Source organism: Vibrio sp. La 4.2.2, from assembly GCF_027586995.1.
Classification (GTDB): Bacteria; Pseudomonadota; Gammaproteobacteria; order Enterobacterales; family Vibrionaceae; genus Vibrio; species Vibrio mediterranei.
The window spans coordinates 115,170-230,512 of record NZ_JAPPTJ010000006.1 but is presented as its reverse complement, the minus strand read 5'-3'; the positions used below and the strand labels follow the sequence as shown (position 1 = coordinate 230,512).

Annotated in this window: 98 protein-coding genes and 2 tRNA genes (1 of these 100 only partly in view); 65 read left to right on the top strand and 35 right to left on the bottom strand. The window is 44.5% G+C overall.

The genetic code is table 11. From position 1 onward, the window contains the following. The 16 genes from ftsH to OH456_RS15570 form a co-directional block, all read left to right on the top strand. Nucleotides 1–323, top strand: the 3' portion of a protein-coding gene (gene ftsH, locus OH456_RS15645; RefSeq protein ID WP_124940659.1) for an ATP-dependent zinc metalloprotease FtsH. It extends 1,657 nt beyond the left edge of the window; the window shows 323 of its 1,980 coding nt (coding positions 1,658–1,980); its start codon lies beyond the left edge, outside the window; its stop codon occupies nucleotides 321–323. Nucleotides 324–378: 55 nt separating this feature from the next. Further along, entirely contained in the window at nucleotides 379–1,209 is an 831-nt protein-coding gene (gene folP, locus OH456_RS15640; RefSeq protein WP_270033901.1) for a dihydropteroate synthase, read from the top strand. Nucleotides 1,210–1,230: 21 nt separating this feature from the next. Then, nucleotides 1,231–2,568, top strand: coding sequence for a phosphoglucosamine mutase (glmM, locus tag OH456_RS15635; RefSeq protein ID WP_006075645.1), 1,338 nt, complete (start codon nucleotides 1,231–1,233; stop codon nucleotides 2,566–2,568). A 280-nt stretch (nucleotides 2,569–2,848) separates the two neighbouring features. Next, nucleotides 2,849–3,184, top strand: coding sequence for a preprotein translocase subunit SecG (gene secG / locus OH456_RS15630; RefSeq protein WP_006075643.1), 336 nt, complete (start codon nucleotides 2,849–2,851; stop codon nucleotides 3,182–3,184). 34 nt (nucleotides 3,185–3,218) lie between these two features. Then, nucleotides 3,219–3,302 (top strand) — tRNA-Leu (locus OH456_RS15625). Nucleotides 3,303–3,357: 55 nt separating this feature from the next. Further along, a tRNA-Met gene (locus OH456_RS15620) sits at nucleotides 3,358–3,434 on the top strand. Nucleotides 3,435–3,668: 234 nt separating this feature from the next. Next, nucleotides 3,669–4,124, top strand: a complete 456-nt coding sequence (gene rimP, locus OH456_RS15615; RefSeq protein ID WP_006072042.1) for a ribosome maturation factor RimP — start codon at nucleotides 3,669–3,671, stop codon at nucleotides 4,122–4,124. Between the two features lie 33 nt (nucleotides 4,125–4,157). Beyond that, the gene (nusA, locus tag OH456_RS15610; protein WP_270033817.1) at nucleotides 4,158–5,645 is read left to right on the top strand and encodes a transcription termination factor NusA; all 1,488 of its coding nucleotides are present in this window, start codon (nucleotides 4,158–4,160) and stop codon (nucleotides 5,643–5,645) included. 22 nt (nucleotides 5,646–5,667) lie between these two features. Then, a complete protein-coding gene (gene infB, locus OH456_RS15605; protein WP_171388989.1) occupies nucleotides 5,668–8,385 on the top strand; it encodes a translation initiation factor IF-2 in 2,718 nt (905 codons plus the stop codon). 108 nt (nucleotides 8,386–8,493) lie between these two features. Next, nucleotides 8,494–8,910, top strand: a complete 417-nt coding sequence (rbfA, locus tag OH456_RS15600) for a 30S ribosome-binding factor RbfA (protein ID WP_006072035.1) — start codon at nucleotides 8,494–8,496, stop codon at nucleotides 8,908–8,910. Then, entirely contained in the window at nucleotides 8,910–9,863 is a 954-nt protein-coding gene (gene truB / locus OH456_RS15595) for a tRNA pseudouridine(55) synthase TruB (RefSeq protein ID WP_038225493.1), read from the top strand. The genes rbfA and truB overlap by 1 nt, the downstream gene beginning before the upstream one ends. 118 nt (nucleotides 9,864–9,981) lie before the next feature. After that, nucleotides 9,982–10,251 carry a 30S ribosomal protein S15 gene (gene rpsO, locus OH456_RS15590; RefSeq protein ID WP_005380094.1) on the top strand — a complete coding sequence of 90 codons (270 nt, stop codon included), beginning with the start codon at nucleotides 9,982–9,984 and terminating at the stop codon, nucleotides 10,249–10,251. Between the two features lie 311 nt (nucleotides 10,252–10,562). Beyond that, entirely contained in the window at nucleotides 10,563–12,704 is a 2,142-nt protein-coding gene (gene pnp / locus OH456_RS15585) for a polyribonucleotide nucleotidyltransferase (protein WP_006072022.1), read from the top strand. A gap of 176 nt (nucleotides 12,705–12,880) precedes the next feature. Continuing rightward, entirely contained in the window at nucleotides 12,881–13,816 is a 936-nt protein-coding gene (gene nlpI / locus OH456_RS15580) for a lipoprotein NlpI (protein WP_031494135.1), read from the top strand. A gap of 121 nt (nucleotides 13,817–13,937) precedes the next feature. After that, nucleotides 13,938–14,348, top strand: a complete 411-nt coding sequence (locus OH456_RS15575) for a MarR family winged helix-turn-helix transcriptional regulator (RefSeq protein WP_031494136.1) — start codon at nucleotides 13,938–13,940, stop codon at nucleotides 14,346–14,348. A gap of 46 nt (nucleotides 14,349–14,394) precedes the next feature. Then, nucleotides 14,395–15,735, top strand: coding sequence for an MATE family efflux transporter (locus OH456_RS15570; protein ID WP_124940662.1), 1,341 nt, complete (start codon nucleotides 14,395–14,397; stop codon nucleotides 15,733–15,735). A gap of 49 nt (nucleotides 15,736–15,784) precedes the next feature. On the opposite strand, the gene OH456_RS15565 is transcribed toward OH456_RS15570, so the two are convergent. From OH456_RS15565 to OH456_RS15555, 3 genes are all read right to left on the bottom strand, one after another. Next, a complete protein-coding gene (locus tag OH456_RS15565) occupies nucleotides 15,785–16,663 on the bottom strand; it encodes a U32 family peptidase (RefSeq protein ID WP_031494832.1) in 879 nt (292 codons plus the stop codon). A gap of 10 nt (nucleotides 16,664–16,673) precedes the next feature. Next, complete coding sequence (gene ubiU, locus OH456_RS15560) at nucleotides 16,674–17,687, bottom strand: ubiquinone anaerobic biosynthesis protein UbiU (protein ID WP_038225488.1); 1,014 nt, start codon at nucleotides 17,685–17,687, stop codon at nucleotides 16,674–16,676. Nucleotides 17,688–17,813: 126 nt separating this feature from the next. After that, the gene (locus tag OH456_RS15555) at nucleotides 17,814–19,853 is read right to left on the bottom strand and encodes a sensor domain-containing protein (RefSeq protein WP_006072012.1); all 2,040 of its coding nucleotides are present in this window, start codon (nucleotides 19,851–19,853) and stop codon (nucleotides 17,814–17,816) included. Between the two features lie 179 nt (nucleotides 19,854–20,032). On the opposite strand from OH456_RS15555, the gene ubiT reads away from it, so the two are divergent. From ubiT to OH456_RS15520, 7 genes are all read left to right on the top strand, one after another. Continuing rightward, nucleotides 20,033–20,560, top strand: coding sequence for a ubiquinone anaerobic biosynthesis accessory factor UbiT (gene ubiT, locus OH456_RS15550; RefSeq protein WP_006072010.1), 528 nt, complete (start codon nucleotides 20,033–20,035; stop codon nucleotides 20,558–20,560). Then, nucleotides 20,544–21,059: a GNAT family N-acetyltransferase gene (locus tag OH456_RS15545; RefSeq protein ID WP_006072009.1), complete on the top strand. Its 516-nt coding sequence runs from the start codon at nucleotides 20,544–20,546 to the stop codon at nucleotides 21,057–21,059. The genes ubiT and OH456_RS15545 overlap by 17 nt, the downstream gene beginning before the upstream one ends. Nucleotides 21,060–21,221: 162 nt before the next feature. Beyond that, nucleotides 21,222–21,653, top strand: a complete 432-nt coding sequence (locus OH456_RS15540) for a DNA polymerase III subunit psi (protein WP_124940663.1) — start codon at nucleotides 21,222–21,224, stop codon at nucleotides 21,651–21,653. Next, on the top strand, nucleotides 21,646–22,104 hold the full coding sequence (gene rimI / locus OH456_RS15535) for a ribosomal protein S18-alanine N-acetyltransferase (RefSeq protein ID WP_006072005.1): 459 nt from the start codon (nucleotides 21,646–21,648) through the stop codon (nucleotides 22,102–22,104). The genes OH456_RS15540 and rimI overlap by 8 nt, the downstream gene beginning before the upstream one ends. A 170-nt stretch (nucleotides 22,105–22,274) precedes the next feature. After that, nucleotides 22,275–23,066, top strand: a complete 792-nt coding sequence (locus OH456_RS15530; RefSeq protein WP_006072003.1) for a hypothetical protein — start codon at nucleotides 22,275–22,277, stop codon at nucleotides 23,064–23,066. Between the two features lie 203 nt (nucleotides 23,067–23,269). Continuing rightward, nucleotides 23,270–24,037 (top strand): SDR family NAD(P)-dependent oxidoreductase, encoded by a 768-nt coding sequence (locus OH456_RS15525; RefSeq protein WP_270033812.1) that lies wholly within the window; start codon nucleotides 23,270–23,272, stop codon nucleotides 24,035–24,037. 13 nt (nucleotides 24,038–24,050) lie between these two features. Beyond that, the gene (locus OH456_RS15520; protein ID WP_038167341.1) at nucleotides 24,051–24,440 is read left to right on the top strand and encodes a hypothetical protein; all 390 of its coding nucleotides are present in this window, start codon (nucleotides 24,051–24,053) and stop codon (nucleotides 24,438–24,440) included. A gap of 54 nt (nucleotides 24,441–24,494) precedes the next feature. On the opposite strand, the gene OH456_RS15515 is transcribed toward OH456_RS15520, so the two are convergent. Beyond that, nucleotides 24,495–26,150 (bottom strand): transmembrane adenylate cyclase, encoded by a 1,656-nt coding sequence (locus OH456_RS15515; RefSeq protein WP_270033811.1) that lies wholly within the window; start codon nucleotides 26,148–26,150, stop codon nucleotides 24,495–24,497. A 271-nt stretch (nucleotides 26,151–26,421) separates the two neighbouring features. On the opposite strand from OH456_RS15515, the gene OH456_RS15510 reads away from it, so the two are divergent. Next, complete coding sequence (locus OH456_RS15510; protein WP_270033810.1) at nucleotides 26,422–27,546, top strand: BamA/TamA family outer membrane protein; 1,125 nt, start codon at nucleotides 26,422–26,424, stop codon at nucleotides 27,544–27,546. 52 nt (nucleotides 27,547–27,598) lie between these two features. Here the strand turns inward: OH456_RS15510 and OH456_RS15505 are convergent, their stop codons facing one another. Then, nucleotides 27,599–28,777 (bottom strand): MFS transporter, encoded by a 1,179-nt coding sequence (locus OH456_RS15505; protein ID WP_270033808.1) that lies wholly within the window; start codon nucleotides 28,775–28,777, stop codon nucleotides 27,599–27,601. A 335-nt stretch (nucleotides 28,778–29,112) separates the two neighbouring features. Between OH456_RS15505 and prfC the strand changes: the two genes are divergently transcribed. Then, complete coding sequence (prfC, locus tag OH456_RS15500) at nucleotides 29,113–30,702, top strand: peptide chain release factor 3 (RefSeq protein ID WP_006071994.1); 1,590 nt, start codon at nucleotides 29,113–29,115, stop codon at nucleotides 30,700–30,702. A gap of 75 nt (nucleotides 30,703–30,777) precedes the next feature. Here prfC and OH456_RS15495 read toward each other — a convergent pair whose 3' ends face one another. The 4 genes from OH456_RS15495 to OH456_RS15480 form a co-directional block, all read right to left on the bottom strand. Beyond that, a complete protein-coding gene (locus OH456_RS15495; protein ID WP_270033806.1) occupies nucleotides 30,778–31,743 on the bottom strand; it encodes an ABC transporter permease in 966 nt (321 codons plus the stop codon). A 2-nt stretch (nucleotides 31,744–31,745) separates the two neighbouring features. Next, on the bottom strand, nucleotides 31,746–32,876 hold the full coding sequence (locus OH456_RS15490; protein WP_006071990.1) for an ABC transporter permease: 1,131 nt from the start codon (nucleotides 32,874–32,876) through the stop codon (nucleotides 31,746–31,748). Beyond that, complete coding sequence (locus tag OH456_RS15485; protein ID WP_270033804.1) at nucleotides 32,873–34,453, bottom strand: ABC transporter ATP-binding protein; 1,581 nt, start codon at nucleotides 34,451–34,453, stop codon at nucleotides 32,873–32,875. The genes OH456_RS15490 and OH456_RS15485 overlap by 4 nt, the downstream gene beginning before the upstream one ends. Before the next feature lie 116 nt (nucleotides 34,454–34,569). After that, complete coding sequence (locus OH456_RS15480) at nucleotides 34,570–35,565, bottom strand: BMP family lipoprotein (RefSeq protein ID WP_006071987.1); 996 nt, start codon at nucleotides 35,563–35,565, stop codon at nucleotides 34,570–34,572. Between the two features lie 318 nt (nucleotides 35,566–35,883). Here OH456_RS15480 and OH456_RS15475 point away from each other — a divergent pair, with 318 nt between their 5' ends. The 7 genes from OH456_RS15475 to deoD all read left to right on the top strand — a co-directional run bounded on the left by OH456_RS15475 (nucleotide 35,884) and on the right by deoD (nucleotide 42,951). Next, nucleotides 35,884–36,006 carry a DUF5363 family protein gene (locus tag OH456_RS15475; RefSeq protein WP_006071986.1) on the top strand — a complete coding sequence of 41 codons (123 nt, stop codon included), beginning with the start codon at nucleotides 35,884–35,886 and terminating at the stop codon, nucleotides 36,004–36,006. After that, a complete protein-coding gene (locus OH456_RS15470) occupies nucleotides 35,996–36,775 on the top strand; it encodes a TatD family hydrolase (protein ID WP_006071984.1) in 780 nt (259 codons plus the stop codon). The genes OH456_RS15475 and OH456_RS15470 overlap by 11 nt, the downstream gene beginning before the upstream one ends. Before the next feature lie 205 nt (nucleotides 36,776–36,980). Beyond that, entirely contained in the window at nucleotides 36,981–38,246 is a 1,266-nt protein-coding gene (locus OH456_RS15465) for a NupC/NupG family nucleoside CNT transporter (RefSeq protein WP_006071982.1), read from the top strand. A 449-nt stretch (nucleotides 38,247–38,695) separates the two neighbouring features. Then, nucleotides 38,696–39,472, top strand: a complete 777-nt coding sequence (gene deoC, locus OH456_RS15460) for a deoxyribose-phosphate aldolase (RefSeq protein WP_006071980.1) — start codon at nucleotides 38,696–38,698, stop codon at nucleotides 39,470–39,472. An 85-nt stretch (nucleotides 39,473–39,557) separates the two neighbouring features. Then, complete coding sequence (gene deoA / locus OH456_RS15455; protein ID WP_006071978.1) at nucleotides 39,558–40,892, top strand: thymidine phosphorylase; 1,335 nt, start codon at nucleotides 39,558–39,560, stop codon at nucleotides 40,890–40,892. Nucleotides 40,893–40,907: 15 nt separating this feature from the next. Further along, nucleotides 40,908–42,128 (top strand): phosphopentomutase, encoded by a 1,221-nt coding sequence (locus tag OH456_RS15450; RefSeq protein ID WP_038225473.1) that lies wholly within the window; start codon nucleotides 40,908–40,910, stop codon nucleotides 42,126–42,128. 103 nt (nucleotides 42,129–42,231) lie between these two features. After that, nucleotides 42,232–42,951 carry a purine-nucleoside phosphorylase gene (gene deoD, locus OH456_RS15445; protein WP_006071974.1) on the top strand — a complete coding sequence of 240 codons (720 nt, stop codon included), beginning with the start codon at nucleotides 42,232–42,234 and terminating at the stop codon, nucleotides 42,949–42,951. A gap of 95 nt (nucleotides 42,952–43,046) precedes the next feature. Here deoD and OH456_RS15440 read toward each other — a convergent pair whose 3' ends face one another. Continuing rightward, a complete protein-coding gene (locus OH456_RS15440; protein ID WP_031494062.1) occupies nucleotides 43,047–43,646 on the bottom strand; it encodes a YtjB family periplasmic protein in 600 nt (199 codons plus the stop codon). Between the two features lie 107 nt (nucleotides 43,647–43,753). On the opposite strand from OH456_RS15440, the gene serB reads away from it, so the two are divergent. After that, nucleotides 43,754–44,722, top strand: coding sequence for a phosphoserine phosphatase (gene serB / locus OH456_RS15435; protein WP_270033800.1), 969 nt, complete (start codon nucleotides 43,754–43,756; stop codon nucleotides 44,720–44,722). Between the two features lie 51 nt (nucleotides 44,723–44,773). On the opposite strand, the gene OH456_RS15430 is transcribed toward serB, so the two are convergent. Next, complete coding sequence (locus OH456_RS15430) at nucleotides 44,774–47,119, bottom strand: PilZ domain-containing protein (RefSeq protein ID WP_006071969.1); 2,346 nt, start codon at nucleotides 47,117–47,119, stop codon at nucleotides 44,774–44,776. Nucleotides 47,120–47,381: 262 nt separating this feature from the next. Here OH456_RS15430 and radA point away from each other — a divergent pair, with 262 nt between their 5' ends. Together radA and fusA are read left to right on the top strand one after the other, a co-directional pair. Further along, entirely contained in the window at nucleotides 47,382–48,761 is a 1,380-nt protein-coding gene (gene radA / locus OH456_RS15425; RefSeq protein WP_006071967.1) for a DNA repair protein RadA, read from the top strand. 293 nt (nucleotides 48,762–49,054) lie between these two features. Beyond that, nucleotides 49,055–51,136, top strand: coding sequence for an elongation factor G (gene fusA / locus OH456_RS15420; protein WP_171389003.1), 2,082 nt, complete (start codon nucleotides 49,055–49,057; stop codon nucleotides 51,134–51,136). Nucleotides 51,137–51,191: 55 nt separating this feature from the next. Here fusA and OH456_RS15415 read toward each other — a convergent pair whose 3' ends face one another. Continuing rightward, nucleotides 51,192–52,133, bottom strand: a complete 942-nt coding sequence (locus OH456_RS15415) for a LysR substrate-binding domain-containing protein (RefSeq protein ID WP_006071963.1) — start codon at nucleotides 52,131–52,133, stop codon at nucleotides 51,192–51,194. Nucleotides 52,134–52,224: 91 nt separating this feature from the next. Between OH456_RS15415 and OH456_RS15410 the strand changes: the two genes are divergently transcribed. Then, on the top strand, nucleotides 52,225–52,440 hold the full coding sequence (locus OH456_RS15410; protein ID WP_006071961.1) for a DUF1127 domain-containing protein: 216 nt from the start codon (nucleotides 52,225–52,227) through the stop codon (nucleotides 52,438–52,440). Between the two features lie 41 nt (nucleotides 52,441–52,481). Here the strand turns inward: OH456_RS15410 and OH456_RS15405 are convergent, their stop codons facing one another. From OH456_RS15405 to chrA, 3 genes are all read right to left on the bottom strand, one after another. Next, nucleotides 52,482–54,167, bottom strand: a complete 1,686-nt coding sequence (locus OH456_RS15405; RefSeq protein WP_038222495.1) for an AMP-binding protein — start codon at nucleotides 54,165–54,167, stop codon at nucleotides 52,482–52,484. A 204-nt stretch (nucleotides 54,168–54,371) separates the two neighbouring features. After that, nucleotides 54,372–55,505, bottom strand: a complete 1,134-nt coding sequence (locus OH456_RS15400; RefSeq protein ID WP_270033797.1) for an HD domain-containing phosphohydrolase — start codon at nucleotides 55,503–55,505, stop codon at nucleotides 54,372–54,374. A gap of 170 nt (nucleotides 55,506–55,675) precedes the next feature. Further along, a complete protein-coding gene (gene chrA / locus OH456_RS15395) occupies nucleotides 55,676–56,833 on the bottom strand; it encodes a chromate efflux transporter (protein WP_240206582.1) in 1,158 nt (385 codons plus the stop codon). A 148-nt stretch (nucleotides 56,834–56,981) separates the two neighbouring features. On the opposite strand from chrA, the gene OH456_RS15390 reads away from it, so the two are divergent. The 6 genes from OH456_RS15390 (at nucleotide 56,982) to OH456_RS15365 (ending at nucleotide 65,529) form a co-directional block, all read left to right on the top strand. Further along, nucleotides 56,982–57,926, top strand: a complete 945-nt coding sequence (locus tag OH456_RS15390; RefSeq protein WP_252038743.1) for a LysR family transcriptional regulator — start codon at nucleotides 56,982–56,984, stop codon at nucleotides 57,924–57,926. Between the two features lie 254 nt (nucleotides 57,927–58,180). Continuing rightward, the gene (locus tag OH456_RS15385) at nucleotides 58,181–59,440 is read left to right on the top strand and encodes an ABC transporter substrate-binding protein (protein ID WP_006071952.1); all 1,260 of its coding nucleotides are present in this window, start codon (nucleotides 58,181–58,183) and stop codon (nucleotides 59,438–59,440) included. A gap of 72 nt (nucleotides 59,441–59,512) precedes the next feature. Further along, nucleotides 59,513–60,430 (top strand): carbohydrate ABC transporter permease, encoded by a 918-nt coding sequence (locus OH456_RS15380; protein WP_006071943.1) that lies wholly within the window; start codon nucleotides 59,513–59,515, stop codon nucleotides 60,428–60,430. Then, nucleotides 60,430–61,245 (top strand): carbohydrate ABC transporter permease, encoded by an 816-nt coding sequence (locus tag OH456_RS15375; protein WP_006071941.1) that lies wholly within the window; start codon nucleotides 60,430–60,432, stop codon nucleotides 61,243–61,245. The genes OH456_RS15380 and OH456_RS15375 overlap by 1 nt, the downstream gene beginning before the upstream one ends. Nucleotides 61,246–61,258: 13 nt before the next feature. Beyond that, on the top strand, nucleotides 61,259–64,363 hold the full coding sequence (locus OH456_RS15370) for a beta-galactosidase (protein ID WP_270033795.1): 3,105 nt from the start codon (nucleotides 61,259–61,261) through the stop codon (nucleotides 64,361–64,363). Nucleotides 64,364–64,443: 80 nt separating this feature from the next. Further along, complete coding sequence (locus OH456_RS15365) at nucleotides 64,444–65,529, top strand: ABC transporter ATP-binding protein (protein ID WP_006071937.1); 1,086 nt, start codon at nucleotides 64,444–64,446, stop codon at nucleotides 65,527–65,529. Between the two features lie 54 nt (nucleotides 65,530–65,583). Here OH456_RS15365 and OH456_RS15360 read toward each other — a convergent pair whose 3' ends face one another. Beyond that, nucleotides 65,584–66,927 carry an MATE family efflux transporter gene (locus OH456_RS15360; protein WP_038225461.1) on the bottom strand — a complete coding sequence of 448 codons (1,344 nt, stop codon included), beginning with the start codon at nucleotides 66,925–66,927 and terminating at the stop codon, nucleotides 65,584–65,586. A 442-nt stretch (nucleotides 66,928–67,369) separates the two neighbouring features. Between OH456_RS15360 and mglB the strand changes: the two genes are divergently transcribed. From mglB to galM, 7 genes are all read left to right on the top strand, one after another. Further along, the gene (gene mglB, locus OH456_RS15355) at nucleotides 67,370–68,344 is read left to right on the top strand and encodes a galactose/glucose ABC transporter substrate-binding protein MglB (protein ID WP_006071934.1); all 975 of its coding nucleotides are present in this window, start codon (nucleotides 67,370–67,372) and stop codon (nucleotides 68,342–68,344) included. Between the two features lie 135 nt (nucleotides 68,345–68,479). Further along, nucleotides 68,480–69,988 (top strand): galactose/methyl galactoside ABC transporter ATP-binding protein MglA, encoded by a 1,509-nt coding sequence (gene mglA, locus OH456_RS15350; protein ID WP_006071932.1) that lies wholly within the window; start codon nucleotides 68,480–68,482, stop codon nucleotides 69,986–69,988. A 10-nt stretch (nucleotides 69,989–69,998) separates the two neighbouring features. Next, nucleotides 69,999–71,006 carry a galactose/methyl galactoside ABC transporter permease MglC gene (mglC, locus tag OH456_RS15345; RefSeq protein WP_006071930.1) on the top strand — a complete coding sequence of 336 codons (1,008 nt, stop codon included), beginning with the start codon at nucleotides 69,999–70,001 and terminating at the stop codon, nucleotides 71,004–71,006. A gap of 299 nt (nucleotides 71,007–71,305) precedes the next feature. Beyond that, nucleotides 71,306–72,325 carry a UDP-glucose 4-epimerase GalE gene (gene galE, locus OH456_RS15340; RefSeq protein ID WP_270033794.1) on the top strand — a complete coding sequence of 340 codons (1,020 nt, stop codon included), beginning with the start codon at nucleotides 71,306–71,308 and terminating at the stop codon, nucleotides 72,323–72,325. Nucleotides 72,326–72,377: 52 nt separating this feature from the next. After that, nucleotides 72,378–73,430 (top strand): galactose-1-phosphate uridylyltransferase, encoded by a 1,053-nt coding sequence (gene galT / locus OH456_RS15335; protein ID WP_270033792.1) that lies wholly within the window; start codon nucleotides 72,378–72,380, stop codon nucleotides 73,428–73,430. Between the two features lie 78 nt (nucleotides 73,431–73,508). Further along, nucleotides 73,509–74,666: a galactokinase gene (galK, locus tag OH456_RS15330; protein ID WP_062457044.1), complete on the top strand. Its 1,158-nt coding sequence runs from the start codon at nucleotides 73,509–73,511 to the stop codon at nucleotides 74,664–74,666. After that, entirely contained in the window at nucleotides 74,663–75,736 is a 1,074-nt protein-coding gene (galM, locus tag OH456_RS15325) for a galactose-1-epimerase (protein WP_268665903.1), read from the top strand. Before galK ends, galM begins: the two co-directional genes overlap by 4 nt. 52 nt (nucleotides 75,737–75,788) lie before the next feature. On the opposite strand, the gene OH456_RS15320 is transcribed toward galM, so the two are convergent. Then, nucleotides 75,789–76,805: a LacI family DNA-binding transcriptional regulator gene (locus OH456_RS15320; RefSeq protein WP_270033791.1), complete on the bottom strand. Its 1,017-nt coding sequence runs from the start codon at nucleotides 76,803–76,805 to the stop codon at nucleotides 75,789–75,791. A 218-nt stretch (nucleotides 76,806–77,023) separates the two neighbouring features. Here OH456_RS15320 and OH456_RS15315 point away from each other — a divergent pair, with 218 nt between their 5' ends. Together OH456_RS15315 and OH456_RS15310 are read left to right on the top strand one after the other, a co-directional pair. Beyond that, on the top strand, nucleotides 77,024–78,094 hold the full coding sequence (locus OH456_RS15315) for a cellulase family glycosylhydrolase (RefSeq protein WP_270033790.1): 1,071 nt from the start codon (nucleotides 77,024–77,026) through the stop codon (nucleotides 78,092–78,094). A gap of 69 nt (nucleotides 78,095–78,163) precedes the next feature. Continuing rightward, nucleotides 78,164–79,549: an MFS transporter gene (locus tag OH456_RS15310; protein WP_270033789.1), complete on the top strand. Its 1,386-nt coding sequence runs from the start codon at nucleotides 78,164–78,166 to the stop codon at nucleotides 79,547–79,549. Nucleotides 79,550–79,614: 65 nt separating this feature from the next. Here the strand turns inward: OH456_RS15310 and OH456_RS15305 are convergent, their stop codons facing one another. After that, a complete protein-coding gene (locus OH456_RS15305) occupies nucleotides 79,615–80,616 on the bottom strand; it encodes a substrate-binding domain-containing protein (protein WP_270033788.1) in 1,002 nt (333 codons plus the stop codon). A 229-nt stretch (nucleotides 80,617–80,845) separates the two neighbouring features. Next, nucleotides 80,846–82,738, bottom strand: coding sequence for a PTS fructose transporter subunit IIABC (locus tag OH456_RS15300; protein ID WP_270033786.1), 1,893 nt, complete (start codon nucleotides 82,736–82,738; stop codon nucleotides 80,846–80,848). A 430-nt stretch (nucleotides 82,739–83,168) separates the two neighbouring features. Here OH456_RS15300 and OH456_RS15295 point away from each other — a divergent pair, with 430 nt between their 5' ends. Continuing rightward, complete coding sequence (locus tag OH456_RS15295) at nucleotides 83,169–83,999, top strand: helix-turn-helix transcriptional regulator (protein WP_006071913.1); 831 nt, start codon at nucleotides 83,169–83,171, stop codon at nucleotides 83,997–83,999. Here the strand turns inward: OH456_RS15295 and OH456_RS15290 are convergent. Both OH456_RS15290 and OH456_RS15285 read right to left on the bottom strand, forming a co-directional pair. Next, nucleotides 83,994–84,788, bottom strand: a complete 795-nt coding sequence (locus tag OH456_RS15290) for a PTS sugar transporter subunit IIA (protein WP_038222491.1) — start codon at nucleotides 84,786–84,788, stop codon at nucleotides 83,994–83,996. The two genes, OH456_RS15295 and OH456_RS15290, sit on opposite strands and share 6 nt — an antisense overlap. A 2-nt stretch (nucleotides 84,789–84,790) precedes the next feature. Further along, nucleotides 84,791–85,102, bottom strand: coding sequence for a PTS fructose transporter subunit IIB (locus tag OH456_RS15285; RefSeq protein WP_038225448.1), 312 nt, complete (start codon nucleotides 85,100–85,102; stop codon nucleotides 84,791–84,793). 256 nt (nucleotides 85,103–85,358) lie between these two features. Between OH456_RS15285 and OH456_RS15280 the strand changes: the two genes are divergently transcribed. Further along, the gene (locus OH456_RS15280) at nucleotides 85,359–86,543 is read left to right on the top strand and encodes an NnrS family protein (RefSeq protein ID WP_198557390.1); all 1,185 of its coding nucleotides are present in this window, start codon (nucleotides 85,359–85,361) and stop codon (nucleotides 86,541–86,543) included. Nucleotides 86,544–86,614: 71 nt separating this feature from the next. Here OH456_RS15280 and asnB read toward each other — a convergent pair whose 3' ends face one another. The 4 genes from asnB to nagA form a co-directional block, all read right to left on the bottom strand. Then, nucleotides 86,615–88,279: an asparagine synthase B gene (gene asnB, locus OH456_RS15275; RefSeq protein WP_006071905.1), complete on the bottom strand. Its 1,665-nt coding sequence runs from the start codon at nucleotides 88,277–88,279 to the stop codon at nucleotides 86,615–86,617. A gap of 227 nt (nucleotides 88,280–88,506) precedes the next feature. Continuing rightward, a complete protein-coding gene (locus OH456_RS15270) occupies nucleotides 88,507–90,087 on the bottom strand; it encodes a cation:proton antiporter family protein (protein WP_038225443.1) in 1,581 nt (526 codons plus the stop codon). 101 nt (nucleotides 90,088–90,188) lie between these two features. Continuing rightward, complete coding sequence (gene nagC, locus OH456_RS15265; protein WP_006071900.1) at nucleotides 90,189–91,403, bottom strand: DNA-binding transcriptional regulator NagC; 1,215 nt, start codon at nucleotides 91,401–91,403, stop codon at nucleotides 90,189–90,191. A gap of 2 nt (nucleotides 91,404–91,405) precedes the next feature. Beyond that, entirely contained in the window at nucleotides 91,406–92,542 is a 1,137-nt protein-coding gene (gene nagA, locus OH456_RS15260) for an N-acetylglucosamine-6-phosphate deacetylase (RefSeq protein ID WP_031494860.1), read from the bottom strand. 466 nt (nucleotides 92,543–93,008) lie between these two features. Between nagA and nagE the strand changes: the two genes are divergently transcribed. Both nagE and glnS read left to right on the top strand, forming a co-directional pair. Then, nucleotides 93,009–94,577, top strand: a complete 1,569-nt coding sequence (gene nagE / locus OH456_RS15255; RefSeq protein ID WP_038222489.1) for an N-acetylglucosamine-specific PTS transporter subunit IIBC — start codon at nucleotides 93,009–93,011, stop codon at nucleotides 94,575–94,577. 203 nt (nucleotides 94,578–94,780) lie between these two features. After that, the gene (glnS, locus tag OH456_RS15250; RefSeq protein WP_006071895.1) at nucleotides 94,781–96,448 is read left to right on the top strand and encodes a glutamine--tRNA ligase; all 1,668 of its coding nucleotides are present in this window, start codon (nucleotides 94,781–94,783) and stop codon (nucleotides 96,446–96,448) included. Between the two features lie 91 nt (nucleotides 96,449–96,539). Here glnS and fcrX read toward each other — a convergent pair whose 3' ends face one another. Further along, nucleotides 96,540–96,986, bottom strand: a complete 447-nt coding sequence (gene fcrX, locus OH456_RS15245; RefSeq protein ID WP_006071894.1) for a ferric iron uptake transcriptional regulator FcrX — start codon at nucleotides 96,984–96,986, stop codon at nucleotides 96,540–96,542. A gap of 191 nt (nucleotides 96,987–97,177) precedes the next feature. On the opposite strand from fcrX, the gene OH456_RS15240 reads away from it, so the two are divergent. After that, nucleotides 97,178–97,690 (top strand): DUF4442 domain-containing protein, encoded by a 513-nt coding sequence (locus OH456_RS15240; protein ID WP_006071893.1) that lies wholly within the window; start codon nucleotides 97,178–97,180, stop codon nucleotides 97,688–97,690. A gap of 74 nt (nucleotides 97,691–97,764) precedes the next feature. Beyond that, complete coding sequence (locus OH456_RS15235; protein WP_198557393.1) at nucleotides 97,765–98,172, top strand: hypothetical protein; 408 nt, start codon at nucleotides 97,765–97,767, stop codon at nucleotides 98,170–98,172. A gap of 48 nt (nucleotides 98,173–98,220) precedes the next feature. Here the strand turns inward: OH456_RS15235 and fldA are convergent, their stop codons facing one another. The 3 genes from fldA to OH456_RS15220 form a co-directional block, all read right to left on the bottom strand. Beyond that, nucleotides 98,221–98,754, bottom strand: coding sequence for a flavodoxin FldA (fldA, locus tag OH456_RS15230; protein WP_006075773.1), 534 nt, complete (start codon nucleotides 98,752–98,754; stop codon nucleotides 98,221–98,223). A 48-nt stretch (nucleotides 98,755–98,802) separates the two neighbouring features. After that, on the bottom strand, nucleotides 98,803–99,024 hold the full coding sequence (locus OH456_RS15225; RefSeq protein ID WP_006075772.1) for a DUF2788 domain-containing protein: 222 nt from the start codon (nucleotides 99,022–99,024) through the stop codon (nucleotides 98,803–98,805). Nucleotides 99,025–99,122: 98 nt separating this feature from the next. Beyond that, nucleotides 99,123–99,881, bottom strand: coding sequence for an alpha/beta fold hydrolase (locus OH456_RS15220; RefSeq protein ID WP_031494283.1), 759 nt, complete (start codon nucleotides 99,879–99,881; stop codon nucleotides 99,123–99,125). A 93-nt stretch (nucleotides 99,882–99,974) separates the two neighbouring features. On the opposite strand from OH456_RS15220, the gene seqA reads away from it, so the two are divergent. The 6 genes from seqA (at nucleotide 99,975) to rlmM (ending at nucleotide 105,665) form a co-directional block, all read left to right on the top strand. Next, nucleotides 99,975–100,505 (top strand): replication initiation negative regulator SeqA, encoded by a 531-nt coding sequence (gene seqA / locus OH456_RS15215; protein ID WP_171389018.1) that lies wholly within the window; start codon nucleotides 99,975–99,977, stop codon nucleotides 100,503–100,505. Nucleotides 100,506–100,596: 91 nt separating this feature from the next. After that, the gene (gene pgm, locus OH456_RS15210; protein ID WP_270033780.1) at nucleotides 100,597–102,243 is read left to right on the top strand and encodes a phosphoglucomutase (alpha-D-glucose-1,6-bisphosphate-dependent); all 1,647 of its coding nucleotides are present in this window, start codon (nucleotides 100,597–100,599) and stop codon (nucleotides 102,241–102,243) included. Nucleotides 102,244–102,643: 400 nt separating this feature from the next. Then, nucleotides 102,644–103,552, top strand: a complete 909-nt coding sequence (locus OH456_RS15205) for a transcriptional regulator GcvA (protein ID WP_038225434.1) — start codon at nucleotides 102,644–102,646, stop codon at nucleotides 103,550–103,552. Beyond that, nucleotides 103,545–104,168, top strand: a complete 624-nt coding sequence (locus OH456_RS15200) for an alpha/beta family hydrolase (protein ID WP_063606054.1) — start codon at nucleotides 103,545–103,547, stop codon at nucleotides 104,166–104,168. The genes OH456_RS15205 and OH456_RS15200 overlap by 8 nt, the downstream gene beginning before the upstream one ends. After that, entirely contained in the window at nucleotides 104,161–104,577 is a 417-nt protein-coding gene (locus OH456_RS15195) for a DUF423 domain-containing protein (RefSeq protein WP_031493794.1), read from the top strand. The genes OH456_RS15200 and OH456_RS15195 overlap by 8 nt, the downstream gene beginning before the upstream one ends. Continuing rightward, nucleotides 104,574–105,665 (top strand): 23S rRNA (cytidine(2498)-2'-O)-methyltransferase RlmM, encoded by a 1,092-nt coding sequence (gene rlmM, locus OH456_RS15190; protein ID WP_124940690.1) that lies wholly within the window; start codon nucleotides 104,574–104,576, stop codon nucleotides 105,663–105,665. The genes OH456_RS15195 and rlmM overlap by 4 nt, the downstream gene beginning before the upstream one ends. A gap of 13 nt (nucleotides 105,666–105,678) precedes the next feature. Here the strand turns inward: rlmM and xni are convergent, their stop codons facing one another. The 5 genes from xni to queF all read right to left on the bottom strand — a co-directional run bounded on the left by xni (nucleotide 105,679) and on the right by queF (nucleotide 112,990). Beyond that, a complete protein-coding gene (gene xni, locus OH456_RS15185) occupies nucleotides 105,679–106,461 on the bottom strand; it encodes a flap endonuclease Xni (protein WP_006075688.1) in 783 nt (260 codons plus the stop codon). A 63-nt stretch (nucleotides 106,462–106,524) separates the two neighbouring features. After that, entirely contained in the window at nucleotides 106,525–107,886 is a 1,362-nt protein-coding gene (ppnN, locus tag OH456_RS15180; RefSeq protein WP_031496516.1) for a nucleotide 5'-monophosphate nucleosidase PpnN, read from the bottom strand. A gap of 290 nt (nucleotides 107,887–108,176) precedes the next feature. Continuing rightward, on the bottom strand, nucleotides 108,177–109,745 hold the full coding sequence (locus OH456_RS15175; protein WP_333482763.1) for a diguanylate cyclase domain-containing protein: 1,569 nt from the start codon (nucleotides 109,743–109,745) through the stop codon (nucleotides 108,177–108,179). Nucleotides 109,746–109,849: 104 nt separating this feature from the next. Next, nucleotides 109,850–112,114: a tetratricopeptide repeat protein gene (locus OH456_RS15170; RefSeq protein WP_006075399.1), complete on the bottom strand. Its 2,265-nt coding sequence runs from the start codon at nucleotides 112,112–112,114 to the stop codon at nucleotides 109,850–109,852. A gap of 30 nt (nucleotides 112,115–112,144) precedes the next feature. Further along, complete coding sequence (gene queF, locus OH456_RS15165; RefSeq protein WP_252038750.1) at nucleotides 112,145–112,990, bottom strand: NADPH-dependent 7-cyano-7-deazaguanine reductase QueF; 846 nt, start codon at nucleotides 112,988–112,990, stop codon at nucleotides 112,145–112,147. 110 nt (nucleotides 112,991–113,100) lie between these two features. Between queF and syd the strand changes: the two genes are divergently transcribed. Next, nucleotides 113,101–113,646 carry a SecY-interacting protein gene (gene syd / locus OH456_RS15160; RefSeq protein ID WP_038225426.1) on the top strand — a complete coding sequence of 182 codons (546 nt, stop codon included), beginning with the start codon at nucleotides 113,101–113,103 and terminating at the stop codon, nucleotides 113,644–113,646. A 2-nt stretch (nucleotides 113,647–113,648) separates the two neighbouring features. Beyond that, nucleotides 113,649–114,425, top strand: a complete 777-nt coding sequence (locus tag OH456_RS15155) for a Zn-ribbon-containing protein (protein ID WP_031493175.1) — start codon at nucleotides 113,649–113,651, stop codon at nucleotides 114,423–114,425. 86 nt (nucleotides 114,426–114,511) lie between these two features. On the opposite strand, the gene OH456_RS15150 is transcribed toward OH456_RS15155, so the two are convergent. Then, nucleotides 114,512–115,321 (bottom strand): MetQ/NlpA family lipoprotein, encoded by an 810-nt coding sequence (locus OH456_RS15150; protein WP_006075395.1) that lies wholly within the window; start codon nucleotides 115,319–115,321, stop codon nucleotides 114,512–114,514. Between the last annotated feature and the right edge of the window lie 22 nt (nucleotides 115,322–115,343).

Sequence of the window (115,343 nt, the reverse complement as noted above, 5' to 3'; positions counted from 1 at the left end):
TCATAGACCGCAACTATGACCGTGCGAAGAGAATTCTTGAAGAGAACATGGACATCATGCACTCGATGAAAGATGCGCTTGTTAAGTACGAAACCATCGACGCGGGTCAAATCGATGACCTAATGGAACGTAAAGATGACATTCGTGAGCCAGCGGGTTGGGGTGACCAAGCTAAATCTCAGCAGGAAAGTGCTCCAGAGCCAAAAGCGGAAGCGAAACCGCAACAAGCTGAGCCTAAAGTAGAAGAGTCTGCACCAGCGGTTGACTCCGATGCTAAGGCTGAAAAAGTAGATTCTGAAACTACGAAGAAAGATTCAGAATAAGCAGTAATAAATAAGCCCCGAGTTTTGCTCGGGGCTTTTCTTGTTTATGGCAACTATGATTTTAAAAGCAAACAATAAATTCCTCCCTTTGGATCGCCCACATGTCATGGGTATCGTCAATGTTACCCCTGATTCGTTTTCTGATGGCGGTAAATTCAATTCTATCGATGCAGCTTTGACTCAGGTTGAATCTATGATTCAAGCCGGTGTATCGATCATTGATATCGGTGGCGAGTCAACACGTCCTGGTGCGCCAGATGTGACACTTGAGGAAGAATTATCACGCGTAATTCCGATTATCCAAGCGATTCGTGAACGCTACGATGTCTGGGTCTCAATCGATACCAGTAAAGCTGAAGTGATGCAAAAGGCAATTGAAGCGGGTGCGGATATCATCAATGACGTTCGAGCACTGCAAGAACCCGGAGCGCTTCAAGTTGCAGCTGATGCTGGCGTTCCTATTTGCTTAATGCATATGCAAGGTCAGCCTAGGACAATGCAAACGAATCCAACTTATAACGATTTACTTGGAGACGTCGCTGAGTTTCTAGAACAGCGCATCAAGGCTTGTGAGGAAGTGGGAATCAAAAAAGATCAATTGATTCTTGACCCTGGATTTGGTTTTGGTAAAACGCTAGAGCATAATTATCACCTTCTGGCTCACCTGGAGAAATTTCACCAGTTTGGTCTGCCAATACTGGCGGGCATGTCGAGAAAGTCGATGATCTTTAAATTACTTGATAAAGCACCAGCAGACTGTCTTGCAGGGAGCTTAGCTTGCGCGACGCTTGCCGCAGCTAAAGGTGCGCAAATTATTCGTGTGCACGATGCAGAAGAAACCATCGAAGCGATGAAAATCGTCCAGATGATGCAATCAAATATATAAGAATAAAATTAGGGAAATACTATGTCACAACGACGTTATTTTGGTACTGATGGTATTCGTGGAAAGGTCGGTCAATTTCCGATCACTCCAGACTTTGTACTAAAACTCGGTTGGGCTGCCGGCCGAGTACTTGCGAAACAAGGCACTAAAAAGGTTATCATCGGTAAAGATACTCGAATCTCTGGCTACATGTTGGAGTCTGCCTTGGAAGCTGGTCTTTCTGCGGCTGGTCTAAAAGCTATTTTCACAGGCCCATTGCCAACGCCAGCCGTTGCATACCTTACTCAGACGTTTCGTGCCGAAGCTGGTATCGTGATTTCAGCGTCACACAACCCATATTACGACAACGGTATTAAGTTCTTCTCTTCGGAAGGCACGAAATTGCCGGACGCGATTGAACTGGCTATTGAAGAAGAGCTCGACAAAGATATTGAATGTGTTGAATCTGCTGAGTTGGGTAAAGCAAGCCGTCTAAATGATGCCGCTGGCCGTTATATTGAGTTTTGTAAAAGTACTTTCCCACATGATCTGAGCCTAGCGGGATTAAAAATCGTTCTAGATTGTGCTCATGGTGCGACGTACAAAATTGCACCGTCTGTGTTTGCCGAATTAGGTGCTGATATCATTACGATGGGTGTTGAGCCAAATGGAACGAACATCAACCATGAAGTTGGTGCAACGGATGTACGTGCCTTACAAGCTCGAGTGGTAGCTGAAAAAGCAGATATTGGCTTAGCGTTTGATGGTGATGGTGACCGTATTATTATGGTTGATCACCTAGGCAATAAAGTCGATGGCGACCAAATCGCTTATATTATTGCTCGTGATGCACTGCGCCGCGGTGAACTTAAAGGCGGTGTTGTTGGTACATTGATGACCAACTTAGGGATGGAAAACGGTCTTAAGCAGTTAGGAATTCCTTTTGTTCGCGCAGCAGTTGGTGACCGTTATGTAATGGAGCAACTGTTAGAGAAAGGTTGGCGTATTGGTGCTGAAAACTCTGGGCACGTTATTCTACTTGATAAAGTCACCACTGGTGATGCGATTGTTGCGGCACTGCAAGTACTGGCTTCTATCGTTGGTGCGAAAATGTCACTCAATGAACTAGCAAGTGGCATGATGCTTTATCCGCAAGTACTGATTAATGTTCGTTTTAGCGGTGATGCAAATCCATTGGAAGCGGATGCTGTTATTGCTGCGGTGAAGAAAGCAGAAGCAGATCTAGGTGATAAAGGTCGAGTACTTCTGCGTAAATCAGGTACTGAACCTCTGCTGCGAGTTATGGTTGAAGGTGAGGACGAAACTTTGGTTAACGACTCAGCTCAGTACATTGCCGATATTGTAAAAGAAAACTGCTAACCTTCGCAGGCTATCGTATTTAACAAGAACCAAAAATTGCTTTTGGTTCTTGTTTGTTTTCTATATGATTAACCGCTTCTTCTTTACGATAATTGAGCTTTCGCCTTTTTTTTGAGCGGTTAACGGCTCGGCGAAAGATTTTTGTCATTTTTCTCTTGTCAGTCAGTGCGGCATTCGCTAGTATTGCCACCGCCTTCTCTTAGGAGGTCATAGCCAGGTTTTTAATGCATGTAGCAATGAAAGCGGCGCTGGCTCAACAATTTGGAACATAGGTGGACAAATGATTCAAGTTCTACTTGTGATTTACCTGTTGGCTGCGCTTGGTGTTATTGGCCTAGTGTTAATTCAACAAGGTAAAGGCGCAGATATGGGAGCCTCATTCGGTGCTGGCGCGTCAAACACTGTGTTTGGTGCTAGTGGCTCAGGGAATTTCCTAACCCGAATGACTGCAATTTTTGCAATCGTATTTTTTGTTATCAGCTTAGTACTTGGCAACATGTACACTCACAAAGGTGAGTCTCAATGGGTTGACCCTTCTCAAGGTCAAGTTGTTGAACAGCAAGTTGATGCAGCGAGTGATGTTCCTGCTAAAAGCAGTGATGAAATCCCTCAATAAGTTAATTGCTATTTATTAGACGATTAACTTAAATGCCGAGATGGTGAAATTGGTAGACACGCTAGCATGAGGTGCTAGTGCCTTTGGTGTGAGGGTTCGAGTCCCTCTCTCGGCACCATTATTTATAAACTTGTAATACAGTTTGGTGAGCGTATAATGCTCAGCAAGTCGGACGCGGGGTGGAGCAGCTTGGTAGCTCGTCGGGCTCATAACCCGAAGGTCGTCGGTTCAAATCCGGCCCCCGCAACCAATACTTTCTAAGTGTTGATGGATTGCAAGTTTAGCAGTGTGAAAAAATCACTGCACACTAAGAAAACACTGACTACTATGTGTAGAGTGTTACTTTTTCTTAGTGATCAGGGTCCAGCAACAAACAACCCCGACTTTCGGGGTTTTTTGTTATTTGAGCTTTTTGAAACGCTCGAATAAATGCTTGGAATTTAAATTGGGCTATATGCCCTTTTTTTGTTTCTGGAGTGGTTAAATGACTGGTTTAGAAAGACAACTTACAGAATTGCTCGAAGCGCCTGTTGAGGCACTTGGCTACGAGCTTGTTGGTTTAGAGTTCATCCGTGCTGGTGAGCATTCTACCCTTCGTATCTATATCGACCATGAAGATGGTATTACTGTTGATGCTTGCGCAGAAGTAAGTCATCAAGTAAGTGCAGTAATGGATGTTGAAGACCCAATTACGGTGGCTTATAACCTAGAGGTGTCTTCACCAGGCTTAGAAAGACCACTTTTCAAAGCAGCACACTACGAACAATTTATTGGTCACGAGGTCAGCATCGTTCTGAAAATGGCTGTGGGTAACCGTCGTAAATGGAAAGGTACAATCCAATCTATTGAAGGCGAGACTGTCACAATCATTGTTGACGGCAACGAAGAAGAAATGGCACTGAGTAACATTTCTAAAGCAAACCTGATCCCTAAATTTTAGGTCCCTAATAATAAAAGCTTAGAGGCTAGATAAATGAGTAAAGAAATTTTAGCGGTAGTAGAAGCAGTTTCTAACGAGAAAGCTGTTCCTCGTGAGCGTATTTTTGAAGCGCTAGAAATTGCGCTAGCAACATCAACGAAAAAGAAACACGAAATCGAAATTGATGTGCGCGTAGCTATCGATCGTAAAACGGGCGAATTCGAAACATTCCGCCGTTGGATGGCAGTAGAAGAAGTTGAGTTCCCAACAAAAGAAATCTCAATTGAAGCAGCTCAATTCGATGATGAATCTATTCAGGTTGGTGACTTTGTAGAAGAAGAAATCGATTCTGTAACGTTTGACCGTATTACGACTCAAACTGCTAAACAAGTTATCGTGCAAAAAGTACGTGAAGCTGAGCGTGCACAAATCGTTGAGCAGTTCATTGATAACGAAGGCGATCTAGTGACTGGTGTGGTTAAGAAAGTTAACCGTGACACTATTATCCTAGACCTTGGTAACAACGCTGAAGCGGTTATTTTGCGCGATGATCAATTACCTCGTGAAAACTTCCGTCCGGGGGACCGTGTACGTGGTCTTCTATACAAAGTTGCACCAGAAGCTCGCGGTTTCCAACTATTCATTACTCGTTCTAAGCCTGAAATGCTTGCAGAGCTATTCCGTGTTGAAGTGCCGGAAATTGCAGAAGAGCTAATTGAACTTAAGGGCGCAGCTCGCGATCCTGGTTCTCGCGCTAAGATCGCCGTGAAAACTAACGACCGTCGTATTGACCCTGTGGGTGCGTGTGTTGGTATGCGTGGTGCGCGTGTTCAAGCTGTTTCTGGTGAACTTGGCGGTGAGCGTATCGATATCGTGCTTTGGGACGATAACCCAGCACAGTTTGTTATTAATGCAATGGCTCCAGCGGATGTTGCTTCTATCATCGTTGATGAAGACGCGCACTCTATGGATATCGCTGTTGAAGCAGACAACCTAGCACAAGCTATCGGTCGTAGCGGTCAAAACGTACGTCTAGCGTCTCAACTAACGGGTTGGGAACTGAACGTAATGACGGTTGCAGACCTACAGAAGAAACACCAAGAAGAAGCTATCGCTTCTATCGACAACTTTATGAAGCACCTCGACATCGAGCAAGACTTTGCAGAAATGCTGGTTGAAGAAGGCTTCTCAACACTAGAAGAAGTGGCATATGTGCCAGTGAATGAGCTTCTAGAAATCGACGGCTTAAACGAAGAGCTTGTAGAAGAACTTCGTAGCCGTGCAAAAGATGCCCTAACTACACTTGCGCTTGCTCAAGAAGAGTCATTTGAAGGTGTTGAACCAGCAGAAGACCTACTAGCACTAGAAGGTCTTGAGCGTGAAATGGCATTTAAACTAGCTGCCAAAGGTGTAGCTACGCTTGAAGATCTTGCAGACCAAGGTGTAGACGAGTTAGAGGGTATTGAAGGGCTAACAGAAGAGCGCGCAGGCGAGCTAATCATGGCTGCACGTAACATCTGTTGGTTCGGCGACGAAGAATAATAATCAGCAAGGAGGTAGTTGCATGACAAAACTTACGGTTAAAGCACTTAGCGAAGAAATTGGTACGCCAGTGGATCGCCTAATTGAACAACTTGCTGATGCTGGTCTTAACAAATCAGAGAGCGATCAGGTGAATGATGAGGAGAAGCAAACGCTTCTTACTCACCTGAAAAAAGAACATGGTGATACATCGGGCGATGCTGAGCCTACACGTCTTACACTACAACGTAAGACTCGTAGCACGTTATCTGTTTCTGCAGGTGGCGGTAAGAGCAAAGATGTACAGGTAGAAGTGCGTAAGAAGCGCACTTATGTAAAACGCAGTGCGATCGACGAGCAAGCAAAACGTGAAGCTGAGGAAGCAGCAAATCGTGAGGCGGAAGAGCGTGCACAACGTGAAGCCGAAGAGCTAGCCAAACGTGAAGCTGCAGAAAAAGCACAGCGCGAAGCTGAAGAGAAAGCGAAGCGAGAAGCCGAAGAAAAACGTTTAGCTGAGGAAAAAGCAAAACGTGAAGCGGATGAGAAACGCAATGCAGAATCAACAGCAGAAAAGCGCGACGAAGCGGAAAAGGCTAAGAAACAAATGAACGCAAAGAATGCTGAAGCGAAGAAAGAAGCGGACGAGCTGAAGCGCCGTCAAGAAGAAGAGGCGCAACGCAAGGCAGAAGCTGAAGCGGCTCGTCTAGCAGAAGAAGCTCGTAAACTAGCTGAAGAAAATGCAGCTCGTTGGTCTGAGGAAGAGAAGAAGTCAAAAGACAGCGAAAAAGCTGACTATCACACAACGACTTCAACTTACGCTCGTGAAGCGGAAGACGCTCAAGACCGCAGCGAAGAGAAAGCACCTCGTCGTCGTAAGAAGAAATCTGCACAAGAGCGTGATGATTCACGTGGTGGTCGCGGTGGTCGTAACCAACGTGGCAAGAAAGGTAAGTTGGCTAAACCAACTTCTATGCAGCACGGCTTCGATAAGACAGCAACCGTTGCTAAGCAAGACGTTGTAATTGGTGAGACAATCGTGGTTTCTGAGCTAGCTCAGAAGATGTCAGTTAAAGGCACTGAAGTCATCAAAGTGATGATGAAGATGGGTGCAATGGCGACAATCAACCAAGTGATTGACCAAGAGACAGCTCAACTTGTTGCTGAAGAAATGGGTCACAAAGTTGTTCTTCGTAAAGAGAACGAACTGGAAGAAGCAGTACTGTCTGATCGTGACGCAACGTCTGAAGCCGTATCTCGTGCGCCAGTTGTTACTATCATGGGTCACGTTGACCACGGTAAGACTTCAACACTTGACTACATTCGTCGTACACACGTTGCTTCTGGCGAAGCGGGTGGTATTACACAGCACATCGGTGCATACCACGTTGAAACTGAAAACGGTATGATCACCTTCCTTGATACTCCAGGACACGCGGCGTTTACTGCTATGCGTGCTCGTGGTGCTCAAGCGACAGATATCGTTGTTCTTGTAGTTGCTGCGGACGATGGCGTAATGCCACAAACGGTTGAAGCTATCCAGCACGCGAAAGCAGCAGGTGTACCTCTAATCGTTGCTGTAAACAAGATCGATAAAGAAGACGCGAACCCAGATAACGTTAAGAACGAGCTGGCACAGTACGATGTTATTCCTGAAGAGTGGGGCGGTGAGAACATGTTCGTTCACATCTCTGCGAAACAAGGTACTAACATTGACGGTCTTCTAGAAGCTATCCTACTTCAATCAGAAGTACTTGAGCTAACAGCGGTTGCTGACGGCATGGCATCTGGTGTGGTTGTAGAATCATTCCTAGATAAAGGCCGTGGTCCAGTTGCTACAGTCCTAGTTCAATCTGGTACGCTACGTAAAGGCGACATCGTACTATGTGGTCAAGAATACGGCCGTGTGCGTGCAATGCGTGATGAACTAGGCAAAGAGGTAACAGAAGCTGGTCCTTCTATTCCTGTAGAAATCCTAGGTCTGTCTGGTGTGCCATCGTCAGGTGATGAAGCAACTGTAGTACGTGATGAGCGTAAAGCTCGTGAAGTAGCAAACTACCGTCAAGGTAAATTCCGTGACGTGAAACTTGCGCGTCAGCAAAAAGCGAAACTAGAAAACATGTTCTCTAACATGACAGCTGGTGATGTTGCTGAGCTTAACGTAGTACTGAAAGCAGACGTACAAGGTTCTGTAGAAGCAATCGCAGACTCGCTACTGAAACTGTCTACTGACGAAGTTAAAGTAAACATCGTAGGTTCTGGTGTTGGTGGTATTACAGAAACTGATGCAGTACTTGCAGCAGCATCTAACGCTATCATCCTAGGCTTCAACGTACGTGCTGACGCATCTGCTCGTCGTGCAGTTGAAACAGAAAACCTAGACCTTCGTTACTACTCAATCATTTACCAATTGATTGATGAAGTGAAACAAGCAATGGGCGGTATGCTTGCTCCTGAGTTCAAGCAAGAAATCATCGGCCTTGCAGAAGTACGTGACGTATTTAAGTCTCCAAAACTTGGCGCAATCGCTGGTTGTATGGTCACTGAAGGTACTATCAAGCGTAACAACCCTATCCGCGTACTGCGTGATAACGTTGTAATCTACGAAGGTGAGCTAGAATCTCTACGCCGTTTCAAAGATGACGTTCAAGAAGTTAAGAACGGTTACGAATGTGGTATCGGCGTTAAGAACTACAACGATGTTCGCGTTGGCGACCAAATCGAAGTATTCGAAATCGTTGAAATCAAACGTACTCTAGACTAATTGACAAAATCGTTACTCAGTTTTTAACTTGAGTATTGATGGTTGTTGAATACGCCATGGGGGGCTGGTTAATACCATCCCCCCATTCTTTCTATAGTGAGAAAAGAAATGTCAAAAGAATTTAGCCGCACACAACGTGTTGCGCAGCAACTACAAAAAGAGCTTGCTCTTATTCTTCAACGCGAAGTTCGTGACTCTCGCCTAGGTATGGTGACGATTTCAGACGTAGAAGTCTCTCGTGACCTCGCATACGCAAAAGTATTCGTTACTTTCCTATGTGTTGGTGAACAGACTCCAGAATCGAGCCTAGCAGCCCTTCGTGAACACGAAGCTCACATTCGCATGATGCTAGGTAAGCGCATTCGCCTACGCCTAACACCGGAAGTACGCTTCCACTATGACAACACGCTTGTCGAAGGTATGCGTATGTCTAACCTAGTGAGTGAAGTGGTTAACGAAGATAAGCGTAAGCAAGACGAAGCAGGTCGCAGCGAAGAAAACGGTGCAGAGGGAGAAGAGCAGTAATGGCTAGACGTCGCAAGGGACGTCCAGTCAACGGCGTTATCCTTCTAGATAAACCTACCGGAATCTCATCGAATGATGCTCTGCAAAAAGTAAAGCGCATCTACTTCGCTGAGAAAGCAGGGCACACTGGCGCACTTGACCCATTAGCAACTGGCATGTTGCCAATTTGCTTGGGCGAAGCAACTAAGTTTTCTCAATTCTTGTTAGATTCAGACAAGCGCTACCGTGTTATCGCTAAACTTGGTGAGCGTACCAATACCTCTGACTCTGATGGTGAAGTGGTAGAAACTCGCGATATCAATGTAACACCTGAGCTTCTTGATGAGTGCATAGACAAGTTCCGTGGTGAATCTGATCAAGTGCCGTCAATGTTCTCTGCACTGAAATACCAAGGTAAGCCACTATATGAATACGCTCGTCAAGGTATCGAAGTTCCTCGTGAAGCGCGCAAAATTACCGTGTATGAAATTGTCCTACATCGCTTTGAAGGTGATGAAGTAGAGATGGAAGTACATTGCTCGAAAGGCACTTACATCCGCACTATCGTCGATGACCTCGGTGAAATGTTAGGCTGTGGTGCGCACGTAACTATGCTACGTCGTACTGCTGTTGCTAAGTATCCTTATGAGAACATGGTGACCCTAGAGCAGCTTAACGAGTTATTTGAGCAGGCAAAGCGAGAAGAGCGTCAGCCGCGCGAGTTGCTTGATCCACTGCTAATGCCAATGGACAGCGCAGTACAAGATCTTCAAGAAGTGAATGTATCACCTGAGCTTGGTGACTTGCTTCAGCATGGTCAGCCAGTGCAGGTTTCAGGCTTACCAGTCGATGCACCAGTACGCATGACCATGGGTGAAGAGCGTTTATTCATCGGCGTTGGCGCTATGAATGACGATGCTAAGCTTGCACCCAAGCGACTCGTTGTTTTCCGTGAGGAAGAAAGTGCTCAATAGAGCCATGAATACTCCTTGCTCTAGCTAGAATTATTCCCTATAATTCGCGCTTCGCGTAGCGGCTGAATCAGAGATTGGCTGCTACAACTTTTAAACTTACTCTTATTAGGAGAGAATTATGTCTCTGAATGCAGAAACTAAAGCAGCAATCGTTGCAGAATACGCACAAGGCGAAGGCGACACTGGTTCACCAGAAGTTCAAGTAGCTCTACTTACAGCTTCTATCAACCACCTACAAGGTCACTTCAAAGCACACAAAGGCGATCACCACAGCCGTCGTGGTCTTCTACGTATGGTTTCTCGTCGTCGTAAGCTTCTAGATTACCTAAAAGGTAAAAACCTAGCTCGCTACCAAGACCTAATCAAACGTCTAGGCCTACGTCGCTAATCAGCGTCTGCATAGAAAGTTTGTTAAAAGGGGCTATATGCCCCTTTTTTGTTAGCTAAATTCTTTAGTTAATGGCAAAACTTCCACTAAGTAGTTTATACTACGTCCCGTCTAAACAGAGTTGTCTAAAGTGCATTCGTTTAGTCACAATCTGTTCAGTACATTACAGTCCATTTAGTCGACCGCAGGGTCGCGACTATTCCAAGCACACTTACTTTTTTCAAGTGAAGTTTGTTTGAACTAGTCGCGATTTGTAATGCATTGAGCGCACAATCAATTATCTGGAATGATTCCAGAAAAAAGGAAATACAATGTTCGAAAAACCAGTTGTTAAGTCGTTCCAATACGGCAACCACACTGTGACGCTAGAAACTGGCGTTATTGCACGTCAAGCTACTGCAGCTGTAATGGTAACAATGGACGATACGTCAGTATTCGTTTCTGTTGTTGGTAAGAAAGAAGCAGTAGAAGGTCAAGACTTCTTCCCACTAACAGTAAACTACCAAGAGCGTACTTACGCTGCAGGTAAAATCCCTGGTGGTTTCTTCAAGCGTGAAGGTCGTCCTTCTGAAGGCGAAACACTGACTGCACGTCTAATCGACCGTCCAATTCGTCCACTATTCCCAGACGCATTCAAAAACGAAGTTCAGGTTATCGCGACAGTAATGTCTGTAAACCCGAACGTTCAACCAGACATGGTAACAATGATCGGTACTTCAGCTGCTCTTGCTATCTCTGGTATCCCGTTCAACGGTCCTATCGGTGCAGCACGTGTTGGTCATATTGATGGTCAACTTGTACTGAACCCAAGCAACACTGAGCTAGAAAACTCTAAACTAGACCTAGTAGTTGCTGGTACTGAAGGCGCTGTTCTTATGGTTGAGTCTGAAGCAGACAACCTAACAGAAGAAGAGATGCTATCAGCAGTGGTTTACGGCCACGACCAACAGCAAGTTGTTATCAAAGCAATCAACGAATTTGCAGCTGAAGTTGCTACTCCAGCTTGGGATTGGGTTGCTCCAGAAGAGAACACGGCTCTTAACAACCGCATCGCTGAGCTAGCAGAAGCTAAGCTTGTTGAAGCGTACCAAATCACTGAGAAGATGGCTCGTTACGATCGCATTCACGCGATTGCAGCAGAAGTTAACGAGGTTCTTCTTGCTGAAGATCCAGAAGCGAACACTAAAGAAATCCACACTATCTTCCACGATCTAGAGAAGACAGTGGTACGTCGCAGCATCATCGCGGGTAACCCACGTATTGATGGCCGTGAAAAAGACATGGTTCGTGCACTAGATGTACGCACTGGCGTTCTTCCACGTACTCATGGTTCTTCACTGTTCACTCGTGGTGAAACGCAGGCAATCGTAACTGCGACTCTTGGTACGCAGCGTGATGCTCAAATCATCGATGAGCTAACAGGTGAGCGTAAAGATCACTTCCTACTACACTACAACTTCCCTCCATACTGTGTTGGCGAAACTGGTTTTGTAGGTTCTCCAAAGCGTCGTGAAATCGGTCACGGTAAATTGGCTAAGCGCGGTATCGCAGCAGTAATGCCTTCTGTTGAAGAATTCCCATACACAGTACGTGTTGTATCGGAAATCACTGAATCTAACGGTTCATCTTCAATGGCATCTGTATGTGGTACGTCTCTAGCGCTTATGGATGCTGGTGTTCCAATCAAGTCTTCTGTTGCGGGTATCGCAATGGGTCTTGTTAAAGAAGGCGACGATTTCGTTGTTCTTTCTGACATCCTTGGTGACGAAGACCACCTAGGTGACATGGACTTTAAAGTAGCAGGTACTAACACTGGTATCACTGCACTTCAGATGGACATCAAGATCGAAGGTATCACTAAAGAGATCATGCAAATTGCTCTTAACCAAGCGCAAGGTGCACGTAAGCACATCCTTTCTGTAATGGATGAAGCTATCTCTGGTGCTCGTGAAGAGATCTCTGAATTCGCTCCACGTATCCACACAATGAAGATCAGCGCAGACAAGATCAAAGACGTTATCGGTAAAGGTGGCGCGGTTATCCGTCAGCTAACTGAAGAAACTGGTACGACTATCGAGATCGAAGATGATGGTACTATCAAGATCGCTGCAACTGACGGTGACCAAGCGAAAGATGCGATCGCTCGTATCGAAGCTATCACTGCAGAAGTTGAAGTGGGTAAGATCTACACGGGTAAAGTTGCTCGTCTAGCAGACTTCGGTGCATTCGTAACGGTTCTTCCTGGCAAAGATGGTCTAGTACACATCTCTCAAATCGCTCATGAGCGTGTTGAGAAAGTGACTGACTACCTAAAAGAAGGTCAAGAAGTTCAAGTTAAAGTACTTGAAATTGACCGCCAAGGTCGTGTACGCCTAAGCATGAAAGAAGCAATGGAAAAACCTGAAGCGAAAGCTCCAGCAGCGGATGAAAATTCAGCGTCTGACGCAGAATAATTCGCTTTTCTAGACCATTACGTTAAAAAGCGTGCTATAAAGAGGGGGCAATAGCCCCCTTTTTTAATGCGCGAAGGATAATTCCCGCTACTACGCATTACGCTGTGCAACTATAACGATACTTTAAATGTTGCCAATAATAGCGACGCCATAGTGGGTACAAGGAGAATGATATAGTGAAGTTGTTTCGAATCTTAGGATTAAGCTTAGTGGTGGCAGTGACTGGTTGTGCTACCAACTCGTCAACACAAGATGAACAATGGTTGAACCCACCAATGGCTGTGCCATTACAGGCAAATGTTCAATACGAAGTTCAAGTCGCCCGATTGACACAGCTTCTGCAGCGCAGTGACCTTGAGAATGACGTCAGAGCAAAAATGCACTTCGAGCGAGGCTCTTATTACAACAGCCTCGGATTACGTGACTTGGCTCAGTTAGACTTCAATCAGTCATTACAACTTAACCCTGCGCAACCTGTCGTTTTTAACCAAGTCGGACAGTACTTTACCCAAATTGGCGATTTTGACTCTGCGTATGAAGCCTTCGATTCGAGTTTAGAGCTTGACCCTTCAAACTCTTATGCATTAAGAAACCGCTCTATTGCGCTTTACTATGGTGATCGTATCCCATTAGCGATTGAGGGCATGACGCGTTATTACCAAGAGAACCCTGCCGATCCGTATCGTGCACTTTGGCTCTACATCATTTCTCGTGAGGCAGGTCCACTAGATGCCGCTATTGCACTAGAGAAGCGCTACCAAGCGCGTAATAATGATTGGGGCTGGATCCTGGTTGCGTTGATGTTAGATAAAGTCTCTGAAGAACAGGCATTTAAAGCGATTCTCGCTAGCAGCCGAGACAATAACGTGTTAGCGGAAAGACTCACTGAAGTCTACTTCTACTTGGCAAAACGTCATCAAATCGATGGCAATTATCCAGCAGCTGTCTCTCTATATAAACTGGCCATCGCCCAGAATGTCTACGATTATGCCGAGCATAAGTACGCATTTCTTGAGTTAACTAAAATCTTTGAAATTGTGAGAGCACAACAAGCAGAGCAGGCTAAGCAAGAAGCTAAGCAAGCAGCAGAGAGCACCACCGACTCACAGTAGTGTGAACGTTTCACAATCATCGCTAAAAAAACACCAGCCTAGCGCTGGTGTTTTTTTATCCGTTGACTCTAGTTCTAATTTAGCTAAACTAGTTAGCTATGCTAATTAATAGTTAATATGAATGACTATAGAAACTAATTTAGAGAAGATGGAGCGGCTGACGTCGAAAGTATGGCGTAGCTACAGCAAAGAAGACCCACTAGGGCACCTGAGCTTCAATGAATACGATTATTTAAAAGCAATACAATCTTCAGCAGAGCCGATTCGATTAACCGATCTGGCAAAAGAACTAGAGGTGTCCAAACCCTCAGCAACCAATATGGTAAAAAGACTTGAGCGTAAAGGTTTGGTGAAGCGATTATCGTGTACCGAAGACGCGCGTTCAAAGCGAGTGACCTTGACGGAGAAATCACGATTACCGCTAATGTCGGAAGCTGAGATATACAGTGTGGTAGCGGAAAAACTGCGGGCACATTTAGACGAGCAGGAGTTCGCCTTGCTTGACACGTTATTGACCAAAGCACTGAGATAAAAATTTAAGGATTTAGTTAGCTAAGATAACTAACTATTTGGATGATATGACTGAGAAATCAATCTATAAACAATTCTGGCGTTATGCCATTCCGACCGTTGCGGCTATGTTGGTTAATGGTCTTTACCAAGTGGTCGATGGCATCTTTATTGGACAATATATGGGAGGGGATGGCCTAGCCGGCATTAACCTCGCGTGGCCAATTATCGGTACGATTCTTGGTCTAGGTATGATGGTCGGCGTGGGCACTGGTGCACTGGCCTCGATTAAACAAGGCGAAGGTAAGCTTACAGATGCTAAGAATGCTCTGGCTACTGGATTAATTGCGCTTGTGGCCTTAAGCCCTGTTATCGCTGTGATTTTATGGCAATACTCAGATGTATTTCTAAGCATTCAAGGTGCTAAAGGGCGAGTACATGACTTGGCTATGCAGTACTTGGACATCTTGATTATTGGTGGTGTGTTTACGCTGGGCTCGATAGCAGTGCCATTTTTGCTACGTAATGATGATAGTCCTAACACCGCTACTATGTTGATGGTGCTGGGGGCCATTATTAATATTGCCTTAGACTATTGGTTTATCGCGGTTCTTGATTGGGAGTTGCGTGGTGCCGCGTTAGCGACAGCGATTGCTCAAGCGGTAGTGACACTGCTAGGTTTTGCCTACTTCTTCTCAGGTCGAGCTAAGATGCGCTTATCGTTAGCCGATCTTAAGTTCCAATTTAGTATGCTGCCATCAATCATATCTATTGGTTTGGCGAGTTTCTTTATGTATGCCTATGGCTCGTTTATGGTCGCGCTACACAATGGATTGTTTGCTGATTATGGTTCGGTAACCTTAGTGGGAGCCTATGCAATATTGGGTTATATCGTCGCGTTTTACTATCTTGTGGCTGAGGGACTGGCGAATGCTATGCAGCCATTACTGAGCTATAACTATGGTGCGAGAAGACAAGATAATATGCGCAAGCTATTTAACATTGCGACTTTGAGTGCGGTATTAGGTGGTGCCATTTTTGTCACTGTGTTAAACCTGTTCCCATATCAAACGGTATCAATCTTTAACTCGAGTGAGCCGCTGTTGATTGAGCACACCGTAAATGGGATTCGCCTCCACTTATTCTCAATGTTCTTAGATGGCTTTATCGTGGTGGCTGCTGCGTACTATCAAGCGATCAGTCATAGTCGCAAAGCGTTGTTCGTGACGCTGGGTAATATGTTGGTTCAGTTGCCATTCTTGTACATTATGCCCAAGCTATGGGGAGTGGATGGTATTTGGGTTGCGTACCCACTTTCTAACATCGCGATCAGCTTGGTAGTCGGTGTGATGATATGGCGTGACATTAGTAAGCTTGATAGAACGGCTTTAAAGCCGGTCACGGCATAATAAAAAAGACCTCGCGTATTAGCGAGGTCTTTTTATTTAAAGTCGGGGACTAAATCTGCTTGATATCGAGCCCAGCGATTTGATGCCAGTAGCCGTTACATTGCCTATCCAATATTTTGGCCGGTTGTGTGCCATCTTCGTTCGCTTTAAAGCGATCAACTTCAGCGAAGGTATCCAACCCTAGCGGGCTAAGCCTGACCACATCTACCAAACCTTGCATAGATTTCAGGTCATTGATCAGGTTGTATTGGTAACCAGATTGAGTCTGAATACCATTGAGATTAAAAACTGACTGACCTTCTTGGCTCTCCACTTGAAGACCCGTTGGATACTTAATACAGCAAGTTTCGCAATCGTCTTTTGCTCGGTTCTCTGCACGAGCAGTAAAGCAGCGTGCGGAATAAGCTAGCGGTAGATAACCGTGACTAAAGACCTCTACCTCAAATTGATCGCGGATACCAATATTGTCGGCTTGCTCTAGAGCGTTGCTTAACCACTCACGCGATAACTCAACAGGCATACACCAGCGAATCATGCCTTGTTTGGCAAATAGCTTCAGTGTGTGGGCATTGTAGGTATTAACGGCAGGACCAACAACAAATGGAACTTTGTGTTCACTTGCTAGTTGAATCGCTGAGACATCATTGGCTTCGATCGCAAAGTCACCATTATCGATATACTTTTTCATGATGTTAACTTCGCTTGGTGCTTCTAGCAGTGCCATTGTTGACAGAACTACCTGCTTGCCTGCTAGATTTAGCTCCTTAGCGATATCTAACCAGTGTGCTGGTTTCATCTCTCTGCGTTTTGAGCACACGGTTTCTCCAAGATACACGATATCTGCGGAGCTCGATTTAGCTTGCTCATAGAAACTTTCAACGTCTTGTTTTGGCCAAAAGTACAGTAATGGGCCTAATGCGTATTTCATAAGTTGCTCCTTACTGCCATTTTCTATGGTAGGCACCCAATGTGGTTTGGGTTCCTTCAGAGACATTTGCCAAGGCTTGATCCCAGGTTGGTTTCACTTGATAGTTCTCAGGGTTACGTTGATACGCATCGATGGCTTCGCGCCAAGTTCGAGTGACTTGTTCAACGTAAGCGGGACTGCGCTGACGTCCTTCAATTTTCACCGACGCGACATTAGCGGCGAACAGTTCAGGAAGCATAGACAAAGTGTTCAAACTGGTTGGCTCTTCAAGTGCATGGTAGCGCTTACGCTCTCCTTCTATTTCGGCTTCAAAGCGGCCTTTACAGAGTGTCGGATAGCCTGCATTTTCGCCCTGAGCGTAGCGGTCAATAAGAATGTCATTTAGACGAGACTCTAACCCTTGCTCAGTTTCTTGCCAGCGCACGTATTTCGCTGGAGAACACGCACCAACCGTATTAGGTGATTCACCGGTCAAATAGGACGACAAATAGCAGCGCCCTTCAGACATAATACAAAGACTGCCGAACGCGAATACTTCAAGCTCGACATCAGAGGTAATGTTTCTAGACAGTTGTTTTACCTGATGAATAGACAGCACTCGAGGTAATACAACGCGCTTTACATTAAAGTTTTTATGGTAGAAGTCTACAGCAGCCACATTGGTTGCTGAGGCTTGTACTGAGAGGTGTAACTCTAACTCTGGATACTTATTGGCAGCGTAATCCAATACAGCAATATCGGCGACAATCAATGCATCGACACCAAGATCGGCAGCTTGGTCGACTGCATTAGTCCAGCGCTCAAAGCCATTAGGGTGTGCGAAGGTATTCAACGCGATATGTAGCTTTTTATTGCGATCGTGAACATATTGAGCCGCACGCTCCAGTTTCTTTCCCGTAAAGTTCAGACCAGCGAAATGACGCGCGTTGGTATCATCTTTGAAACCGATGTAAACCGCATCTGCACCGCAATCAATTGCAGTTTTAAGAGCAGGTAAATTCCCTGCTGGGCATAAGAGTTCCATATGCTCATTACCATATTTCTGACAGTAGCCCGCATTTTATGAACAATTATGAACAGCGAATTTGATGTAAGGCAGGTTTACCTTAATAAACACGTAATTAACACCAAAGAGGTAACGTTAATATGGTCAATTTCGATGACGACGGTTTTGCGCAAATAGTGCTTCGACTTCGTGCTTAGGCTGTGGTCGGTGGAAGTGGAAGCCTTGAATGGAGTTACAGTTAAGATTGGAGAGTAGTGTTGCTTGGTGGCGTGTCTCCACACCTTCGGCGACCACAGAGAGATTGAGTGATTTACCGAGGTTGATGATGTTTTCGATAACTGTGAGCTGTTTTGGTAGTGTATCGATATCCATGATAAAGGCACGGTCGATTTTTAGTTCATCTATTGGAAAGTGCGCTAAGTAGGATAGCGAAGAGTATCCTGTACCGAAGTCGTCAATAGACAACGCAAAGCCGAGTTTCTTAATGGCATCGAGCATTTGCAATGTGTGTTCACTGTTGCTCATTACCGCACTTTCAGTGAGCTCGAACGTGATACAGCTCGGATCCAGTCCTGTGCTGCGTAATAAGCGCTCCATATAATCGATAAGCTTAGGGTTGCCAAATTGTTCTGGAGACAAGTTGATCGCCACGCGACCTGGTAAGATACCTTGTAGTTTCCAGCGTTTGACGGTATTGAACACATCACGCATGACCACGCGGCCAAGGCTTTCGATCAGTCCTGCTTGTTCTGCCACTGGGATGAACGAAGCCGGGCTTATATACCCTTCGACGGGGTGCTTCCATCGAACTAGCGCTTCTGCACCGTTGATACTAAAGTCACGGGCATTGACCTTGGGTTGATACCATACTTCCAAGCCATTTTGCTGTAGCGCTTTTTGCAGTTCTATTTCCAACCAAAGGCGCATCCGCGCTTCTTTGTTCATTTGGTCATTGAACTTAACGAGACGGTTCCTACCTCTGGCTTTGGCTTCATACATGGCCGTATCGGCATTTTGCAGCAGGATACGCGCATCATTTCCATCGTTTGGGTAATGAACACTGCCAATGGAGCAAGCAAGGCGTTTGCTGAAGTGGTGTAAATCGAAAGGTTGGTTGATGAGACCAATGATTTTCTCAGCCAACATTTCTACCGTGCTGTTGCTTTCTGGCTCTGGGAGAATAATCCCAAACTCATCACCGCCTAAATGGGCCAGGACCGATTGTTGAGGAAGATGACGCTTCAGTCTAGAAGATACCTCCTGAATCACTCGGTCGCCAATGTGGTGCCCTAAAGAGTCATTGATGTTCTTAAAGTTATCAATGTCGAGGTACAGCATGACGAGCGGAGTTTTATCTTGAATAAAATGATCCAAGCAACGGGTGAAACCTAGTCGGTTGTACAGCTTCGTCAGAGTATCAATGTTGACGTCTTCATTGCTGTTTTGAGCCACTGGGTTTGGCTTTTCGTCCATATCTTGAATTAGGACTAAGTGAGCGCTATTGCCAAACAGATTGGCGTCATCGACATGCAGTGACAGTCGGCGCTGCGTTCCGCAGTACTCACTGGTCAAAAAGTGCAGTGGTGTGCCGTTAACGATATTGGCTAAATCGAGTTGCACACGATTGTTATTTTTCTCGTTACTTAGTAAGCGATTTAACGACTCACCTAGTAAATCGGTACTTTTTGCGTAACCAAATAGACGTGCAGACGCAGGGTTGGCCGATAAAATACAATCGTCTTCAACCAGAATTAATCCATCTGGGATAAGCTGAGAAAGTTTGAGGAATTTGCTTTCTGATTCTTCGAGAGAGCGGGTTAGGATCTGTTTTTCGGATGTGTCGATGGCATGGAATACGATGTATTCGATGACGCCGTCATTGAGAATTGGCGACACACTGAAATGCAGGCTGGATTCGACATCTGACTCATCGAGTGTCACTTCCGCCTCAATCGACTCGCCTTGTAGCGCTCGATCGTAATAGGGTTTTAACTGGTTATAAAAACGCTCACCTAGTATTTGCAAGTCATTCATGCCAACTAAGTCGCTGTGTGTTAACCCTGCCACATCACAATAACGGTCGTTGACCATACAGTAATGATGTTCGTCATCCAAAATAGCAAAAAAGAAGGGGCTATTGGATGTTAACTTAGCAAAGTATTCCTTTAACATTTTGGATGACATCAATGTACTACCAGTTCTCCGGAGAGCTTATATATCAGTAACCCCAACACTATAACTGTGATTTATCAGTTAGAAAAGGGCAAAGGCGAAAGCAAAAAATTTTTGATGCACAACAGGATTTTTTTTGTACTAATGCCGTATTATTAGCCTTCTGAACTACAAATTAACGGAAAAACCGCGTGTTAGACAAGATTCGAAGTCAACTAGTTAAAAACGCAGCACAAATTTTGCGATCTCCAGTCCACTTTCTGCCAACTAAAATCCAGAATAGAGCTTTGCTTGAAGGACTAAAAACCGTTTTTAAAGAAGCACTTGAGGACGGTGACTTTGAATTTCTCGAAGAAAAATGGTTAAAAGTTCATATTCGTGATCTAAACCTCAGTTGGTATATTTCTTACAGCGATGAACAGCTGGTGGTTTCTGAAACTGTCGAGCAGGAAGATGTCAGTTTTAGCGGTAATTTAAATGACTTAGTGTTGATTGCGGGTCGTAAAGAAGACCCAGATACTTTATTCTTCCAACGCCGCTTGAGTATTGAAGGTGATACCGAGTTAGGCCTAGAAGTGAAGAACTTGATGGATAGCGTTGATCTTGACGCATTACCGAAACCAATGCTTTCAGCATTGACTCATTTAGCGGATTTTGTTCAGAAAGGCATGCAGCCTGCAACAAATCCTAACGAGGTAGCGAATGCTTATTCGAACTGAAGCGCCGGCCGATATACTTGCCATTGACCGATTACTCAAATCGGTATTTGATACGGATGCAGAAGCCAATTTAGTAATGGCACTGAGAGAAAATGGTCGTCTAACGTTATCTTTGGTAGCGTGCTCTGATGAAGGTGAAGTCATTGGGCATCTGTTGTTTACACCTGTCACTATCGATGGCGACGACTTATCATGGCAAGGTTTAGCACCTTTAGCGGTTGCCAAGGAACACCAGGGTCAAGGAGTAGCATCTGCACTCGTTGAAGAGGCATTCACCACTTTACCTGAGTTCGGTTATCCCGCTTGTGTGGTGCTTGGAGACCCAAGCTATTACGGACGATTCCAGTTTTCTGCTGCAGCTGACTATGATCTTCATTGTCAGTGGGAAGTACCAGAAGGTGCATTCCAAGTTCGTTCATTGACGGAAGATTCGGTGGCCGAACAGCTTGCGGGCCGTAAAGGGTTGGTGGATTACTGCCCTGAGTTTAACGGTCTGTAATAGCGTTCAAAGTGAAATATCAAGCCTAGCGCTGTGTCATCACCGCTAGGCTTTGTTTTATCCGCACTTTGCTTTATCCACACGTTGATATCTTGGTAATCAAATAGAGCTCTGCTAAACTGCGCGTCATTATGACGGCGAATTACTTGGCGCAAATCAATCATGCAAGACAGCATAAAACTACAGTTAATGGGCGTTCAAACATGGGAACTAACTCACCCTGAGCGTATTCCTGTGCGTAGTAGCCCTTCGTTGTCACTTCGGCCTGACTGTCGACTCTTGTTTGTGTCATCAGTAAAGCCGCAAGGCGATAATGTGCTGTTCTATCAGAAGATCCTTAAAGCGATGAAGTTGGATCTTAGTGAGACGCTACATATTGTTCCAGAACAATTACTTAGTCTTGATGGTCAACATATACCAGAATGGATATGGTTTGCTGGAGAAGAACAGGCAAATGAGCGCTTTGCTCAATTAACGCAACAGTATCAATTCACCTCGTCCCCGAAAAAACTCGTTTCTCCGCAACTGTCTAACATTGATGGTAATGATATGGAAAGACGTGCACTTTGGAATCAAATCCGCAGCTATGGCTAATCTTACCTTTGCAATCATGGATACTGAGCACTTAGATGCCATCTTATCCATAGAAAATATGGCACACTCCCATCCTTGGAAAGCCTCCATGATTACCGAATTGAATGGGCGCGGAGCTTTCAATTATGTGCTATTGGCCGACGAACGCGTTGTTGGCTACTTTTATGCACAGAACATTGTAGGTGAAGTTTCGTTGCTTAATATTGCGGTCTCACCGAGCGAGCAAGGCAAAGGTTACGGTAGGGCATTGCTGAATCACTTTTTAGAACAGTGTGAATCTCGTGAAGCAGAAAGTGCTTGGCTAGAGGTTCGAGAAAGTAACCAAGCCGCAGTTTCTTTGTATCTTGATGAAGGGTTTAATGAAGTTGACAGACGTCGTGATTATTACCCATCAGACCAAGGTCGAGAAGACGCTGTTATCATGAGTTATTATTTTTTATTCTCAAGTTAATTCTGCTGTCTATTTCTAAATCACGAGGGTAGGGACCTATCCGCATGGCCCTCTATAAAGCAAGGTAATCTAGTCGTTCTGTAAATAGGTTACATTACCCGTAGTTACTTCGATAAAAAATCGATTTCCTCATACTTCCTATTAGTTATTGATAACAATAGGAATAGAAAATGAAACACTTCTCTATAGTTTCTGCTGCCTTACTGAGTGTTACTAGCGCTCAAGTAATGGCAGATGAGGCACAAGTGAATGATCCTGCCGATGTAACCCGTCCCCAAACCTATCTTAAAGTTGATTCTGGCGCCAAAGGTAAAGATGGTATGACTCGCCTACAGTTAAACATGGCGGGTTCATACAGCGAAGATATTGGCTATTTAGGCCAGTTCGAAACAGACTTTCAAACTAATCTGGATGCGCAGCAAGGCAAATCTAAAGACTTTGGTTTGTCGCGTATTCGAGCTCGTTACTTTCAAGTGCACGCAACGGGCTTAGAGGTACTCCCAGAAATAGGTTTCTCATTGGACTACATCAGCTATGGCTCTAACTGGGTAGCTAAGAACTCAGGCACAGAGCAAACTGCTGCTATTGGTGCTGTGGCTAAAGTGATTACGCCATTTGAAAATTGGGTCTCTTATCCAAATTTGGCTGTAATGAAGAATGAGTACGACAATGGTCGCTCAGAAAATGGCTGGCAAGCGAATTGGTTTAACTCTTTCTATCTAACTGAAAAAGGGTCTTACATCACAGTAAACCCACAGTACGCTAACTATAACAATGCTATCGGTAAGAACGAACAATCTCTTGAATTGAACTTTGAAGGTGGTATTCCACTTACCAATGACGGCAGCATCTGGGGTAACGTGACCTATTCTGAACACTTCTTTAAAGCGGCAGGTGAATCGCGTATGAAACACTTAGACGGTAACCGAGAAGTTCGCATTGGTGCGACTTGGTTCTTCTAATCTCATCGCTTTACTCAGTTTAAGGCACGGAAGCCTTTATTCATCCTCTCTAATTGTTTCTTACTTTTTTCTCCGTGTTACTGGATCGATTCCAGTTAATAACTCAACAGCTGTTATCGGTCGAGATAGAGTGCATTTTGACTTTATACCCACGTTACTCAGCTCGTTTAATCTCAGTGTGAAAAATAGAAGAGAGGCTAATAATGAAAGTGCCATTTCAGCTAACAGATAGAGTTGTTGTCATTATTGGCGGCACCTCTGGTATCGGAGAGGCGATTGCTCATCGTTTTAGCTCTGCGGGTGCAAAGCTGGTCATCGCTGGAGTTAATGCATCAGACAAAGAATTGCAGTTACTAGAAGCCCTTTATATTCATGCGGACGTGACGGATGAGCTGTCACTGAGTGAACTGATGGCTATTACCTTCGAGAAGTTTGGCAAAATCGACGTGTTAGTGAATTGCGCGGGTTCGACTAATGGTTACAGCACCATAGTGGAATCGAAAAAAGATGAGTATGAAGCCAATTTTTCCGTCAACGCACTAGGGACAGCATTGTCGATGAAGCATGCGGTGCCCTATATGCCCAAAGGCAGCAGTATCATCAATATTGCTTCGGTGTCAGGAACTCAGGGTGTGCCTTATCTTGGCGCGTTAGCTAGTTCAAAGTGGGCAGTGCTTGGCATTACTCAAACGGCAGCTTTGGAGCTTGGTAGTAAACAGATTCGTGTCAATGCCGTTTGTCCCACCTCTGTCGATACCCCTCGTGCTTATGCCAAAGGAGGCGAACCTCAACTGAGAATGGAGAGACGTTCGATCCCGATGGGAAGAATTGCTCAGCCTGAAGAAGTGGCGGCCGTTGTCCACTTCTTGGCCTCTGAAGACAGCAGCTTTGTTAATGGTCAATCTATCGGGGTGGACGGTGGCTTTAGCGCAGGTATGAGTATTGAAGCCTACAACCAACTTGCGCAGTAATTGAGAGCAAATAATGAAAAAACACATTCAAATCACTTTAGCATTACTATTATCAGCCAGCTTTAACAGCTACGCTTACTACTGTGACCAAACCGCGGAAGGTACCATAGTAGGTGCCGTGGATGGGGCAATAACCGGTGCCATCGTTGGTGGTATTGTTGATGGTGGCGAAGGCGCGAAAACTGGTGCAGTTATTGGTGGTGGCGCTGGGGCAGTCGGTGGGGCTATCGATGGCGCTTATTATGAGGGCGCCTGTGAGATGGCAACTGACGCTATTGTTGAAGATGAGATCATCGCTGAAGAGTATATTGCTGAGGAATATATCGAAGAAGAATACATTGCCGAAGAAATCGTGGAAGAAGAGATTATCGAAGAGGAAATGTATGATGATTATTACGATTAGAATCTAAATAAAAAAGAGAGCAAACTGCTCTCTTTTTTATTAGTATCAATGAGGTTAAAGCCTGCCTAAAGCGTCGAGCAGCTTTGATTTTATCTCTGGACTCGCAATATAAGCGCTGAGATAGTGCTCTTCATTATTCTCAAAATCTGGCTGCATTTGCAGCATTTCTTTATAGCTGGCTTGAGCCTGTTTGAACTCACCTTTGTATACTTGAATGATCGCTTTTAGCATCGGAATCCAAAATACACGGCGTAAAGACAGCTTGCTAATGGCTTTATCGGCACCCTCAAAATCATCAAGCATGATCTTGTGAATAATAGAGGCCACAGAGAACCATGGCGGTCTAAATGGGTTCAGAGCTTTTGAGTCTTGGATAAGTTGCAATCCTCGGTCAAATTCCCCTGCCATGCATAATGCCCAACCGGATAAGCCAATCTGATAGGCGGCATTGGGGTTAATCGCAATCACTTTGTCGACGGTCTCGATGACGCTATTGACGTCTCCAGCAACTTGGTGCGCCATTAACATCGCTATTTGAGATTCTTGGTTAGTCGGCTCTAGCTCAACCGCTCGTTTGGCATAGTTAAGAGCTGTTTCGACAGCACTGTCGACCTTATTCATTCCTAACATGTCAGCATCAAAGTAAAGCACAGCTAACATAGCATGCAGCAACGCAACATCAGGTTCATTTTGTACAGCGCTCAACAAGGCTTGAGTGGCCTGCTGGTGGGTATCTTCCGAGAGCGTCATTAGGTAGTGACGATAACGCAGTGTCGCCTCATAGGTAGAGAGATGCTCAATCTTTTTCTGGTTACAGCTTTGATAGATTTCTCTGTGAATAATGCCAAAGCTGGAAGCCAGCTCAGCGACGACTTCCGCAATGATGTCATCTTGAACAGAAAATAGATCGTCGGTTGCTAAATCACAGGTGTACTTCTCAGCCCAAACTTGCTCACCGGAGTCAGTGCGATACAGTTTGGCATAGATTCTCACCTTATTACCTAGTGCCTGCATGGTGCCAGAGGTAATAAACGACACACCTAGCTTTTCACCTAAACCTTTGACATCGGCGGAGGTACGAGGATCAATGCTCGTTTCACCGAGAGCATGCATTGAGACGACTTTGAGCATATCAAAGCGCGCAAGCTCAGTGGCTAATTCTTCGCCGAAACCTTCAGCAAAAAAGCGTTTCTCAGGATCATCTGACAGTGAAAGAAACGGTAATACCGTCAAAGTAGGGCTTAAGGATTTCTGAGTTTCACGTGCAAACTGAGCCAAGGATGCTGTTTGTCTTGCAGCTTGAGGTGCTTGCGGCGTAAACAATGGACTATAACGCCCTTTTGGAATTGACAGAACAATGGGGTCATTGACGCCTTCAGTAAGGTAGTAGGTTTCTAGAGTTCGGCGTACTCGCCCTGCTTGAATTCGAACGATAGGATCAGCTTGGTGGTCAAAGTCGGCATCACGATCAAACACTTCAGTTGCGATCGTAAACTGTTTTAGACGATCACCTTTACCAACGAGAGTCTGCTCGACAACAAAAGATAGTAACTCTTTCATCTTCGGGCTTTGATCAAATGCTTTACTCGAAAGAATGCGGTTAAGCTGATCTTTGACTCGGGTTTGGTTCTCTTCTATTCGAATATCTAATGGAGCTTGTTCTGACACCGTAGTTAACTCTCTTATCGTAGGATCTGGGTATTTTGCCATTTTAAGACAGCTAAAAATAGTAATGAGTTCACTATTTGCGACTGCTCACCTGTGTTATTTAAGGTTAGCATCAAATGACTGAGACCTTAGCTAGAAAGCGTTGAAGTGTAGGGTAAGTCCGAGGTTTGTTGATAGATCTTGTCAAATTGCCTTTGTGTAGTAGCAAGTTTTTGAAATGATGTATATTTAGTTGGATAATTGTTAAAACATATAACTAGTGAGCCTTTCATTGTTTTGATGGATCGGTTTACATAGCGTTCAAGGAAGAAGTATGAAGAAGCTACCAGTATGGTTGTTAGGTGGTATGGCAGCGGCGTCTTCTGTCTCTGCGATGGAACAGTTCCTCGATCCTAAAGATGGCATGTTCGATGCCAGTCAATGGGTACTTGATAATGCGGTTGGCTTTATGCCTGTACCCATAATTATCACCGATCCCGCTGTTGGAGCGGGTGGTGGTGCAGCGTTGCTGTTTTTCCACGAATCAGAAAAACGTAAGCAACTACGTGAGGAGAATCCCGATGAAGTCGTGGGATTGCCGCCGAGTGTGACGGCGGTTGCCGCTGCTGCGACAGAAAATGGCTCGTGGTTAACTGGGGCGTTTCACTTTGGCTCATGGCAGGAAGATACGTGGCGTTATCAAGGTGGTCTGTTCTATGGCTCATTCAACCTAAAATATTACGAAGGTGATATTCCTTTCGATTTCAATATCGATGGCTTGTACTTCATGCAGGATATTGATTATCGCATTGCTGGTAGCGATTGGTTTGTCGGTGCCAAATATTCCATCCTCTCTTCTCAAAGTACTTTTGATATTGGCAATATTATTCCAGGTATACCGCCTATCGATTACGACATGAACGATGCGGGGGTTGAATTGAAAGTCACTTATGACAGCAGAGATACTATTTTCACACCGAATGACGGCCTGAAAGCCAAGTTGAGCGTCGATTTTCATAATTCGGCTTTTGGTGGCGATGTGGACTACCAAAAAGGACGCTTTCAAACCAACTATTTTGCACCGTTAGCCAATGATTTTGTTCTGGGGCTACGTGGCGATTATCAAACCGTTTCCAATGATGCACCATACTATGCTCGTCCATTTATTAGCATGCGTGGTATTCCAGCAATGCGCTATCAAGGTGATGATATGGCTTTGGTTGAAGTGGAGGCTCGCTATGATCTTACCCCTCGTTGGTCACTAATTGGTTTTACTGGCACTGGCAAAGCGTTTGATGAAGGTGATAGTTTTTCAGATGCCAAATATCAAAATGTTGTCGGCGGAGGTTTTCGCTATTTGGTGGCGAGACAGTTAAATATGCGAGCTGGTGTCGATGTTGCAAAAGGTCCTGAAGAGTGGGCGTATTATATTACCGTTGGTCATGCTTGGCAGTTGTAATGAACAAGAGAAAGGCTGGATTCATCCAGCCTTTCTTCGTTAATGTGGATATTTACTTACGTTTAAACAACAAAGTAGCGAATGCTAGCACTAAGGTCACAACGATACTTGCCGCGCAATAATCCACGACTGACACAAAACCTTCAACGTCGATGAGCTGACCTGCAATGTAAGTACCCACTCCAAACCCTATTGCCATTGCAAACATCAGAATGCCTTGTGTGAGTGCAGGTGTGCTTGGGCTGAGCTCTTCTGCAATCGCTGGTATTACCATATCGAACCAAGATATTGCTTGCATCAGTAGTACTATCAATAGAATAGGGACAAGGCTTGGAATGTTCGTTCCTATCGCCAGCCATAGACCAATTGAGGTTACTGCATAGCAAGCCAGTGACGCCATCCAGATGAGATAAGGGCTGCTTTTTTCTGCCAGGCGACCAGCTGGCTCAAGGAGTATCATGGTTAATACCGCGGAGCCTGCGAGACCAAACGCAGAATGTCCAAGGTCGACGTTAAACACCTCTTTGATGATGATTGGTCCAGTTTCCATCAAGTTACTGGCGGTAAACATGGAAATGAACACTGTTGCCAAGAACATCACGAATGCAATGGAGGTGCGTTTGTTGCTCTTCTCAGTTAGTGATTCATCGTCGCTTTGCTGTTCAACCTCAGGCACTTTGACTTTCGGTGGCGGTGCAATAAATACAGTAACAATAGAAACGCAGACCAGAGTCATAAGCATCAGTAGCTTTTGTTCACTTGTCCAACCCAATAGACTTACCACTCCGAGGAGCGAGCCCGCAATCACCACACCCAAAAACTGGAACTGAAATAGACGACTTAGTCCACGCGCTTGCTCATTTTCTGGTAGAGAGTTTAGGACAAATGTTGGGTTCAGTACCAATTGAGAGACAGTACCAATACCGATGGTAAGTCCGACTAACAAGTAGGTGTAGGTTTCAGTTTGCGCAAAATAGAGTAGCACCAGCGAAAGTAAGTGAGAGAGCAACGCCACTTTTTGCATTTGACGGTGGATACCATATTTATCTGCAAGCCAACCAATGAGCGGTGCGCTGATGCCAAATAGGCCAATCAGAGACATTACGCTGCCCATAAGAGAGCCGCTGCCTGTGCGTTCGATAATAAGCGGTGTCAGCATCAGGGCAATGCCCGCCCACTGAACCACGCCGTTTGACATCTGTGCGATGTACCAAGGTTTAAGAGTTTTCATGGAGTGTTCCCCAAATTAAAGACCTTAAGGTCAAAAGAAATGAAATTGCGATAGGTAAAACCACAGGGAAATGCTCTTATTTATCGAAACTCTGTTTAAGGTAAAAAGTATATGGGAGGCGATTTACGATGAGCAGTGTGTAACCCGTTGTTACTTAAGGGGAGCAAGTAAGTTACTGAGTCACTGAGTGGTTAGTCAGTAGCTTGAAGAAACTAGTGATTGAGAATCGAAGCCAGATCGGTGAAAATAGCGCCCATTATTTTTTCGACGCCTTCGAGTAGTAGTTGAGCCAATACTCTCAAACGCTATTCTACAAACCAAGAAGATCGAGATTCATGTCAAATCCTCAATTTCAGCAACAAGTTTCTAAGCGCAGAACTTTTGCGATCATCTCTCACCCGGATGCGGGTAAAACCACCATTACTGAAAAAGTACTGTTATTCGGAAACGCGATTCAGAAAGCAGGCACAGTAAAAGGCCGTGGCAGTGCGCAGCACGCCAAGTCAGACTGGATGGAAATGGAAAAAGAGCGTGGTATCTCGGTAACAACGTCCGTGATGCAGTTTCCTTATAACGACTGTTTGGTTAACCTACTTGATACTCCTGGACACGAAGACTTCTCGGAAGATACTTATCGTACGCTTACCGCTGTTGACTCATGTTTGATGGTGATTGATGCGGCAAAAGGTGTCGAAGACCGTACCCGTAAATTGATGGAAGTAACTCGTCTTCGTGACACGCCTATCGTGACCTTCATGAACAAATTGGACCGTGATGTACGCGACCCAATGGAAGTGCTAGACGAAGTAGAAAGTGAACTGGGTATGATGTGTGCCCCTATCTCTTGGCCAATTGGTTGTGGTAAAGAGTTTAAGGGTGTTTATCACATTCACCGTGACGAAACGATTCTGTACGAATCTGGCCATGGTCATGAAATCCAAGAAGTTCGTATCATCAAAGGGTTAGATAACCCAGACCTTGATGACGCGGTAGGTGCTGATCTAGCAGAAAGCGTTCGTGAAGAGCTAGAGCTAGTAATGGGCGCATGTCCTGAGTTTGATCTTGATTCTTTCCTTAAAGGTGAGCTAACTCCAGTATACTTTGGTACTGCACTTGGTAACTTTGGTGTTGACCATATGCTAGACGGCCTAACTAAGTGGGCACCAGCACCGCAAACGCGTCAAGCGAATGAGCGTGATGTTGAAGCAACGGAAGAGAAGTTTTCTGGCTTTGTCTTTAAGATTCAGGCAAACATGGATCCAAAGCACCGCGACCGTATCGCCTTTATGCGTATTGTATCTGGTACCTATTCTCAAGGTATGAAGATGAACCACGTTCGCACCGGCAAAACAGTCAGCATTTCTGATGCGGTTACGTTTATGGCGGGTGACCGTTCTCGCGCCGAAAAAGCGTATGCTGGTGATATCATTGGTCTTCATAACCACGGTACTATTCAAATTGGTGACACCTTTACTCAAGGTGAAGCGCTCAAGTTCTCTGGCATTCCAAACTTTGCACCGGAGCTATTCCGTCGCATTCGTCTAAAAGATCCATTGAAGCAGAAGCAGCTACTAAAAGGTTTGGTTCAGCTTTCTGAAGAGGGTGCTGTTCAGGTATTCCGTCCGCTACAAAACAACGACCTTATTGTTGGTGCGGTTGGTGTGCTTCAGTTTGACGTGGTTGTTGCTCGTCTAAAATCTGAGTACAACGTTGAAGCGATTTATGAAAGTGTTAACGTTGCTACAGCTCGTTGGGTTGAGTGTGATGATGACAAGAAGCTTGAAGACTTCAAACGTAAGAACCAGCAAAACCTTGCGCTTGATGGTGGTGACAACTTGAGCTACGTAGCACCAACTATGGTTAACTTGAACCTAGCGCAAGAGCGTTTCCCGGATATTAAATTCCGCGCAACACGTGAGCACTAATCTATAGTTGCTAATACTAGGCAATAAAAAACCGCTCATTTGAGCGGTTTTTTTCGGTCTGCATATCGCATCCGGTTATTCGCGTTCTTTAGTGTAAGGCACGCCGATAGCTTTTGGTGCTACCGCCTTACCAATAAAGCCTGCGAGTAGGAATACGGTTAACACGTAAGGTACGGCTTCAATCGCTTGTACCGGAATAGGGAAGTCACCAATGGTCACGCCTTGCATACGAATAGCTAGTGCATCCAAGAAACCAAAGAGCAAACATGCACCCATTGCGGTAAACGGACGCCACTTACCAAAAATAAGCGCAGCCAACGCCATATAACCTTTACCTGCACTCATGTTTGGAATGAACTGAGCCGTTTGCGCTACCGATAAGTAGACGCCACCAATACCCACTAATACCCCGCAGATTGCAACGGCAGCGTAACGCATACGCACTACAGAGATACCTGCAGTATCCACTGCTGATGGTGACTCACCTACAGCACGTAAGCGCAAGCCAAAACGAGTTCGGAACAGTAGGTACCAACAAGCAGGAACGATAAACACCACAAGGTATACCAAAATGGAGTGTCCACTAATCAGCTCTGAGTAGATATCGCCCAAAATAGGTACGTCCGCAACGGCATCAGCACCAGGGAAGGTAATCGGTGCGAAACGAGCATCACCAGATAGGGCTGGAGTTTGACCACCTTGTTGGAACCAGTGGCGACCTAACGTAATGGTTAAGCCTGCGGCAAGAATATTGATTGCCATACCACTGACGACTTGGTCACCTTTGTGGGTGATACAAGCGAAGCCGTGAAGCAAGGCGAGAAGCACCGAGATACCTATACCAGCAAACAAACCTAGCCACGCTGAACCGGTGACATGGGCTGTAGCAGCACCGGCAAATGCAGCGGCCAATAGTTTACCTTCTAGTGCAATGTTCACTATCCCTGAACGTTCACAGAACATACCGGCTAAAGAGGCAAGAATCAGTGGGGTTGCCACACGTAAGGTGGCATCAAGCATGAGAATAATCGTTTCAAACATAATCAAGCGACTCCTTTCTCTGCTTGTTGCTCATTGTTTTTGCTGCCAAAAAGTTTGAGGTAAGTACGTTCTAGTGAAGGACGGAACATGTGCTCTAGTGCTCCTGAGAATAGAATCACCAGACCTTGCAATACCACAACGATATTTCGGTCAACGCCGTACTCAAAACTTAGCTCAGCACCACCTTGATACAGGAAGCCGAACAACAAACTTGCTAATAGAACACCGATAGGGTGGTTACGCCCCATTAAAGCAACCGCAATACCAGTAAAGCCAAAACCTTCAACGAAGTTGAGTTTGATTTGATGCAGTTCGCCTTGTAATACATTCAAACCAAAGAAGCCCGCTAACATGCCTGAGATAAGCATGGTAAGGACAATGATTTTTACATATTTAATACCTGCATAGCTTGCAGCTGATGGATTTGAGCCGACAGAGCGGATTTCGTAACCCCAACGTGAGTGCCACATAAATAGCCAGACAAACACACAACACAAGAGCGCAAAAATGAAGCTCAAGTTCATTGGGCTTGGTGCCATTTCAATACCGACCACAGCGAGCATTTCATGCATCTTTGGTAACCAGCTTGAGACTGCGAACACACGGCTTTCTGTTGCCATCGTGTTTTCAGGCTTCAAGATATCAACTAGTAGATACGCCATTAACGAAGAGGCGATGAAGTTGAACATGATAGTCGTGATTACGATATGGGAACCGCGTTTTGCTTGAAGGTAAGCTGGAATAAACGCCCACGCAGCACCAAATAAACCGCCAGCAATGATGGCAACTGGGAAGACGATATACCACGGTGCGTATTCACCTAGAGTCAAACAGACCAAGCCAACGCCCAAACCACCGATATACGCTTGCCCTTCACCCCCAATATTGAATAAGCCAGCATGGAAGGCGACGGCCACAGCAAGACCGGTAAAGATAAAGCCTGTCGCGTAGTACATGGTGTACCCAAAGCCTTCTGCGTAGCCAAAGGCTCCTGTCCACATGACTTTTGCCGCGTCAATTGGGTTAATATCGATATAAATAAACAGCAGAGCCGACACCAAAAACGCAACTAATACGTTGATGGCTGGCAGCAGTGCCACGGTTACCCAAGCGGGTACTTTTGCTTGGCTCATGCGCTTTCTCCTTGTGGCTCTGCGTGTTCCTTGGGTGCTTTAAGATGCTCAGGCATGATATTGGCCATCATTAATCCCAGCGTTTTCTCATCGGCATCTTCAATGGATACTTCACCCACGATAGAGCCATCAAAGACCACTAAAATGCGATCAGATAGGCTTAGGATTTCATCTAGCTCAACCGAAACCAGCAAGACAGCTTTGTCTTCATCACGTGCAGCAATGATTTGCTGGTGGATGTATTCGATAGCACCGATATCTACCCCACGAGTTGGTTGGCCGACCAAAAGCACATCTGGGTTCTGTTCCATTTCGCGCGCGATGACTAGCTTCTGTTGGTTACCACCGGAAAAGTTTGCGGTTTTTAATGTGGTGTCGTTAGGACGAACATCCCACTTATCCATGCTCTTCTGACAACACTCTTTAATGGCTTGCTTATCTTGCAGTAAGCCTTTGTTGTATTGTGGTAAGTGGTGGTAGCCCAGGATATATGCTTCTTGAGCTTCAAATTTGTTGATAAGACCCTGCTTATGACGGTCTTCAGGAATATGCCCTACACCAATGGCACGTACCTGTTGAGGATCGAGAGGGTGATGTTTGTCGATATGGCTACCGTTAATGTCAATGCTGCCGGAATAAGGCTTAATAATCCCAGATAGCAGACCAAGTATTTCTGATTGACCATTACCAGAAACACCAGCAATACCAACGACTTCACCCTGTCTGACACCAAAGCTGATACTTTTGACACGCTCAACACCTGCGTCATCAAAAAACTGTAACTGATCAACTTTGATAAGCTCTTTCTTCGGATTCGCTTCAGATTTATCCACTTTTAGGCGAACCTTGCGTCCCACCATTAGTTCTGCCAGTTGCTCTTTGTTCGTTTTCGCCGTCACCACGTGCTCGACCATTGTGCCTTGGCGCATTACCGAAATATTGTCGGTAATCGCTAGGACTTCACGCAGCTTATGCGTGATGATCATGATAGTAGTACCTTGAGCGCGAAGTTTATCTAAAATGCGGAAAAGGTGATCGGCTTCTTGTGGAGTGAGCACACCGGTTGGCTCATCAAGAATCAGGATTTTTGCGCCACGATACAGCGCTTTTAAGATTTCGACACGTTGCTGAAGACCAACAGGTAGCTCGCCAACAACGGCATCAAGGGGAACTTCGAGCCCGTAATCCTGAGCTAGCGCTTTCAGCTTTTTGCGCGCTTTACCTAAACTTTCATTTAGCTGCCATCCATCTTCAGCACCGAGAACAATGTTCTCTAATACGGTAAATGTTTCCACTAACATAAAGTGTTGGTGGACCATGCCAATTCCTGCTTTGATTGCTTCCTGAGAGTTAGCGGGCTTGTAAGGAGCGCCGTTCACTGTCATTTCACCAGCATCAGCATGATAAAATCCGTAAATAATACTCATAAGAGTGGACTTGCCAGCACCATTTTCACCAATGATGCCGTGAATCGTGCCCTGAGGAACTCTAAGATCGATAGCTCGGTTAGCGTGAACGGCTCCAAAGCGTTTATCTATCTGCTTAAGTTCAATGGCAATAGATTGTCCGTTTGTCACTAGATACTGCCTTATAATTATACGCCGCTGTTTTTAGGCAGCGGCGTTGTTATGTTTACTCAGCTTATTGATAATAAACTAAAATAAGCTGAGTCTTTCATTCTGAGCTAGGACGCTTAGAAGTTACACGTGTTGTCAGACATGTAGTCGTGAACTTCGATCTTGCCAGCGATGATGTCCGCTTGAAGCGTATCTAGGTATGACTTCATTTCAGGTGTGATTAGGTCTTTGTTGTACTCGTCGTAAGCCCACTCAACAGCGCCTTCTTTTAGGCCAAGTACTTTGATGCCAGCTTCCCAAGTACCGTTTTCAGCGTCGTCCCAAGTGTTGTATGCAGCAACACCGACTTTCTTAACCATAGACGTCAGCATAGTGCCTGGTTGAAGGTGGTTTTGGTTTGAGTCAACACCGATTGCGTACTTACCAGCATCTTTAGCTGCTTGGTATACACCCATGCCAGTACCGCCAGCTGCTGCGTAGATAACGTCAACGCCTTTAGAGAATTGAGATTTAGCAAGCTCTGAACCTTTCGCAGGGTCAGCGAAGGCTGCAGGAGTAGAACCTGTCATGTTTTGGAATGTTTCGATTTCTGGGTTCGCGTATTGTGCACCTTGACGGTAGCCACATTCGAACTTACGAATCAATGGGATATCCATGCCACCAACAAAGCCTACTTTGCCAGTTTTAGAAGCTTTTGCTGCCAACGCACCTACAAGGAAAGAACCTTCGTGTTCTTTAAAGACGATAGATTGAACGTTTGGCTTATCAACGACCATATCGATGATGGTGAATTGAATATCAGGGAATTCAGTGGCAACTTTTTCTACGGCTGATGCCATGTTGAAGCCAACAGCAACAATAGGAGTGAAGCCACGGCTTGCAAGGCGACGAAGGCCTTGTTCACGTTGCGCTTCGTTTTGAGGTTCAAATTCACGAACTTTAATGCCTTTGTCTGCATTAAATACTTTTACACCGTTCTGGAAAACAGCTTCGTTGAATGATTTGTCAAATTTACCGGCTGTATCGTATACCACTGCTGGTTTCGCTGCGAATGCACCAAATGAAGCTACTGCTACTGCGAGCGCAGACATTTTTAGAATAGTTTTTTTCACGATCAATTCCCTTGTAGTGTCGAATGATAGAGCATCATTGACGATTCGATAGGCTAGGCTCATTCCAGTTTTTAGGTGCCTAGAAAATGGTCGCATGTAAACGACACAGAAATGACGATAGAGACAATTTGTGTGGTTTACAAACAATAGGCAGCATTTTATCGTTTGCGTATATGAAAAAAAACCGCTTCTATCACAGCATTGAGGGGTAAGTCACAACTTAGTGATAAAACTCTAACTATTGCGCTATCCTTTGTAACATAAGGATTTGAGATAATATCGATTGCAATCGATTACATTTATTTAGGTAAATTTACCATGGTTGAATTGCTCAAAAAGTGGCTTAAAAAATACGATGATTGGTGTGCCTCATTAGGACTCACACCAGAGAATAAACGTAGTTGCGTGCCTTACCGAAAAGAGCCAAAAGATGGTGATTGATAGCCATTGCCACCTCGATCTATTGGCAAAGAAAAAAGACATAAACCAAGTACTATTAGAGGCAGCAAAGGCTCAAGTTGCCGCTATCGTTGTACCTGGTATTAATGAGCAAAATTGGCTGGCCATAAATAAGTTAGCCAGTGAGCATGCAATGGTGTATTTCGCTTTAGGGTTTCATCCTTTGTTTCTTGAGGAAGTGGATGATGGCTCTATTGCTCGCCTAGAGCAACGTGTTGCTGAGTTGAAAAACAACCAAAAGTTTGTCGCATTAGGAGAGTGTGGTCTCGACTTCTATCAAGGTAGAGAAAACGAGCTTCTACAAAAATCACTTCTTAGTGAGCAAATTCGTATTGCCAACCAGTACCAACTACCCATTATTCTTCATTGCAGGAAAGCACACCAAGATCTTATTGCCTTATTGAAACAGAACCCTCCTCTATATAGTGGCGTTATTCATGGATTCAGTGGCAGCTACCAACAAGCGATGGATTACGTCAATCTCGGTTTAAAAATAGGTGTCGGTGGTGTCATTACCTACGAAAGAGCGCAAAAAACACGCTCAACTATCATTAATCTTCCACTAGAAAGTTTGTTACTAGAGACGGATGCGCCTGATATGCCTCTTTATGGATATCAAGGTCAGCCTAATGAGCCCAAAATGGTAAACATGGTTCTATCATCGTTAAACATGCTGAGAAGTGAAAATGAGCAAACGGTTACGTCACAGCTACTAAAAAATAGCAAATTGACGTTTAATTTTTGTGACTAAATGTGCTGTTAATTGTGAATTCGAAAACGTTTGCAGAGATGAATTGTGATCATGATCGCAAAATGACGTGTATCTTTTATGTGTTCAAGACGAAAGTGTGAGGGGGGTACTACTTTCTTTTCTGTGGGTTTGTATAATCGCCCCCGCTTTTGAGCTTCAAATTTTGTTACACGCCAAATTATTAAATATAAGGAAGTCATAAACTATGAGCCTGTTTATGAGCCTGGTTGGTATGGTTGTACTGATTCTTATCGCAGTACTTCTATCGGATAACCGCAAAGCTATTAATATCAGAACTGTGGCTGGCGCTTTTGCTATCCAATTTGCACTTGGTGCGTTTGTTCTTTATGTACCTTGGGGTCAAGAGATCCTACGTAGCTTCTCTGACGCTGTATCTAGCGTGATTAACTACGGTAACGATGGTACGTCATTCCTATTCGGTGGTCTTGTTTCTGACAAGATGTTCGAAGTATTCGGCGGCGGCGGTTTCATCTTCGCATTCCGTGTACTACCGACACTGATCTTCTTCTCTGCGCTTATCTCGGTACTTTACTACCTAGGTGTAATGCAGTGGGTTATCAAGATTCTTGGTGGCGGCCTGCAAAAAGCACTAGGTACATCTCGTGCGGAATCTATGTCTGCTGCGGCAAACATCTTCGTAGGTCAAACTGAGGCTCCACTTGTTGTACGTCCTTTCGTGCCTAAGATGACTCAATCTGAGCTATTCGCCGTAATGTGTGGTGGTCTAGCTTCTATCGCTGGTGGTGTACTAGCGGGCTACGCATCAATGGGCGTGCCAATTGAATACCTAGTAGCGGCATCATTCATGGCAGCTCCAGGTGGTCTTCTGTTTGCTAAGATCATCAAGCCTGAAACTGATGAGCCTGTTGAGCAGCTTCACAGCATGCAAGCTGAAGGTGAAGATAAGCCAGCTAACGTTATCGACGCAGCAGCGGGCGGTGCATCAGCAGGTCTTCAACTAGCTCTTAACGTAGGTGCAATGCTAATCGCATTCATCGGCCTTATCGCCCTAGTTAACGGTATGCTTGGCGGCATCGGTGGCTGGATCGGTATGCCAGAACTACGTCTAGAAATGATTCTAGGTTGGATCTTCTCACCACTAGCATTCCTACTAGGTGTGCCATGGTCTGAAGCGACAATCGCTGGTGAGTTCATCGGTATGAAGACTGTTGCGAACGAATTCGTAGCATACGCGAACTTCGCACCATACCTAGGTGACGCAGCACCAGTTGTTCTTTCTGAGAAAACTAAGGCAATCATCTCATTCGCTCTATGTGGTTTTGCGAACCTTTCTTCTATCGCAATCCTTCTAGGTGGTCTGGGTAGCCTTGCGCCTAAGCGTCGTGGTGATATCGCACGCATGGGTGTGAAAGCAGTAATCGCAGGTACGCTATCTAACTTGATGGCAGCAACGATTGCTGGTTTCTGTCTAAGCCTAGCTGGCATGTAATTGCTCGCGTAAAGGTTATTAGTATATAGACGCCGTATTAAATCGCCCCGTAGCAAGAAATTGCTGCGGGGCTTTTTTGGTTTTAGGAGCCAGATAATTCCTAATGAATCGTTACTGGACAAGCGATTCAACAACTGAATGGAAGTTTTTTGAGAAGCAAACCGTTTGCGTTTTAATCAGCTCTACCGTTTTGAACGAGAGTCCTATACTGTATAGGCTACTAAGTAATTCTTTCGTGTTTTCGCGAAGCTTTATGTAGCCAGAGCCAGTTCTCACCAAGATAGGAATCAGGTGATTTTAACGAGCAGGTACTGTGCGGTGACAAGGATAGCAATTGGTATTCAGCTTTAACCTAATAGCTGAACCGAGTCTTCAAGGAACCAAGTCCGTTCATTTATTGCTGACGAGTTTGTCAGGTAATTAATTGAATATATTGACCGGAGATAGAAATGAGCGATTTAAAAGCAGCAGCTCTACGTGCACTAAAACTTATGGATCTAACCACGCTAAATGATGACGACACTAATGAAAAAGTGATCGCACTATGTCATGACGCAAAATCGCCAGTGGGTAACACGGCGGCGATCTGTATTTATCCTCGCTTTATTCCTATTGCAAAGAAAACGCTACGCGAACAAGGTACACCAGAAGTACGTATCGCAACTGTGACTAACTTCCCTCACGGTAACGATGACATTGAAATTGCGGTAGCTGAGACTAAAGCAGCTGTTGCATACGGTGCAGACGAAGTGGACGTTGTATTCCCATACCGCGCACTGATGGCAGGCAACGAAGAAGTAGGCTTCGAACTTGTTAAGCAATGTAAAGAAGCGTGTGGTGATATCCTTCTAAAAGTGATCATCGAAACTGGTGAGCTTAAAGAAGAAGCGCTTATCAAGAAAGCTTCAGAAATCTGTATCAAAGCAGGCGCGGATTTTATCAAAACATCAACAGGTAAAGTGCCAGTTAACGCTACTCCTGAGTACGCGCGCATGATGTTAGAAGTGATTCGCGATATGGGCGTTGCAGAGAAAGTTGGCTTCAAGCCAGCAGGTGGCGTTCGTACAGCGGAAGATGCTGCTGCTTATCTAGCAATGGCTGATGACATTCTAGGTGCAGATTGGGCAGACAACATGCACTACCGCTTTGGTGCCTCTAGCCTTCTAACTAATCTCCTGAATACATTAGAAGTAACAGACGAAACTGCAGATCCATCTGCATATTAATCTGAATCTTTTTGTTGGTGGCTGATTTCCAGCCACCACTATTCCCTCTATCCCTACAACCCAAGCTTAGACTGGGGAGGTACTAATGTATTTACCACAAGAAATTATTCGTAAAAAACGTGATGGCCAAGAGCTAACTGCTGAAGAAATTAACTTCTTTATCCAAGGTGTTGCCAAGGACACCGTATCTGAAGGCCAGATTGCTGCCTTTGCAATGACCATCTTTTTTAATGAAATGACTATGCCAGAGCGTATTGCTCTCACGTGCGCAATGCGTGATTCTGGCATGGTTATCGATTGGGGCCACATGAACTTTGGTGGCCCGATTGTTGATAAACACTCAACAGGTGGTGTTGGTGATGTAACATCACTGATGCTTGGTCCTATGATTGCTGCATGTGGTGGCTTTGTACCGATGATTTCTGGCCGCGGTCTGGGTCATACAGGTGGCACGCTGGACAAACTAGAATCTATTCCTGGCTATGACATTACGCCAACCAATGACGTGTTTGGTGAAGTGACTAAAGACGCTGGTGTAGCGATTATCGGTCAAACTGGCGATCTTGCGCCGGCTGATAAGCGTGTTTATGCGACTCGTGATATCACTGCAACGGTTGACAATATCTCTCTGATTACTGCGTCTATCTTATCGAAGAAACTGGCGGCAGGTCTTGAATCACTAGTGATGGATGTAAAAGTCGGTTCTGGTGCTTTCATGCCAACTTATGAAGCATCAGAAGAGTTAGCCAACTCTATCGTTGCCGTAGCTAACGGTGCTGGCACTAAGACTACGGCTATCCTTACCGATATGAATCAAGTGCTTGCTTCTTCTGCAGGTAATGCAGTTGAGGTTCGTGAGGCTGTACAATTCTTGACGGGTGAATACCGCAATCCACGTTTGTATGAAGTGACGATGGCACTTTGTAGCGAAATGTTGGTGTTAGCGAAGTTAGCTGAAGACACTGAGCAAGCAGAAGCTAAGCTGAATGAAGTACTTGATAACGGTAAGGCTGCTGAGTGCTTTGGTAAAATGGTCAAAGGTTTAGGCGGCCCTGCAGACTTCGTTGAAAACTACGATAATTATTTAGAGAAAGCAGAAATTATCAAGCCAGTATACGCTGACAATGAAGGTATTGTTTCAGCGATGGATACTCGAGCGATTGGTATGGCTGTAGTTGGCATGGGCGGTGGTCGCCGCGTGGCAACAGATACCATCGACTACGCGGTAGGCTTTGATCAATTTATTCGATTAGGCGAGACGGCAAGTGCAGACAAGCCACTAGCTGTTATCCATGCGCGTAATGAAGCGCAATGGCAAGAAGCAGCAAATGCATTGAAAGCCGCAATGACAATCGGTGAGCAAGCTTACGTAGAAACGCCTTGTGTGTACCGCCAAATTCGAGCGGAAGATCTCGCATAAGCGTGAGGAGAAATTATGAAACGCGCATTTATTTTAGTATTAGATTCATTTGGTATTGGCGCAGCAGCCGATGCTGAGCAATTTGGTGATGTAGGCTCAGATACACTGGGTCATATTGCAGAGCAGTGTGCAAAAGGTTTGGCTGATAACGATCAGCGCAGCGGTGAGCTAAAGCTACCGAATTTGAGCAAGCTCGGCCTAGCCATGGCGCATAAAGAGTCTACAGGTGCTTTGGCACAGGGCCTTCGTGATGACGTCGAAATTGTCGGTGCTTATGGTCACGCAGCAGAGTTATCGTCAGGTAAAGATACTCCGTCTGGTCACTGGGAAATTGCTGGTGTTCCTGTTTTGTTTGATTGGGGCTACTTCACGGATAAGCAAAATAGTTTCCCGAAAGAGCTGACCGACCGCATTCTAGAACGTGCAGGTTTAGATGGCTTTTTAGGTAACTGTCACGCATCAGGGACTCAAGTACTTGATGACCTGGGTGAAGAGCATATGAAGACGGGCAAACCTATCTTCTATACGTCAGCGGATTCAGTTTTCCAGATTGCATGTCATGAAGAAACTTATGGTTTAGATCGTCTGCTTGAGCTTTGCCAAATCGCTCGTGAAGAGCTTGAGGATTACAATATTGGTCGTGTTATCGCGCGTCCATTTATTGGTCCAGGTAAAGGGCAATTTGAGCGCACGGGTAACCGTCGTGACCTTTCTGTTGAACCGCCAGCGCCAACCGTGTTGTCGAAGCTTGTTGAAGAGAAGCAGGGACAAGTGGTATCTATCGGTAAGATTGCTGATATTTACGCGAACTGCGGTATCACTAAGAAAGTGAAAGCCACAGGCATTCCAGCGCTATTTGAAGCAACCAAAGAGCAAATCAAAGAAGCGGGCGACAACACGATCGTTTTCACTAACTTTGTTGATTTTGATTCAGCGTATGGTCACCGTCGTGATGTGGCGGGTTATGCAGCTGCGCTTGAGTACTTCGATTCTCGTATTCACGAAGTAATTGAACTGATGGAAGAAGACGATGTTCTTATTCTGACGGCTGACCATGGTTGTGACCCAACTTGGCCAGGTACTGACCATACACGTGAACACATTCCTGTTATCGTTTATGGTCACAAGGTTCCAGCAGGTTCTTTAGGTCTTCGTGATAGCTTTGCTGATATTGGTCAAAGCCTTGCAAGCTACTTTGGTACATCCTCAATGGATTACGGAAAGAACTTCCTATAATCATTAACGAACAACGCTCAAGTCTCACTTGAGCGTTGTACATTTAACATATCTCTAGGCACTAAGTCCTAGGAACAAGCACTGAGAATAAAGGGAAACAGTCATGGCTACTCCTCACATTAATGCGGAAATGGGTGATTTTGCAGACGTAGTATTGATGCCGGGCGATCCACTTCGCGCAAAATACATTGCTGATACGTTTTTGGATGATGCGGTACAAGTGTGTGATGTACGTAATATGTATGGCTACACAGGCACTTACAAAGGTCGTCGTATCTCTGTAATGGGTCACGGTATGGGTATTCCATCATGCTCTATTTACGTTACTGAACTGATCAAAGATTTTGGTGTTAAGAAGATTATCCGTGTAGGTAGTTGCGGTGCGGTTAACGAAGACATCAAAGTGCGCGACGTTGTTATTGGTATGGGCGCATGTACTGATTCTAAAGTGAACCGTATTCGCTTTAAGAACCATGACTTTGCGGCGATTGCTGACTACAACATGGTGAAGAACGCTGAAGAAGCGGCAAAAGCTCGCGGTATCAACGTAAAAGTGGGTAACCTATTCTCTGCTGAGCTGTTCTACACTCCTGATCCTGAAATGTTCGATGTAATGGACAAATATGGCATTGTTGGTGTTGAGATGGAAGCGGCAGGTATCTACGGTGTTGCAGCAGAATACGGAGCAAAAGCACTGGCTATCTGCACCGTATCTGACCATATCAAGACTGGTGAGCAAACGACCTCTGATGAGCGTGCAACCACATTTAATGAAATGATGGAGATTGCTCTAGATTCTGTTTTGCTAGGTGACGCAGAATAAGCAAGACGCTAATAACGTATGTAAAAAAGCCTCGCTTGTGCGAGGCTTTTTTGTATCTGGGAATGGCTTATGTTTTCAAAAGGTACACGAGCATTCTATTGCTTGAGCAGTAAATTCTCGCCTTTGGTTTTCGGTTGTTTTCTAACGATGACCATCAGTAGCACACCAGAGATAAAACTCATCAAGATCATCATATACATAAAGCGATCACTCTTGCGGTAGTGATGATCGGATATTGCGGTTACCTTACCAGTTTCAAAGGTGATTCGAACAAAACCTATGATGGTATGATCGTTGATGATCGGCTCGACTAGTTGTTGGCGGCCAATGCTGGCAGTTGAGAGTGGAGTATCGAGCCCTAGGACTTCGCGCGCCGTTTTGGCGTCTGTACTGGCGGCAATTTTGACCCCTTCAGAATCATAAACGGTCGCATCTAACACCAGACGTTCTTGTGCTAACTGGTTGGTCAGAGCACCTAAACGCTCTTGGTCTTGATCAATCAGCATCTGTCTAGCAGAGAGTGAGGCCTGAGAAATCAGAACTTTAGAAAGCACTTCTAACTGATTCGCTTGAATGCGCTCGTTACCTTTACTGATAACAAAGCTATTTGTTGTGATGAAGAACACCATAGCAGCGATTAAGCAAAGCGCTACTAACCTCAAAAAGTTGCGAAACGAAAACAGCGAACCGTCCATATAAGTTTAAAAGTACTATGAAATTACTGATTGGTTCATATTGATGCTTGCACAACCAAATTGCAATAGGTTAACGTTTTAGGAGCTTTTTAAAGGAAGGATTAGCCATGGACGCTGTAAAGCCGTTAGCGATTACCAAACGTATTCCATTGAAGGAACGTTTTCCTGAGACACTCACGTCTCATCAACTGGAGAAAAATAAAGCCAGTTGGATTATGTATTCTCATTATTTGTCTCCTGATATTTTCAATGATATGGATTTCTATATCGGTGAAACCAGCCGAATTCTCGACATTTGGCAGGTTGGGCAATATGAAGTGGCACTGATGGATGGCCAGTTAACCGCCGACCATAAAGTGATTCTGAATGAGCTCAAAGTGGATTGCGCAGCATTGTATGATGTTCCCGACCTCAATAAGCCGGGTGTGATTGTCTTGGATATGGACTCGACCGCCATTCAGATTGAGTGTATTGACGAAATCGCCAAACTTGCTGGAGTAGGTGAGCAGGTTGCAGAAGTAACAGAGCGAGCTATGCAAGGAGAGTTGGATTTTGAGGCGAGTTTGCGCCAACGTGTTGCAACATTAAAAGGTGCAGATGAAGCGATTCTTGAGAGCGTTCGTTCACAGTTGCCATTAATGCCAGAGTTAGAAGAAATGCTAAAAACTCTTCAGTCTTATGGCTGGAAAACGGCGATTGCGTCTGGTGGATTTACCTATTTTTCTGATTTCTTAAAGCAGAAATTGAATTTGGATTTTGCTCAATCAAATACGTTGGCGATTGAAAATGGCAAACTGACTGGCGAGGTGCTTGGGGATGTCGTCTCAGCACAAACTAAAGCAGACATCTTGCTAGAGTTAGCGGAAGAGTATGATGTTGAGCCGCATAACACCATTGCCGTGGGTGATGGTGCCAATGACTTGGTGATGATGGCGGCGGCTGGTTTAGGTATTGCGTATCACGCAAAACCTAAAGTTGAAGCTCAGGCACAGGTAGCCATTAACCATGCAGGTTTAGGTGGGGTTGTGTGTGTGCTGTCAGGGTTGCTCGCAAGACAAAAACGAATCAACTGGTAAGTGAAAGATAACAAAGGGCGCATTGAGCGCCCTTTGTTTTATGGATGAAGCTTAATGATTTAGCTCTAAGCGAATTAATACTTCTTCTGTAATGTCGATAAGCTCGCAATAGCCGCAAATTGATGTCATCTCATTTTCTAAGTTGCGAGCGTGGCTCAAACTCAACGAAAGCAGTTCATTGATGTCTTTCTTCATCAAGGTTGTCAAAGCATCATACACCGGACCAGAGGAAATTCTTAACACGTAGAGTTCGCCCATACTTAGCGCATCTTTAATGAACTTAATCCGGCTTTGGGTGGACTCAAAGTCTTCACGTAATTTGGTATGAATCGACTGAATACGTTGCCCTAGTTTCAATACTCCAATATACAGTTCGTGATAGACCGGCTTTGCTCCGGGCTTCTTCTTCATTGGTTCTGCAATTAACGTATTGCTGCGTCCTTTAAAAATAGGTTCTAAGGCAAATTTTTGATTGTGGCCAATTCGCTCCAAGAACTGCATATAGCCTGGCAGAGGGAAATTGACGCCAACAGTGCGACTCTTTATTGAGGTCCCTCGTTTATCGATATAGATAGGTGTTGAGACCATTTTAGCCAATAAGACGTTATGCAATGATTCCAGTAAAGCGGGACTTGGAAGCAGCTCTTGTTTAGCGATCAGCTTATCTTGGTTGTTATCAATCATGCCATTGAAAAAGGCGATGGTCTTGATGGTTTTGCCGGATTCGACAATCGATAAATGTACGGTTTTGCGATCCTGGGATAACCGAACCACCTCATAGGGGACTCGGTTCAATGGCAATCTGTCGTTATAACGTTTCAGCTCCAAGTAATCTATCGAGATTAATGCCCCTGTTTTGACAGGCAACGGTTCCAATAGCTCTATGCTTGCACCACGTTTAGACAAGTCGAGCGTTTTTCCACGAATAACAGTGTTTTCATCACATTGAACAAACAGCGGCGTGCTGAATTGATATCGCGGTTCTTTTCGTCTGGATTGCGCATCGAAATACAACCCTCTTGGCTGGCTTTCTACTTTTCTTGGGTGTCTAAAGCGATTTAGACTGTTAGCCGGAAGACGAGGTTTTTCTGTAAATAGGTAGTCAGCGGCTGAATTAGCATCACTGATCTCCTGCAGAATACCGAAGTGAGTCAATTTTTCATTACCATTCACGAGATCGCTGTAGTTGTGCGAAATCGTGGTGACGTCTTCTTCGGACAGCTCGAATACGGAGAGACGAAACGCTTTCCAACTATCTCGACGTCCGCCAATATGCCAGAACAATTGACGTTCTTGACGATCTGCCTCTGGCATCATCATGGAATAAAACAGTTTCATCCCCTGATGTTCGTGGGTAAAGGTATAAAGTACGTTGCTACAGCCTTTGATGCCTGCTTTGACCAGTAAATCCATTCTCTCTCGAGAAAACAAAGCCCCCAGCGATTGTTGATTACGCTCATCATGCCAGTAGTGCCAAATGTCTTGGTTATTTTCTGTTAGCAGTGCCACCTTCAGTTCATTACCGCTAAAAAACAGCGGTAAGTTACAGGCGTGTTTAAGATAACTGTGTTCAAAACCTCGAGTACGAGCTCGGGTAATCCTATCTTGGTTATCGTGGCGGATTTTTTTTGATTCAGTATTCAGTAGCTTTTCAACCACCATTTCGACCGCATTAGTGCGCGACAATCTTAGTGTTCTTAGATACTTAACCGGGGAGACACCGTGTAGACCATCGACACCGAGTACACGGTATTCGATCGGTTTGGTGATTTCCTTAACTTGACTGGTTTGGGCGAGTTCGTCAAAGCTAACACTAATCACTTGGCCTAAGTCGTAATCAAAGGTACCTGGCACTTTGAATTTGGCACCTGAACTGGAGAGATCGACACTAAGCCCAGTGACTACGTCTCCATTTTCCAATTGAATAGATACTTGAGATTCGAGTTTAAGGCGATTCTCTTTACGCTTCAGGTCGTAACCTAAGTTAATGGCGTCCGCCAGATAAGGACTTTGTGGATCGGTCAACTCGCCCTCATGTGCGGCGCGTTGCTCATCACCAAGATTGCTCAAGGTTTTCTTATTAACTAACGATTCCCATACGCCTTCGGTGTAGCCGCCAAATTTCTTGGTCAGTTTGTGGTAACTATCAAATGCACGGTCATCAAGCCAGTGAGCTAGCCCATTAAGTTGATACTCGTGGCAATTGCTGGTGACTCGACCACGAAGGTCAATACGCTTATGGCAAGGGGCCATAAGGCGATTAAGTTCCATTTTAACCAGGAGTTTTGTCGAGGGAGACTCACCCTCGGTCACTTGACTAAGTACATAATCAAAGTCATCAGCGTGATACGCCGAAATCAAGCGTTCTGCGATGGAAAGTATTTCAGGTTGCTGCATGAGTTTTGTTAAAGTGTCCCTTTGAGATGATGAGTGTCATCAAGAAATAGCACAGCGTGAAGCTATTATATCGGCTACCATGCCGAAAACCTTAATGTTATCTACTGATAAATATAAGGTAATTATCGGATCTATTTTTAGATTCTTGTCGATTCTTGACAAATTTTATCGCCGAACATTTTCGAAAATTAATACATTTCTCAATAAAAGGTGCAATGGATTGCATTTGTTTGAGTAATTATCGTGACGGGTTGAGTTAAAAATGGCAAAAGCGAAAAGAGCTTATGTATGTAATGACTGTGGGGCTGACTTCCCTCGTTGGCAGGGGCAATGTAATGCATGTGGTAGTTGGAACACCATCAGTGAGGTTCGTTTAGCGGCATCACCTCAAGTCGCTCGTAATGAACGCTTGACCGGTTACGCAGGCAGTTCCACGGAATCTAGCGTCCAAACCTTATCTGAGATTGACTTGCAAGAGGTCCCTCGATTTACCAGTGGTTTTAAAGAACTTGATCGTGTACTTGGTGGTGGTGTTGTCCCTGGGGCAGCTATCCTCATTGGTGGTAACCCAGGGGCAGGTAAATCGACACTGCTTTTACAAGCAATGTGCTGGTTATCGTCGCAAATGCCAACCCTTTACGTAACGGGTGAAGAATCCTTGCAGCAGGTTGCCATGCGAGCGTCTCGTTTAGGCTTGCCAAAAGAGCACCTAAAAATGCTGTCTGAAACCAACGTTGATCGTATTTGCCAAGTAGCAGAGAAGGAACAACCGAAGCTGATGGTTATTGACTCCATCCAAGTTATGCATGTGGCTGATGTTCAATCGTCGCCAGGCAGTGTGGCTCAGGTAAGAGAGTCGGCAACCGCATTAACTCGATATGCTAAACAGAATAACGTTGCTATCTTCATTGTTGGTCACGTGACTAAAGATGGAACGTTGGCAGGTCCTAAGGTTCTTGAACATATTATTGACTGTTCGGTGTTGCTCGACGGTGGAACGGACAGCCGATTTAGAACGTTACGTAGCCACAAAAACCGTTTTGGTGCGGTCAATGAGCTAGGCGTATTCGCCATGACGGGACAAGGTTTGAAGGAAGTGAGTAACCCTTCGGCGATTTTCCTCTCTCGTGGTGAAGAAGAAACGTCAGGCAGCTCGGTTATGGTGGTGTGGGAAGGTACGCGTCCACTATTGGTTGAGATTCAAGCACTGGTAGATTATAGCCAGCTAGCAAACCCACGCCGAGTTGCAGTTGGCTTAGAGCAAAATCGCTTGTCTTTATTGCTTGCTGTTTTGCATAAACATGGCGGTCTGCAAATGGCTGATCAAGATGTATTTGTGAATGTGGTTGGTGGTGTCAAAGTGACCGAAACCAGTGCTGACCTTGCCTTGGTGATGGCCTTGCTTTCAAGCTTTAGAGACCGTCCACTACCTAAAGATGTCGTCGTGTTTGGTGAAGTTGGGCTGGCGGGTGAAATTCGTCCGGTTCCAAGTGGTCAAGAGCGATTAATGGAAGCGTTTAAGCACGGTTTCAAAAAAGCCATTGTACCAGCGGCAAATATGCCAAAAGGCGGTATTGAAGGTATGCAAATCCACGGAGTTAAGAAGCTATCTGAAGCGATTTCTGCTTTCGATGAACTTTAATGATGGTTTTTGTGAAAAATTAGGTAGAATGTCGCCAACAAAATGTATGATTTTACGAAATGACATCGAAAAATCACGAAGAGCAGCTAAAATTAACTGCGAACTAACAACAGTAGCCAACACGGATGAAGCTAGGTGTAACAAGCGTTTAGAGGCAGTTTTGCTCTATTTGGCACCTTAATACGCCGCGAAGGCATAACTTTTTTTTAATACGAATGCACGCAAAGCTATCCGTCTTGACAGATTGTGATATACTCTGCGCGCATTTTATATCCTATTAACAGAGTAAAACGATGACTGATTTATCAAAATACAGAAATATTGGTATTTTCGCGCACGTTGATGCGGGTAAAACCACAACAACTGAGCGTATCCTAAAACTGACTGGCCAAATCCATAAGACTGGTGAAGTTCATGATGGTGAATCAACTACTGACTTCATGGAGCAGGAAGCTGAGCGTGGTATTACTATCCAATCAGCGGCAGTTAGCTGTTTCTGGAACGATCACCGTCTAAACGTTATCGATACTCCTGGACACGTTGACTTTACAGTTGAAGTATATCGTTCTCTGAAAGTACTAGATGGTGGTATCGGTGTATTCTGTGGTTCTGGTGGTGTTGAGCCTCAGTCAGAAACTAACTGGCGCTATGCGAACGAATCAGAAGTATCTCGTATCATCTTCGTTAACAAACTTGACCGTATGGGTGCAGACTTCTTCAACGTAGTTGATCAAGTTAAGAACGTTCTTGCTGCAAACCCACTAGTAATGGTTCTTCCAATCGGTCGTGAAGACGACTTCGTTGGTGTTGTAGACCTACTAAGCCGTAAAGCATACGTATGGGATGACTCTGGTCTTCCAGAAAACTACGAAGTTAAAGACGTTCCAGCTGACATGGTTGACGACGTTGAAGCTTACCGTGAAGAGCTTATCGAAACTGCTGTTGAGCAAGACGATGACCTAATGGAAGCGTACATGGAAGGTGAAGAGCCTTCAATCGAAGACATCAAGCGTTGTATCCGTAAAGGTACTCGTGACCTAGCATTCTTCCCAACATTCTGTGGTTCTGCATTTAAGAACAAGGGTGTTCAGCTAGTTCTTGACGCAGTTGTTGACTATCTACCAGCTCCAACTGAAGTAGATCCTCAGCCTCTAACTGATCCAGAAACTGGTGAACCAACTGGCGAAGTTGCAACTGTATCTGCTGATGAGCCACTACGTGCTCTAGCATTTAAGATCATGGACGACCGTTTCGGTGCTCTAACGTTTATCCGTATCTACTCAGGTGTAATGAACAAGGGTGACACAATCCTTAACTCTGCAACTGGTAAAACTGAGCGTATCGGCCGTATGGTTGAGATGCAAGCAGATGAGCGTAACGAACTAACTACTGCACAAGCTGGTGACATCATCGCTGTTGTTGGTATGAAGAACGTTCAAACTGGTCACACTCTATGTGATCCTAAGCACGAGTGTACTCTTGAGCCAATGATCTTCCCTGAACCAGTAATCTCTATTGCTGTTTCTCCTAAGGACAAAGGTTCTACAGAGAAAATGGGTATCGCGATCGGTAAGATGGTTGCAGAAGATCCATCATTCCAGGTTGAGACTGACGAAGATTCAGGTGAAACTATCCTGAAAGGTATGGGTGAACTTCACCTAGACATCAAAGTAGACATCCTGAAGCGTACTTACGGCGTTGAGCTTGAAGTAGGTCAACCACAGGTTGCTTACCGTGAAACTATCACTCAAGCAGTTGAAGATAGCTACACGCACAAGAAACAGTCTGGTGGTTCTGGTCAGTTCGGTAAGATTGACTACCGTATCAAACCAGGTGAGCCAAACTCTGGCTTCACGTTCTCTTCAACAGTTGTTGGTGGTAACGTACCTAAAGAATTCTGGCCTGCAGTTGAGAAAGGTTTCGCATCTATGATGGAAACTGGTGTTCTAGCTGGCTTCCCAACGCTAGACGTTGAAGTTGAACTATACGACGGTGGTTTCCACGCAGTTGACTCGTCTGCAATCGCATTCGAAATCGCAGCGAAAGGTGCATTCCGTCAATCTATGCCAAAAGCTGGTGCTCAACTTCTAGAGCCAATCATGCACGTTGACGTGTTCTCTCCAGAAGACAACGTTGGTGATGTAATCGGTGACCTTAACCGTCGTCGTGGTATGATCAAAGACCAACAAGCTGGTGCTACTGGTGTTCGTATTAAAGCTGACGTTCCTCTATCTGAGATGTTCGGCTACATCGGTCACCTACGTACAATCACTTCTGGTCGTGGTCAGTTCTCTATGGAGTTCTCACACTACAGCGCTTGTCCAGCAAACGTTGCTGAAGAAGTTATTGCTAAAGCAAAAGAAGAGAAGAAGTAATTCGTCTTTTCCTTTGACTGATAAAACCCGCCTTATGGCGGGTTTTTTATTGCCTTTATAACGGCCTGAGTACGTAGTCGGTGTCGATAATATCTAAATGAGACATATCGCACTGCTTAAAGTCAGCGACTTCTTGCTGTAGCCATTGAATAAAGATTTTGAGTTTAGGTCGATTGAAGTAATGCTCTGGAGCACACAGGTAATAGGCAAATTTAGGCTTGAGTGCGTAATTGCCGATTCGCACTAGGGTTCCTTCTTTGATATAGCGATAGGCTAGGCTGTGTTTGATAAGCCCAACGCCTTGAACAGACAGTGCGCCTTCGACAACGAAGTGCGAGCCGTTATATTGTAGCGTTCGATTGCCTACAGGCGCACCGACATGTTGTAGCCACAAGTTCCAATCCATATCCGGCCAAGTATCTTCAATCAGGTCGGCTCGATGCAAATCTTGAACATCATAAATCTGGTGTTGCTGTTGATACAGCGGGTGGCACACAGGGTAGATAATATCTTCCATGAGTAAGTGGCTTTGCACGCCCTCATAGATACCTTCACCATAACGTAGACAAATATCAACGGATTGATCCTGAAAAGAGACCAATTGGTTATTAGGCTCGATCAAAAGCGCAATATCAGGGTTTTGCTGACGAAAGCTTTGTATTCTCGGCACCAACCAGTGTTGAGCAAATGATGGCAATGTCGAGATGGACAAACGATTGGGGTTAGGATCTTGGTTGACACTCTGAACTCCGGTGAATATATGTTCAAAGCCCTTGGCAAGTTCTCTATATAGTTGTTGGCCCTCTGGCGTTAATAACACTTTCCTGTGCTGCCGATAAAACAAATGACAACCTAGGCTCTCTTCCAACTGTCGAATTTGTTGACTTACTGCAGCCGCTGAAACAAACAGGCGATTGGCGGCCACCTTAAAGCTGCCTAGTTCAGCCGCTTTATAGAAATAGTAAAGTCCTTGAAGGGGAGGCAGTTTTTCTTTCACTTAAGTTTTCCTTAACTCAAAGTCAAAATAGATCGTTTGTCACATATTGATGTTTTGCATAAAAATTATACAAAACAGAGGAGGATAGGCAATGGATAAAACAATCAACTCCGATCAATATGTACAAGATAGAGCGGTGAAAGGTTCGTTGACTAAGTTAATCTTAACTTACGTCAGGCAATGGCGTCAGAATCAACGTACTAGAAAAGTGTTATCGGAAATGCCAGATCATTTGTTAGAAGACATTGGAGTGACTAGAGAACAGGCCAATCGAGAAAGTCGAAGACCATTTTGGCAATACAAATAAAAAAGGCGACTAACGTCGCCTTTATCTAGTATGCATGGGTGTTACTCTTCCCAAACGACCAGCTTATCTTTAGGCCAGCTATGGCCGACTTCATGATACTTCTGTTCAAGCAAATGGCGTTTTATTTTCAGTGTTGGTGTCAGTAACCCGTTCTCAATACTCCATGGTTCCTTAACCATTAATACACCTTTGATTTGCTCATGAGACTCAAGTTCTTGATTCATGCGCTTAACGACACGCTCAGCAGTACGTGCGTAGCGTGCTTTGTCAAAGTTAGGGAAGTCGTGAGGCACAACGAGTAAGATTGGAGCTGGTAAGCCTAAACCGATTAAACACATCATTTCGACACGGCTGTATTCCGCCAGCTTTTTCTCAATAGGTACAGGTGCGACAAACTTACCTTTAGCCGTTTTGAAGGTGTCTTTCTTACGACCCTGAATGGTTAGATAACCTTCGCCATCAATAGCGCCGATATCGCCAGTATGTAACCATCCTTCGCTATCAAATGCTTCTTGAGTCGCAATGTCATTTTTGTAGTAGCCCGAGAAGAGACCTTGTCCTCGAACCATGATTTCATCATCCTCAGCAATCTTAAGCTCAATACCTGGGCCTGCGTTACCAACAGTACCTATTTTGTCGGCCCTAAATGGGTAGTTAATGGTACTGTAAGCGAAAGATTCGGTCATGCCCCAGGCTTCAGTAATATTCAGCCCGACGCTGTGATACCAATCTAATAGAGCTGGAGGCACTGGAGCGGAACCACAACCAAGTACTCGTGCTTGGTCAAGTCCTAAGCCGTCTGCCAACTTCTTCTTAATCAATGAATTGACAAACGGTATCTTAAGTAGAATGTTGAGTTTCTTCTGTGGCAGCTTATCTTGAATACGCTGCTGGAACAGAGTCCATAGTCGCGGCACTGAAATAAACAGTGTTGGACGCTGCATCTTCACATCTTCGATAAAGGTGTCTAGTGACTCTGGGAATGCAGTCTGCACGCCTCCTACTACTGATGAACCAAAGATGTACACTCGCTCAGTAATATGAGCTAGCGGTAAATAAGAGAACAGACGATCGTTGGGTTCAATGCCAATATGGTCGATAAGTCTTTGTACCGACCAGCTAAATGCGCCATAGGTCAACATGGCACCCTTTGGTAGCCCCGAGGTACCTGAGGTATAAACCAATGACATTAGCTTGTCGTCATAGTGAACAGGGCGCTCTTCACTTGGCTTGCTATCAGCGATCAATTGATTAAATGTGTGCTGGCAATCTGGCGCGGTATCGTAAGGCAGGGAAATCGTGATTAGATCACCAAGAGACTCAATGACAGAGGTGGTGGCTTTAGCATCATCAAGTTTACCTGCAATCAACACCTTACTTTCACTGTGTGTTAGACAGTATTCAATGGTATCGGCACCAGCGGTTGGGAAAATTGGTACACTGATGTAGTCGCCAAGCATCATCGCTAAGTCGCAAATAAACCACTCTGCGCAGTTTTTGGAAATGAGCGCGACCTTTTCGCCTGGCTGTATGCCAAGACCACGAAGAGCAGAAACAAGACGTAATGCTTTATCTGCTACGTCAGCATAAGTGAATTCGACGAACTCACGATTGATAATTTGTTTTAAGTAAACTTCATTCGGTCTTTCTTGCGCCCACTTTAGGATCATCTCGTTGGGCGGCGGTAGGGTACAACTTGAGAGAGTGCTTTCATTAGGCAGTATCATTCCTGAACTCCGTTTTCGTGTAGAACGATAATTTATAGTTATTGTAATGTTAATTTGTTGTTAACATTACAATACTAGTCACAATGGGTAAGTACCGCAAGATGCTAATGACGGATTATTGTGGGCTCAAGCACATTATTGGAGCAAAAGCTCCAATAATGTGAGTTAAGTGGAATATAAGGATTTAGACTGTCCAATAAGATTTTAATGCCAAGGAATATGTGTGGAATACATAACAAGCTTGATTGCGTCTTGCTGGCAGCGTAATGCGTGCACACAATTGCTATCAATCTTGCCGAGTGCGACCATCTTTTCTAGTTCCAATAATGCATGGATCAAGGACCAAGATTCACTGTAATGACGTTGACTGGTTAGGGCATCAAAAATGTTAGCAACGGTAACAATACGAGCAGCAATCGGAATTTCGGCATGACTTAGTCCGTTTGGCGCACCTGAACCATCTAAATATTCATGATGATATTGGATGATATCTGTTAACAGTGTCATGCTGGTTGGCTTCCGATCGTGGATCTGTTTTGCGAGCTGGTTGACTAATTTCAGCCCTTGTTGAATTTGTCCTTGCATTGCGACATTGCTATGCCACATTTCTTGCCACGGAGAGCTCTGTTTCGAACTCAATGAAGAGTACTTACCTATGTCGTGTAACTCTGCAAAGTGCACGATATAGTCGATGGTTTCATCATCGAGTTGATACAGTTCAGCCACTTGCAGCGCAATGAGCCTTGCGTACTGACCGACTCGGTAAGCATGATCGAGGCTCTCATCTAGATGTTCGAAATTGGTACTACGAACGGTATAGCCCATATCAGCCATGGCATTGACGTAGCTGCGCTGTTCGTTGACCGCTTTAGCGAGCTCATTGGTACAAGAGGTTAATTGTTCAACCGTAGTATTGTCGAAAAACTGAGGTTGATTTGCATCTAAAAATAGTAACCCAGTAAAGTGACCATCGTTGAGGACGGGTAAGGTTAATGAGGCCGCATAAGGCTGTTGTAACAACCAACGCGAGTGTTGCGAGGAGTTGGTAATGGTTGATGAAAGGTCGTTAATGACGCGATGTTTATGCTTGCAGGCCAGTTGCCCAAGCGCGGAGTTAGCGCTAATAGGAGCACTGTATCGAAGCAGGGGCTCTCCTAGTAACGTACTATGCGCAAATGTGCTCAACCTAGCATGCTGGGCATCGAAGAGCGCGACAGAGATTCTAACGATTTCGGGAGCATGAAGGCTAATGGCATGATGGGCATGTTTTAATTCATCATTAATAGAGCCTCGGCTCGAACTCCGATGATGGCTCCCAATAGAGCAGTCCTTTTTCATAACTCACCCCCTGTTTGTGTAGGTGTTTTAGCACCTAATCACTGCTTGTCGATATAAAACCCTTTTATTGAATTGAAACTGCAATGAGGGGAGCTCCCCTCATTAATTAGTGTATGACTAAGCTGAAACTGTGACGAGAAATATTACCTAAAATCAGAGTGATAATTGATTTAGATTAAACTTACCACGGCTGGTGATAGTAACCCTGCAAAAGCAAAGAACACCACCATCCAAACGATAGGCAGTTTAAACTGCTTCATAAGGAGTGCACCTAAAAGCACCCAAGCAAGATCCATTGCACCAAAAACAGCGCTAACAAAGACAGGCTGGTAGAGGGCAGACAATAACAAACCAACTACGGCGGCGTTTACGCCCACCAATGCACCAGAAATCGCCGGTATTTTAGCGAGCTGCTGCCAGTTTTTTAACACGCCGACAAGGAGCAAAAAGCCAGGAACAAATACACCAAGTGTTGCAACAATCGCCCCCCATACTGGTGCCGAAGGCATTAGCTCATAACCGATGTAAGTAGCAAAAGTGAACATTGGTCCTGGCACTGCCTGTGCTGCGGCATAACCTGTTAAGAACGCGTCTTGCGTTAATTGATCACCCACAATATTTTGTAGCAGAGGAAGAACCACGTGACCGCCACCAAATACCAAACTACCCGCTTGGTAGAAATCGGAGAAAAGTGCTATCGATGACGACCATTGACCTATAAATGGTAGGGCGATAAGAAGTACGACGAAGCTGACTAGTGGCAATACAGAGAAAGACAGTTTACTGGAGGTATTTACGATTTCTGTATTTGGGAGATATCGGACGCCTAAAAGAGCAGCTACAACTAAAACCAGAATTTGCGCAGCAATACTTTGGAACAAAAGCAGTGTAATGGCAGTAGCGATACAAATAGAAACAGTGAGTTTAGACTTGCAGAAATTCTTATACATACCCCACGTGGCGTCAGCGACTACTAACACGGCGAGAAGTTTCAGGCCGTGCACCACATTCTGAAAGTAACTGGATTCAGTGAGCTGACTGCTCAAGACTGCAAGGGCAAGCATGAGGATTACTGATGGCAGTGTGAAGCCAAGAAATGCCATGATACCACCGCCAATGCCTGCGCGTTGATAACCGACAGCAAAACCGACTTGGCTTGAACCTGGGCCCGGTAGAAATTGGCTTAAAGCAACAATTTGAGCGTACTCTTCATCGCTTAGCCAATTGAGTTTCTCAACAAAGGTATTGCGGAAATAACCTATATGAGCTGCGGGACCACCAAAGCTGACCCATCCTAGAGCGAAAAAGATCTTAAATATAGCAAACAATGACTCATTGCTGTTTGAGTGGTTGTTTGTGGTTTCTTTGCTTAACGTAGACACCTGCGCACCTATCTTATGAAAATAACAATTTCGATTAGCGCCGATGCTACTGACTCATCTATAATGATTCAAATTAATAGATTTGATAGATACTATGAGTGAAACTGGACGAGAGAAGATTGATTGGAAACGCATTGATTTAAATTTGTTGATCGTATTCTTTCACCTTTACCAAACACGCAGTGTGTCTGTAGCGGCTGAGAAGAGCTTTGTCAGTCAGTCAGCAATGAGTCACAGTTTATCTAAGTTACGAACTTTGTGTGGGGACCGACTTTTTGAACGCAAAGGTCATCAAATGGTACCGACAGAGCGAGCTGCAGAGCTGTATCCAACGGTAGAACAGATATTAAATCTGGTGCAATTTAACGTGTTACCCACAGAACAATTCTTGGCAAAGAATTATCGCGGAATCTGCAAAATAGGATTAACTGATTACGCGGAGTTTATCTTTGCTCCAACTATTTATGACGCCATAGTGTCACAAGCCCCTGGCGCGAAAGTCAGTTTCATCAATGTTAATCGACACAATTATCGTTCAGTCAGTGAGCAGGAAAACTTAGACATCATCATCGGTAGTATTCCCGATTTAGAGCAGCAGTTTAGTGCGCAAAAGCTCTACACTGAAAAACACGTCTGTATCTATGACAGTAGTTTGGTGAAGGTTGGCGAATTGGATATCGAGACCTTCGCCTCTCTGCCGCATTGCTTAGTCAGTCCGGAGGGTAACTTCACGAGTAACGTCGATAAGCAGCTAGAGTCAATTGGATTATCCCGTGAAGTCACTGCCGTCTCGCGAAACTTTCTGACGATAGGGCGTTTAGTTACTGGTCGTGAGATGTTTGCGATAGTGCCCGAAAAAATGGCCAAGATTAACCTGATTCAAACTAACCTTACATCCGCTCCACCACCAGTGCCCGTGGCTGATTTTGATATCTCTATGATTTGGAAGAAGCAGTCGCACATGAGCGATAAAATTCATTGGCTAAAAGACACCATATATGAAGCCATTTTATCGTCGCTGCATGAAACCACACTTTAGTGGTAAGGATTACACAAGTTTGCGCTGTAACAATTGTTAACGTATCCAAATTTAGCAGTTAGTTGCATATGGAGGCTAACTGCTAACAATTCTGTTAAGAAAGTGATCAGACCCACAACCTAAGCAATTTCTAGCGACAATAGATCAAAAATCCCATCTCTCCCCCTTTAATTCTAAAAAATAAATGCTAATTTCTCTGTGTAAACGTTTCCAAATGGAAGCAAAAACCCCTACAAAAAATGAGAATAACAGTTATGAAGAAGCAAATGGTTAAAGGATTAGTGGCCTCTGCAGTAGGTTTAGCTTGTTTCAGTCAAACAGCATTCGCGAAAGACATCACGGTGTGGGCATGGGATCCAAACTTTAATGTGGCCATCATGCAAGAAGCTGCCGAGAAATACGAAGCGAAGCATGAAGATGTAAACATTAAAGTCGTTGATTTTGCGAAAGCGGATATCGAACAGAAGCTGCATACTATGCTAGCGTCTGGAATCACGTCGGCATTGCCTGATGTGGTATTGATTGAAGATTACAATGCTCAGAAATACTTACAGTCATATCCTGGCTCATTTGCTCCTATGACAAATGTCGTTGATTACACTAAGTTTGCTCCGTACAAAGTGAATGTAATGACCGTCGGCGACGAAGTATATGGCCTACCATTTGATACTGGGGTATCAGGCCTTTACTACCGTACTGATATTCTTGAAAAAGCAGGCTTCAGCGCTAAGGACATGGAAAATATTACTTGGGACCGTTTCATTGAAATTGGCAAACAAGTGAAAGAGAAAACTGGTGTTTCCATGCTAGGTAATAATCCATCTGACCTTGGTTTGCTGCGCGTCATGATTCAAGGTGCAGGCAGTTGGTACTTCAACCAAGACGGTAGCCTAAACATTGCTAACAACAAAGCGCTTGAAGAAGGCATTAAGATTTTCCGTGATCTTCATACGACAGAAATCGCGCGTCCTACCATTGGTTGGTCTGAGTGGGTTGGTTCGGTAAATAGCGGCGCCGTTGCTTCTATTACGACTGGTGTTTGGATTACAGCATCAGTGAAAGCTGGTGAAGGTCAAGAAGGTAAATGGGCGGTCGCACCAACACCACGCTTGAATGTAGAAGGAGCAGTGAACAGCTCTAACCTTGGTGGTTCAAGCTGGTATGTATTGAGTGCATCGAAAGAAGCAGATACAGCCATCGACTTCTTAAATCAAACTTTTGGTTCAGACAAAGAGTTCTACAACGAAATTCTTAAGAAGCAAGGTGCAGTAGGTTCTTACTTACCAGCTGGTAACACACAAGCCTACCAATATGAAGATAGCTACTTCAATAACCAAAAGATTTACGCAGACTTCAACAAGTGGGCTGCTGAAATTCCAGCGGTTAACTATGGTATGTACACCTATGAAGTCGATGCTGCGATTGCAGCGCAGATGCCTTCAATCATGCAAGGTGCACCAATCGACAAAGTCTTAGAAAGTGTTGAGCAACAACTGAAATATCAAATTCAATAATCGTTTTTCCTTTGCCCCCATCTCTGCTGCGAGTCAGGGTGGGGGCCTTTTCTTCTCTTTGTTGGTGTCATTATGAGTGAATTAGTCAAGACGATTAAGTCTAACTCCAAAAACAATAAAAATAGCTTTCAGCGTTTTTATGATATTAATGGCTGGGGTTTCGTTTTACCTGCCGTCATATTAGTGTCCTTATTTATGATCTACCCAATAGTGAATTCACTTTGGATGGCCATGCACTCTGGACGTGGTGTTATTATGGAGTTCGTTGGTTTTGGCAACGTAACTCGTTTATTTAACGATCCTGTATTTTTAAAAGCACTCTCGAATACGTTTATTTTCTTGATTATTCAAGTGCCTATTATGATCTTGCTTTCGTTAGCATTATCGTCTTGTTTAAACTCACCAAATCTTAAATTCAGAAGCTTATTCCGCTTAGCGATTTTCCTACCATGTGTTACTTCCTTGGTAGCTTACTCGATTCTATTTAAGAGTATGTTTGCGTATGAAGGTATTGTGAACTCATTCCTTATGTGGACAGGCATTGTAAGCGACCCAATTCCATGGATGGCTGACCCATTTTGGGCCAAAGTAACCATTATTATTGCGATTACGTGGCGCTGGACTGGCTATAACATGATCTTCTTCTTGTCTGCAATGCAGAACATAGATAAGTCAATTTATGAAGCTGCGCGTATTGAAGGTGTGAGTCCTATTAAACAGTTCTTCTTTATTACGGTTCCCTTGCTTAAGCCAGTAATCCTATTTACTACGGTTATGTCGACCATTGGTACATTGCAGTTATTTGATGAGGTGGTGAATATTACCGCTGGTGGTCCTGCGAATGAAACTCTAACGTTATCTATGTATATCTATGACCTGTCATTTAAGTTTGTTCCAAACTTCGGTTATGCAGCAACGGTATCGTACGTCATCGTATTCTTTGCCGCTATTCTAGCAATGCTTCAATTTAGAATTGCGAGGGATAAATAATGAACAATAAAAACAAAGCGATGCGTGGTTTAATGTACGCATTTCTATCAATATTCTCGTTAGTCTCATTATTTCCGTTTTATTGGATGATTGTGTCCAGTACTAACACAACGACTCAGGTTAATACGGGTAAATTCACTTTTGGTGACCAATTACTGATTAACTTAGCTAAATTGAATGAGCAAATTGACCTTTGGCTAATTTTCTACAATACCTCGAAGATTGCCATTATTAGTACGCTGTTTACGCTGCTAATCTCATCCATGGCTGGTTATGGTTTTGAAGTGTATAAGAGCAAGGTTCGTGACCGTGTTTACAGTGCCATGCTGCTGACAATGATGATTCCATTTGCCGCGCTGATGATTCCACTGTTCACACTAATGGCGAAGGCAGGTCTGTTGGATACTCACCTTGCAGTGATGCTACCGACCATTGCTTCAGTATTCATTGTGTTTTATTTCCGCCAATGTACTAAAGCGTTCCCATCAGAACTTATTGATGCGGCGCGAGTTGATGGTGTGAAAGATTGGAAAATCTACCTGTTTGTTTATATGCCCGTGATGAAAACCACGTACGCGGCTGCCTTTATTATCGTCTTTATGACGTCGTGGAATGCCTTTTTATGGCCGTTGATTGTATTGCAATCTGCCGAACTAAAAACAATTAACTTAGTGCTGTCCTCTTTGTCGTCAGCCTACTTCCCTGATTTTGGCATCATTATGGTGGGGACTGTGGTGGCAACCATTCCAACCCTAGCCGTATTCTTTTTGATGCAGAAGCAATTTGTGGCCGGTATGACTGGCTCTGTGAAATAGTGAGATGTTTAGAATGAGAACTTTCGATCAAGTAATTTCCGCTAGAGAGTGGGAAAACCAGCATGTAACGCATCATAACGTTCTGGACGCACATGCGCCGCTTAATGCGTTTCACAGTGAAGTTGCTGCAAAAGAGAACCAACCGTCTGAGAATATGCGCTCGCTAAACGGTGAATGGAAATTTAAGTTGTTCTCTCAACCGGAGCAGGTTGAAGCATCGTGTGTTGAAACTGAGTTTGACGACAGTCAATGGGACGCGATTCAAGTGCCAAGTAACTGGCAACTGCAGGGGTTTGATAAACCTATCTATACCAATGTTAAGTATCCGTTTGCTGATACCCCACCAATCGTGCCGCAGGATAACCCAACAGGGTTGTATCGTGTGTCATTCACACTCGACAGCATCAAAGCTGATGAGCGCCAAACCGTGACTTTCGATGGTGTGAACTCGGCATTTCATATCTGGTGTAATGGAGTATGGGTTGGTTATTCTCAAGACAGTCGTCTAGCGGCTGAGTTCGACCTGACTGACTTTGTCGTTGAAGGTGAAAACCAATTATCAGTGATGGTTCTTCGTTGGTCTGACGGTTCGTATCTCGAAGATCAAGATATGTGGTGGCTGAGTGGAATTTTCCGTAACGTTACTCTGCGCACTAAGCCAAAAACAGCCATTGCTGATGTACAGGTTAACACTGAGCTTGATGCGTGCTACCGCGATGCAGTGCTAAACGTCACCACTAAGCTTACTGAGAAAGCCTCACCATTTAGCGTCAATATTGAGCTGTTTGATGAATTGGGCAATAGCATCTTTGGGCGCAAGTCTGCACTATGTGGTCAGCGCATCATCGATGAGAAAGGTCCGTGGCAAGAAGTCGCTGAGCATCAGGTTGCTATTGAAAACCCGAAAAAATGGAGTGCTGAAGAGCCGAATCTTTACCGTCTAGTGGTTTCTCTTAATGACGAAGATGGTCAGTTGGTGGATTGTGAAGCATACAACGTTGGCTTCCGCAGCGTTGAGATCACTGACGGTCAATTGAAGGTGAATGGTAAGGCACTGTTGGTGCGCGGGGTTAACCGTCACGAACATCATCCAGAAATGGGTCACACTATGACTCGTGAAGGCATGATTGAAGACATCAAACTGCTGAAACAATACAACTTCAATGCAGTGCGAACCGCACACTATCCAAATGATCCACTTTGGTATGAGTTATGTGACGAATACGGCTTATACCTAGTTGATGAGGCCAACATCGAAACGCACGGTCAGTTCCCAATGTGTCGTCTGTCAGATGATGTCACATGGATGAACGCGTATATGCGTAGAATGACTCGTTTGGTTGAGCGCGATAAAAACCACCCATCCATTATCATTTGGTCTTTAGGCAATGAGTCAGGTATTGGTAACAACCATCATGCAATGTACCAATGGACTAAACTTCGCGATCCATCACGTCCGGTACAATATGAAGGTGGCGGTTCCGATACGGCAGCAACCGATATTATCGTGCCGATGTATGCTCGTGTGGACAGCGATCAGCGTCATCATATCGACCCAACGGTCACTCCAAAACTTGCCATCAAAAAGTGGCTTGGAATGCCGGGTGAAGAGCGCCCGCTTATCCTTTGCGAATACGCACATGCGATGGGGAACAGTTTAGGTAGCTTCGACAAATACTGGGATGTGTTCCGTGAGTACCCACGCTTACAAGGCGGCTTTGTTTGGGACTGGGTAGACCAAGGTTTGACTAAGACCGACGAAAACGGTACTCAGTACTGGGCATATGGCGGTGATTTTGGTGATGACATCAATGACCGACAGTTCTGTATCAATGGTCTCATTTTCCCTGACCGCACCGTGCATCCTACTTTGTTTGAAGCGAAAAAGGCGCAGCAATTCCATCAAGTTACTCTTCGCTCTACTGAGCCTGTAGTGATTCGAGTACAAAGTGAGTACCTATTTACATCGCCAAGCGATGAGGTATTAAACTGGACTATTACAGAAGATGGTTTTGCCATTGCTCAAGGCTCTACGGAGTTAATTATCTCTCCAGAAGGTCATCTTGATATTCAGTTAGCTGAAGCATTACCAGAAACTAAGTTAGGTAGTGATTACCATCTTAATGTTGAGATTGTAAAAACCTCAGCAACCACATGGTCTGAAGCTGGTCATCTTGTGTCAGCTGAGCAAATAACCCTACCTGCGAAGTTTGGTCTAGCACCGCGACTAAGTAACGATTCTGGTTTGCCTGATGCTGTAGTGAAAGGTGATACTTTGACGCTGACCGCGGGTGAGCAATCTATTACGTTTGATAGCGCAACAGGGTATCTAACGTCTTGGTTAGTGGCAGGACAAGAGTCGTTACTGCAAGCTCCAAAAGATAACTTCTACCGTGCGCCATTGGATAATGACATCGGCACCAGTGAAGCTGACCGAGTGGATCCAACAACATGGCTAGCTCGTTGGGATGCGGCAGGTCTGCCATCGTTGACGGCCGAGTGTATTGGCTTTGACCACTTTGCTCGTGGCAAATACCACCAAGTAGAATCTCGCTACGCTCATACGTTTGAAGGGCAGTTAGTGTTTGAAACACTATGGACTTATCAAGTCTTCAATGATGGTGAAGTCAACGTAGATGTAACGGTCAACGCGGCTAAAGGTCTGCCATCACTGCCTCGAGTCGGTATGGAGTTAGCACTTGCTAACACAATCGATTCAGTTAGCTGGTATGGACGTGGTCCTTTTGAAAACTACAGCGATAGAAAACTGGCGGCGCATATGGGACGTTATCAAGCGTCTATTGAAGAGATGCATACGCCCTATATATTCCCAACTGATTGTGGCCTACGCAGTGATGTTAAACAGAGCCAAATTGGCGCGTTATCGATTACTGGTGAGCACCACCTCTCCGTCAGTCGCTATAGCACTGAAGTGATGAAAGCAGCGAAACATACCAATGAATTGGTGGACAGCGGAAAACTGTTTGTGCGCGTCGATGGCTTCCATATGGGCGTGGGCGGTGATGACTCATGGACACCAAGCGTTCATGAAGAATTCAAGTTGCTTGCTGAACAATATCGCTATCAGTTGACGCTGCGTATGTCAGCGCACGCATAGCGTTTCATCATTCATAGAGATTGAACTTCGCTTGCTAAGTAGACGCTTAGCAAGCGAACAAAAAGAATAAAGGATAGAACATGGCAGATATTAAACTTTCCAATGTAGTGAAGCGCTATGGTGATGCAACCGTTATTCACGGTGTGGATCTTGATATCAAAAAAGGCGAATTCGTTGTTTTTGTCGGTCCATCGGGCTGTGGTAAATCAACGCTACTACGTCTAATTGCTGGTCTAGAAGAGATCACCGATGGTGTTTTAGAAATTGATAACAAAGTGGTGAACCATGTTGACCCGGCTGAGCGTGGAATTGCGATGGTATTCCAATCGTACGCGCTATATCCGCATTTAACGGTTGAGGAGAACATGGGCTTTGGGATGAAGATGAATGGCTTCCCTAAAGACGAAATCAAAACGCGAGTAGACCGCGCAGCAAAAGCCCTACAACTTGATCATCTAATGGATCGCAAACCTAAAGATATGTCAGGTGGTCAGCGTCAGCGTGTGGCGATTGGGCGTGCGATTGTTCGTGATCCAAAAGTATTCTTGTTTGACGAGCCTCTATCAAACCTTGATGCCGAACTGCGTGTAGACATGCGCTTGCAAATTGCCAGTTTGCACCGCGAGCTTGATACCACGATGATCTACGTTACCCACGATCAGGTAGAGGCGATGACCCTAGCTGATAAGATTGTCGTATTACGTGATGGTCAAGTAGAGCAAGTGGGTTCTCCGCTTGAGCTCTACAACAGTCCAGCTAACGAGTTTGTAGCTGGTTTTATCGGTTCGCCAAAGATGAACATGCTACCTGCACACGTTACCAGTGTTGGTGATGATAGCATTACCATTTCATTACCAGATGAGCAGTCTATTAAGGTCAAGGTGGATACGTCTAAAGTAAAAGAAGGCGATAAGGTGAGCTTTGGTCTGCGTCCTGAGCATATTGCTTTGGATAACTCTGGTGAGCAGAAGCTTCATTTCTCAACACAAGCAGTAGAGCGCTTGGGGAACAGCACATACCTGTTTGGTATGGTAGCGGGCTTTGATAACTATCGAGTGCACGTTTCAGGTGACTTTGAAGTTGTTCGTGGTGATGAGTTGGATCTGAGTTTCAATGTAGAAGATTGCCATATCTTCTTAGATTCACTTTGTATTTCGAACATCTAACTAAAATGGGCTAGCAATCGCTAGCCCATTTTTCTATCCGCTACTTTTTATCCGCTACGTCAAGGCGAAGCGTGTCCATACTTTAGAGCGCCAGCGTCGAATCATTACGATACCGCGAACCCACTCATCCATACCAATAGCAATCCAAGCGCCTATTACGCCATAGCCCCAATGAATGCCAAGCAGATAGGCAAACAGAACCGCAATACCCCACATGCTCAAGATCCCCATTTTTACAGGGAACTTGATATCGCCAGCACCTTTGAGTGCGGCGATGAATATTAAGTTGGATACGCGTCCAGACTCGACAAATATTGATCCGCCAATAAGCAGTGCCACTAAAACAACAATTTCGCTGTCTTGTGTGAACAGATCAATCAATGGATAACGGAACAGAAATAGCAGTACAACAATACCAGTCGATGCGATTAGGCCCACTAAATAGTATTTTTGAACTCGGCCTAAGATGTCATCGATCCAGCCTTTACCGATAAAGTAGCTGGCCTGAATTTGTCCGGCTTGCCCAAGAGCTAATGCAAAAGCAAACGACACGCGAGTGATGTTCTGTGCGTAAGTGTAAGCGGCAAGGGAAGAGGTTCCCATCTGCACCACAAAATATACGATGGTCATTTGCGCCATGTTGTAAGAGAGAATTTCTCCGGCGTTCATGGCACCGATCTTCATAATCTTTTTGTACAGTGCTTTAGGGATCTCGCGCCATTGGTTAAATGGCAGCTCAATGCGTTTTTTACGAACGACCCAGATCATCAACAAGGTACCGATCACTTGGCTGACTACTGTCGCAGTCGCAACGCCACTAACGCCAAAGACTGGCAACCCAAATGGTTGGTACAGCGCTACATAGTTACCGGCGATATTAATCACCCCAGCGATGAGGTTGATAACCATAGGGGATCGTGAGTAACCATGACTACGCAATATTGTAGTCAGTACTATGCCTATGGTGACATTGAACGTCATGGAGCCGCTGATGATCAGGTATTCGTAACCAAAGGCTGCTACTTGATCTTCAAGACCAAATAGCGCGATAAAATGTTCCGCCCCTAAAAACAGTGACAGACTGAGAACGCCACCGACCACTACCGCTAACAAGATACTAGCAACACCAGTTTGTGCAGACTCGCTGAATTTGGATGCGCCGTTGTATTGAGCGATAAGTATTCCTGTACCACTGCTTACCATCATGGAAACAACAATCAAGAAGAAAGTAATTTGGGTAATAACACCAACAGCGGATACCGCTAAGTCGGAGTACCCACTGAGCATAAACACATCCGTGGTATTAAGTGCGGTTCTTAGCAAAACTTCAATAAAGATTGGCCAAGTCAACGCTACGATATTCATTCGTTTGCTGAGCGCTGAAGCATTTTCAGACATTCGATTACGCCTAATTAAATAGAGGAGCTGATTAAAGGGGCGGCAAGTGTACTCCCAAATAGAGTAAACGCAATACCACTAGTAAAGGTAGGGGATAGTTTGACATATTTCGAACTATTGTAAACGTTCTCATAGAAGATCGAGAATGCGTAAGAATTACAGCAGCAAAATTCGGTAAAAAAGGAGACCAAGATCTCGATGTTACACTATGAAACGTTCAGAGAGCTTGTTTTTACATGATGTGTTAACCATTTCAAACAAATTAAACAACTCGTTACAGATGTTGTTACGTTTGTAAATTTTTTTAACTTCCTCACATTAATTGTTCATTTTATCACTATACTCTGGGTTAAACGTTTTCACTTTGAATGCAATTTAGTCAAACAATAACGTTTTTATCCCCTACACAAACACTATAAAATTAACAAATAGGACTTGTTCAATGAAAAAGTTAACTCTTCTAGCTGCGCTATGTGCTGGTATGGGCTTCGGAACTCAAGCAGTTGCAAGCACAACAGTAGGTTTTACTATCTACAAGTACGACGATAACTTCATGTCTGTAGTTCGCCAAGCTATCGAGAAAGAAGCAGGCCAAGACAGCGATACTCGCATCCTGATGAACGATTCTCAGAACAGCCAGTCTATGCAAAATGACCAAGTTGATGTAATGCTTGCTCGTGGCGTTCAAGCGCTTGCTATCAACCTAGTCGACCCTGCAGCGGCACCAACCATCATCCAGAAAGCGAAAATGGATGACGTGCCAATTGTTTTCTATAACAAAGAACCAAGTGCTAAAGCACTAGCAAGCTATGATAAGGCTTACTATGTAGGTACTGACTCTAAAGAGTCAGGCATCATCCAAGGTGACTTAATTGCTCAGCAATGGAAAGCGAATCCATCTTGGGATAAGAACGGCGACGGCGTTCTATCTTATGTTCTTCTTAAAGGCGAACCAGGTCACCCAGATGCAGAAGCACGTACTACGTACTCTGTAAAAACTATCAATGACAACGGCATCAAGACTGAAGAGCTACACATGGATACAGGCATGTGGGATACAGCGATGGCGAAAGATAAGATGGACGCATGGTTGTCTGGCCCTAACGGTAACAAGATTGAAGTGGTTATTGCTAACAACGACGGTATGGCAATGGGCGCAGTAGAAGCTCTGAAAGGTGCGGGTGCTGATATCCCTGTGTTCGGTGTTGATGCTCTAGCGGAAGCACTAGCGCTTATCAAGTCTGGTGAAATGGCGGGTACTGTGCTTAACGATGCAGACTCTCAAGCAAAAGCAACATTTGAATTGGCTCGTAACCTAGCAAATGGCAAAGCGGCAACTGAAGGCACTCAGTGGGAACTGAACAACAAAGTTGTACGTGTTCCTTATGTTGGCGTTGATAAGTCAACTCTAGAATAATCTCGCAAATAAGGGAGAAGTGATAACTTCTCCCTTAATCCCTACCAAGCATATCGATACCAATCATTAAAATTATTGGTATGGGATTGTTTTGTCTGATTTCTACCTAATACCAGATAATTAATAAGTGATGCCATGGAAAATCAACAGCATGAATTTCTGTTAGAAATGACAGGGGTGAGTAAGTCTTTCCCAGGGGTTAAGGCATTAGACAAGGTAAATCTTAAAGTTCGACCACACTCTATTCATGCGTTAATGGGTGAGAATGGGGCGGGTAAGTCGACGTTACTAAAATGCCTATTCGGAATATACGAAAAAGATGAAGGCGATATTGTTTTCCTAGGAAAGCATGTCGATTTTCAATCATCAAAAGAAGCATTGGAATCTGGGGTTTCAATGGTTCACCAAGAATTGAACCAGGTACTTCAATGTACCGTTATGGATAATATTTGGCTTGGCCGCTATCCAAAGAAAGGCCTCTTTGTCGATCACGACAAAATGTACCATGATACCAAAGAGATCTTTAAAGAACTCGACATCAATATCGATCCTAAAGTGAAAGTGAATACCTTATCGGTATCACAAATGCAGATGTTGGAAATCGCTAAAGCGTTCTCTTACGATGCAAAAATCGTGATCATGGACGAGCCAACCTCCTCTCTGACTGAGAAAGAGGTAAACCACCTGTTTACTATCATCAAGAAATTGAAAGATAAAGGGTGCGGCGTTGTTTATATCTCACACAAAATGGAAGAGATCTTTGCCATTTGTGATGACATCACCATTCTCCGTGATGGTCAATGGGTCGATACGCGCCCTCTTGAAGGTCTCACTATGGACTCTATTATCGCCATGATGGTAGGTCGTGAACTGACGCAGCGTTTCCCAGAAAAAAGTAATGTACCTAAAGAAACGATTCTTGAGGTCAAAAATCTCACCGCACTTAACCAACCTTCTATTCAAGATGTTTCATTTGAACTTAAAGCCGGCGAAATCCTAGGGGTTGCAGGTTTGGTGGGTTCAAAACGAACTGACATCGTAGAAACCATTTTTGGTGTTCGAGAGCGCAGCGAAGGCACCATTTTGCTTAACGGCAAAGAGATGCGAAATCGAGATGCGCATGAGGCGATCAACAATGGTTTTGCTTTGGTTACCGAAGAGCGTCGCTCGACCGGTATCTACGGCAATCTTGATATTACCTTTAACTCCTTAGTGGCGAACGTTGAGGAATACAAAACCAAGTCTGGTTTGCTAAGCAATAAGAAAATGAAAAGTGACACTCAATGGGTGATTGATTCAATGAGCGTGAAGACGCCGGGTCATGAAACGGCGATTGGATCACTGTCTGGTGGTAACCAACAAAAGGTCATCATTGGTCGCTGGTTGTTAACGCAACCTGAAATTCTCATGCTTGATGAACCAACTCGTGGTATCGACGTTGGTGCGAAGTTCGAAATCTATCAACTTATTTTAGAGTTAGCGAAGAAGAACAAAGGCATCATCATTATCTCTTCAGAAATGCCGGAACTATTGGGTATCACCGACCGAATTCTTGTGATGAGTAATGGTCGTGCTGCTGGTGTCGTCGAGACGAAGAATACTACTCAGAATGAAATTTTAGAGCTGGCCTCTCGTTACCTCTAGGAAAAATATTATGGACTCAGTAAAAACATTTGCACTAAAGCACCTCAAAGAAGGGGCTATTTATGCGGTTCTTTTTATCTTGTTAGCGGTAATCGTGATTCAAGAGCCGTCTTTCTTAAGTTTACGTAACTTCAGTAACATCCTGACTCAGTCCTCGGTGCGTGTCATTATCGCTCTGGGTGTGGCTGGCTTGATTGTGACTCAGGGTACTGACCTTTCTGCAGGCCGTCAGGTTGGCTTAGCAGCGGTGGTCTCCGCGACGTTACTGCAATCCGTTGATAACGTAAACAAGGTTTTCCCAAGCATTGGTGAAGTGCCAATTGTTGCGGTTATCCTTGTTGTTTGTGCTATCGGTGCAATCATCGGTTTAGTGAACGGTATCATCGTTGCTTACCTCAAAGTAACACCGTTCATCGCTACTCTAGGTACGATGATCATCGTTTATGGTATTAACTCTCTTTACTACGACTCTGTAGGTGCATCACCGATTGCAGGTTTCGATGAGCGCTTTTCTGTGTTCACGCAAGGTTTTATACGGATGGGAGATTTTAGGTTCTCCTACATAACCTTCTACGCCATTATCGCCATCATCTTTATGTGGATTCTATGGAACAAGACGGTCTTTGGTAAAAACATCTTTGCAGTGGGTGGTAACCCGGAAGCTGCGAAAGTGTCGGGCGTTAACGTACCAATGACGCTGTTAAAAGTGTACGCGTTGTCTGGTGTATTCTACGCTTTCGGCGGTATGTTAGAAGCAGGCCGTATCGGTAGTGCCACCAACAACTTAGGTTTCCTCTACGAGCTTGATGCCATTGCGGCCTGTGTGGTGGGTGGTGTGTCCTTTGCAGGTGGTGTCGGTAGTATCGCCGGGGTCGTTACCGGTGTTCTTATCTTCACCGTTATCAACTATGGTATGACTTATATTGGTGTGAGTCCGTACTGGCAGTACATCATCAAAGGTTCCATCATTATCTTCGCGGTCGCACTTGACTCAATGAAGTACGCGAACAAGAAGTAACTTCCAATAGGCGTCCATTTCGGGCGCCTTTTTGTTTCCTTTTCACAGCTATTGGTTAAATTTGTGTAATCGTTTAACTTTGGTTTTTGGGTTTAGGGTCCTTAACTAAAGGTGTTCATATCCACTTTTACGCTATCGGTAGCTGTTTTTTATTGAAATTAGTGTAAACGTTTACACTTTTTGCGCTTGATCACAGATCGATCTTGCTGGCTATTGCTACAATTTCCTCAGTTTGAGAATAACGAGCGTATTCGCGTAACAACTCGCTCAATAATCAGAGTTTAACGTAGGAGTGTAATGTGAAAGTACTAGTGACGGGTGGAATGGGCTATATCGGCAGTCATACCTGCGTTCAAATGCTGGAAAGTGGTATCGAACCTATCATCATCGATAACTTGTGTAATGCGAATCAAGCCGTGCTATCACGCATTGAAGCATTAACGGGTCAAGTACCGACATTTTATCAGGGTGATATTCGCGACGAAGCACTGCTTGACCGTATTTTTGAGGAAAATGAAATTCAGTCGGTGATCCATTTTGCTGGTCTCAAGGCTGTGGGTGAGTCTGTTGCCAAACCTATCGAGTACTATGACAACAATGTGAATGGCACATTAGTACTTGCACGTTCAATGAGAAAAGCAGGCGTGAAGAGTATTATCTTCAGCTCTTCTGCCACAGTCTATGGTGATCCAGAAGTAGTACCTATCACCGAAACGTCTCCTGTTGGCAATACGACTAATCCGTATGGCACCAGCAAGTTTATGGTCGAGCGCTGCCTAAGCGATGTATTCACATCGGACGAAGAGTGGAGCATCACCTTACTACGCTACTTCAATCCAGTTGGCGCACATCCCTCGGGCACTATGGGCGAGGATCCAAAAGGTATTCCGAACAACCTAATGCCATTTATTGCTCAAGTAGCTGTTGGTCGCCGTGAAAAGTTAGCGGTGTTTGGTAATGATTACCCAACACCAGACGGTACTGGCGTTCGCGATTATATTCATGTCATGGATTTAGCGGATGGTCACATCGCGGCGTTGAAAGCCGTTGGCCTTAAGTCTGGATTGCATATCTATAACCTTGGTACCGGCAAAGGCAGCAGTGTACTAGAGATGGTGGATGCTTTTGCGAAAGCCTGTGGTAAGCCTATTCCTTATGATTTGCAGCCGCGCCGTCCTGGTGATATCGCAGAGTGCTGGGCAAGTACGGCCAAGGCAGAAGCCGATTTAAACTGGAAAGCAACACGTACATTGCAAGACATGACCGCTGATTCATGGCATTGGCAGTCAAACAATCCTAATGGTTATGACAGCGAATAGACCGCCTTGTTATCCCAATTGATTTTTAGAATTTAACTATTGAGTAAGCATTATGTCGAGCATTGAATTTAACCCAGTAGATCACCCACATCGCCGTTATAACCCTCTCACAGGCCAATGGATCCTAGTATCGCCACACCGTGCTAAGCGCCCTTGGAGTGGTCAGAATGAAGAGGTCTCTCACGTTCAATTACCAACTTACGATGAGAAATGCTTTTTGTGTCCGACCAACGAGCGCATTTCTGGTGATGTAAACCCAGATTACAAAGGCACTTACGTGTTCGGTAACGACTTTGCGGCTTTGATGCCAGATTCTCCGGATGCTCCTGAATCAGACAATCCGTTGTTTAAAACCCAAGGGGTACGCGGTTTAAGTCGCGTTATCTGCTTCTCGCCAGACCACAGTAAAACGCTTCCTGAGCTTAGCCCCCAAGAGCTTCGTTGTGTCGTTGATACTTGGAATGAGCAAATTGAAGAATTGGGCAAAGAATACCTTTGGGTTCAAGCATTTGAAAACAAGGGTGAAGCAATGGGCTGCTCACAGCCGCACCCTCATGGCCAAATTTGGGCGAACAGTTTTCTTCCTAATGAAATTGAACGAAAAGATCGCTTAATGCGCGAATACTATCAGCAACAAGGCTCAAACCTGCTGGTGGACTATGTCACTGCAGAGATGCAAGACGGTTCCCGTACGGTAGTAGAAACAGAGCACTGGCTTGCCGTGGTCCCATACTGGGCGGCGTGGCCATTCGAAACGATGTTGCTCCCTAAGACACACATTCGTCGCATGAGTGAACTTAGTGAAGAACAAAAAGACGATTTAACGGTAGCAATTAAGAAGCTGACGTCTCGTTACGACAACTTATTTGAGTGTTCATTCCCTTATTCCATGGGTTGGCACTACGCGCCATTCTTTGATGAAGGTGAGAGCACAGAGCATTGGCAGCTGCATGCTATTTTCTATCCACCATTATTGCGCTCTGCAACCATTCGTAAGTTTATGGTGGGCTATGAAATGCTGGCCGAATCACAACGTGATTTAACCGCTGAGCAAGCAGCAGAGCGTCTAAGAGCATTGAGCGACGTTCATTACAAACAACAATAATTTAAGAATTTGATGTTGCTGCGTACCGAACGCATTAGTTGGTACGCAAACCAACATCAGGTATTGAGAGACGAAAACATGAAAGACCTAATCCAAAACGTAGCGAACTCTTTTGAAAACGTACTGGGCTACAAGCCGACACACGTTATCCAAGCTCCTGGTCGTGTAAATCTGATTGGTGAGCATACCGACTATAATGACGGTTTTGTCCTACCGTGTGCCATTAACTATCAAACGGTAGTTGCGGCCGCTAAGCGTGACGATAATCTCGTCCGTGTTGTGTCTGTGGATTACCAGGATGCTACTGACGAATTTGATATCACTAAAGAGATTACTTTCCAACAAGACAAGATGTGGGCGAACTACATTCGCGGTGTGGTTAAGTTCTTAATGGCTCGCGGTTATCAAATTGGTGGCGCGGACATTTCTGTGTCTGGCAATGTACCGCAAGGCGCAGGTCTGAGCTCTTCTGCGGCACTAGAAGTGGTTATCGGTCAAACATTTAAAACGCTTTATAACTTAGAGATCACGCAAGCTGAAGTCGCACTTAACGGCCAGCAAGCAGAGAATGAATTTGTGGGCTGCAATTGCGGCATCATGGATCAACTTATTTCTGCTGAAGGCAAAGAAAATCACGCATTGTTGATTGACTGTCGTAGCTTAGAGACTCAAGCAGTCTCAATGCCAGAAGATATGGCGGTTGTGATTATTAACTCCAACAAAAAGCGTGGCTTAGTAGACAGTGAATACAACACTCGTCGTGAGCAATGTGAAGAAGCAGCTCGCATTTTTGGTGTGAAAGCGTTGCGTGATGTCACTATTGAGCAATTTAATGATCGTGTCTCTGAGTTGGATGAGATGGTCGCTAAACGTGCTCGTCACGTTATTACTGAAAACGATCGTACGGTTGAGGCGGCAAAAGCACTAAGTACTGGTGATATGAAGCGTATGGGTGAGCTAATGGCACAGTCTCATGCATCGATGCGCGATGATTTTGAAATCACAGTGAAAGAGATAGACACCATTGTTGATATCGTTAAAGCGGTAATCGGCGACCAAGGTGGTGTGCGTATGACTGGCGGTGGTTTTGGTGGTTGTGTGGTTTCTCTTATCCCACCAACGCTTGTAGAAGCAGTTACGACGGCTATTGCAGAGCAATATGAAGCGGCTACAGGTTTGAAAGAGTCGATTTATGTCTGCCAAGCAAAAGATGGCGCAGGAGTTGTCTCACAATGATCACCACAAGCGAGCATTTTAGTACGATTGAAGACGCTATGACCCAATCAGCGTCATTTGATGGACTGCCTGCAAAGGTGATCCACCTTAAAAATGCATCTGGTATGACGGCTTCTTTTATGGATATCGGAGCAACGTGGCTGAGTTGCTCGCTCCCCTTGCCAGGGGAACAACGTGAAGTGTTGTTACGTTCGCCAAATATGGCTGAGCACATGAGGCAAGGGGCTTATTTTGGTTCAGTGGTGGGGAGATACGCCAATCGAATTGATAAAGGGCAATTCGAGATAGGTGGCACGTCGTATCAAGTCACTTGTAATAATGGCGAAAACGCTTTGCATGGGGGTGTAGAGGGTTTTGATAAGCGTCGTTGGAGTATCGACTCGCACACTGAATCAACTCTTGTTATGTCGTTACAGTCGGAAGATGGTGATCAAGGTTTCCCTGGTACGGCTAAGGTTCAAGTTGAATACCAGCTAACTGACAATAATGCGTTGATGATTACTTATCAGGCGTCTTGTGATAAGACAACGCCGATGAACTTGACCAATCATGCGTATTTCAACCTAGCTGGCGAATCTAGCACGGCGAAGAGCACGGATCATAAACTGCAAATGTGTGCTGATGCTTATCTACCTACTAGAGAGGATTTGATCCCTCTTGGTGAGCTAAAACCGGTAGAGGGAACCAGCTTTGACTTCACAGTGCTGAAGCAAGTGGGTCGAGATTTTTTGTCGGAGCAGGACCAAATCACAGCAGGTGGTTACGATCATGCGTTTGTGTTTGACGCCAAGCTCACTGATGGCTGTGCTGTGGTGGCGACATTGGAATCCCCTGAGCAAGATGTCTTGATGGAAGTCCAGACTACCAAGCCAGCAGTACAATTCTATTCGGGTAATTTCCTTGATGGCACACCTGGCTTAAGCCGTACTTACGATAAGCTTGATGGTTTAGCTCTTGAGACCCAGTTCTTCCCTGATGGGCCAAATCGCCCGGAATGGGGGAGCAGTAATGGTGTACTTGAAGCGGGAGAGAACTACCAACATCAAACCACTTACCGTTTCAAGTTTTAGTATATTGGTGAAGTAACTCGTCTGGTAAAAAGTGAGCAGCTGCTCACTTTTTTTATGCCTTAGTAGAAGAGGCACGAACAATCAGTTCGCCTTCAACTTTTCGGATTTGCGACAGCAACGGCTGTTCTTGGATTTGTGCAAGGATATTATCTACAGCCAGCCTACCCATGTCAGCGTAAGGCAGTTCAATAGAAGAAAGTGCTGGGAAGCTCTCTGAGGCAATTTGTTGGTTGTCATAACCAACAACTGCAATGTCTTTAGGGATTTTTAATTGACGTTCAGCAATCGCTTGGTAACAGCCCATCGCCATATAATCACTACTACAAAATATAGCTTCGGGCGGAATAGCCAAATCCAGTAAACGATTTGTTTGCTCGTAAGCTTCTTTGAGGGACCAGTTGGCCTCTAAGACGTAATCCTCGTTAGGAATAATATCCGCATCAATAAGCGCTTGTCTGTAGCCATCAATACGTTGTGTCGATGCATACATCCAACTCTCTCCAGCTAACATAGCAATTCGTCTGTAGCCTTGATTCGTTAGATGCTTGATGGCTTTATAGGCTCCGATCATATCTGCTGGTAGGATGGATGGCGTGTTTTGCTGAACGCTCATGGTGCAATTGAGCAGAACCGTCGGTAGGTGAGTTTGTACTCTTTGCGTTGAAAGCTCACGTGTCATGCTCGATGCATAAATAAGTCCCGCATAATCACCGTTATTGATCTCTGTTTCTATTTTATTGGCGAGTATTTCATCGTGATTGTAGCTAAAGGTAATTAGTAGATAGTCGTTGTTCCACGCTTCTTCTCTCGCCGTATTGACTGCGTCTATGAAAGGATCGTAGCTAGTTAGCCCATTGACGACCATAGCAATTTTCTTCGATCTTCCTAACGCGTGAGCGACCTTCTTGCTTTGATAGCCCAATTCTTTCGCAGTATCGAGAACTTTGCGCTTCGTTGCTTCTGAGATTTTTACCGTTTGAGAGCCATTGAGAACTAACGACACGGTAGGTTGTGATACGCCCGCTGCTGCAGCAATGTCACTCATAGTGATCTTTTTACTTTTCGTCATCTTGTCTCTGCCAATATTTTTATTAGCTATATATTAGCGAATTGCCTACTTAAATGCATCTTAGAAAGATCACGATCACAGAATGATTTAATGATCCTCTAGTAGATGTGACGCATAACACGTATTCATTACCTTTGTCTTTAATTGAAGTTATTAATAAATATATTAGCTAATATTATTAGTTAAGTTATTAATCTTATTAATTCAAGGTGAGTAAGATGCAAAGATGGTCTGAAGAGAAAGCGTGGCAATGGCAAGAAACCCATGGTTGGTTGCGTGGCTTTAATTATTTACCTCGTACTGCTGTGAACTGGACGGAAATGTGGCAGGCAAACACTTTTGACCCTGAGATCATGGAGCAAGAGCTCGAGTGGGCGGCAAGCGTGGGGTATAACACGCTAAGGACCAATCTGCCGTTTATTGTGTGGCAAGTCGATCGTGAAGGTTTACATCAAAGGATTGACCGTTTCCTTGATATTTGTGAGCGAAACAAAATCAAAGTAATGATGACTCCAATGGATGACTGCGGTTTCTCTGGTGACCATCCATATCTTGGAGAGCAGAAGTTACCTGTACCAGAGCTTCACAATAGCCAAGCAGCAGCAAGTCCAGGCCGTAATGTTGTTATGGACAAGTCTCAATGGGGAGAGGTTGAAGCGTATATTCGTGACATTATCTCAACTTACAATACCGATGAACGCATCGTTATTTGGGATTTATATAACGAGCCAACTAACCGAATGATTTTTACCACCTCTGGTGAGCTTGCTTTCGATGAAGAGATGGAGCGTTATAGTCATGAATTGATGGAAAAAGCATTCCAGTGGGCGCGTGAAGAACAACCCGTACAACCTTTGACGGTTGGTGCTTGGCACGCTCCAAGTATTCTTGACCTATCTTTGCCTCTCTATGAACACCCAACAGACCTTAAAGCGATGGAGCTATCTGACATCATCACTTTCCATGCCTATTTGCCTCTTGAACAGTTCGAACAAGCTGTCGAAATCGTTAAACAACATAACCGACCAATGATGTGTACCGAATGGTTAGCGCGTCACGCTGAGTCACATCTTCTTGAACAGCTGCCAGTGTTTCAGACGGAACAAATCGGTTGCTATCAATGGGGGCTAGTTAAGGGCAAAACACAAACACACTTACCATGGCCTGAGATTAAGCGTAGTGATGAGAACTATGCGCAACGCTGGTTCCATGATCTGCTTAATGATGATGGCACCCCCTATGACCCAAAGGAAGTTCACCTAATTCAATCGCTAGCAACATTGGACTGAGGCTAGTGTTCGCCAGTGGCTTAAAGAAGCAACTGGCTTTACTATAATAATTCTGGATGAGTACACATTATGAATACCCTACAAAACAAACTCTCGAATAAGGAACTGATGTCCTATTTTGGATATGGCGTAGGCCAATGCTTTAGCTTTGGTCTCGTGGGTTCCTTTATCCTCTACTTTTATACTGATATTTTGGGCATTTCTCCCATCGCGGCGAGTACCATATTTCTAATTGCTCGAGTGTGGGATGCGGTGAATGACCCTATCATCGCCGGATACATGGATACCTTAGAGTCTCGCTTTGGTAAATTCAGACCCTATATGTTGTTTACGCCAATACTCATCGTATTGGTGACTATTGCGTCGTTCTACAATATAGATGCCGATACATCTACAAAAGTAATGTACGCCGGTATCACCTATATTCTTTGGGGCACGTTATACACTATTTCGGATGTTCCATTTTGGTCTATGTCTTCTGTTATGACAGATGAACCACAAGAGCGTGCAAAAGCAGCAACATGCGCAATGCTAGGTGTTAATGCGGGTATTGGTGCAACACTGGTGCTATTTCCTAAACTGAGCGCTTACTTTGCTGACGGCCGCGCGGACCAAGGTTATTTACCTGCAGTTATTGTCCTGATGGTGGCGGGTTTGCTGCTCATGTGGAATGGCTTCTATAACACCAAGGAACGAATTTCTACGGCGAGTGAGAAGGTTACACTTAAACAGACATTCCAAGCAGTGCGCAAGAATAAACCGTTGTTTTTTATTCTTGCTGCGTTCTTTATGAATGTGTTCTTTAACTTAGTTAATGGTCTGTATATTTTCTTCTTCACTTACAACATGGGTGATGCTGGACTAGTCTCACTGATCGGTACGATTACTTTAGTCAGTGCGATTGCCTGCTTAGCGACGCCAGTGTTAACGAAGCGCTTTAAGAAACGTGACATTTTTATCACGCTATGTGTATTAGAAATTATTGCACGTGTTGGTTTCTACATGACCGGTTACGATAACCCGACGGTTGTGATGTCATGGCTAGCCGTGATTACCGCTATCTTTATGATGACTAACCCCCTGATTTCAGCAATGATCGCTGACACCGTAGAGTATTCGTACTATCACAGTGGTAAGCGTACAGCGGCGATTACTTTCTCTGGTCAAACGTTTACTGGCAAATTATCTGTAGCGGTTGCTGGTGGGTTAACAGGCCTTATTTTAGCTTCGATAGGGTATGTACCTAATGCAGAGCAGACTGAGACAGCGCTTGATGGCATGTTCTTCTGTATTGCGTTATTGCCTGCACTGGGGGCGCTGATTCGAATCTTTATTATGTCGAAATACACGTTTACGGAAGATCAGCATGCGATACTTCGTGAAAAATTACAGCGTGGTGAGTTTGCTGAAGGTGTTAATGTTGAAACGGTTAACGCACAGCAAGTAACAAACTAACGAGTTGATAAGCAATAAAAAACACGGCAAAAGCCGTGTTTTTTCGTTTATGCATTGGAATCAAATTAGTTCTTACGAGCTACAGATGCTCGCTGTACCAATGTTGGTGAGTAAATCATTGGGTCGGTTTCAACCGATTCACTTTTTGATAATGCCAAAGCGATTTGCGCTGCTTTTTCGGCCATCATTTGAATTGGGTAGCGGATCGTGGTGAGTTTTGGGTGAAGGTATTTGGCAATCAAACCATCATCAAAGCCGATAATAGACATTTGATTTGGCAAGGCATATTGGTTTTCTTCAAGCACTGATAGAGAACCCGCTGCCATATTATCGTTGTACGCCACCACAGCAGTAATTGGCCGTGATTTCGTTAGTAGGTTGGTCATGGCGATTTCGCCGCCATCACTGTCTGGAGAGCCGTATTCAATATAGCTGGCGGACAGCTTTATATTATTGGCCTTAAGGGCATCTCGATAGCCTTCTAGTCGCTGATCTACGTCTTCGATATTGTGTGAAGATGCTACACAAGCAATGTTGGTATGTCCGTTACGAATGAGATGCTCGGTCGCGATATAGGCTCCTTTATAGTTATCTAGCGAGATACAACGACCAGGGAGTTGGGGGATGTCGCGATTAATGTAGACCAAGCCTTTTACTTCTTCAGCGTATTGAATGAGTTCTTCATCAGACAAGGCTTTGGAATGTATCACCAAGGCATCACAGCGGCTGTTGATGAGCAGTTCAATTGCTTTACGCTCTTCTTCAGCATCGTGATAGCCATTACCCACTAAGATATGTTTTCCATGTTGGTGTGCAACTTTGTCTACGGCTTTCACCATGGTGCCAAAGAATGGGTCAGATACATCACTCACCAAAACACCTACAGTATTGGTACTTTGACTGACTAAAGCTCTAGCGTTTGCATTTGGGCGGTAGCCTAACTTTTTCATTGCGCTGGTGACGGACTCTATCGATGCCGCGCTTGCTTTTGGGGACTTGTTGATTACCCGGGAAACCGTTGCTACTGAAACGCCAGCTTCCTTTGCTACGTCTTTAATCGTTGCCATTTGAAACCTCTCACTCGATATGACTTTATTAGACTCCTATCGTGTAAATATCGCAATGTAAGTTTCACAAAGTTAGACATTTTGTGATGTGTAACGCCTTGTAGATATTGAACTTGATGCCGATGTAAACGTTTCGCACTTTGAGGGAGTTATATATCGTTCTAGAACAAAAAAAGCCCCGAGTCGGGGCTTTAAAGATAGGCGCAGGGGGCACCTTTAGGAGCTCGGGTTATGCAACAGCCATTTCTGCTTTTGCTGCACGCATTTTTTTCAAGCTGATACAAACTAGTGCTGTCACAACCGTACCTGCTGCCATACAAACTAGAGCAAGTAGAGGTTTGTTCATTGCGCCAAGTAGAGCCACAACTGGACCACCGTGTGCCACGCTGTTAGTGATACCGAATGAGAACGCCATTACTGCCGCAACCATTGAACCAACGACGTTTGCAGGAATTACTGACATTGGGTCTTGTGCAGCAAATGGGATAGCACCTTCAGAGATACCAACTAGACCCATTGCGCCAGCAGCTTTACCAGCTTCAAGTTCAGACTCTTCGAATAGGTTGAACTTACGGCCTAACACAGTCGCTAGTCCCATACCAAGTGGCGCAACTGGGATAGCACATGCCATCGCACCCATGAATTGAGTTTGACCACTTGCAATCATGCCAACAGAGAATAGGAACGCTACTTTGTTGAATGGACCACCCATATCAAAGCCAGCCATACCACCAAGTACGATACCGAGAAGAATAACGCTACCTGTACTCATGCTGATAAGCATCGCATTTAAGCTGTCCATAAGGCTTGCAATTGGCGCGCCGATAACGAAGATGAACAGTGCTGAGATGAAGAGAGAGCCAGTAATAGGTGCAATCATAATCGGCACAAGTGGTTGAATAAACTTGTGATAGTTACGAGTGACAACCCATTTGACGAAGTAACCGACAAGTAGACCAGCAACGATAGCGCCGATAAAGCCTGTACCTGCCTCAGCACCATAGAATGAACCGTTGTTTGCAATCCAGCCACCAATCAAGCCAGGGGCAAGTCCAGGGCGGTCGGCAATAGCGTAAGCAATATAACCGGATAGAACAGGAATCATTAGAGTGAACGCGACGACACCGACATCAAGTACTTTCTGCCACATGCTGCCTTCAGGGATAGCCATGCCAGCTTCGCTAGGTTGACCACCCACCGCAAGAGCCAAAGCAATCAAGAGACCACCAGTTACAACAAACGGGATCATGTGTGATACGCCGTTCATCAAGTAACGGTATAAGTCAGAACGCTTCGAAGAATTGTCTTCCGATTTGGCTGCTTTGGCATCAGCAACAAATTCAGGCGCTTCAAGCGCTTGGTTGATAACAGCTTTTGCATCGCTGATAGGGGCTTTAACGCCAGTTTCGATCAATTTCTTACCCGCAAAGCGATTCATATCCACTTGCTTGTCTGATGCGACGATGATGGCATCAGCGCGAGCAATTTCATCAGCACTTGGTGAATTTTTCACGCCGATTGAGCCATTTGTTTCTACCTTGATTTGATAACCAAGCTCGGCTGCGCCTTTTTCTAATGCTTCTGCTGCAAGGTAAGTATGTGCGACGCCCGTTGGGCAGCCTGTTACGCCGATAAGAAAGCCTTTGTTTGCTTCCAGCTGATTAGCTGGTGCTTCAGATTTAGCCAGCAGCAACTCTAACGCTTGCTGCTCTGTTTCTGCCTTTAGGAAATTCTCAATAAAACCATCTTCAATTAGTTTGGAAGATAATTCAGCAAGCACTTCAATATGATGATCAGAGCCGCCATCTGGAGAGGCGATCATGAAAAAGAGTTTTGACGGTTGACCATCTTCAGCGCCGTAGTCGATCCCAGATTGGCTCACACCAATCGCAACGGCTGGTTCAACAACCGCCTTACTTTTCGCGTGCGGTAGCGCAACACCATCTTCAAATCCGGTATTGCCAATTTCTTCACGAGCATAGATATCGGTTAGGAATTGTGCTTTATCGCTAATTCTGCCTTGAGTATGGAGCAACTGCGCCATTTCTGCGAATACTTCGTCCTTGCTCGTTGCTTTTAGATTTAGGCAGATCAGTTTTTCATTAATGAGATCCGTAATCATAATGATTGTCCTATTGACCATTGTAGGTGGAGGTTGGACTACACGATTTCTCATTTACAACATACTGACATCCCGGTAGTGGGGTGACCGATTCGCTGAGAAGTGATGTAGTCATTCGATAGGGTAATTATCGGTGGCTTTGGCAAGAAATTTTAGAGCACCATAAAGGCTTTTACTGGATTATTGTACCTATGGAATTTTAATGTGAACTGGCTCAATATTTTATATAACCCATTTTTGGTAAGTGAACAGTGTTAAACTTTTTATTTATCAATTACATATTTATTTGTTTCTAGTTGTTATTATTGTCGTAATTATCATTATGTTAGACTTGGCTAGAGCTTTGTAACCTCCTGAATGTCGCAGAAATGCATGACGCAGCTCACGAAAAGAGCTCATATTTCTATTTGGTCGCTGGAGAAATTCGCCAATGTTCCACAATTTAATTGAAACGTTAATTGCCGAAAGGGAGCATTTCAACCGAATCTGGTTTGCTGCCGATCAGCTCACGCCACCACCGTTTAGCTATCAAGTTAATTTCCCAAGGCTTGAGTTGGTAATTAGTGGAGAGTATGAGAATGAACTTGAAGATCCTGAACAGGGTATATCCTCAATCAAGGTATTATCGGGTGATGCGTTGTACATTCCTCCGAACTGCTGGAACAAACCAAATTGGCAAGGGGACTGCTCAGTATTAAGTTTGCTGTTTGGGAAGCGCCAACTAGGCTTTAGCTTGGTGAGTAAGAGACAGGGTGAAACTGGGTTTTACGATATCCAAAAACACAGTGTGCAAACACGTACGGGTCATGCCATTGACCATATTCTCGAGGCGCTCAATGCGATAGCAAGAGAGCCGAAGAAGTCCCCAATGGATGAGCACTTGCTCATGGCGTTACTTTCCTATAGCCAGTCTATGGTGTCAGAACCATCGGATAACTTACGAAGTGGCGACCTGTACCAGGGTATCTGTATTTACATTCAGGAGAATTTCCACCGCACTATTACTCGCAGTAGTATTGCGAAGAGATTTCATATTAGTCCTAATCACCTATCGAGACTGTTCCGCCAGCAAGGGCACATGACTTTAGCGGACTACATCACATGGGTGAGAATGGAACGCGCGAAGTTTATGCTGAAAAAATACGACTTTAAGCTGCAGGAAGTGGCAACACGCTGTGGCTATCAAGATGTGAATTACTTTTTTAGAGTATTTAAGTCAAGAACAGGGCAAACGCCAAGCGAGTACCGGCAGGTATTATAAGGCATTTGCCCGTTGACCTTTGACCAGCTGATGAATCAATATCGCTTTTATTGCTTCAGGCTCTCTACTGGAGGTCAGCAGTTGACAAAACTCCTCATCCAATAGCGATTTGGTGAGATGAGTAAAACTCACTAATAGCGAGCGCTCCGGAGGAGAGGGGAGTATTAGGGCAATAACCAGAGTAACGGGTCCTAGTTTAGGTGCTTGCCAATCGACAGGGTTCTCACACTTAATGACGGTCAGCGATGCTTTATCTACGTCACTAGTGAGTATGTGTGGTAATGCGATCATTTTACCCGTTGCAGTTGACGAATACTGTTCTCGTTTCAGTAAGTTCTGTGTCATCTCTGCGGAGTTAACTTGGGCTGTCAGATTAGCGACTTGCTCAAGAATGGCGGTTTTATCGTTGCTGCTATCACGAGCAAAATGGTAGTCGATTTCAAATGGTAACCGGAAGGTGCTTAATCCTCTCAATAACGATAGATTGGCGTGTTTATTGGAGCGATGAGCCGTATTCACCAACATAAAGTGTTCAGCAATAAAGTCCATCAAGACCATACAAGCAAGCTCAGCATCTGAGCCTTCAATGTGCAGCTGGCAAAGGTCATCTTGTTTGCCTGCTAGTGAAAGAATACGCAGTGGATGCTCTATATTAGCACTATCCCAGCAGGTTAAATTACGCAGAATCACCACTGAGCGAAACATGTTACTCAGTGTTTTTAATCGATTGATTTTCCATCCAGAAAACCCGTCTTCCGGTAGGACAAAGGTGATTCTACGTTCTATCAAGGTTAACCTCTAACAAGCCCCATGCAACGCTGTATAACCGAATCAACATCAGTCAGAACCTCTTCGATTGTGACGCAGTGTATTTTACTACCCGTAAATCGAGCTCGGTGCTCAACTTCAATATCGGAAGCAATGAGGACAAGATCGGCATTAGCGATATCTTGGGTGCTCAGTTGTCCTTCAATACCCATTGCACCTTGAGTCTCTACTTTGATGCCTATATTTTCTTTTTGAGCCGCTTTTCGAATAGCGTCAGCTGCCATATACGTATGAGCAATACCAGTTGGGCAAGCTGTGACCGCAACCATTTTCATTGTCTATTCTCTATATTATCAACCAGAATAAAGTGAGCGTTAGAGTACTAATTTGTCATTGATTCGTATAGCAAAGAGATCAAATTCTGGATGATTTAAATTGAACCCATATGAGTCATAATGACTTGTATTTTACCTATGTCCATTTGACTTTATTTTAAGCAATTTGGACTCGTGGTGCCCGAAATATGGGGCCTTTGTTACTTGGTATGATTTGTGCAATTACACAAATGTATGTCATTTTAAGTGAGTCGTTATGCTAAATATTACTGATAAAAAGGTTGAAGAGAAGATACCAGCTTGGCTTCGTCTTGGTTTTCGTCCTTTTTTCTTACTCGGAAGCGTTTATGCCATCTTTGCGGTGGTGGCCTGGGTCATCATGTTCCAAAAAGGTCAGCCCGAAGCGTTGCAAGTCCCCGCGTTATGGTGGCATGCCCATGAAATGATATTCGGTTTTGCGATGGCAATCGTGGTCGGTTTTGTCCTAACAGCAGTGCAGACATGGACCGGAGTTAACGGAACTAAGCATTATCGCCTATTATTGCTCGTTACACTGTGGGGGCTAACACGTGTTTTGTTTTGGACACCAGTACCGTTGTGGTTGACGTCTAGTATTGAGTCGTTGTTCATCCTGCTAGCCGCATACGAAGTGGGTTTTAGGGTTTACCAGTCAAAAGGCTGGAAGAACTTGTTTTTTGTGCCTTTGTTTTTGTTAGCTATTTTTGCCAACTTTGCCAGTTATGCCACTGTTAAAGGAATGCCTCCATTTAGTTCAAGTGCGGTATGGGGCGCGATGATCTGGTGGTTCACTATCCTGATCTCAGTAATGGGCGGTAGAGTGATTCCGTTTTTCTCTTCGCGCCGATTCCAGTTTGATAAACCCCAGCCATTAGTTTGGCTGGAGTGGCTAGCGACGCTGCCTCTGATGGGGTTATTTGTGTTGAGTTTCTTCCCGTTATCATTTGCTGTGCTGGGTAAACCGCTTATGTTGATTGCAGGGCTGTTTCAATTAGTGCGTTGGTTGCGTTGGAAGCCTTGGCTGACGCTTTCTGAACCTTTAGTTTGGTCATTAATGCTGACTTATTTATGTCTGCCATTAAGCCTGTTGTACCGAGGAATGCTAAGCGATGCTTTTGCATCACACGCTATGCTGCACTTGTTTGCGGTAGGCGCGTTAGGTGGCGTAGTTTTATCTATGATCAGTCGCGTGACGATGGGGCATACCGGTCGTGCTATCTATAAGGGCCCTAATATGACATGGGCATTTGTCGCTATTATTGTTGCAGCAGTCATTCGTAGTATTGGTGTGGCCGTGTGGCCACAGCACATGTTCCTGATGATTGATATTAGTGCGGGGCTTTGGGCCTTTGCGTTCGGTATGTATGTATACCACTTTGGCAAAATGCTAGTTACTCCAAGAGTGGATGGTCACCCGGGCTAACGTCAATTTAGTGTTCAAATAAAAAAACCAGCCGTGAGGCTGGTTTTTTTGGATTAGGTTAACTTTGACACTTAGTAAGAGTCGTTGTGAACTGCTTGAACAGCTCGACCTGAAGGATCAACACAGTTCTGGAAAGATTCATCCCATTCAAGTGCTTTTGCAGAAGAGCACGCTACCGACGGGCCACCTGGAACACATTGGGCCGCAGATTCGAGTGGGAACAGCTCTTCGAAGATTTCACGGTATGCGTAACCTTCTTTTGTTGTTGGCGTGTTGTATGGGAAGCGGAATGCTGCGGTTTCCATTTGTTGGTCAGTCACTTTCGCTTCAGCCACTTCTTTCAGTGTATCAATCCAGCTGTAACCTACACCGTCAGAGAACTGCTCTTTTTGACGCCATGCGATTGACTCTGGAAGGTAGTGTTCAAAACACTCACGCAGGATGTGTTTTTCCATCTTACCGTTGCCACACATTTTGTCTTCAGGGTTTAAGCGCATTGCTACATCGATAAACTCTTTATCTAAGAAAGGTACACGGCCTTCAACGCCCCATGCTGCAAGTGATTTGTTGGCACGTGCGCAGTCAAACATGTTCAATGCAAGCAGCTTACGAACTGTTTCTTCGTGGAACTCTTTTGCGTTTGGCGCTTTGTGGAAATACAGGTAGCCACCAAAGATCTCGTCTGCCCCTTCACCAGAAAGAACCATTTTAATACCCATTGCTTTGATCTTACGTCCCATTAGGAACATAGGCGTTGAAGCACGGATTGTGGTGACGTCATACGTTTCGATATGGTAGATAACATCGCGAATCGCATCCAAACCTTCTTGAATGGTATAGGTCATCTCGTGGTGAACGGTACCGATTTGGTCAGCCACTTCACGAGCGGCTTTGAGATCTGGAGCACCTTCGAGGCCAACTGCAAATGAGTGAAGTTGAGGCCACCATGCCGCTGACTTTTCATCGTCTTCAATACGCATTGCTGCGAAACGTTTTGCGACAGCAGAAGTGATAGAAGAGTCAAGACCACCTGAAAGTAGTACGCCATAAGGTACATCTGTCATTAGCTGACGCTTAACCGCCGCTTCTAGTGCTTCAGTCAGCTCTTCTTTGCTTGTACTGTTGCCTTGCACTGCTGCGTATTCGTTCCAGTCACGAATATAGTAACGCTGCGGCTCTGCATCTTTAGAGCCATAGTAACTGCCTGGAGGAAATTCGCTAATAGTCTTACAAACAGGAACTAGCGCTTTCATTTCTGACGCAACATAGTAGTTACCGTGTTCGTCATAGCCCTGGTAAAGCGGGATGATACCAATATGGTCACGGCCAACAAGATACTCATCTTTCTCTTCATCATAAAGGACGAAAGCGAAAATGCCGTTTAGCTCTTCTAGTAGGTCTGCACCCATGTCTTGGTATAGCGCTAGAATGACTTCACAATCTGAGTCAGTTTGGAACTCATATTTGCCTTCATAGCGAGCACGAATTTCTTTGTGGTTGTAGATTTCACCATTAACAGCAAGGATGTGTTTTTTATCTTGGCTGTAAAGTGGTTGAGCACCACTATTAAGGCCAACGATAGCCAGGCGCTCATGCGCAAGAATTGCTTTGTCTGAAGCATAGATACCAGACCAATCTGGTCCACGATGACGAAGCTTTTTAGACATCTCTAACGCGACTGGACGTAGAGCGGCTGCATCACTTTTTATGTCTAAAATGCCAAATACTGAACACATACAACTTCCTTTTAGATGAAATTTAACGCTGTTGAGTTCAATTTGCCATCTGCTCAAAAAAAAGCAACCGTGATGAACGAAAAAGATGATAAAAGTGAGGTTTGATTAAATATTTTTTAATTGAATGGCCTTTTTGGTATATGGCATTTAGATATTGGTGCTTTGATGGTCAATTAACCACAAAAAAAGCCGGATTGACCGGCTTTTAATTATGTTTGTAGAGGTTGCTATTTGAGGTTAGGTTGCAGCTGATCGCACACATGGCGTGCGAAACCACTACCTGCTTCGCTGTAGATATTAAATGCCGCATTAACACCCATTTGCTCCAACTCATCCAATTGATCTGGGTAAGCGGCGATAGCAGCAATTTGCCCTTTAAACTGCTTTTGGTGAAGTAGGTCTAACGCAGTTTGATTACCTTGATGGTGGGGCATTGCCAGCAATACCAACTTTACATGAGCTGTGTCGAGAATACGTTCCCAGAAATCAGGGTCGGTGGCATCGCCGGCTATAACATTTCTGCCTTCCTCTCGATGTTGCTTAGCGGCTTCTTCGCGCACTTCAACACCTAGGCTAACTTTTCCATATCGTTGGTAGAGCTCGTCATAAGCACCAGTGCCGATTCGTCCCATGCCAAGAATCAGAACCTGAGCTTCGCCTGGATTGATGAATTGGTCGCGGGTATTGATCTTCTCTGCTGCTTGTTCCTTTAGCCACTTCGCACTGCGCAAGTAAATGCTGTGCCCAATTCGGTTTAGAGGGGCAGAAACGATAAAGGACAACGATACGGCAATGGCTAACGCGACTAAGATGTCACCGGAAATCCAACCCAGTTTGTAAGCCAAGCCACCGACAATGAGACCGAACTCACTGAAGTTAAACAGAGTGAGTGTAGTTAGAAGGCACGTACGGACACGGAATTTAAATGCGTTGATGACCACGAAGTAAAGAATGCCTTTCAGTGGCAGTAACAAGAGGAGCAATGCACCGAGCACAAAACCTTCGATTGTAGGCTGATCAGCAAGACCAATATTGAGGAAAAAGCAGACTAAGAACAGCTCTTTTAAATTGAAAAGTGATTTTGACAGCTCAGAAGCTTTAGAATGTGAAGCTAACAGCATACCCAAGATAAGCGCACCCAAATCCGGCTTCATTCCAACCAATTCAAATAACCCTGCACCCATGACGAGTGCGAAGAAAATGCCACTTAATACGAGCATTTCGCCATGTCCGGCTTTATTTAATAGCTTGAACATGATGGGACGAAGGAGAGGAAGAGCAAATAGTCCGATGGCATACCATTCTGGGAACTTGCCTGTTGATGCTGTTAAAAAGATGACCGCGAAGATATCCTGCATAACCAGGATACCAATGGCGAGAGTGCCATAGGTAGCATTCATCTCACCTTTTTCTTGTAAGGTTTTTACTGCAAATACAGTACTTGAGAAGGAAAGAGCAAAGCCCAACAGAATAAGTTGCTCAACGTCGAGCGTAGCAAGGCTAGAAACACCCAGAATTTTCAAACCAAGTAACAAAACGGCGAACAAAAGTGTCGAAAGCAGATTATGAATGGTTGCGCCGGCCCAAATTTCTTTGGACAACAAAGTTTTAATGTCGAGCTTTAAGCCAATAGTAAACAGTAGAAGTGTCACACCAAGGTCTGCAAGAGTGGTAATGGTATCGGTCGATTCAAAACCAAAGTGATGCAGAATAAACCCAGCAAGTAGAAAACCTACTAAGGGTGGTAGTTGACATTTCAATGCGAGGAAACCCGCGATGAAGGCGACGGTTATAAGGATCAGTTCCATAGTATTTTTTATTATCTGAAGACAAAAAGACCACACCGAAGTGTGGTCACATATTCTACATAATTTATGTAAGGGTTTGTTTGTTATTTCAAAACATTTTCTCAATCTTCGAGTAGTTTTTGTAACAAAACCCCATTTAGCATGGCGCGTTTGATCATAGCGAAGGCACCCATTGTAGGTTGCTTATCGATTTCTGAAGCAACAATTGGTAGCTCTGTGTGGAATGTCGTTAATGACTGGTTTTCGACATTACGACGAATCGCTGGGAAGACAATCTCTTTTGCCATGGTAATGTCACCAGCAATAATGATTTTCTGCGGGTTGAACAGGTTAATAGTGATTGCGATGGCTTTGCCGAGCTGGTTACCCACTCGAACTAAGCTCTGTTTGGCTAACTCGTCGCCATTTAATGCGTGTGAGCAAACATCTTCAATAGTTATGTGCTCTTTTAGAGCAAGTGTTGACTCATACCCTTGTTCAATCAGCTTTTTAACGCGTTTGACAATTGCTGGGTTAGCCGCAACCGTTTCTAAGCAGCCAAAGTTGCCACATTGGCATTGTTCACCTAGCGGATCGATTTGGATATGACCAATTTCACCCACATTGCGGTTGTGCCCTAAGAACACTTGGCCATTGACGATAATACCAGCACCAGTACCACGGTGAACACTGACCAATATGGAATCTTGGCAGTCGCGGCTTGCGCCAAAGTAATGTTCTGCCAGAGCTAAACCACGAATATCGTTACCTACAAAACACTCTACTTTGAATTGAGCACGAACTAAGTCAGCGAGCTCGAGTTTGTCGATGTCGGTATTTGGCATGTATTCAACAACACCCGTAGTCGGGTTAACCAGCCCAGGTAGGGTAATGCCAATAGCAATAAGCTGTTCGATTTTAGGGCTGTGTTCTTTTAGAAATTCGCGAAGCGATGTCACCAAGCCTTCGCTAAGTTCACTTTGATTGGTGTAGTAAAAATCATTATGGGAGAAGGCCATTTCACGGCCACCCAAATCGTAAAGAGAGAACTGCACATAATCTCGACCGAGACGTACTGCGACAGAGTGGAAAGGCTCCACAGCTGTCGTTAGAGAGATGGCTCTGCGTCCACCTGTTGAGGCTTGTTGAGCGACCTCTTTGATAAGGCCGCGCTCCAATAATTGGCGGGTAATTTTGGTAACGCTTGCAGGTGCCAGCTGGCTAACATCAGCAACTTGAATGCGAGAAATAGGCCCTTGTTGGTCTATTAAACGGTAAACCGCTGCACTGTTAAGTTGTTTTACTAAATCTACGTTACCTATTTGTCCGCCATTCATGCTCAATTTTGCTCGTATTGTCCGTTAACAATTGTGCCTTGGACATTATAATCTCTATCGAATACGGTCAAGTTAGCAATCATGCCTTTCTTAATGCGGCCAAGCTTGTCTTCTAAACCCATTGCTTTAGCAGGGTAAAGCGTCGCCATTCGTAGAGCTTCGTCCAAAGCGATACCAGCGTGTTCAACTGTGTTCTGAACCGCCTCAATCATTGTAAGTGCGCTGCCACCTAGTGTGCCGTTTTCATCCACGCACTTACCATCCTTGTAATATACTTTCTTACCGACAAAAATAAAGTAATCCATGTCAGCACCCGCTGGAGCTGTGGCGTCCGTCACTAATACTAACTTTTCACCTTTCACTTTATGCGCGATGCGAATGTTCGCATAGTCAACATGGAAACCATCGGCAATCACACCGGCGTAGACATCTGGCGTATCGTAAATAGCACCAACAACGCCCGGCTCACGACCTGTCATTGGCGTCATCGCATTAAATAAATGCGTTGCGAATGTAATGCCAGATTCAAAACCTTTACGGGCTTCTTCGTAAGTGGCATTAGTGTGGCCAATTGAGACCACAATACCTGCTTTACGTAGCTTTTCGATATGCTCTGGTGCGTTTTGTTCTGGAGCTAAGGTCACTTTTGCGACGAGGTCGCGGTTTTCACAGATAAGGTCGATCATTGCATCGTCAGATTGACGAATGAAGTCAGGGCTATGAATGCCTTTTTTCGCAACGTTTAGGTAAGGACCTTCTAGGTGTAGGCCAAGAGAGTGGTTTTGGTTCTGGCTGTGGTATTCGCGAGCTGCGGTCAATGCTTGGCGCATATTGTCATCAGATGAAGTAATCAGCGTAGGTAAGAAGCTAGTACAGCCTGACTTAAGGTTAGCTCTATGCATGGTATGGATAGTGTCGGCGGTTATTTCGTCATTGAACATCACACCGCCACAGCCGTTTAGCTGCAAATCAATAAAACCCGGGCTTAGGTTTGCGCCGTTTAAATCCACGCACTTAATGTCACTTGGAAGCTCTGCGCTAGGCAGAACCGACTCGATTTGGTCACCATTGATTAGCACCGCATGATTGGTGAGAACGTCACTACCCGTGAAGATCTTACAGTTAGTTAATGCATACATAGTTAGCGAATCCTTGTGTTGTATTCTCTTTAGCTCATTGCGGTTATCGAAACAGTGAAGATTCGACTTAGTTTTCTGCTTGTAGCAATGAGACGGATTTAGTAGTCAGCAAGTTTTAATTAGATAAAACAGTCAAAGTAACTTAATGATAATGAGGGAGTTATTGTTATTTTATGTGTAGTCATTACATTGGAAAAGTTGATTCCAATCGCAAAATAATCGCTACTTAGTGCAACTCTCTCAGGCAAAATCCTACTTAGATTTTGCTATTTTTTCGTATGATAAAATAAGTTTTATGATCTAGCTAGCAAAAAGCCTCTATTTTGGCAAAAACTGGTGATTATGATCACAAATGGTGAGGTTTTAATTTGCGGAGCAAAATTAATTTCATAAACTGAATAGGACTAAATTGAACGGCTAAAATAAGTCGTCCAACAAAATTCAAATCCTATAGGGGGAACTTAAGGTGAATATGCTAGGATATGCACAGAAGCTAGGTAAAGCGTTAATGCTACCTATCGCAACGCTTCCGATTGCGGCGCTTCTACTACGTTTGGGTCAAGGCGACCTTTTAGACATTCCATTTATGGCGCAAGCTGGTGGAGCGATTTTCGGTCAACTGCCTCTGCTATTCGGTCTAGGTATTGCGATTGGTCTTTCTAAAGACGGTAACGGTGCAGCAGGTCTTGCTGGTGCAGTTGCTTACTTCGTTCTAACTGCGACAGCAACAACAATCAACGCTGACGTTAACATGTCATTCTTCGGTGGTATCTTCGCAGGTATCATTGCAGGTCACTCTTACAACGCATTCCATGCGACTCGTCTTCCAGAATGGTTGGCATTCTTCGCAGGTAAGCGTCTAGTTCCTATCATGGCTGGTCTATTTGCTCTAGTAGCAGGTGCGATCTCAGGTGTGGTTTGGCCTAGCATCCAAGGTGGTCTTGACGCTCTAGCACACGCAGTATCAACTTCTGGCGCAATTGGTCAGTTCGTTTATGGTACGCTTAACCGTGCACTTATCCCTGTAGGTCTTCACCACGTTCTTAACTCATACTTCTGGTTCGGTATGGGTACGTGTCAAGAAGTTCTAGTTACTGGCGCTCAAGCTGCTGGTCAAGCGCTTCCTTCTCTACAACAGCTTTGTGTAGACCCAGCTCTTGCTAAGACTCTAGTAGCTGGTCAAGCTCATACATTCGAGTTTGCTAACTCTGTAACTCCTGAAATCACAGCAACAGTTAAAGAAGTTACTGAAACAGTGAAAACTGGTGACCTACACCGCTTCTTCGGCGGCGATAAGAGCGCTGGTGTATTCATGAACGGCTTCTTCCCTGTAATGATGTTTGGTCTACCAGGTGCAGCACTAGCAATGTACCTAGCAGCACCTGCTGAGAAACGCAGCCAAGTTGGTGGTGCACTATTCTCTGTAGCATTCTGTTCATTCCTAACTGGTATCACAGAGCCACTAGAGTTCATGTTTGTATTCCTAGCACCTGCACTATATGCAATGCACGCAGTATTTACTGGTCTAGCTCTAGTTGTTGCTAACATGTTTGGTACGCTACACGGCTTCGGCTTCTCTGCTGGTCTAATCGACTTCGTATTGAACTGGGGTCTAGCTACGAAACCATTCACACTACTACTAATCGGTCTAGGCTTCGGTGCTCTATACTTCTTCACATTCAGCTTCGCAATCCGCGCTTTCAACCTGAAGTCGCCTGGTCGTGAAGACGATGATGTAGAAGTAGAAGTTGACGGTGACGTGAAAAACGGTGACCTAGCTCGCCAATACCTAAAAGCCCTAGGTGGTCACGATAACCTAACTTCAATCGATGCTTGTATCACACGTCTACGTCTAACGCTTAAAGACCGCTCTGTTGCTGACGAAGCTGTACTTAAAAAGCTAGGTGCGAAAGGTGTAGTGAAACTAGGTGAAAATAACCTACAAGTTATCCTAGGCCCTCTAGCTGAAATCATTGCCGGTGAAATGAAGTCTATCGGTGCTGGTGAAGACTTATCAGAAGTAAAACTTCCATAGTCTAGCTACTCATTGATTTCCATAGTAAAGCCTCTCATATGAGAGGCTTTTTTTATGCCTCTTTTGTTCTGCTTTTTCACCGTTCAAGTTTCAGTACTAAAATAATCTTGTGAAAATGCGAGTTCTTGTTGAGGTTTCGCAAGGAATTGTGGATCATTAGCGTTTATATATCTGACAATACTTAAAACATAGAGGTGTTATAGATGAGTGAAGCTGAGGCTCGTCCATCGAACTTTATTCGCCAAATCATTGATAAAGATTTAGCGGATGGCAAGCATACTAGCGTGCATACTCGTTTTCCGCCGGAGCCAAATGGTTACCTGCATATCGGTCACGCAAAATCTATTTGTTTAAACTTCGGTATTGCTCAGGACTATCAGGGACAATGTAATCTTCGTTTTGATGATACAAACCCTGAAAAAGAAGACGTTGAATACGTTGAGTCGATTAAGAATGATGTAAGCTGGTTAGGCTTTGAGTGGTCTGGTGACGTGTGTTATTCATCAAACTACTTCGATAAGCTTTACGAGTATGCGGTTGAATTGATTAATAAAGGCTTAGCGTATGTTGACGAGCTAAGTCCAGAGCAGATCCGCGAGTATCGAGGAACGCTTACCGCACCTGGTAAACCAAGCCCATATCGTGATCGTTCAGTTGAAGAGAACTTAGCGCTATTCGAAAAAATGCGTGATGGCGGCTTCGAAGAGGGTACAGCTTGTCTTCGTGCCAAGATCGACATGAGTTCATCATTTATGGTTATGCGCGATCCTGTGCTTTATCGTGTTCGTTTCGCTCACCACCATCAAACAGGTGACAAGTGGTGCATTTATCCGATGTATGACTTCACTCACTGTATTTCAGATGCGCTTGAGGGCATTACCCACTCGCTATGTACGTTAGAGTTCCAAGATAACCGTCGCTTGTACGACTGGGTTCTTGAAAACATCACTATTGATTGCCAACCGCATCAGTATGAGTTCAGTCGTCTGAACTTGGAATACACAGTGATGTCAAAGCGTAAGCTTAACCAACTGGTGACTGAGAAACTGGTTAACGGCTGGGATGACCCGCGTATGCCAACGATTTCTGGTTTGCGTCGTCGTGGATTTACGCCTGCTTCAATTCGTGAATTCTGCAAACGTATCGGTGTGACAAAACAAGAGAACATGATCGAGTTTGGTTCTCTAGAGTCATGCGTTCGCGATGATTTGAATGAGAACGCTCCTCGTGCAATGGCTGTTTTAGATCCTGTGAAAATTGTGATCGAAAACTACCAAGGTGAAGGTGAAACCTTATCAATTGCAAATCACCCGAATAAACCAGAAATGGGTACACGTGAAGTACCATTTACTCGTGAAGTTTGGATTGAACGTGAAGATTTCCGCGAAGAAGCCAACAAGAAGTATAAGCGTCTTGTTTTAGGTAAAGAAGTTCGTTTACGTGGTGCTTATGTGATCAAAGCAGAGCGCATTGAGAAAGACGAAGCTGGCAATATTACTACGATTTTCTGTAGTTACGATGCTGATACGCTAGGTAAAAATCCAGCTGACGGTCGTAAAGTGAAAGGCGTTATTCACTGGGTATCAGCGGATAAAGGTCTACCTGCTGAGATTCGCCTGTATGATCGCTTGTTTACTGTTGCTAACCCTGCGGCGGCGGATAACTTTGCTGAAACCATCAATCCAGAGTCTCTAGTTGTGTCAAAGGGCTTTGTAGAGCCAAGTTTGGCAGCAGCAGATGCTTCTCAAGGTTACCAATTTGAGCGTATGGGTTACTTCTGTGCGGACATCAAAGACTCTAGTGCTGAATCTTTGGTTTTCAACCGTACCGTTGGTCTACGTGACACTTGGGCTAAGGTCGAAGCAAAATAATCACTTTAAGCCTCTCTTTTCTGAGAGGGGCTTTAGATACTAAAAAACCAGCCACAATGGCTGGTTTTTTTAATTCTACCCATTTAGCGTGTTAACGAGGTTCGTGCGCTTTAGGGTTATCTTTGCATGCACCACCAATGCACTTACCATAGAGGTAAAGGCTGTGGTTGGTGAGTTCGATATTATAACGAGCTGCAATCTCTTTTTGACGAGTTTCAATCACATCGTCAGAGAACTCGATAACCTCACCACAATCTAGGCACACAAGGTGATCATGATGGTGCTGAGTAGAAAGCTCAAATACCGATTTACCACCTTCGAAGTGATGGCGTGTAACAATACCCGCATCATCAAATTGGTTTAGAACACGGTAAACCGTAGCTAAACCGATCTCTTCTCCAAGATCGATGAGCTTCTTGTACAGATCTTCTGCACTGATATGTTGGTACTCTGGCTTCTGCAGTACTTCTAAAATTTTTAGTCGCGGCAGCGTGACTTTCAGTCCCGCGTCTTTAAGTGCCTTATTGTTGTCTGACATAAACTTTCCTGTAATGATCTGCAGCAATAAACAGATTTCAGTAATCTATTCATTATAGGGTACTACAGCGTAACAATAAACCTCGAACTTCAAAGGGTTACTAAGTATTAACATAGAAGGCGAACAATGTCACTTTACAAACACGTCTGACCAGTTACAATTCGTTTACATATGAAGTTGGATTGCGAGTTATGGATAAACGATTAGCGAAAATTTATAAACCCAAATACGTGAAGTTTGCATTGAACATCTGGCCACCTTTTTGGGGAGCCGGGATAAAAATCACTGAGATCAGTGAGGATTTTCGTTCAGTTAAAGTGCGATTAAAACTGAAGTGGTGGAACAAAAATGCCAATCGTTCCCAGTTTGGCGGCAGTATTTTCGCCATGACTGATCCTATCTATTCGTTGATGTTGATGGGAATTCTTCGCGAGCAATATTATGTTTGGGATAAAGAAGCCAGTATCGATTTTATCAAGCCAGGTTTTTCTGACTTAAATGCTGAGTTTGTAGTGAGCCAAGATATGTTGGACGGCATTCTACACAGTACGGCAACAGGGGATAAGTGCTTTCCAGAGTTTGTCACCCACATTCACAACCAGCATGGTGAGGTCGTCGCCACCATTCAACGTAAACTTTATATCCGTAAGAAGCCTAAATACCGCGCAGAAACAGAAAATGATACTACGTCGGTGCAAGCTTAGTTTTTGCCAGTAGTACACAACACGGTTATGGTTTGGTTTATTATTAACTGAATTAATGATGTAGTGAGGTGTCAGTGAAGCGTTTAGTCATTTTAGGTTTAACAGTGCTCTTTAGCGGCACTGTACTTTCAGAAACCTTAACACCTGAAATTTTGAGACAGCTCAACGACGATCTTGCTCATATTAAATTTAAGCAAGTTGACCCTAAAATCACAATCTCTGATATGCATCTTGCGCTCAATGATGGGATTTTGTTTAGAACGACCACATATCGATATGCGGGAGACCCTGAAACAGAATCAATGACTACCTGGATGCTAGAGGCGATGACTCAGCAAGTCTGTCAGCAACTGATGCCTATACTTAATGGACGGTTTAGTAATGTTAGCCAAATTGCTGCAACAGAGTCGATTGAGTTTGAAACAGGCCAAATTGCTTCAAAAACCCGAATTTGTAGTACTTCTGATACACAATCAAAATAAAAAAACCTCCGAAATGGAGGTTTTTTTGCATTCACTTTGGCGAGTGAATTAATCTTCTAGCTCAGCTAAGCACATTTCTTCATAAAGTTGCTTAGTCCAGTTAGATACACGCTCGTCAGTTAGTTCTGGCTGGCGGTCTTCGTCGATACATAGGCCAACGAATTGTGACTCATCGCCTTCAACAAGTGCTTTAGAAGCTTCAAACTCGTACCCTTCAGTTGGTGTGTAACCAATGATAGTACCGCCTTTTGCTTCAACGATGTCACGTACTGTACCCATAGCATCACAGAAGTACTCTGCGTAGTCTTCTTGGTCACCACAGCCAAAGATAGCAACAAGCTTAGTTGAGAAGTCAATGCCTTCTAGCTCTGGGAAGAAATCATCCCAATCTGCTTGAGCTTCGCCGTAATACCAAGTTGGGATACCTAAAAGCAGTAAATCGAAATTGTCGATATCTTCTTTGCTGCTTTTTGCAATGTCTTGAACGTGAACGAGCTGTTTACCCAATTGTTTTTGGATCATCTTTGCAATAGCTTCTGTGTTGCCAGTATCGCTACCAAAGAATAGACCTACACTTGCCATAGATTCAGTACCTTTTCATTGTCTGTGTTGGATTAAGGAACCGGAACGTTAGCCGAGTCCTGTGCCTTCCCAGCTGAGCTGAATAATGCCTTTTGCGACAAAACCTGCACACCCTAAGAACAGCACAAGCCATACAATACGTCGACCAAAAACAGGAACATTACCTTGTTTGAGGACATCTTTGATTGCCATACCGATCAAAAAGAAGATCGCTGCAAACAGTAGATCCAAACCAATAGATTCCAGTTTGTTTATGTAGTCGTAAAGCATGGTATTCCTTTATGCCAATATGCTTGCGCGGAACTATACCACTGTTGTTCGATAAAGTTAATGCGTGCTCGCAGTCGAGTAATGGTTTGACGTCAAATTTAGATAAATTTGCGTATAGCTCTTAGTACTTCTGCCGGTTTTTCTGCATGAAGCCAATGCCCAGTATTGGCAATAACATGCGCTTTGGCATTTGAAAATTGAGCTTGTATCAAAGGCTGATGTTCGGCCGTGAGGTAATCTGAGTCTCCGCCTTTAATAAATAAAATCGGAACATTACTTTTCTCAATTGGTTGCCAGCTCAAGATAGCTAAGTAGTTACGCTTCAAACTCTCAACATTAAAACGCCAAGCAAGATAGTCATCCTGTTTATACAAAGATTTACCAAGAAATTGGCGAACCCCTTCCATTTCGATGTGTTGACTCATCAGTCCCATAGCATCGGCGCGCGACGTTGGCTTACTGGCAATCACCGCGTCTAGTCCAGACAATACATTGTCATGTCTGCGCACAGTGTACTCGACTGGAGACATGTCCATCACAATCAGTTTTGAAAGTGGATAATCAAAATCACACAAACGCATAGCAACTTTGCCACCCATTGAATGACCGATGACAATTGGCTTAGTGATATCTAATGACTCAAGCAGTTGCACCACATCTTGAGCCATCAAGGTGTAGTTATGATCATCGCTATGGAAAGAACGACCATGGTTACGTAGGTCGATACTAATGACATCAAAGTCTTGTTTTAGGTCTCTAGCCAAAACACCAAGGTTGTTCAAGTCTCCGAACAGACCGTGGATGAGGACGACAGGTAAGCCTTGACCTTCTCTTTTATAGTTCAATAAAGCTGACATTTTTCTGTTATTCGTGATGTGTTTAACGTAGAGGTTCATCGCGGAACTCGTTATAATCACCCAGAGTTTAAACATAGAGACTGTGAAAAGCGAATGAAAACAATTGAGGTTGATGAGGATCTATACCGTTATATTGCAAGCCAGACCCACCACATTGGCGAAAGTGCTTCAGATATCTTACGACGTTTATTAAAGGTAGATGCAGCCGAAACGGAACAGAAACCAGCTGCCGCTAAAACTATCGTCGTTAGTAAAGAGAACCCTCAGGTAGAGGCGGTAGATTCAGTAAAAGAAATGCGCTCACTGCTGATTTCTGACGAGTTTGCTGGATTGAAAAAAGCTATCGATAGATTTATGTTGGTACTATCAACTCTGCATCGCTTAAATCCAGAAGGCTTCTCTGAAGCTTCACAAGTTAAAGGTCGCAAACGCGTTTATTTCGCAAATAATGAAGCGGCTTTGCTAGAAAGCGGCAATACGACTAAGCCGAAAGCAATTCCTAATACCCCTTTCTGGGTTATCACCAACACTAATACCAGTCGTAAAAGGCAAATGGTGGAGCAGGTGATGACCATGATGGATTATCCCGCCGAACTCATCGAAAAAGTGACGGCATCCATCTAAGATTTCGATTCAAACCTCATAATGTTCATATTGAAACGAGTATTATGAGGTTTTTTTTATTTTTAAGCTTAATTTTGAAAGGACGTCTGTTATGGCTATACACCCACGCGCGGGCCAAAAGGCTCAGCAAGAAGACCTGCATAATATTCCTGCGCTCGTTGCTAATTACTTTTTAATTCAACCTGAAGCTGGCAACCAAGCACAAAGTGTGCAATTTGGTACTTCCGGTCACCGTGGTTGCGCTGACAAAGCAACCTTCAATGAAAACCACATTTTAGCAATAGCGCAAGCTGTTGCTGAAGTTCGTGCAGAAAAGGGCACTACAGGTCCACTTTTCGTAGGTAAAGATACTCACGCATTGTCAGAGCCTGCATTCTCAACTGTCGTTGAAGTGCTTGTAGCAAACGGCGTTACTGTTATCGCTCAAGAGAACAATGGCTACACCCCAACACCGGGTATTTCTCACGCTATTCTTACTCATAACTTAGCAAATGCGGATAAAGCGGATGGTATTGTTATCACACCATCGCATAACCCACCGCAAGATGGTGGCATCAAGTACAACCCAACGCATGGCGGTCCAGCAGAAGCAGAACTTACTCAGGCTATTGAGGATCGTGCTAACGACATCATTGCTAATGAAATGAAAGACGTGAAACGTCTTCCTATTGCAGTAGCAAAAACTCTGCCTTTATTCCAAGAGCGTGACCTTGTTAAGCCGTACATCGATGACTTGGTAAATGTGATTGATATGGAAGCGATTCAGAAGTCAAACCTGAAAATCGGCGTTGATCCATTAGGTGGTTCAGGTATCGATTATTGGCGTCAAATTGCCAGCGCTTACAACTTGGATCTGACGTTAGTCAGCGAAGCGGTAGACCCATCATTCCAGTTTATGTCTTTAGATAAAGACGGCGTGGTTCGCATGGACTGTTCATCACCTTATGCGATGGCGGGATTACTGGCGCTTAAAGATGACTACGATTTAGCATTTGGTAATGACCCAGATTATGACCGACACGGTATTGTGACGCCAAAAGGCCTAATGAACCCGAACCACTATTTGGCTGTTTGTATCGACTATCTCTACCGTCATCGTAGCCAGTGGCGTGACGATGTGGCAGTAGGTAAGACGCTAGTATCGAGTGCGCTAATTGACCGTGTGGTTGCCGACCTTGGCCGCACACTGTGTGAAGTACCTGTGGGCTTTAAGTGGTTTGTAGATGGTCTGTATAACGGCGAGTTTGGCTTCGGTGGTGAAGAAAGTGCTGGTGCGTCCTTCTTACGTAAAGACGGAACGCCATGGTCAACGGACAAAGACGGTATCATCCTTTGCTTGCTAGCTGCTGAAATTACCGCGGTAACGGGTAAGAATCCACAAGAGTACTACGAAGAGCTGGCAGCGAAGCACGGTGAATCTAAGTACAACCGTATTCAAGCTGTTGCCAACACTGAACAAAAGAATGTACTTAAGAAACTGTCTCCAGAAATGGTAGCGGCAGAAACGTTAGCTGGTGATGCCATCACAGCTCGTTTGACGCACGCTCCAGGTAACGGTGCTGCAATCGGCGGTCTGAAAGTGACGACAGAAAACGGCTGGTTTGCGGCTCGTCCGTCAGGCACAGAGGACATCTATAAGATTTATTGTGAAAGCTTCAAAGGTGAAGAGCATTTGAAACTGATCGAGGCAGAAGCGCAAGAAATCGTCAATCAGGTGTTTGCCGCGGCAGGTCTGTAATCTTAATCTGATAGATTAACGATTAGTTCTACTATTAATAATATTGTAATAAGCGGTCGCAAATTGCGGCCGTTTTTTTATGCAATAGTTTCGAATAAAACGCAGATAAAAAAACACCGCCATTTAGGCGGTGTAAGAAAATTTGACAGACAGGTCAAAAATACAGGAAGTACACACATCGACTAGGGGATAACTAGCCAAAGTGTGGTGGTAGAATCTACCTAACTCGAAAATCGAGATTGCAAACACAACATCGCAAGCGCAAGTCAATTGATTCTACAGAGAATCAAGCCGTTCAGACTCGCGTTTGCGGGATGAAATATAGAATTTCTCTGGCTGTTCGGCAATGGACAATTTATAATGTTTCAGATTAAAAAAACTAATGCTTTAGAGAGTCGCTATGTCTAGACGTTTGCCTCCACTTAACTCGCTAAAAGTTTTCGAAGCTGCAGCGCGCCATTTGAGTTTTACTCGCGCAGCCGAAGAACTGTTTGTGACCCAAGCTGCGGTCAGTCATCAGATTAAAGCCCTTGAAGAATTCTTGGGATTAAAACTGTTTCGTCGCCGTAATCGTTCATTATTACTTACCGAAGAAGGGCAAGGGTATTTTCTTGATATCAAAGATATATTTACCTCTTTAGCCGAAGCGACAGATAAGGTGTTAGAGCGAAGCGAAAAAGGTGCGTTGACCATCAGCTTACCGCCGAGCTTTGCGATTCAGTGGTTGGTTCCTAGGCTTGCTGACTTTAATGAGCAAGAACCTGACATTGATGTGCGCATAAAGGCGGTGGACATGGATGAGGGTTCGCTAACGGATGACGTTGACGTAGCGATTTACTACGGTCGCGGCAATTGGCCTGGTTTACGTGCTGATAAGCTCTATCAGGAGTTTTTGGTGCCACTCTGCTCTCCAGCACTGTTACTTGGCAATAAGCCTTTAGATGCGCTATCCGATTTGTCAAAACACACCTTATTGCATGATACCTCTCGTAAAGACTGGAAGCAGTTTGCGAAACAAAACGAGATTGATGGCGTAAATGTGAATCATGGCCCGATATTCAGTCACTCGACTATGGTGCTGCAAGCTGCGGCACATGGGCAAGGGATTGCTTTAGGGAATAACGTATTAGCCCAACCCGAGCTTGATGCTGGGCGATTGATTGCTCCGTTTGATGAAGTACTGGTCACCAAGAATGCGTTTTACGTCGTGTGCCATGATAAACAAGCAGATATGGGACGTATCGCGACCTTTAGAGATTGGATGTTAGCTAAGGCACAGAGTGAGCAAGAGGAACTTCTGGATGAATAATGTTGTGTTTGATGGCCCAGAAAATGGACCACTGTTCTTATTTGCTCACGGTGCGGGCGCTGGAATGGACCACGAGTTCATGCAAGATGTCACCACGCGTTTGGCTGAAAAAGGGGTTCGCGTTGCTCGTTTCAATTTTCCTTATATGGAAAAACGTGCAATAGATGGCAAAAAACGCCCACCTGATCGTGCGCCTAAACTGTTAGAGGCGATGACTGCAGTCATAGAGGAAGTTGCTGATGGTCAGCCGATAGTGATTGGTGGTAAGTCGATGGGAGGACGCATGGCATCCATGCTATCTGAACATCCCATGGTTCAATCCATTGCTTGTCTAGGTTTCCCATTCCATCCTCCTGGTAAACCAGAAAATTATAAAGGCGCACATTTAGCGACGATCGATAAACCGATTCTTATTATCCAAGGAGAGCGAGATACGTTTGGGAAATTTGAAGAATTCGAACAGTTCGAGTTTTCAGACCAAGTCTCAACCAGCTTTATTCCCGATGGTGATCATAGCTTTAAGCCTCGCAAGTCTTCGGGGTTCACGGAAGCCCAAAATAGACAGTTAGCCGTAGATCGTCTCGCGTTGTTTATCAAAGGGATCTCTGATGTCTAGCCGCTTTCTTGTCATAGTCGCTTCTATTTCGGGGCTGTTGAGTGTTGCGCTTGGAGCGTTTGCTGCCCACGGTTTGAAAAAGATACTGTCGCCTTATCTTATTGGCGTTTTCGAAACGGGCGTGACTTATCAGTTTATTCATACTTTAGCTATCTTACTGTGTGCTTTGTTGGCAACGATCGTTAGCAACCCTAATTCTCGAAAGGCATTTCATCGTGCTGCGATTTGCTTTATCATCGGCATCCTTTTCTTTAGCGGTAGTCTATACGCCTTAGCGCTAACAGGGGTGAAGTGGTTTGGACCTATCACTCCAATGGGCGGCGTGATGTTTATGGTAGGTTGGGTATTTCTCGCCTACGCTGGATATCAGATGACTGACGAAACAACCAAAGATGGAGTCAATCAGTGAAACAAGTAATGCTTTATTGCCGCTCTGGATTCGAGAAAGAGTGTGCAGGTGAGATTCAAGACAAAGCGAATGCCATTGAAGTATTCGGCTTCCCTAGAGTGAAGAATAACTCTGGCTATGTGATATTTGAATGTTACCAAGCAGGCGATGCAGATAGATTGATTCGTGAGATCGATTTCCAATCACTGATTTTTGCTCGTCAAATGTTTGCCATCGCGAGTGAACTAGAGTCACTCCCAGCAGAAGACCGTATTACGCCGCTACTTGAGTCATTGGAGTCCATTGAGCAATTTCCTCGCTGTGGGGATTTACGTATTGAAACTCCTGACACTAATGAAGCGAAAGAGCTACTTAAGTTCTGTCGTAAGTTCACGGTGCCGGTTCGCCAAGCGATGCGTGGTAAAGGTTATCTGTTCAATAAAGAGCATAGTAAGAAGCCAGTGCTGCATATTTGCTTTATTCGTTCAGGACACTGCTTTGTTGGTTACTCCTATCCAGAAAATAGCTCAGCGTTTTTCATGGGTATCCCTCGTCTTAAGTTCCCGGTGGATGCGCCAAGTCGCTCAACATTAAAGCTTGAGGAAGCATTCCATGTCTTTATCCCTAAAGAAGAGTGGGATACTCGATTAGCATCAGGCATGTGGGGCGTTGATTTAGGTGCTTGTCCAGGCGGTTGGACGTATCAATTAGTACGTCGTTCGATGTTTGTTCATGCTATCGATAATGGCATGATGGCAGACAGCTTAATGAATACTGGTCAAGTGAAGCATCATCAAGTCGATGGTTTTAAGTTTGAGCCACCACGTAAAAACGTTACTTGGTTGGTGTGTGATATGGTTGAGAAACCAGCTCGTGTTGCTCATCTGATGGGCGAGTGGTTGATTCGTGGTTGGGCGAAAGAGACTATCTTTAACCTGAAGTTGCCAATGAAAGGTCGCTATGACGAGGTTCTTCAGGATATTGAAAACCTTAAGGTATTCTTAATCGAGAACAAGGTGAAGTTTAAGCTTCAAGCTAAGCACTTGTACCACGACCGTGAAGAAATCACAGTGCACATCCAAGTGCTATCCAACATCTCGCCACATTAAAGCGTATGGGGGCTTAAGACTGAGCGCTTGAGCCCTCGAATCTGATATCTTGTAAATTAAAGCCTAACTCAATGTCGGTTTTTAGTGCGGCAACCTGCTTACACTTTCTCGCCATTTCAATATGCTCATCTAACTTCTTACGGTATTTAGCTGCGAGGTCATCCGAGGTATAAGCCGACTCAATATCGGTGAACTGATTAAGGATTTCCTTGGCCGCTTTAGGTCCTACCCCAGCAACCCCAGGTACTTGTGATGAGCTGATTCCAGTTAACCCCCAGTAGTCGGCAAGTTGCTCCGGTTTGACCCCAAACTCTTGCTCAACAAATGGTGCGTCTAGCCAACGGTGTTGGAAATAATCGCGAATTTGTAATGTTGGCGAAAGTATCTGGCAATAGCCTTTATCTGTAGAAATAATGGTGACTTTCTCGTTGTGACTGGCTACTTTTACCGCCAAGGTCGCGACCAAGTCATCAGCTTCATCGCCTTCAGAAAGCAAGGAATCGATGCCTAATTGCCACCAAGCATCTTGTATTTTTTCCAAACCATTGAATAAAGGCTCAGGCATAGGTTTACGGTTTTGCTTGTATTCAGGAAGGATGTCAGCGCGCCAACCTCGATCCTGTTCATGATGGTCAAACACGGCAATGATATGCGTGGGTTTGGACTCGTCTAAAATGCGATGTAAGGTTCTCGACGTGGTTTGAATGGTTCTATCGATATCTGTTGGGTCGGGTTGAACCGCATGTACTCGGCGGATGAGATTGAGTGCATCGATGATAACGAGATGAATTGACATAAATTTAAGGCCACTTGAGAACGTGGCCTTATTGTAAATAATCTTCAGTTGAGTTTCAGTGTTTTATTCGCCGTTGGCGATTCGATAACATGGAACATACTCAGAACCCGGTAATTTCATGCGTTGTTGCGCCACGAAATCAGCTAACAATCGGTCCATTTTCTTCATTAATGATTTATCACCGTCAATGATAAATGGTCCATGTTTCTCTATCTCTTTGATGCCTTCAGCTTTAACGTTACCAGCCACGATGCCAGAAAACGCTTGGCGCAGGGCGGCTGCTAGGTTTTCAGGTCTTTGGTTAAGATGTAAATCTAACCCTGCCATATTTTCATGAGTGGGGTCGAACGGAAGTTGGAACTCAGGTTCAATATGCAGTGACCAGTTGTAGCTGTATGCATCGCCCGTTTTTTTACGATGTTCTTTTACCGTTGGCATCGCCTGTTTCATGATTTGTGCAGCTTTCTCTGGATTATCAATAATGATCTGATAATACTTCGTCGCTTCTTCACCAAGGGTCGAACGGACAAACTCATCAATGGAGCGGAAGTAGGCTTCGCTCTCTTTTGGACCTGTCAGGACGATTGGCATTGGCTGGTCGGCATTATTCGGATGCATCATGATACCAAGGATATATAGTAGTTCTTCCGCTGTCCCTGGACCACCTGGGAAAATAATAATACCGTGGGCAATTCGAACAAACGCTTCCAAGCGCTTTTCAATGTCGGGCATGATAACCAGCTCATTGACGATTGGGTTTGGTGGCTCGGCCGCAATAATTGATGGTTCGGTTAAACCTAGATAACGCTGCTCAGTATAACGCTGTTTGGCGTGACCAATCGCGGCTCCTTTCATTGGTCCTTCCATTGCGCCTGGACCACAACCAGTGCAGATATTAAGCTCTCGTAGACCAAGTTCGTTACCGACTTCTCGAGTGTACTGGTATTCTGTTGGGTTTATGGAGTGTCCGCCCCAACAGACAATCAAATTAGGTTCGATACCCGGAATCAATGTGCCCGCATTACGTAAGATACCAAACACTAAGTTAGTGATATGGGTAGAGTTGGTCAGGTTAAGTCGCTGACTATCGGCCAAGTGCATGTTGACGTATACGATGTCACGTAATACAGAGAAGAGGTGTTCTTGGATACTTTTGATAATATGACCATCCACGAATGCATGTTCTGGTGGATTGGCTAGTTCAAGTTTGATGCCGCGTTCACGGCGCATGACATTAACATCAAAAGTCTTATATTTGTCGAGCAGCTCTTTTGAGTTGTCGGTGTGGCTGCCGGAATTGAGTACCGCTAAGGTACAATTGCGATACAGTTGATAAAGGTCACTAGATGCGGTTTTTTTAAGACGCTCTACTTCTAGCTGAGACAGCAGGTCCATACTCCCTGCTGGGCTAATATGCGTGATCATAAGCATTTCCTTTTCTAGAACCGAAAGCGATTCATGTCTCGCTACTGTCTGTATTTGTTGGCTGAAAGCTTAAGAGTCAAATATCAGACAGTGAACCAATCGCCTTAGTTATTCGTGTTGTTATAGTTATTTGCGTTGCTATAGTTACTCGCGCTTTGCAGTCGGTCGCGTAGTTTTAGTTATTGGCTGTGGACTTAGTTCCAGCAATAGCTTCGGTTAAGTACACAGATAACTATTAGATTAGCAAATGTGACACAAGTTTCTATAACTATTTGAAAAATAAAAGAGGACTAGGGCTTCCAAGCCAATTGGTTAGGACCGAGTTTTTGAGTGTGTGCGATCGTTTTGTGTAAACGCTCAAGCACTTCATCTGGGGTGTCATTGTGACTAAAGGCCGTACTTGCTGCTGATAAAGTGATAGTGATCAGTTGGTCACGGAATTTGAATGGTAAGTTGCTGATTTTAGTTTGTATTTCTCTAACTTTAGCTTGGCAATAAGCTTCATTTTGCTCAGGCATAATCAGTACAAACTCTTCGCCAGAGAAGCGAGCAACGGTATCTGTCTTTGAAACTGTGCTTGAAATGGTTTTAGCGATTATTTTAAGAGCCTTATCTCCAGCGCTATAGCCAAAGTTGTGGTTTATGCTCTTAAACTTATCGATATCAAAGATAATAACCCAGAGTGGATGCTGATTCTTAAGCCAGCGACGATATTCGATCTCAAGTTTATCCAGCAATGCGGTACGATTGTAGACCTTAGTAAGGGGGTCTAACAGCATGCGTTTGGATTGATCCTCTAGGCGGCGTCGATAGTCTTGAGTGACATCGTAAAGTGACTCAAGCTGATTATTGCTGTGCGTCATTCTTTCTAACAAGGCTTGTTCACGAGCTTCGGCATGTTGCAGGCGCTCGGTTAGGGAAGCTAGTTGAGCAAACAATGGATTCATGGTTCGCTTAGCATCTTCTAAGTCTTGCAAGTTGGCGATACTGTTTTGTCCCGTAGTCACTAAATCACGGAGTTCTTTACTCATGATTTGTCGCTGCTCAAAGTAGATTTGATTCTGATCGAGGTTTTGAGCATTGCTTTTTAGTGAGGACGAAAGTGACGTATTTACTCGTTCTAAAAATTGCTCTGAGGTGCGACGCTCATATTTGGTGGCATCAATAACCAAACGTAGTACTTGTAAGGTCAGCTCGAGCAAGTTATTGCCTGAGGCATCAGTAAGTAGCTTAGAGCGAATTTCAAACAACTGCTCCCCAGGCTCACCGTCAAAATCAAGTTCTGTAATCAGGTTCTGAAGCTCGTCACCTAAGGTTAACAGTAAAGCGGAATCCGCACTGATTTCTGGTTCTTTGGAGGTTAACGCAGAGTTTGAGGTAATAATCTTGATGGCACGTTCATAAATTGCCAGCAGTTTCACCGCGTTATCAGTGAGTTTTAGTGAGTTGTTGTCGTTGTAAGCAAGGATGGAGCGCAGGTCACGCTTGATTTGAGCGGGTAGGCCAGCAACGCGCTGCAACGTTTCGCCACTGCGTCGAGTCTGCTCTTCCAATGAGCTTTGTTGTTTTTCCATGGCAACTGCCTTTTGACCGATCAGGCGCTCCAAAATAGCAAACTTTGGCACCAAACTACTGATGTCTTTGTTATGCTCTAACTCATGGCGTAATTCAATCAGTTTGTCATCAATTCGCGAGTGCGAACCAATATGGGCGTGACTTAAGGTACCAATAAAGCGTTTTAGAATGGTTTGCTCACGACGAGATTTCAGCGATGCATCTCGTTGAGCAACGCGTAATTGCTCCAACTGCATTCTAAGCTGATGGAGATTCTCCATTGTCTCGCTATCCTGTGAGCCCATAAATCCTATAAAAACAAACTAGTTGTCAAACTTATTGATGTATTGATTGATAATATCAAAAAACATCACAACGTCACGTAATCTTGCGTTCAAGTGCCGTATTTTTACTCACTAGTCAGTATTTTTTTGAACCCGTCCTCATTCTGAGAGGATGAGTGCACTTTTATTAGTCCTTGTTTTATAGCGGTTCGACATGCTTGTCGGATATCTTCAGTCGCTAAACTTGCAGCAGGTGCATTATCTATCGCCTTCAAATAAACCCAATGACTTTTACTTTCTTTCATACTGACATCACGTGCCATATGCGTGGCGATGAGTAAGATGTCAAGCAGCTCTTTATCATTGATGGCGGTGTAGGCTCGTGGCAAGAAGGGGTAGTTGGCCATGCCGACTCGGACGATACGATTGATGTTTCGATTTGGCTCAAATTCGTCCACCCAACTTTGAATTTCTTCGAATAAACTCTCTGCGGTTCGCGGCTTAATACTCGGTTCAATGTAGAGTAAGTTCGCGTCGGAGAAATGATAGATACGAGCGGGGCTTTCTATTTTGCTACGGATAAATTCACCAAATGCTCGTTCTAGTTCGAGACCCGATTTGTAACCGTTTTGAAGGTACATGTTTCTTAGGAACGGTACATCGATCATGACAAAACGAAGACGATCGCTTAGTGGCTCGTTAATGAGCTCACCAACCTGCCACTGTTCAAAGTAGCTTTGGGTACGCTGTAAAGAACTTGGTAAGTTAGCGTTCAATAAACGTAGGTTCGGTAAACCAGAGCGAGCATGGGTAAATAACGTGTCATTAAGTTCTTTTAACTCGGTTTTGTTACGTCGATAAACATAGAACAATCTCAGCCCCATCAGTGCCATGACAGAGAGGGCACAGAACAGACCAAAAGCGACTTTCTGGAACTTTTTCTGTTGCAGCAGTGCATCTTTGAGCTCTTGTTTTTGCGTTTCGTAGTGTAGGCCCTGTTCAACAAACTGTTTTTGTTGCCTGAAGGCGTCTTCACTTATTTGATTAAGCTGATCTTGCTGGTAAATGCGCAGCGAATTAGCTTTCTTAATTTCATCGAGTGCTTGTTGGTAGTGGCCTTGCTGTTCATGGCCTAACGCTAACAACTGGTATGCTTGCTGTTCTAGCGATGTTTGATTCAGGGATTTACTCAGCTCAAGTGCCTTGGTGGCATGTTCAATGACTTTGTCATTTTCTTGCTGGTGGTAAGCTAGTCCTGCGTACAATAGTGATGCACGCGCCTTAAGCGCCGGGTAATCGGCATAACTTAATAGGTTTTCTGCTCGGGTAAGATACTGCTCGGCAAGCGGATAGTTGTAGAGTTGCAAATACGTGGATGCCAAACTAATTCGAATATCGATGACTTTTTCGATATTTTTATCGGTTGCTTGGTGGTCGATAACATTAAAGTAATGCACTAAAGCCAAGTTGTATTTCCCTTGAAGGAAATAAATATCCCCCATGAGCTTTAACACATCCGCGAGGATAGGGGACTCAGGGTAATTGCCATAAAAATCGGCGGCTTGTGACAAGTGTTCAAGCGCTTTATCCAGTACCTGACGCTGCATGAATAACTGCGCTAGCAATTGGTTAATATGTGCCAGCTGATCGCTACTGTTCAGCTCGATTGCGGTCCAATAAGCGAGCAAGAGCTCAGATAGCGCTTCGTTGTAGCGTCGGTAGCGGAGGAAGTGGGTACCATAAGCGGTATGATATTCAACTTCCCATTTCGAAAGTTTATCTTGCGGTACGAATTCATTCGCCTTTTGATACATATGATTCGCGAGATCGTATTCATTTTCCGCCGAAGCTATCTCTGCTTGTAAGATTTTGATGCGGTAGCTGGTGCGGTTAGCAATGCTTTGGCCTTTACGAATCGCCTCAAGGTCTTTTTCTATAGTCTTGAGCGCATCTAACGCCTTTGCCCCTTCGCTGTCTGTCAGCCATAGTAAACGTGTCTTGAGAATACGTACATCCAATTCTAAGAACAGCAAGTGATATTGCTTGGTCATTGACTCGGCTTTATCTAAGCCTTGCAACGCCTCGCGGACTCGCCCCAAGTTAAACTGGGCTTGAGAAGCGATGATTAACGCATTCACCGTACTTAATGGCGTTCGAATGCGTTGGTCGGTATCGTCACGAGATAGGTTTGGAAGGCGATCATCATTGGGCTCTGCAAAACTGCGGTTTGTCAGGTAGTCGGTCGCGATTTCTAGCGCTTTGCTGGGCTCAATTTCGACCAACTTATCCGCCTCAACCAAGAGGGGAGAAGTAAAAGACGACGTTGCATTCGCCACACTACTTAGAAGCGCTGCAAAAATCCCTAATACAACCCAAAATTTAGAGCCCATGAAAGTGTCCATTTCCTGAAGTTTAAAAGGTTACTGTCTTGCCATACGAGCATTATGCTCAGGTGCTTGATATTGATTAGAACGGTATGGGTTGATGTCTAAACCACCGCGACGAGTGTATCTTGCATACACAGTTAACTTAGTTGGATTACAGTATTGCATCAAATCAGTGAAAATACGTTCGACACACTGTTCGTGGAATTCGTTGTGTTCGCGGAAGGACACTAAGTAGCGCAGTAACGCTTCTCGATCTATCTTTGCGCCTTGATATTGTATTTCCACGCTGCCCCAATCTGGCTGATTAGTGATCAAGCAATTTGATTTTAGCAGATGGCTATGAAGCGCTTCCTCAACGATTTCATCACCCGCAGCGTCTTTAAGAAGCTCTGCATCAAATTCGTAGTTATCGATGGCAATATCCTGGTCATCAATACATTCGCCTGCCATACCTACGATTTTGGTATTTTCGAAATCCGCGACAGGGGTCAGTTTGACACTGACCGTTTCGCCTGCGCAGTTAGACAGATCAGTTACAATTGTGGACTGCACTTGCTCCCAAGTTGCAAATCGCGTTTGATTGTAGCTATTCAAATACAGTTTGAATGACTTCGACTCGATAAGGTTTGCACTCGTAGCTGGAATGGACACTTCACCGACCGCGACTTGAGGTAAACCTTTAGCATTGAGCCATGAGATTTCATATAGCGTCCAAATATCACACCCTTGGAATGGCAGAGTTTTCCCTAGTTCAAGGTCATCACGATTTAAGCTTCTCGGCACTGGTTGCAATAAAGTGGCATCGTAGTGATTGGCGTACTCGGTTTTTTGGCCGAGGGTGAGACCTGAAAGCTCTTTAGCGTTGGAATATTTGCTCATAATTGTGTGATATTTCGATTAGAATAAGCTGAATTTTACGAGATCCCTGAATAGCTGTCATCCTTTGTCGTGGTAAAACGCGTTGTAAGCGAAGGATAACTGGAGAGAATATGAATCAAAGTGTACAACAAGCTTTGGAGGCGTTTTCAAAACGCTATCAACAAGCATGGCAAGAAAAACATCAAACACTTCCTGCTAGTGAAGAATTGCATGGATTAGTTTCCCCATGTATTGATAGCAAAGACGAGCAACAGGTTTATTGGACACATTGTCTTCGCGATGCTCCTGAGATGCTCGAAAACATCGAGCAAGGTATTGAGTTGAGCCTTCACGATGACATTAAAGGTTTTTACGGCCATCAATATAGTGCTGATATGGAAGCAACTTGGCAGGGTAACGAACTGACCTTACTGCAAGTTTGGAGTGACGATGATTTTACTCGTTTGCAAGAAAATATCTTGGGCCACTTGGTGACACAAAGAAGGTTGAAGCTTAAGCCTACGGTATTTATCGCGGCAACCGATGCCGATATGGACGTGATTTCAATCTGCAACATCACTGGAAATGTCATTCTGGAGCGTTTGGGTACCGATAGAAGAGATGTGATTGCTGAAGATATCGTCACTTTCCTCGATGGATTGGAGCCTAACGTTTAATTATGTATGTTGTTGAGCTTCATTTTGAGTGTTTTGATAACACCACCATCAGCGCAGTAGAAAAAGGTATTAATGGCCTGATGGATGCGCTGCGATATAACGGTCAGGTATTAGGGCGTGAATTTCCCATAGTGATGGGGGAAGGGGAGTTTTTTGTACGAGCTGTGTGTCCTGAACAAGAAAGCCTACATCCCAAACATCACTCTGATTTTGTGAAAGTCTGCCTCAAGCGTTTATCAGAGGCATGCCTGCTCGCACCTAAAGTAAGATTATTGGGACGCGATATTAACTCAGAGCAAGCGGCAGAAGATGAAGTACCAAGTTGGCAAGTGCTTTATACCACCTATGTGCACACTTGTTCTCCACTTCGAAGTGGTGAGACCTTATTGCCTATTCCGCTCTACCGAAACCCTCCGACTCTAAATGGAGACCATAAGTCGGTCATTAAATGGCAAACCGAATGGCAAGCTTGCGATGAGATTCAGATGGCAGGAGGATGTAAAGCTGAGCATGCCGCATTACGAGAGCTATCGGACATTGGTAGTGATATTTTCCGTCGTGGTTGGGATATTCGTGGCCGCATTGAGTACATTACACAAATTCCAACCTATTACTATCTCTACAAAGTTGGTGGTAAGGATCTAGCAGAAGAGAAAGCTCGCAAATGCCCTAAATGTGGTGGTGAATGGCTACTTGATGAGCCTTTGCATGACATTTTCTACTTCAAATGCGATACCTGCCGAATAGTGTCGAATATTTCTTGGGATCATCTGAAGTAAAACAGTTTGAACGCAGGGTTTAGAAAGTAAAAAAGGTTGAAGCGAGATGCTTCAACCTTTTTTGTATCTGAATTAAAAGCGAGTCATTACCAGCCTTTAACAACACCACCTTGGAAGATATCAGAAGCGGCGTTGTAGACTTCGTCAGTTTGGTATGCTTTAACGAAGTTTTGTACATTTTCAGCGTTTACATTGTCTTCACGAGCTACGATAAGGTTTACGTATGGCGACTCTTTATCTTCAACAAATACGCCGTCTTTTTGAGGTGTTAGGTTGATAGAGCTAGCGTACGTAGTGTTAATGACTGACAGCGCAACATCGTCGAGTGAACGTGGAAGTTGAGCCGCGTCAAGCTCAACGATAGTGATGTTTTTCGGATTGCTCTCGATGTCACGAACGGTAGCCAGTAGACCAACGCCATCACGTAGCGTGATCAGACCTTGTTGCTCAAGAAGCAGTAGAGAACGACCTAGGTTTGTTGGATCGTTTGGTACTGCAATGCGAGCACCATCTTGGATCTCATCCACAGACTTTACTTGCTTAGAGTAGCCTGCGATAGGGTAGACAAATGTGTTGCCTGCAACAGTCAGCTTATAGTTGCGGTCAGCAATTTGTTGATCCAAATATGGCTTATGTTGGAATGCGTTGATATCAATAGAGCCATCATCTAACGCTGCGTTTGGCGTCACGTAATCTGTGAAGGTAACCAACTCAACATCAAGGTTGTATTTTTCTTTTGCTACTTTCGCTGCTACTTCTGCAACCTGTGCTTCTGCACCGGCCATAACACCAACTTTGATTTTGCTAGTATCGGCTTCTTTCTCACCACAACCGGCTAGAACGAGTGCAGACGCTGCTGCTGCGATTGCGAGTAAATTCTTAACGTTGAATTTCATGACTCTCTCCTTGTTATAAATC

Excerpts from the sequence above, each read along its gene's own strand:
- mglB (WP_006071934.1), top strand. The coding sequence starts at position 67,370 with ATGAAAAAGTTAACTCTTCTAGCTGCGCTATGTGCTGGTATGGGCTTC.
- glnS (WP_006071895.1), top strand. The coding sequence starts at position 94,781 with ATGAGTGAAGCTGAGGCTCGTCCATCGAACTTTATTCGCCAAATCATT.
- deoD (WP_006071974.1), top strand. The coding sequence starts at position 42,232 with ATGGCTACTCCTCACATTAATGCGGAAATGGGTGATTTTGCAGACGTA.
- OH456_RS15475 (WP_006071986.1), top strand. The coding sequence starts at position 35,884 with ATGGTTGAATTGCTCAAAAAGTGGCTTAAAAAATACGATGATTGGTGT.
- fcrX (WP_006071894.1), bottom strand. The coding sequence starts at position 96,986 with ATGTCAGACAACAATAAGGCACTTAAAGACGCGGGACTGAAAGTCACG.
- prfC (WP_006071994.1), top strand. The coding sequence starts at position 29,113 with ATGTCAAATCCTCAATTTCAGCAACAAGTTTCTAAGCGCAGAACTTTT.
- OH456_RS15240 (WP_006071893.1), top strand. The coding sequence starts at position 97,178 with ATGGATAAACGATTAGCGAAAATTTATAAACCCAAATACGTGAAGTTT.
- OH456_RS15205 (WP_038225434.1), top strand. The coding sequence starts at position 102,644 with ATGTCTAGACGTTTGCCTCCACTTAACTCGCTAAAAGTTTTCGAAGCT.
- OH456_RS15310 (WP_270033789.1), top strand. The coding sequence starts at position 78,164 with ATGAATACCCTACAAAACAAACTCTCGAATAAGGAACTGATGTCCTAT.
- radA (WP_006071967.1), top strand. The coding sequence starts at position 47,382 with ATGGCAAAAGCGAAAAGAGCTTATGTATGTAATGACTGTGGGGCTGAC.
- OH456_RS15405 (WP_038222495.1), bottom strand. The coding sequence starts at position 54,167 with ATGATACTGCCTAATGAAAGCACTCTCTCAAGTTGTACCCTACCGCCG.
- OH456_RS15175 (WP_333482763.1), bottom strand. The coding sequence starts at position 109,745 with ATGGGCTCACAGGATAGCGAGACAATGGAGAATCTCCATCAGCTTAGA.
- OH456_RS15155 (WP_031493175.1), top strand. The coding sequence starts at position 113,649 with ATGTATGTTGTTGAGCTTCATTTTGAGTGTTTTGATAACACCACCATC.
- fldA (WP_006075773.1), bottom strand. The coding sequence starts at position 98,754 with ATGGCAAGTGTAGGTCTATTCTTTGGTAGCGATACTGGCAACACAGAA.
- OH456_RS15300 (WP_270033786.1), bottom strand. The coding sequence starts at position 82,738 with ATGATTACGGATCTCATTAATGAAAAACTGATCTGCCTAAATCTAAAA.
- OH456_RS15450 (WP_038225473.1), top strand. The coding sequence starts at position 40,908 with ATGAAACGCGCATTTATTTTAGTATTAGATTCATTTGGTATTGGCGCA.
- nagA (WP_031494860.1), bottom strand. The coding sequence starts at position 92,542 with ATGTATGCATTAACTAACTGTAAGATCTTCACGGGTAGTGACGTTCTC.
- OH456_RS15545 (WP_006072009.1), top strand. The coding sequence starts at position 20,544 with ATGCTTATTCGAACTGAAGCGCCGGCCGATATACTTGCCATTGACCGA.
- nusA (WP_270033817.1), top strand. The coding sequence starts at position 4,158 with ATGAGTAAAGAAATTTTAGCGGTAGTAGAAGCAGTTTCTAACGAGAAA.
- OH456_RS15225 (WP_006075772.1), bottom strand. The coding sequence starts at position 99,024 with ATGCTTTACGACTACATAAACAAACTGGAATCTATTGGTTTGGATCTA.
- OH456_RS15400 (WP_270033797.1), bottom strand. The coding sequence starts at position 55,505 with ATGAAAAAGGACTGCTCTATTGGGAGCCATCATCGGAGTTCGAGCCGA.
- galM (WP_268665903.1), top strand. The coding sequence starts at position 74,663 with ATGATCACCACAAGCGAGCATTTTAGTACGATTGAAGACGCTATGACC.
- mglC (WP_006071930.1), top strand. The coding sequence starts at position 69,999 with ATGGACTCAGTAAAAACATTTGCACTAAAGCACCTCAAAGAAGGGGCT.
- OH456_RS15470 (WP_006071984.1), top strand. The coding sequence starts at position 35,996 with ATGGTGATTGATAGCCATTGCCACCTCGATCTATTGGCAAAGAAAAAA.
- OH456_RS15410 (WP_006071961.1), top strand. The coding sequence starts at position 52,225 with ATGGATAAAACAATCAACTCCGATCAATATGTACAAGATAGAGCGGTG.
- galK (WP_062457044.1), top strand. The coding sequence starts at position 73,509 with ATGAAAGACCTAATCCAAAACGTAGCGAACTCTTTTGAAAACGTACTG.
- OH456_RS15510 (WP_270033810.1), top strand. The coding sequence starts at position 26,422 with ATGAAGAAGCTACCAGTATGGTTGTTAGGTGGTATGGCAGCGGCGTCT.
- glmM (WP_006075645.1), top strand. The coding sequence starts at position 1,231 with ATGTCACAACGACGTTATTTTGGTACTGATGGTATTCGTGGAAAGGTC.
- OH456_RS15315 (WP_270033790.1), top strand. The coding sequence starts at position 77,024 with ATGCAAAGATGGTCTGAAGAGAAAGCGTGGCAATGGCAAGAAACCCAT.
- seqA (WP_171389018.1), top strand. The coding sequence starts at position 99,975 with ATGAAAACAATTGAGGTTGATGAGGATCTATACCGTTATATTGCAAGC.
- deoA (WP_006071978.1), top strand. The coding sequence starts at position 39,558 with ATGTATTTACCACAAGAAATTATTCGTAAAAAACGTGATGGCCAAGAG.
- galT (WP_270033792.1), top strand. The coding sequence starts at position 72,378 with ATGTCGAGCATTGAATTTAACCCAGTAGATCACCCACATCGCCGTTAT.
- rpsO (WP_005380094.1), top strand. The coding sequence starts at position 9,982 with ATGTCTCTGAATGCAGAAACTAAAGCAGCAATCGTTGCAGAATACGCA.
- OH456_RS15440 (WP_031494062.1), bottom strand. The coding sequence starts at position 43,646 with ATGGACGGTTCGCTGTTTTCGTTTCGCAACTTTTTGAGGTTAGTAGCG.
- OH456_RS15170 (WP_006075399.1), bottom strand. The coding sequence starts at position 112,114 with ATGGGCTCTAAATTTTGGGTTGTATTAGGGATTTTTGCAGCGCTTCTA.
- OH456_RS15375 (WP_006071941.1), top strand. The coding sequence starts at position 60,430 with ATGAACAATAAAAACAAAGCGATGCGTGGTTTAATGTACGCATTTCTA.
- asnB (WP_006071905.1), bottom strand. The coding sequence starts at position 88,279 with ATGTGTTCAGTATTTGGCATTTTAGACATAAAAAGTGATGCAGCCGCT.
- OH456_RS15570 (WP_124940662.1), top strand. The coding sequence starts at position 14,395 with ATGACTGAGAAATCAATCTATAAACAATTCTGGCGTTATGCCATTCCG.
- OH456_RS15195 (WP_031493794.1), top strand. The coding sequence starts at position 104,161 with ATGTCTAGCCGCTTTCTTGTCATAGTCGCTTCTATTTCGGGGCTGTTG.
- infB (WP_171388989.1), top strand. The coding sequence starts at position 5,668 with ATGACAAAACTTACGGTTAAAGCACTTAGCGAAGAAATTGGTACGCCA.
- OH456_RS15365 (WP_006071937.1), top strand. The coding sequence starts at position 64,444 with ATGGCAGATATTAAACTTTCCAATGTAGTGAAGCGCTATGGTGATGCA.
- OH456_RS15380 (WP_006071943.1), top strand. The coding sequence starts at position 59,513 with ATGAGTGAATTAGTCAAGACGATTAAGTCTAACTCCAAAAACAATAAA.
- folP (WP_270033901.1), top strand. The coding sequence starts at position 379 with ATGATTTTAAAAGCAAACAATAAATTCCTCCCTTTGGATCGCCCACAT.
- OH456_RS15525 (WP_270033812.1), top strand. The coding sequence starts at position 23,270 with ATGAAAGTGCCATTTCAGCTAACAGATAGAGTTGTTGTCATTATTGGC.
- deoC (WP_006071980.1), top strand. The coding sequence starts at position 38,696 with ATGAGCGATTTAAAAGCAGCAGCTCTACGTGCACTAAAACTTATGGAT.
- OH456_RS15280 (WP_198557390.1), top strand. The coding sequence starts at position 85,359 with ATGCTAAATATTACTGATAAAAAGGTTGAAGAGAAGATACCAGCTTGG.
- OH456_RS15270 (WP_038225443.1), bottom strand. The coding sequence starts at position 90,087 with ATGGAACTGATCCTTATAACCGTCGCCTTCATCGCGGGTTTCCTCGCA.
- ubiU (WP_038225488.1), bottom strand. The coding sequence starts at position 17,687 with ATGGAACTCTTATGCCCAGCAGGGAATTTACCTGCTCTTAAAACTGCA.
- OH456_RS15295 (WP_006071913.1), top strand. The coding sequence starts at position 83,169 with ATGTTCCACAATTTAATTGAAACGTTAATTGCCGAAAGGGAGCATTTC.
- OH456_RS15555 (WP_006072012.1), bottom strand. The coding sequence starts at position 19,853 with ATGTCATCCAAAATGTTAAAGGAATACTTTGCTAAGTTAACATCCAAT.
- ppnN (WP_031496516.1), bottom strand. The coding sequence starts at position 107,886 with ATGATCACGCATATTAGCCCAGCAGGGAGTATGGACCTGCTGTCTCAG.
- syd (WP_038225426.1), top strand. The coding sequence starts at position 113,101 with ATGAATCAAAGTGTACAACAAGCTTTGGAGGCGTTTTCAAAACGCTAT.
- OH456_RS15430 (WP_006071969.1), bottom strand. The coding sequence starts at position 47,119 with ATGCAGCAACCTGAAATACTTTCCATCGCAGAACGCTTGATTTCGGCG.
- OH456_RS15370 (WP_270033795.1), top strand. The coding sequence starts at position 61,259 with ATGAGAACTTTCGATCAAGTAATTTCCGCTAGAGAGTGGGAAAACCAG.
- OH456_RS15150 (WP_006075395.1), bottom strand. The coding sequence starts at position 115,321 with ATGAAATTCAACGTTAAGAATTTACTCGCAATCGCAGCAGCAGCGTCT.
- serB (WP_270033800.1), top strand. The coding sequence starts at position 43,754 with ATGGACGCTGTAAAGCCGTTAGCGATTACCAAACGTATTCCATTGAAG.
- OH456_RS15530 (WP_006072003.1), top strand. The coding sequence starts at position 22,275 with ATGAAACACTTCTCTATAGTTTCTGCTGCCTTACTGAGTGTTACTAGC.
- truB (WP_038225493.1), top strand. The coding sequence starts at position 8,910 with ATGGCTAGACGTCGCAAGGGACGTCCAGTCAACGGCGTTATCCTTCTA.
- mglA (WP_006071932.1), top strand. The coding sequence starts at position 68,480 with ATGGAAAATCAACAGCATGAATTTCTGTTAGAAATGACAGGGGTGAGT.
- OH456_RS15575 (WP_031494136.1), top strand. The coding sequence starts at position 13,938 with ATGACTATAGAAACTAATTTAGAGAAGATGGAGCGGCTGACGTCGAAA.
- OH456_RS15505 (WP_270033808.1), bottom strand. The coding sequence starts at position 28,777 with ATGAAAACTCTTAAACCTTGGTACATCGCACAGATGTCAAACGGCGTG.
- queF (WP_252038750.1), bottom strand. The coding sequence starts at position 112,990 with ATGAGCAAATATTCCAACGCTAAAGAGCTTTCAGGTCTCACCCTCGGC.
- pgm (WP_270033780.1), top strand. The coding sequence starts at position 100,597 with ATGGCTATACACCCACGCGCGGGCCAAAAGGCTCAGCAAGAAGACCTG.
- OH456_RS15390 (WP_252038743.1), top strand. The coding sequence starts at position 56,982 with ATGAGTGAAACTGGACGAGAGAAGATTGATTGGAAACGCATTGATTTA.
- OH456_RS15495 (WP_270033806.1), bottom strand. The coding sequence starts at position 31,743 with ATGTTTGAAACGATTATTCTCATGCTTGATGCCACCTTACGTGTGGCA.
- pnp (WP_006072022.1), top strand. The coding sequence starts at position 10,563 with ATGTTCGAAAAACCAGTTGTTAAGTCGTTCCAATACGGCAACCACACT.
- OH456_RS15385 (WP_006071952.1), top strand. The coding sequence starts at position 58,181 with ATGAAGAAGCAAATGGTTAAAGGATTAGTGGCCTCTGCAGTAGGTTTA.
- OH456_RS15360 (WP_038225461.1), bottom strand. The coding sequence starts at position 66,927 with ATGTCTGAAAATGCTTCAGCGCTCAGCAAACGAATGAATATCGTAGCG.
- OH456_RS15465 (WP_006071982.1), top strand. The coding sequence starts at position 36,981 with ATGAGCCTGTTTATGAGCCTGGTTGGTATGGTTGTACTGATTCTTATC.
- OH456_RS15565 (WP_031494832.1), bottom strand. The coding sequence starts at position 16,663 with ATGAAATACGCATTAGGCCCATTACTGTACTTTTGGCCAAAACAAGAC.
- OH456_RS15200 (WP_063606054.1), top strand. The coding sequence starts at position 103,545 with ATGAATAATGTTGTGTTTGATGGCCCAGAAAATGGACCACTGTTCTTA.
- rimP (WP_006072042.1), top strand. The coding sequence starts at position 3,669 with ATGACTGGTTTAGAAAGACAACTTACAGAATTGCTCGAAGCGCCTGTT.
- xni (WP_006075688.1), bottom strand. The coding sequence starts at position 106,461 with ATGTCAATTCATCTCGTTATCATCGATGCACTCAATCTCATCCGCCGA.
- secG (WP_006075643.1), top strand. The coding sequence starts at position 2,849 with ATGATTCAAGTTCTACTTGTGATTTACCTGTTGGCTGCGCTTGGTGTT.
- rimI (WP_006072005.1), top strand. The coding sequence starts at position 21,646 with ATGGCTAATCTTACCTTTGCAATCATGGATACTGAGCACTTAGATGCC.
- OH456_RS15285 (WP_038225448.1), bottom strand. The coding sequence starts at position 85,102 with ATGAAAATGGTTGCGGTCACAGCTTGCCCAACTGGTATTGCTCATACG.
- rbfA (WP_006072035.1), top strand. The coding sequence starts at position 8,494 with ATGTCAAAAGAATTTAGCCGCACACAACGTGTTGCGCAGCAACTACAA.
- OH456_RS15520 (WP_038167341.1), top strand. The coding sequence starts at position 24,051 with ATGAAAAAACACATTCAAATCACTTTAGCATTACTATTATCAGCCAGC.
- OH456_RS15305 (WP_270033788.1), bottom strand. The coding sequence starts at position 80,616 with ATGGCAACGATTAAAGACGTAGCAAAGGAAGCTGGCGTTTCAGTAGCA.
- OH456_RS15320 (WP_270033791.1), bottom strand. The coding sequence starts at position 76,805 with ATGACGAAAAGTAAAAAGATCACTATGAGTGACATTGCTGCAGCAGCG.
- OH456_RS15540 (WP_124940663.1), top strand. The coding sequence starts at position 21,222 with ATGCAAGACAGCATAAAACTACAGTTAATGGGCGTTCAAACATGGGAA.
- nagC (WP_006071900.1), bottom strand. The coding sequence starts at position 91,403 with ATGAATGGCGGACAAATAGGTAACGTAGATTTAGTAAAACAACTTAAC.
- OH456_RS15220 (WP_031494283.1), bottom strand. The coding sequence starts at position 99,881 with ATGTCAGCTTTATTGAACTATAAAAGAGAAGGTCAAGGCTTACCTGTC.
- fusA (WP_171389003.1), top strand. The coding sequence starts at position 49,055 with ATGACTGATTTATCAAAATACAGAAATATTGGTATTTTCGCGCACGTT.
- OH456_RS15515 (WP_270033811.1), bottom strand. The coding sequence starts at position 26,150 with ATGGCAAAATACCCAGATCCTACGATAAGAGAGTTAACTACGGTGTCA.
- OH456_RS15490 (WP_006071990.1), bottom strand. The coding sequence starts at position 32,876 with ATGAGCCAAGCAAAAGTACCCGCTTGGGTAACCGTGGCACTGCTGCCA.